Below are 115,343 nucleotides of genomic sequence, written 5' to 3' on the forward strand. Positions count from 1 at the left end.
CTGAACTGCACCCCATAAGTTAGACTTTTTAAACTTATAAGGTGTGACCTATGCCAGTTCCAAAGCATTCAAAAGAGTTAAAACTCAAAGTAATTCAGGCTTATTTAGATGGTAGTAAAGGCTATAAAATTCTTTCCAAAGAGTTTAATGTAGATCTCCAAACCATTCGGTTATGGATTGAAAACTATAAGGCACATGGTACTGATGGGCTTAATATTAAAATTCAAAAAACTTATTATTCTTCAGAATTTAAAATCAATGCAATACAAATGCTTCTTGATAAGATACCCGTAAGAGAAGTAAGAAGACGGTTAAATCTGAGCGGGACGTCAATTTTAAGAAGATGGCTAGCTCTGTATCATAAAGAAGGGATTGCTGGGTTTAATACTAAACGGACTTATACCAATATGACTAAGCAAGATAAAACTAAAACAGTGAAACCAACAAGAGATGATAAAGACAAGTCTCAGCAAGAGCTCATTGATGAGCTTACAGCTTTACGCGCAGAGGTCGCTTTTTTAAAAAAGCTAAAAGCCTTAAAACTGAAGCAACGTACTTAAATTCAATTTGTACTGCAGACAGTGTTCAAATTATTTCAGAATTAAGGCAAATTTATCCATTAAAGCTCTTACTCAGTATTGCCAAGATAGCCCGTAGTACTTATTTCTACCACATGAAAGCTATACGCTCTAATGATAAATATACTGAGTTAAAACAGCAGATTAAGTCCATATACCATAAGCATAAGGGATGCTATGGCTATCGTAGAATTACTCTTGCTCTGAAAAGTACAGGAATAATGATTAACCATAAATGTGTATATCGACTCATGAAAACTATGGGACTTAAATCACGTATCAGAGCACTAAAATATCGCTCATATAAAAGTGGTTGTGTCGGGATAGTGGCTGATAACGTTTTACAACGGCAATTTAAAGCAAATCGACCAAATCAGAAATGGGCAACTGATGTAACGGAATTTAATGTGAACGGTGAAAAACTTTACCTATCCCCGATTATAGATTTATTTAATGGGGAAATTATTACATTCCGAATCCAACGCAAACTCAATTATGAGTTAGTAAAAGATATGCTCATTCATGCTTTGGCTAAACTTAAACGACATGAAAAACCAATTCTCCATTCCGATCAAGGATGGCAATATCAAATGGCTCATTACCAACAGCAATTAAAACAACAGGGTTTAATTCAAAGTATGTCTCGTAAGGGAAATTGTTTGGATAATGCTGTAATAGAAAGCTTCTTCGGAATATTAAAATCGGAGTGCTTTCATGGTGAAAAATTTCAATCAATTGATGAATTAGAGAAAACCATACAAGAGTACATTCATTATTATAATCATGAGAGAATCAAGGTGAAGTTACAAGGTTTATCCCCTGTACAATATAGAAATCAGTTTTTAAAAACTGCTTAATTAGCTGTCCAACTTTATGGGGTCAGATTATCCTACCGCTACGGGAGGAGACGAGGAGTTTACGCATAAGACTATCCCTCAGACGGAATAACTCTGATGCGATCTTTCATCACGGTCTGCTAAAACCGACTGGCAATGTAGGCCAGCTTGCAAAGGATAATCTGAGAGTTTACAGGTGTCAATGTAGCTTTTATGACAAGTTATTAAATTTCTTATTGTTTTTCATTAGATTAAATTAATTATTATTTTAAATATTATATACAATCAAATAGTTTTAATTGAAAATTTATTGAGAACTCAGTCATCAGTCTTTTAAAAAATTGGAGTAGCCTAATCTATCTATTAAGACTAAGCAAAATGAGCGCCTTGAGACTCAATGAGCTGATCAACCTGAACTGGCATCCCCAATAAATAACCTTGGAATTGCTGACAGCCTAAACGCGTTAAAATCTCAACCTGCTGCTGAGTTTCCACGCCTTCTGCCGTTACGGTTAAACCTAACTTTTTCGCTAAATGAATAATACTTTCGAGAATAACTTCTTCTTTTGAACCCGGTTTTAAATCAACAATAAAGCCACGGTCAATTTTCAGCTCATCTACGGGTAAGTCTTTTAAATATAAGAAGCTCGAATGCCCTGTTCCAAAATCATCAATGGCAACACGAATTCCCATGTCACGTAAGCGCTCACAAGCTCGGATACTCAAGTCTATATGCCGCATTGCAGTTGATTCAGTAATCTCAACAATTAAGTGGTGAGGTTGAATTTGATATTTTTTTAATAATGCTTCGAGTGTACTAAATAACTTTTTATTTTCAAATTGTAGTGCCGATAAGTTCACAGCAACTGGATAAAATGGGGTGTTACTGCGCTCCCACTCCTGAATTTGCAGGCAAGCTTGCTCAAGCGCCCAATATCCCATTGGAATGATCAAACCCGTTTTTTCCGCACCTTCAATGAACATATGCGGCGTAAGTATTCCTAACGCTGGGTGATTCCAACGGATTAATGCTTCAACTCCACAAACTTCAAGATTGGTATTAAATTTTGGTTGGTAATATAAGATGAACTGTTTTTCTTCTACGGCTTTATAAAGATCATTGATCAGTTTCGACTGACTTCTCGTTTCTTGCTGATGGGTTGAATAACTAAAGATGGTATACGTATTTCGGCCTTGTTCTTTAGACATGAGCATGGCGGCATCAGCGTTCATGAGTAAGTCCTGAACATTCTGTCCATGCTCAGGAAAGAGTGCCACACCCAAACTTGCAGAAATATTAATTTCCTTACCAGAAATTTGATAACTTTCCTGAATCAGTTGTAAAACTTTCTCAGCCAAAACAACTGCTTCGTCTGCATTTGTATTTTCTGCAATAAGCAAAAACTCATCACCACCAATTCTAAGCAGCTTACATTTTTCATTGAGTTGCCAATGCAAACGGTTCGCCATTTGAATGAGTAATTGATCACCGATATGATGCCCAAAAGCATCGTTAACCGATTTAAATCGGTCTAAATCAATATATAAAAAAGCAATTTTCTGGTCTTTATAGCGATGATCTGAAAGTAATACTTCTGCATAATCAACCAAGTAAAGACGGTTTGGCAGTTTAGTTAAATTATCTTGTATCGAGAGGTTTGCTAATTCTTTATTTGCCTTACGCAACTCTAAATTTTGTTGAGTGAGGCGCTGCTCCAACATCGCAACAATAAAACTTGCGACCAGTACCAAACATGTGACCAAGATAATCGTAAATAATAATAGGTCATGTTCAGCCTGATATTGGCTAATAAATTTATCAGTAATATTCGTTGCAATGAGCGCCGTATAGTGCATTCCCATAATACTTAAGGTCATCATTACCGAAAATGCGATTTTCAAAGTTAGACGATGACGTTCGGTATCTTTTAATTTATAGGCTAATAAAAATGCCAGCCCTGAACCGCTCATCGCAATTAATACAGAAAATAATAGCAAGAAAGAGGTGTAATCTTTTTTGTAGATATTAATATTCCAGCCCAACATACTAATGTAATATGAAGCTGAAATTCCGATTCCCATAATAATAGAACTTAAAATGAGCCGGAATAAAGGTAGCGTAAAACGTGAAGTCAACCACATGGCGATGCACGATAGCAAAGCACTAATGGCAAATGAAACGCTAATTAAAGGAATATTCGAGTTGACTGTTTCAAACAGATGATAAGCTTGTATACCAATAATATGAACAATGCTAATTGCTGATGCCAGCAATAATCCATTGATAAATAAAATTAAAAACTCAAATTTTTTATAGATTTGCTTGAATATTAATTGTTCCATGGAAATTACAAGAAAGCAAATGATGCCAGCTGCAATAAAAGAGCCGACGATCAATGTGCTATCGTAATCAACATGACCCATAGTGGACTTCCATGATTATTCAATACTTTTTTTTATTTTGTTCAACTCATTGCCCAAAATACAATTAAACATGTTAAAGAAATTTTAGTAAATTTGACTTATTCAGTCAGTTATAAACAATAACATTATCTATCTTTTGGTCAAGTATTTTTTACTTTATAAATCAATAGACTAAATAAAAAATAAGCAGCCAATTATATGAAAAATATAGAATTTATTTAATCCAGTCAAGTTGACTCAATCGCTCTTTTTCATATTCAAATAAAAACAGTATAAAAAAAGAACCCTGCTTAATGCAGGGTTCTTTTAAAGCTTTTTTAGAAAAAGAAAATTAGTTCTTTTCTTTGTCTACGATTTTGTTTGCTTGAATCCAAGGCATCATCGCGCGTAACTTATTACCAGTTACTTCAATACCATGTGCAGCATTTTGACGACGACGAGCAGTCATAGATGGGTAGTTTAATGCACCCTCTTGAATGAACATCTTCGCGTATTCGCCAGATTGAATACGTTTCAATGCATTACGCATTGCTTCACGAGACTGTTCGTTAATTACTTCAGTACCAGTTACATATTCGCCATACTCAGCATTGTTAGATACTGAGTAGTTCATGTCAGCGATACCGCCTTCGAACATCAAGTCAACGATCAATTTAAGTTCGTGTAAACATTCGAAGTAAGCCATTTCTGGTGCATAACCAGCTTCAACTAAAGTTTCGAAGCCCATTTTCACGAGTTCAACCGCACCACCACAAAGAACTGCTTGCTCACCGAATAAGTCAGTTTCAGTTTCTTCACGGAATGAAGTTTCGATAATACCAGTACGGCCGCCACCTACACCTGAAGCATAAGAAAGAGCAACGTTACGTGCATTACCAGAAGCATCTTGGTGAATTGCGATTAAGTCAGGAACACCTGAACCACGTTGGTATTCTGAACGAACTGTGTGACCAGGTGCTTTCGGAGCAACCATGATTACGTCTAAGTCTTTACGTGGAACAACTTGGTTATAAAGAATTGAGAAACCATGAGCAAATGCTAAAGTTGCGCCTTCTTTGATGTTTGGCTCAATCACGTCACGGTAAAGTTGTGATTGGAATTCATCTGGAGTCAAAATCATTACGAGGTCAGCTTGCTTAACAGCAGCAGGAACTTCTGCAACTTTAAGACCAGCATTTTCAGCTTTCTTCCAAGAAGCTGAATCTGCGCGTAAACCTACAGTTACGTCTACGCCTGAGTCTTTAAGGTTAAGTGCATGAGCATGACCTTGAGAGCCGTAACCAACAATCGCTACTTTCTTGCCTTGGATGATTGATAAGTCACAGTCTTTATCGTAAAAAATTTGCATTTGTGTTCTCCGCTAAAATACTTTTAAAAAATTAAATGGCTAATACTTTTTCGCCACGGGCGATACCAGATACACCTGAACGAACGACTTCTAGAATAGTGTTTTCTGCAAGCGCATCGATAAAACCATCTAATTTTTCAGTTGTCCCTGCTATTTGAATGGTATAGGTAGTTGGTGTCACGTCTACAATTTGCGCACGGAAAATATCCGCTGTTCGCTTAATTTCAGCACGTGAAGCACCTAACGCTTTTACTTTAATCAACATCAGTTCACGCTCAATGTGTGAACCTTCTGATAAATCTACTACTTTTACAACTTCAACAAGTTTGTTGAGCTGCTTTGTAATCTGTTCAATCTTATGGTCATCGCCATAAGTAGTTAACGTCAGACGTGATAAAGTTGGGTCTTCGGTTGGAGCTACATTCAACGTTTCAATGTTGTAGTTACGTTGACTGAATAAACCCACCAAACGAGAAAGCGCACCAGCTTCGTTTTCAACGAGTACAGAAATAATATGTCTCATTATGTACGCTCCCCTTTACCTAACCACATATCCTTCATTGACTGACCTGCGATCAGCATTGGATAAACATGTTCTGTACGATCAACCATGACATTAATGAATACACATTTATCATTAATTGCCATTGCTTCAGCAAGCTTCGACTCTAGTTCATCAGCATGATCAATTTGGATACCAACATGACCATAAGCTTCCATTAACTTGCCAAAATCAGGTAATGATTCAACATATGAGCTTGAGTGACGGCCTTCATAGTTCATATCTTGCCATTGTTTAACCATACCTAAAGCACGGTTATTCAAGCACAAGATCTTCACATTCATACCGTATTGCTTACAAGTTGAAAGCTCCTGAATACACATCTGAATTGAAGCTTCACCAGTAATACAAACTACCTGTTGATCTGGGAAAGCTAACTTGGCTGCCATTGCATAAGGTAAACCTACGCCCATGGTGCCTAATCCGCCTGAGTTAATCCATTGACGTGGACGTTTGTACTTGTAGTACAACGCACCAAACATTTGGTGTTGACCCACATCCGAAGTAATGATGGCATCACCATTGGTCGCTTTATATAAAGCTTCAACAACTTGCTGTGGCTTCATTGTGCCATCAGCCAGTGTTTCATACTTCAAGCCATGAACTTTACGCCATTCATTAATTTGATCCCACCATGCAGCAATTGCTTCAGGGTTAGGTTTAGACACATTCAATTGTTTCAATTGCGTCAACATTTCCTGAAGTACAGGCTCAACCGCCCCTACAATCGGAATGTGCGCCATGATCGTTTTTGAAATGCTCGCCGGATCAATATCAATATGAATAACTTTGGCATTCACACAGAATTTTGCAGGGTTATTGGTTACTCGGTCATCAAAACGTGCACCAATTGCAAGAATGACGTCAGCATTATGCATCGCCATGTTTGCTTCATAAGTACCGTGCATACCCAACATGCCCACAAACTGTGGATCATCGCCAGGGAAGCCACCAAGACCCATAAGTGTATTTGTCACTGGATAGCCCAACAAATGAGCCAACTCAGTCAATAATGCAGATGCATTACCTTGAACAACACCGCCACCAGTATAAATTACAGGGCGTTTAGCACTTAAAAGTTCATCAATCGCTTTGCGAATTTGACCAGAATGACCACGTGAAGGTGGCTGATAAGAACGCATCTTCACTTTTTCAGGATATTCGTACGCAAATTTTTCTGCAGGATTTGTCGCATCTTTTGGAATATCGACTACAACTGGGCCAGGACGGCCACTTGATGCAATATAAAATGCTTTTTTGATAATTGCAGGAATTTCACTTGCGTGACGAACTTGGAAGCTGTGTTTCACGATAGGACGTGAAATACCCACCATATCAGTTTCCTGGAAAGCGTCTTCACCAATAAGATGTGATGCAACTTGGCCAGACAAAATCACCATTGGGATTGAGTCCATATAAGCTGTTGCAATTGGAGTCACAGTATTAGTTGCGCCAGGTCCAGAAGTGACCAGTACTACGCCAGTCTTACCTGTCGCACGCGAGTAAGCATCTGCCATATGACCAGCAGCTTGTTCATGACGTACGAGGTAATGATTAATTTTGTCTTGTTGAAATAGCGCATCATAAATATGTAATACAGCGCCGCCTGGATAACCAAAAACATGTTCAACGCCTTCGTCCGCAAGAGCACGAACGAGCATTTCACCACCAGATAAAAGTTCCAACGTGATTCACCCTAAATTCTTTATCACTATTTATGGAAGGCACAAATAGTGTTTCATTCATTGAATTGTCTGCACTGTTATAGCACACATATTGTCTAGTTTTCGTTGCAATAGAAAAATTTCTGTTTTTCAGCCGTATAAGCTTTTTTAACATTAATAAAGCATGTCTGGATATACATACTTTAAGTAAAATCAATCTCTCGGCTAGAGAGAATGTCTATTACAAAACATGACGGTTATTCGAAGGGTGATCAAATAATCGCATATAAAACTAAAGGAAGCATTTTTGTTGTTTAATTCACTAAAGTCAAGATTAAAGAAAAGGTTTTTCCATAAAAATTTTTAGCTGCTTCTTTTTTAATCTAAAATTTGGTAGTTCCAATCCCTATTTATTAAAAATAATTATTCTTTTTTATATAAAACCATACATTGTAAATTGCTTATTTATAAACTTTATTTAAATATAGTCAGCTTTTTTGGGGAAGATCTGATATGAATTTATCTTATTTAAAAACAAGCTTATATACAGTAGTAACAACGGTAATTTTAATTTACTCAAGTCAAAGTCAGGCACAGCAATATTATAAATGGATGGATAAAAGTGGCTCTACACATTACACCACGACTCCGCCACCTAAGAGTGCAAAACATTTGAACAAAGTTTCAACTTACGGCAGCCAACCATCCGTAAAAAATTCGACACCCACCTCAGAACAACAACCTCAAGATAAAACAGATAAAGTAGTGCAAGAAACAGCTAACTTAGAACAGGACAAAGGTGTACCCGCTGTACCAGTTCCGCCCGCCCCATCCGCAGCAGCACGATAACCAAAATGAGAGTGGTGAATATTTTCACCACTCTTCTATTATTTAAAATAAAGAAGAATAGATTGAGAAATGTTTATTGCTCATATTAAAAGATAAAATCCTGATCTAAAAACTGACATTTCCCCTTATTTTGCGCTATGCTGTGCAGCAATCTTTCATTTCAATTTTCGTTGTATAGCTTACGTCTATGACTATTTCTCACATTGACCCCGAATATCAAGCAAACACGATTGAACCATCAGTTCAACAAGATTGGGAAAATCGTAAAGTCTTTAAAGTTGCCGACACTGTCGAAGGTAAACATCGCTACATCCTGTCAATGTTTCCTTACCCAAGCGGCAAGCTGCATATGGGGCATGTGCGTAACTATACAATTGGCGATGTAATTAGCCGTTTTTACCGTTTAAAAGGTGAAACTGTATTACAACCTATGGGTTGGGATGCATTCGGTTTACCTGCTGAAAACGCAGCAATTGCCCATAAAGTTGCTCCGGCAAAATGGACATTTGAAAACATTGCCTACATGCGTGACCAATTAAAAAAATTGGGTCTATCTGTAGACTGGGATCGCGAGTTCGCAACTTGTACACCAGAGTATTATCACTGGGAACAATGGTTATTTGTTCAGCTTTATAAAAAAGGCCTGATCTACCGTAAACTTTCAACAGTAAACTGGGATCCGGTTGACCAAACAGTTTTGGCAAACGAACAAGTTGAAAATGGTCGTGGCTGGCGCTCAGGTGCATTGGTTGAAAAACGCGACATTCCTATGTACTACTTCCGTATTACGGATTATGCACAAGAATTATTAGACGATCTTGACACCCTACAAGACGGCTGGCCTCAACAAGTGTTGACCATGCAACGTAACTGGATTGGTCGCTCTACAGGCATGGAAATTACTTTCCCATCTGCCAATACAGAAATTTATGCTGATGGCTTAACTGTTTATACAACACGTGCTGACACGCTTATGGGCGTGACTTATGTTGCTGTTGCAGCAGAACACCCTCTTGCGCTTAAAGCTGCTGAAACTAACCCTGAATTGGCTGCATTTATTGAAGAATGCCGCATGGGTTCAGTTGCAGAAGCGGACTTGGCGACAGCTGAGAAAAAAGGCATGGCAACAGGCTTGTTTGTAAAACATCCTGTAACTGGTGAAGAGCTTCCTGTTTGGATCGCAAACTACGTATTAATGTCTTATGGCTCTGGCGCTGTTATGGCGGTGCCTGCACATGACGAACGTGATTTTGAATTTGCTAACAAGTTTAATTTATCAATCAAGCAAGTCATTGATGCTAAAGGCGCTGACGATGCAGACTACTCTGCAACCCAGTGGCAAGAATGGTACGGTTCTAAAGAAGGTAAACTTGTTAACTCTGGCGAGTTTGACGGTTTAGAATTCCAAGCTGCTTTTGATGCATTCCTTGCAAAATTAGAACCACAAAATTTAGCAAATTCTAAAGTTCAATTCCGTTTACGTGACTGGGGTGTATCTCGTCAACGTTACTGGGGCTGTCCAATTCCAATGATTAACTGTGATACTTGTGGTCAAGTCACAGTACCTGAAGATCAACTGCCTGTTGTATTACCAACAGACGTTGTACCAGATGGTTCAGGCAACCCGCTTAATAAAATGCCTGAATTCTATGAAACTAAATGTCCTTGTTGTGGTGGCGATGCACGTCGTGAAACAGATACTTTAGATACTTTCGTAGAGTCATCTTGGTACTATGCACGTTATGCTTCTCCAGACTTCACTGGTGGTATGGTTAAACCTGAAGCAGCTCAAAACTGGCTTCCTGTGAACCAATACATCGGTGGTGTTGAGCACGCGATTCTTCACTTACTTTATGCACGTTTCTTCCACAAATTAATGCGTGATGAAGGCGTTGTACAAGGTAATGAACCATTTACCAACTTGTTAACTCAAGGCATGGTGCTTGCAGACACGTTCTACCGTGAAGCAGAAAATGGTAAGAAAACTTGGTTTAACCCAGCTGATATTGAGTTAGAACGCGATGAAAAAGGTCGTATTCTTTCTGCAAAATATTCAGGTGATGGTCAAGAAGTTGTGATCGGCGGACAAGAAAAAATGTCTAAGTCGAAAAACAACGGTATCGACCCGCAAGCGATTATTGATCAATACGGTGCAGATACTGCTCGTGTATTCATGATGTTTGCTGCTCCACCAGATCAATCTTTAGAATGGTCTGATGCAGGTGTTGAAGGTGCAAACCGTTTCTTGAAACGTGTATGGCGTCTTGTAGCAGGCTTCCTTGAAAAAGGAAACTCAACTTCTACAATCGATACTGCAAACTTGTCTAAAGATGCTCAAGATTTACGTCGTAAAACACACGAAACCATTCAAAAGGTAAGTGATGATATTGAACGTCGTCATGCATTCAATACTGCTATTGCTGCTTTAATGGAGTTGTTAAACGCAAGCAACAAGTTTGAAGCAAAAGATGACAACGACATTGCTGTAGAACGTGAAGCGATCACTACACTTTTAACTTTGCTCGAACCGTTTGCACCACATTTAAGCCAAACTTTATTGGCTCAATTTGGTACAGATGTTACAGCAGCAACGTTCCCTGAAGTCGATGCTTCTGCGTTAACACGTAATACGCAAACGATTGTTGTACAGGTTAACGGTAAACTTCGCGGTAAACTTGAAGTTTCTGTTGATATTTCTAAAGAAGATCTATTAGCTCAAGCTAAAGCTCTGCCAGAAGTTCAACAATTCTTAACAGGACCAACAAAAAAAGAAATTGTGGTTCCAAATAAACTAGTTAACCTCGTGGTTTAATTAAAGTTATTAATGAGAGGATCAAGCATGCACTTAGCCAAACGTTTAGCCGCTGTTGTTTTAACCTTAGGCCTTAGTGCAGGCTTAGTCGGGTGTGGATTTCACTTAAAAGGAACCAACCCGACTGCGACTCCGCTTGTTTATAAAAAGTTAAGCCTTGAGTTACCAGCTAAAACTGATGATTTGGAAACGCAGTTAAAAGTGTATTTGGCTGCCAATGGTGTTCAATTCAGTAATGATAGTGATGCCTATGTACTCCGTGTTTTGGAATACACACCACGTCGTCAGCTTTTAAATGGAAAACTGACAGAAGTATTATTACGCCTAACCGTAACCTTCCAGATTGAAGATCGTCAGGGTAATAAAATTACTGAACCACGCTCATTAACTGCATCTCGTAGTTATCAATATGACTTGGCAACAGTCAACACTGAAAATCAGCAAGAAACCTACTTACAACATATTGTGATTGATGATATTGCACAACAAATTACTCGTCAGATTTCAGCAAATCGTTTGCCAAAAGCTCAGCCTTAATCTGTATTTTTGCCTGCAATGAAAATTGACTATTTACAAGCCTTAAAACGTACTCCGGAAGCTCGGGGTGCGTGGATTTTGCATGGGCAAGAGCCCTTATTAGAACAAAATTTATTAGATGCCTTTCGCAAAAGCTGGCAACAACAAGAAGTTGAAAGACAGCGCTATGATATTAGTAGCGTGAGCGACTGGAAAAATGTCTTTAACGCACTTAATAGCTTATCTTTATTTTCTCAACAGCTTGCTATTGAAGTACACGGCAATATAAAACCTGATGCAAATGGCTTAAAACAACTTAAAAGCTATATACAACATAATGAACATAACCTGTTATTAATTGTTTTACCCAAACAAGATAGTAGCAGCTTAAAATCTGCTTTTTTTCAAGTTGTTGAAGCAAATGGGGTTGTAGTTGCTCTAACGGCAAATTACCCACAAGACCGTCAACGTATTTTAAACGTAGAAGCAGAAAAGCTTGAGATTCAGCTCGACAATGATGCTTGGCAATGGTTAATGCAACATCATGAGCACAATTTGCTCGCAGCTAAAAATAGCTTGATGCGTGTAAGAGACACATTTCCAGACCAAAAACTGATTTTGATTGAGCATTTATATGCTTGTTTGCAAGATCAATCACGTTATACCACCTATGATTTAAGTGATGCGTTATTAGAAGGCAACCTTGGCCAATCTATTAAGATTTTTCAATATCTAATTGCAGCAGGCGAACCAGATAGTCTGATTTTATGGACTTTAAGTAAAGAAATGCGCTTGTTGATGCAATTGTTTGAGCAACCTCATAATGCCCTACAGCTGGGTATATGGAAAACTAAGGTTGGTTTATATCAACAAGCCTTAAGAAGGCTAAATCCACAACAGTTCTTAGGCTGGTCTACCCTTCTATTGCAAATTGATGCAGCAATTAAAGGAATGTCGAACGAAAATGCAGAACATTTAATGCAGCAGGCGATTGCTGAATTATGTGGGAAAACACTATTTATACAATAATTCGGCTGAATCATTTTTCTTCATTCCTGAAATATCATAAAAATTCACGTTTTATCCTCATTTCGCTTTTATACTAAATTAAATTTTAAACTTTTCGACCTCTCGCCATGCCAAAAATAAAGCCAATCAAACTTGTTATTATCATCGTCTGTATAGTCATTATTGCTCTTTTAGCCTGGAAGTTTTTCAAGCCAAAACAGCAGCAGCCACAATATATTACTGCCGAGGTAACGCGCGGGGATATTGAAAATAATGTACTTGCAACAGGTACACTTGATGCAACCAAACTTATTAGTGTCGGTGCGCAGGTATCTGGTCAGGTTAAAAAGATGTATGTACAACTGGGCGATCAGGTTAAGCAAGGTCAACTTATTGCGCAAATTGATTCAACCACACAAGAAAATAGTTTAAAAACTTCTGATGCGAATATTAAAAATTTAGAAGCACAGCGCCTTCAACAAGTTGCTTCTTTGAATGAAAAGCAACTTGAATACCGCCGTCAGCAACAAATGTATGCGCAAGATGCGACACCACGCGCAGATCTAGAATCTGCTGAAGCAAGCTATAAAACAGCTCAAGCACAAATCAAAGCATTAGATGCGCAAATTGAATCTGCAAAAGTGACTAGATCTACGGCGCAAACCAATATTGGTTATACACGTATTCTTGCTCCAACTGATGGTACGGTTGTCGCAATTGTGACGGAAGAAGGTCAAACGGTAAACGCAAACCAAAGTGCGCCAACAATTGTCAAAATTGCAAAATTACAAAATATGACGATTAAGGCGCAAGTCAGTGAAGCTGACATTATGAAAGTTGAGAAAGGCCAACAGGTTTATTTCACTACCTTAGGTGAAGACACTAAGCGTTACGCAACCTTACGTCAAATTGAACCTGCTCCTGATTCAATTTCTAGCGAATCAACAAGTACGACAAGCTCAACAACGAGTTCAGCTGTTTACTATAATGCCCTATTTGATGTGCCAAATACCGATGGTAAATTGCGTATTGATATGACTGCTCAAGTTTATATCGTTTTAAATTCAGCTAAAAATGCCCTGCTCGTTCCTTCATCAGCGCTTAGCTCTAAACAATTTTCAGGTCAAAGGAAATCAGGCCAATCATCTGATAAAGCAAGCTCCACACCTGAAGCTGCTAAAAAGTCTCAAGGAAATGGAGCTCGTTTGGAGCGTCTTAACCTGACTGCCGAGCAAAAACAGCTAGTTGAACAAGGCAAGTTAACTTTAAGTGTTGTACGCATATTACAAGCCGATGGCACAGCTAAACCAACTCAGATTTTGGTTGGCATCAACAACCGTGTAAATGCGCAAGTTCTTGCGGGCTTAAAACAAGGTGATCAAGTTGTCATTGCCGATAGCGCAGATACTTCTGCTGCATCAGCTAATAGTAGTAATAACCGTCGCCGTAGTGGCCCAATGGGAATGTAAGCATGACAAAACAAGCTTTGCTTGAAGTCAGCAATCTGGTCCGGGAATTCCCTGCTGGCGAAAGCACAATACAAATTTTAAAAGGGATTGACCTTACCATTTATGAAGGTGAACTGGTTGCCATTGTCGGCCAGTCTGGTTCGGGTAAGTCAACGCTCATGAACATTTTGGGCTGCTTAGACCGCCCTACCAGTGGTAGTTACAAAGTTAGTGGGCAAGAGACTGGTAAGTTAGAGCCAGATCAGCTCGCTCGACTACGTCGTGAATATTTTGGTTTTATTTTCCAGCGCTACCATTTACTGGGTGACTTATCTGCTGAAGGTAACGTCGAAGTTCCAGCTGTTTATGCAGGTGTTACGCCTTCTGAGCGTAAACAACGCGCAACAGCTCTACTTACCGAATTAGGGTTAGGCACTAAAACACTTAATAGACCAAGTCAGCTTTCTGGTGGTCAGCAACAACGTGTTTCTATTGCTCGTGCCCTCATGAATGGTGGTGACGTTATCCTTGCGGATGAACCAACAGGAGCACTCGACTCACATAGTGGCGTTGAAGTTATGCGTATTTTGCGTGAACTCAATGCTGCTGGTCACACTATTATTCTGGTGACACACGATATGCAAGTTGCAAAAAATGCGACTCGTATTATCGAGATTAGTGACGGAGAAATTATTAGTGACCGTCCTAATGTTCCAGATCAAGCAGCCGAACCAATCAAGTCTGATCCTGATGCCGCTCCTGCTTTACAAGGTAAACAGAAGAAAGGCAAAAGTATTTCTGCATGGCGTTCAACTTTAGACCGTTTATCTGAAGCCTTCCAAATGGCTTTACTGTCTATGAATGCCCATCGCATGCGTACTTTTTTAACCATGCTTGGCATCATTATTGGTATTGCATCTGTTGTTACCGTGGTCGCTCTAGGTAAAGGGTCTCAACAGCAAATTTTAAGCAATATTAGTAGTCTGGGAACCAATACGATTACGGTGTTTCAGGGCCGTGGTTTTGGTGACAACTCCAAAACTGCAAGCTTTAAGACCTTGGTTCCTGCCGATGCCGATGCGTTAATGACTCAACCTTATGTTAGTGCAGTCAGTCCGATGGTCAGTACATCCAAGACTATGCGCTATCAACAGAATGAAGCAAACGCCACCATTAATGGTGTGAGTAATGATTATTTCGATGTAAAAGGTTTGGTCTTTAAAGATGGGCAAACTTTTGATCAACGTAGTGTTCGTGATCGTTCACAAGATGTAGTGATTGATACCAATACGCAAAAACAATTCTTTAGTGATGGTAGCAACCCAATTGGCCAAGTCGTACTGCTCGGTAGCGTACCAGCGCGCATTATCGGGGTTGTAGAACCGCAAACAAGCGGCATGGGCTCAGATGACACGTTAAATGTGTATATGCCTTATACAACTGTTATGAGCCGTATGTTAGGTCAGTCCAATGTACGCAATATCGTGGTTCGTATTAATGATAAATATTCAACTACAGCCGCAGAAAATGCGATTGTAAACTTATTAACCCAGCGCCATGGTGCACAAGATATTTTCACTATGAACAGTGACAGTATCCGTCAAACCATCGAGAAAACAACCAGCACGATGACCCTTCTGGTTTCAGCAATTGCCGTAATTTCATTGGTCGTTGGTGGTATTGGGGTAATGAATATTATGCTGGTTTCTGTGACTGAACGTACTCAGGAAATTGGTGTACGTATGGCTGTAGGCGCACGTCAAAGTGATATTTTGCAGCAATTTCTTATTGAAGCAATTTTAGTCTGTTTAATTGGTGGTGTGCTTGGTGTCTTACTGTCACTTGGCCTTGGACAACTCATTAATAAATTTGCTGGCGGTAACTTTAGCGTGGCTTATTCAAGCACTTCTATTATTGCAGCATTTGTGTGTTCAACACTGATTGGTGTCGTTTTTGGTTTCTTACCAGCCAAGAATGCGGCAAAACTCGACCCAGTTGCAGCACTATCACGAGAATAAGGAAAATTGCATGTCTTTCTCTATGACTAAACTCAGCACAGCACTTCTCCTCACAAGCTCTCTTGTTGGATGTGCTGCTGTAGTAAAAACACCTTACGAAACACCTGCGGTACAAGTTCCGGGTAGTTTTCAGTATGACGCCACAAAAGCAAAAACCATGTCTGCCGATCAATATTCTGACCGTTGGTGGACACTTTTTGGTGATGCACAGCTTAATCAGCTCGTAAGCAATGTATTAGAACGTAACAGTGACTTAGCTGTCGCAGGGATTACCTTAAAACAAGCACGTTTACAAGCTGACCTAACAGCAAACAAGCAAGGCTTACGTACTAGCTCTAGTGTTTCTACTGGACATTCTTTTGATTTAAACTCAGGAGATGATAGCGCTAAAGGTCTATCAATGAGTGCGGGCGTAAGCTATGAGGTTGATTTGTTTGGTAAGCTTGCACGCCAAACTGAAGCAAGCAAATGGGAAGCTTTAGCAACTGAACAAGACTTACAAGCCACTGGACAAAGTTTAATTGCAACCACGGCTAAATTGTATTGGCAACTCGGTTATTTAAATGAACGTTATGCGACTGCTCAGCAGAGTCTGGCGACCTCACAAAAGCTATATCAACTGGTGCAGATTCAGTATAAAGCTGGTGCTGTTTCAGGTGTAGATCTTACTCAAGCAGAACAATCTGTACAAAGCCAAAAAGCGAGCCTAAGCCAGATCGAGCAACAACTCGTTGAAACACGTACTGCCATTGCCGTGCTCTTACATGAACCATTGCAACAGTTAAACATTCAAGAGCCTAAACGTTTGCCACGCAATGCACTACCAGCAATTGGTGCAGGCCTACCTGCCGATATTTTATCGCGCCGTCCCGATTTACAAGCCTCTGAGCTTCGTTTGAAAAAGGCGCTCGCGACTAAAGATGCTACTAAGGCGAGCTACTATCCATCGATTAGCTTAACCAGTAGTTTGGGTTCAACAAGTACATCATTGACAGAACTGTTACGTAACCCTGCCCTAACTTTAGGTGCAAGTTTAAGCTTACCGTTTTTGCAATATAACGATATGAAGAAAGATATTGCGATTAGCAATCTTGATTATGAAAAAGCGATTATTCAATATCGCCAGACGCTTTATCAGGCTTTTGCTGATGTAGAAAATGCTTTATCAAGTCGTACAGAACTCGATAAACAAGTAGCGTTACAAGAGCGTAATATTGAACTTGCAGAAAAAACTGAACGTTTAACTGAAGTCCGTTATCGTTATGGTGCTGTCGCATTAAAAACACTTCTTGATGCTCAGCAAACTACACGTACTGCACGCTTAAGCCTTGTTGAAACTAAACAAAGCCAATACAACGCGTATGTCACCCTCATGCAAGCTTTAGGTGGTTCACCTGTAAAAGAACTGCCGAATTAATAGCACTATAGTTGCTATTTCTTTATTCAATTAGAGTTATCAGCTCATTTTCGATGGGCTGATAACTCTTGATTATTGTGCATCTTGACGAAAATATTGTTTTTATATGTCGATAAAAATAAGATAGAAAATCCAATTAATTATATTTTATTATCACAACGATATATCAAAAGAGAGTAGTTAAATGCACGAACCTTGGGTAAATGGAATTATCAAAAAGTGGACTTTAGATAACATTGGAGATGAGCTATATGAATTGATAATTCACAAGGAAAAAAATGTCATTTGTACATGTGGGCGTTTTGCTCATTCGAGTGGTTCAAAGTCTGTTTCTTTCGAACAATTTATAGCAGGTGAACTTGATGACTTAATTTCCAAAACAATGGGTGAAGATATATTAAACCAGGCAAAAGAATATATAAGAGAACAAATAGTATAAATTGCTTAACTATGTACTTTTGCCACGTAAGCTCTGCGCGGCGATATAAAATTACCAAAGTACAGCTTAACAAATCGAATTTTTAAGTATTTACTAAATTATAAACTGGTCTATTAACCTAGACAGTAGAGAATCCAATGTTTGATGAGTGGCTTGAATATTACGAAAATCATGAATGGTCTATTGAAGGGCCATATCCCAAAAACGAATAATTAGGACTAACGATATATTTATATTAATTTTGAAATCGCACGAAAAATAAAAATCAGATTGTCAAAACAAAGCCGCTATAAAAGCGGCTTTATTATATAAATTAGATCAATCTAATTATTCATCATCCATCATAGATTGGCTCATACCTACTGTATTGAAACCAGCATCTACATATAGAATTTCACCAGTGATACCTGAAGCCCATGGTGAGCATAGGAATAATGCTGCATTACCCACTTCGTCAATGGTTACGTTGCGTTTTAATGGCGCAACTTTTTCATTAGCATCTAACATTTTACGGAAAGATTTAATACCAGAAGCAGCCAATGTACGAATTGGACCCGCAGAAATCGCGTTTACACGAATACCGTCAACACCTAAGCTTGATGCCAAGTAGCGAACACCAGCTTCTAAAGAAGCTTTTGCCATACCCATAACATTATAGTTAGGCATAACACGCTCAGAACCTTGGTAAGTCAAAGTCAATAAGCAACCTTGGCGAGCTTGTAATAATGGTTTTGCAGCACGTGCCATCGCAATAAAGCTGTATGCACTGATGTCATGAGCAACTTTAAAACCGTCACGGTCAGTCACGTCAGTAAAATCACCATCAAGTGTATGTGCAGGAGCAAAGCCGATAGAGTGAACTACACCATCTAGACCGTCCCAATGTTTTGCAAGTTCTGCAAATGCATTGTCAATTTCGCTATCAACTGCAACATCACATGGGAACACAAGCTTAGAACCGAATTGCTCAGCAAATTCATCCACACGTTTTTTTAATTTTTCGTTTGGATAAGTAAACGCAAGCTCTGCACCTTCGCGGTGTAATGCTTGGGCAATACCAAAAGCAATTGATAATTTACTAGCAACGCCTGCAATCAAAAAGCGTTTACCTGCTAAAAGTCCTTGTGTCATGCCGATCTCACTCAAAACAATTTAAAGCATAATGCCAATATTCAACGGTTTTCGAAATTGCATAATGCATCTTTTTTCAAAAATCGCACGAAAAAAAATCGCCCCTCATGAGGAGCGACTTCTAAATGAATATAATTTTAGTCGTCAGATAACAAACCAATCAAACGTAAAAAAGAGATATACATCCAAACTAAAGTTGCAAGTAATGCGATACCACACAACCATTCCATGAATTTTGGCGCACGATATGCTGCGTTGGTTTCAATTAAATCAAAATCTAAAATCAGGTTCAGTGAAGCAACCACAGCAACAAATGCAGCAAAACCAATCCCTAACCAGTTACTTTCAAAAATATAAGGAACACTAGAACCAAATGCTAAACGCATGATCATCTGTACGATAAATACAATAAAGATCGCTAACGAAGCAGATATCACAACTGACTTGAACTTTTCAGTTGCGCGTATAATTTGGAATTTATATAAACTAAACATGACCAATGTTGTCACGAAAGTGGCAAGTAATGCTTGTAAAGGCACACCTGGGTATTTCATTTGAAAAGTAAAAGAAATGCCACCTAAAAATGCGCCTTCAAATAAAGCATATGGAATTGCCAATGTTGGTGCAGTCGTTGGTTTAAACGTTGTAATTACAGCTAAAACCAAGCCACCAATTGCACCGACAATTGAAGCAGCGTAAGCAATACCAATATTTGCAGTAAAAGCTGCGTAGAAAAATAAAGCAATGCCCACAGCCGCTGCAATGACCGTCAACATAACAGATTTTTGAATCGCACCTTGCACAGTCATTGGTTGACTATAGTCACTGACCGTTTCAACACGTGTCAGTATCGGGTTATTACTTTGCATAAATGCTCTCTTTTTATAATAAAAATTTAAAACATCATTTTAAGCAAAATGAATATGAAAGCCAAATCAGGCTCTCGGCATTATTGTAACAATGTCCTTTAAGCAATAAAAAAAGGGGCAGCAACCCCCTTTCATATTACGTATACAACGTAATCAATCTTTACCATCAGTATTCATAATAAAGAAGTATTCACGGTAATATTTCAACTCAGAAATTGAGTCACGAATATCATCCATTGCTAAATGCGATGCATTCTTTTTCAGACCGCTCATGATTTCAGGGCGCCAGCGTTTTGAAAGTTCTTTTACGGTAGACACGTCAAGATTACGATAATGGAAATATTGCTCAAGCTCAGGCATAAGACGATGTAAGAAGCGGCGATCCTGACAAATCGAGTTACCGCACATCGGTGAAACTTTTGGATTGACCCATTTTTTTAGGAATTCTAAAGTCTGTAGCTCAGCATCACGAGCTGTCAATTTGCTACGACGAACTCGCTCAACTAACCCAGATTGTCCATGTTGGCGGGTATTCCACTCATCCATTGCATTTAAAATACGATCAGGTTGATGGATAGCCAAGACCGGACCTTCGGCAAGTACATTTAAATTATCATCTGTAATAATTGTTGCGATTTCAATAATTTGGTCATTATCGGTATCTAAACCGGTCATTTCCAGATCAATCCAAATTAATCGTGTATTTAAAGTACTGCTCATGTATGTACGTTCTAAAATGCCGTAAAAACATCAATAGTAGCAAATTTCTTGCATCTGCGCTGTAATTCTATAGCCGCTTCATGCTATTTTTGCCATCTTCAAACAGTGGTTTTTTTGGGATATGAATGGCTTTAATTCGTAAGCGTCGTTTAACTGAACAGCAGCAACGTCGTATTGAAAAACAGCACAAAACTCGCCAAGAAGAGGCCGATACTTCACAAGATCTGGACGGACTCGTTGTACAACATTATGGCCGCCAACTCGAAGTACAGGCACTCTCTGTACCTGAGCATCACCCAGAAAAACCTCAAGTTGCCGAAGGAGAGCCAGAACCATTCTGGAAACCTATCGAGCTCAAAAGCATATGGCGCTGTCACACTCGAACTAACCTTGAGTTACTTGTGACTGGTGACCGAGTTAAATGGCAAGCAGACCCGAACACAGGTTTAGGCATTATTACTGCCATTCATCCACGCAACTCATTACTCACCCGCCCAGACCGTTATCACAAGGTTAAACCAGTTGCAGCAAATATCAGTTTGATTGTAATTGTATTTTCTCCCCTTCCTGAACCAGCTCCGACATTAATCGACCGTTATTTAGTGGCTTGCGCAGACGCTAACATTCCTGCACTTTTAGTCTTAAATAAATCAGATTTACTCACTGAAAATGACCCAATTCTCACGCTATTAGAAGAATATAAAACTTTGGGTTATGAGGTGATGATTTGTCAGTCTAAAAAGGGAGATATCTCTGCTTTATCTGAACGTTTAGATGGCGAAACGGTAGCTTTCGTTGGCCAATCGGGTGTAGGGAAAAGTTCTTTAATTAATGTATTAATTCCAGATGCAGAGCAAAAAACAAATATTATTTCTGAAAACTCTGCACTTGGTCAACACACAACAACCTCTACACGTTTAATGAATTTCGGTAAAAATGGCGCGTTAATCGATTCACCGGGAATTCGTGAATTTGGGCTTTGGCATCTTGATTTAGAAAAAATTCGTATGGGCTTTCCAGAAATTGAAGCACATTTAGGTTCTTGCCAATTCCGTAATTGTACCCATACTCATGAAAAGAACTGTGGGCTAAAACACGCTGTAGAATCTGGTGAAATTTTGCCACGGCGCCTAGATAGCTTTTTGCGTTTAAATGATGAGATTCAAGAAGCACAGCAAAAAAACTAATTTTCTGTCCGCTTTGCACTTGAAGTGGTGATTTTGATCACCATCTATATACGCTATACTCTAGGTCAATTTTGTTTTTAATTTTTTTTAGGTGACTTGTGGAACGCTGGTTAGAGTTTATGGGGAATCACCCCATTTTGTTTGGTACGCTCGGAGTCTTGGTCGTGTTGTTCTTCATTTTTGAAGGTCAGCGTAACGGTCGTAAAATTTCACCACAGTCGCTTGGTATTTTAGTGAAAGCGAAAAATGCCATACTGATCGACTTGCGCGATAGTAAAGACTTCCGTGAAGGTCATATTAGTGGCAGCCGCAATATTCCTTTCAGCCAAATTGCAAGTCATGCTGATGAATTAAAAGCAAGTGAGCGTCCATTGGTATTTATTTGCAACCTCGGGCAAGTTGCTGGTAGTGCTTTGCAAAAAGTTGCTCACCATGACAGCTATCGTCTTGATGGTGGTATTAGTAACTGGAAAGCACAAGGCTTACCTCTTGTAAAAAGCAAACCAAAAGCTTAAGGAGAATTATTATGACTGCAAATGTCATTGTTTACTCAACTTCTGTATGCCCGTATTGCGTTCGAGCTAAACAGTTACTTGAGCGTAAAGGTATTGCTTACAAAGAAGTAAATCTTTCTGTTGAAGCACCGGAAGTACGTGTTGAATTAATGCAACGCACGAATCATCGTACTGTCCCACAAATTTTTATTAACGATCAGTTTATTGGCGGTTTTGACCAACTTTATGCTTTAGAGCGTGAAGGTAAACTCGACGAATTATTGGCTTAACATCGCATCCATATTAAGGAAAAAACAATGAGCGAAGAACAACAAGTTCAACCACAATTAGCTTTAGAGCGTATTTATACAAAAGATATTTCTTTTGAGGTTCCTGGGGCGCAGGTTTTTACTAAACAATGGCAACCTGAACTCAATATCAATCTTTCTTCTGCTGCAGAAAAAATTGATCCAACTCATTTTGAAGTTTCTTTAAAAGTTGTGGTACAAGCCGATAACGACAACGAAACAGCGTTCATTGTAGATATCACTCAATCAGGTATTTTCTTGATTGATAATATTGAAGAAGATCGTTTACCTTATATTTTAGGCGCTTATTGCCCAAATATTTTGTTCCCGTTCTTACGTGAAGCGGTAAATGATTTAGTGACTAAAGGTAGCTTCCCACAGTTACTTCTTACTCCAATCAACTTTGATGCAGAGTTCGAAGCAAATATGCAACGTGCTCAAGCTGTTGAAGGTCAAGCTTAATTTTTTAGCTTGTTCTAAACTAAAAAACCGCGTAATTCGCGGTTTTTTTTATGTCTGCTATTCGCTTATTAAGTATCAAGTGAATGAAGCTGAATTGTAGGAAACTGAAAACCACGGCAAGATAATTCTGAGCGCCATGCCACTGTTAACATCATATTACCCACAACGAAGTTTTGATAAGCAAATGTCCCAATAAGTGGATGAGAACATATTCCGCCATTGTCTGTAGGATGTGCTTGGGTATTTAAAGTGTTTAAATCTAATCGTATACCGAGACCTGATGCTTTTAGAACAGCTTCTTTAGTCGTCCAGACTTTAAACCAGTATTCTCTGTCTTGTTCTAAGCTTAGCCACGTTTCATATTCATCAGGATGAAATGCATGCTGGGCTAAAGCTTCCAAACGAACTTTACGGTCTAGTTCTTCAACATCTACACCGATATCTTTAATATGCGGGCTCATCGCTAAAGCGTAGTATTGTTGGCTATGGGAGTGATTGAAATCTAAATCATGATTCAGTAAATATGGCTTGCCATGCTCATGCTTTGCAAATTCTAAATCCGTTATTGTAATTTGTAATTTCTGTGCTATCAGCTCGTTTCTAATGTTATGTATTTGCTGTTTTTTATAATGATTAAATGCACGAAAGTCAGGAAAATCTTGTTTAGGTTTTAAAAGAAGCCGGGACAATGTCTGTGTGTAGACTTCAATATTACGCTTAGACATTATCCCGACCTTATTTAAAATTAATTAGAATTTAACCACGTCGCCTTTTAAGGTAACGCCCGCCATCATGGCACCTTTATAGCAATCGTAAGTTGTCGTACTTGTGGTTTCATTAGCTTTAAAATAGCTCACAATATTGGTAACCGCGTTTGCACCTTGTGCTTTAGCATTGTTTTGCATTTGGATGAGTGCTGAACGTAAAACCCAGTCACAAGACGTTGCTGCTGACTTACCAAAACCATTGGTCTTTTTATTGGTCACCGCATCTTTTTGAATGACTTTACCACCAGATTTTGTACCCTTTAAATAAAACTTTACCGAACCATCTAAAGTGCCATCTGCAACTGCACGGTCTACAGCTTCTTTAAAATTTAACTGATGTACTTCATCTCCAGCCTGAACAGTGGCAGTAAAACCCGCACTTAGCATTGCTACAAATAAAAGTTTTTTATTTAACATTGTTGTGTTCCTTATTGTTTAACACGTTTAAAAATAAGCGAAGTATTAATTCCGCCAAAAGCAAAGTTATTGCTCATAATAATGTCAGCATCCAGAGTTCTTGGCTGCTGAACGATATAATCCAGATCGCCGCACAGTGGATCGACTTCATCTAGATTTAAAGTTGGAATAAAGCGACTACGATTCATCATTTCAATGCTCAGCCAAGCTTCAATAGCTCCACACGCCCCCAGCGTATGTCCAAAGTAGCTTTTTAAAGAGCTGATCGGCTTACGTCCCAAAACTGCTGCTGTCGCCTGACTTTCTGCTACATCGCCCTGATCAGTTGAGGTGCCATGTGCATTTACATAAGCAATGTCTTTAGCTTCTACAGATGCATCTTTAAGTGCCAATTGCATACAGCGACCCATCATTTCTGACTCGGGGCGAGTGACATGTTGACCATCAGTATTGCTACCGTAGCCAATCACTTCTGCATAGATATGAGCACCTCGAGCTTTGGCATGTTCGTATTCTTCTAAAATTAAACAGCCAGCCCCTTCACCAATCACCAATCCATCTCGCTTAGCATCAAATGGTCGTGGTGTTTTTTCTGGTTGGTCATTCATGCCACTAGTCGCGAACAATACATCAAAAACCGCGGCTCCTGCTGCACTGAGTTCTTCTGCACCACCCGCAATCATGACCTGTTGTTTGCCATATTTAATCGCTTCATAGGCCTGCCCAATGGCCATAGAACCAGAGGTACATGCACTTGATGTCGGTAAAGTTAAGCCTTTTAGACCAAAATATACGGTCATGTTCACCGCACTTGTATGGGCCATCATGCGGATATAAGTTGTTGCATTGATCTTACTCATGCTCTGATGAAGCAACATGCTTGCAAACTCACCCACGGCCTCTACACTGCCCGCAGAAGAACCAAATGCAACACCCGCTTCGCCACTAGACAAAATTTCGTTTCCAAGCAATCCAGCATCTTGCAAAGCAGTTTCTGCACAAACCACAGACATAAGCGCTACACGCCCCATACCACGGGTGACTTTACGGTTAAAATGTTTTGGAACATGAAAAGTTTCAACAGGTCCAGCAAGCTTGGTCCGGAGGTCAACATACTGTTCCCATTCCGGCATGTAACGAATACCACTTTTGGCGGCTTCAAATTGGGCAAAAATCTCATCAGAGGTTTCACCTAAAGAAGTAATCCCTGCCATTCCTGTTACAACAACGCGTTTCATCAGATGAGCCCCCCATTCACAGAGATAACCTGTCGGGTCACATAAGAAGCTTCATCTGAACACAAGAATTTCACCACACTAGCAACTTCATCGACCTGTCCCATGCGTTGTAACGGAATCATTTTAAGTGCATGCTCTTTGACTTCATCTGTCACCATTTCAGTTTCAATCAGGCCCGGCGCTACACAGTTCACGGTAATTTTTCGCTTGGCCAATTCGAGTGCCAAGGCCTTGGTCGCACCAATCAACCCTGCTTTTGCAGCACTGTAGTTGACCTGTCCACGGTTACCCATAATGCCAGAAACCGAAGATAGAGTGACGATACGACCGCCTTTACGCAAATGAATCATTGGCATAACTAATGGTTTTAATACGTTATAAAAACCATCTAAGGAAGTCGAAATAACTTCATCCCAGTCTTGATCTGTTAAAGCTGGGAAAGCACCATCATGGGTAAGACCTGCATTCAATACAACACCATAGAATGCACCGTGTTGCTCTACATCTTGTTCTAAAATTTGCTGAACCGTCTGGCGCTCAGTGACATCAAACATTAAATAATGGCTATTTTGTCCTAGCGCTTGAATCTCTTGTACAACTTGCTCAGCATCTGCCTGACGCGAACGTGCATGCACAGTTACATCAAAACCCGCCTTTGCAAGTTGTAATGCAATCGCTTTCCCAATTCCTCGACTTGAACCCGTTACTAAAATTCGTCTTGTCACAATGTATTCCTAATTCTTTGTGGTTATTCAAATGGTATTTCTGTTGGCTCAAATACACTTAACGTTGCCTGAATGCAGTGTTCAGCATATTGGATTTCACAGGAAAATTGCCCAAGTCCTTCATGAAAATATTGTTGTTCTATTTGAATGATCAATCGTGAACCTAAAGCAAAATAAGGGATCGGTAAATTTAACTTACGTGTTCCCAATAAAAAACCGACTTTTGGCGCTTGTTTTGACTGCTCACCTTGCCAGCCTGAATAAGCACTAATGGTTTGTGCCATAATTTCAATGCTTGCCCATGTCGGCAAACCTTCTGCTTCACAGAACATCAGCTCAGGTGTAATTGTTAGCTCTGCTTGCGCGCACCCTTCTGCAACAGCTGTTAAATGGTCAATAAAAACCATAGGCTGCTCATGAGGAATATATTGAATTGCATCAAGTTTCATTAGGGCTTCACTCCAAAAACAAGACTAATATTACTTCCTCCAAAAGCAAAAGAATTACTCATCACATAGCGGATGGGCTGTTTTAGTTCGGCATCTTGCACATAGTTTTGGTCAGCCAAATCCGGATCAATCTCAACATTTTGATGCACTGGCAACCAACTTTGATCTTTTAGAATCTGTTCACAAATAAAAGCTTCTATAGCGCCAGCTGCACCGAGGCAATGTCCAGTTTTGTGTTTGGTGCTACTTAAAGCAACTTGATAATCACCAAAAACTTGTCGTACTGCCTTAATCTCCATCGCATCATTTTGTGGAGTTGCTGTGCCGTGCAAGTTGATATAACCAACCTCTTGAGCTGAAATATGAGCCATATCTAGTGCACGTTGCATAGCTAAAGTTGCACCTTTGCCTTCAGGATGTGGAGCCGAAATATGCCATGCATCCATCGATTCACCAGCACCCATTAACATTACAGGAGCCGAGGCTTTACTTAATACAAAAAACGCAGCAGCTTCACCGATATTAATGCCATCACGTTTCACACCGCAGGGTTGGCAAGTCTGTTCAGATAAACTTTCTAGGCTATTAAATCCATTGAGTGTCAACTGACATAAGGTATCGACGCCACCCACCAGTACAACATCGGCTAAATCTGCATGAAGTAATCGCTGACCCGCGGCTAATGCTTTAGCGCTTGAAGAACAAGCGGTTGAAATAGTATAAGCTGGCCCTTCCCATCCTAAGTACTGCTGCAATGCTTTTGCTAAACAGCTCATTTCTTGTGGATAGTGAGATATTGAAAGATCGGTTTTCCCTTGAAAATATTGCTTAAGTAATAATTCATTATCTGCAATACCTGAAGTGGATGTGCCCACCACAATGGCCAAACGTTTATTTTCAAAGGATGCCGTATAGTCTCTTAACGCTGCTTCGATTTCAGATAATGCAGTTAATGCAAAACGTAGATTACGTGAATCTACAGACTGTAAGGTATCTGGTACATTCGAGCATAATGGATGTGTATATTGCCCCACCCAAACATTACGATCAGCAATTAAATCATCTCGCAAACTTAAGGTTTGCTGTGGCTGTTGTAATACCTGTTTGATTTGATTAAGTTCGCAACCTAATGCAGATAAACCGACACTTAATTGTATGCCTACTGCCATTGTGGCTGCATTTTCTGAAGGTAAATGTTTCATGGTGTAGGACTTTCTTCTGTTTGCAACGTATTTTCAATCGAACTCAGCGTCATGGTATAAGGGACTTGTTGATTAATCAATTCAATGCTTCCTTGCCCCTGTTTAAGCTGCAACACAGGCTGCTTTTCAATATAAACAACCTGCATGCCTGCTTGTTGTTTCATCTCTACAGCTTGCTGTCCTAAATGTGAAAATTGAGGGTATGTCGCAAACATAAGATCACGCACCACAAACTCAAAAGGCAATAAACGCATTTGATCAATACGTTGTTCAACATGAACCCGATGTCCATCAAACTGTAACTTAAATAATTGTTGACCTGTCAGGCTCAAAGCCACCATATCCAGTACAGCACCCTTTTGCTGTTGGTATAACAAAAAGCTAAAACTTTGCTGCTTCCACTGAACTTCAACCTGATCTTGCCGTTGATAAGCTTGTGCCTGCCATAGTGGGCTTTGCAGCCCTTTGGCGTGTGGCATGACCTGACAACCATTTAAAAATATAAAGCTACTGAGTAATATCGTTGCCCATTTGCGTTGCATGATTACCCCTCAAGTGCCTGTTCTTGTGCCAAGCCCTCACGACAATATTCTGCCAAAGTAGTAAGTCTACGTTTGGCATTTTTATGGATTGGATTTTTTTCATCCCACGCATAACCCGCCAGTAATGAAGAAATCATACGGCGAATGCCTTCATTCTGATTTTGTGAGAACACTACATCTTGAAACTCGCCTTCATACCATGACTCAACATAGGCACGAAACACCTGAATACCGCGGCGTAATGGTTTTTCATATTCTTGCAACCAGTCTACCTGCTCACCTTGCAAGACACGCTCAACCAAAGGTACAGCCAAGCTGGAAGATTTTAAAGCGATCGTCACACCCGATGAAAAGACGGGATCTAGAAACTCACCCGCATTACCTAATAGTGCATAGTTGCGGTCTGCCAAGTGTTTTACATTCGCTGAGTAGCCCACCAAGGTCCGCACTGGTGTATCAAATCTTGCACGGTGCAATACATGTGACAAGCTTGGCTCATCGGCTAAAATACGCTTAAACATTGCCTCAGGTTCATTATCTGCAGCATTTTCGACCGTATATTTGTCAAAAAAATCTTGTTCTGCAACCACACCAAAAGAAGCACGACCATCTGCAAATGGAATGAGCCAATACCATGCACGATGATCTTTTTCGTGCACAGTAATTAAAATTTTATTGCGGTCAAACTCAGGGTCGTCTGTAATTCCATCTTCAATATGGGTAAACAGTGCACGACGTACCGGAAAGTTTGATGGACTCTCTAAATCTAAAAGCTTTGGTAAAATCCGCCCAAAACCACTCGCATCTAACAAAAACTTGGTTTGAATCTGATAACGCTGTTGTTCTTCATCCAACACTGTAAGTAAGGGTTGTTCTAATGCAACATCAACATCTAAGACCTCATGTCCGAAGCGTATGTCTGCGCCATAAACTTGAGCCTGCTTTGCTAGCAAATTGTCAAAATCGGCACGGCGAACCTGCCAAGTCGTCCCCGGTCCATCCGTAAATTTTTCTGTAAAGTCATAAAAACTACGCTGTTTACCGCGTAAAAAAGCCGCGCCATTTTTAAATTGAAAAGCGTATTGATCAACATGCTCACGGACCGTTTCGAGTAAACCAGCTTCTTCTAAAAATGCCATAGATTGCGGTAACAATGACTCACCAATCGAAAAACGCGGGAAATGCTGTTTTTCAATGACCGTAACGGTATAACCCTTTTTTCGAAGAAGTGCCGCAGCAGAACTACCTGATGGTCCAGCCCCAATAATTACGACGTCAATTTTTTCTATAGTGCTCATAGCACAACTTCCTTTTTAATTTATTCAAATTATGAATGGTCTTGTAAATTCACGATATGTTTTTCATCTGCGGGGGTTAATAAAGTCGCATAGATAAACGAGAAAATAACCCCGAATAAAACCGTTAAACCAAAACAATGAATTGCGTAAGTATGGCTAAATGAAAGTAATCCAAAGCCAAGTAAGGTTGACATCATACATAAAAATAACGCCATTCCAACCACTTGCGGGTGATCATGTCCATGTCGGTAAAAAATTGCATAGTCGACTCCAATCCCGATAATCAAGAAAGTTGCCATAATACTAAACAGGTTAATCTCGACACCTAACCATGCCTGAACAGCAAAAGTGCTCAGTAATGCCAAGCTTACTGGCAGGACCAAAGGCACAATCGAACTTAGTCCATAAATAAGCGCCAAACCAACCGCCAGACCAATTAAGGCATAAATCAGAAGATGCTGAGCCTGAACTCGATGTTCAGCAAACATTTGCGACATTTCGGTAATAGGTTGCTGGAAATGTATGTGATCATTCTGAAGCTGCTTTAACACTTCAGGCTGTTTCACTCCTGTCACCATCACTAATCGTTCACTGGCTTGAGGCTGTAAAAAAGCTAAAGGATGGTCTTTAAATACCGAAAAATCTAATAGTGGTTGTGTTGCCAGTTGCTGTTGCCACTGTAAAACATCAGTGACATTTAGCCCCATACTTTGCGCATATTGCTGCAAAGTCGCTGTTGGAATATTTCTTAATAGTTGTACATTGTTTTGCTGCTCTGCCAATGGTGGAATCCATTGCCCCAAAGCTTGAAATGCACTGATTTTTCCTTTTGCTTGCAACTGTTGTAATTGCCCTATCAGTTGCTGCTCTTGTTGCTGCATTTCATTTGCAGAGGCTGCTCGTACTACAAAATAATCACTGCTTTGTTGCTGGCCAAATTGCTCACGAACCGCTTGGTCTTGCTGTTTCAGACTGGCATCCATACCTTGTAAATTACGAATATCATCGTTACTTTTAAGATAGAAAAGACTCACCGTACCTACTGCTAAAACGGCTGCAATCAAGGCATAACGTATCTTAGCTCGCTGCTGAAACCATAACCGTGCTTGTCCAATCCACGACAGTGCTTTTATTGCTGGCTGGGCATTGAGTGCAGGTAATCTTGGTAATAACAATACACTACTAATCCAAGCCGCAGTTAATCCTACAATTGAAAAGACTGCAATCTGCTTGAACCCAGGAAATGGGGTAAAACTCAAAAAGATGTAAGCAACCAATGTGGTCATTAAGCCCATAAACAAACTTGGTAATAGCGGTTTTAAAATTTGAAAACCACCAAGCTTTCTATGCTGCGATTGCATCGCCATAAAATAAAATGAAAAGTCGACACAGACACCAATCAGACTTGCACCAAACACTAATGTCATCAGGTGAATTTCACCAAACACCCAATGTGTGACCGCAAATGCCACAAAGCTTCCAGTCGAAACTGCAATAAACTCGGTCGCTAAAGGTCTCAGTGAGCGAAAGCCGAACCAAACCAGAAAAATTAAGCCCAGTGTCGAACCTACACCAATGGTTGAGATTTCCTGTTTAGCTGATTGCGTCCCAAAATTTGAAAATAAAATAGTTCCAGTCCAATGAGATTTTAATCCCATTGCAGCTAACTTTTGCTTAGTTTGCTCAATCCAGTTCGATACTTGTTCTTGATAATCAATATTGTATGGACTTTGCGTTAACTGTAATACGAAAAGCCGAGAGATACCTTGCTCATGATGAATCGTGGCAAAGCCCTGTTCCATTTCAATATCTTGTTGTGACGGATTCGCCAACTGCATGGCATAGCGAGGAAACAACAGTAGCGGGTCTTGCTTAAGTGACTCAGCAGTGACAGGCATGCCTGGACTCATCATCTGCATCAGGCTTTGTTCAGTCAGCGCAGCATAATCCTTTTTTTGCAATAAGGCTTGATCTTGAGCACTCAACAACCCTGCTCGATGTTGATACAACTGTTTTGCAAATTGATCAAAATCAAGCTGTGGTTTGAGTGGCTGCCATAGCGTACTTTGCTTCGCTTGCGCTGTTAAAAAACTTGTCGCCTGTTGTATCGCAGCTTCATCTTTAGCATCTATAACAACAAATACTTTATTGTTAAGTTGCTCGTTCATGTACTGCTGAGTACGTGCAAGTTCTGGGTCTTGTTGAACTTTAGGCAATAACGCAAAAATATTGGTTTGAATATGAATATCTTTGTTCAGCCAAGTCACGCCAAGCCCCACTGCAATGAGCAGCAGAGCAATTAACCAAAGTGCAGTGAACTTATTTTGCCAGTTGGAAAAGCGCATGCTCAGCAGCCGTTAGAGTCGTCGGTTGAGAAGTCTGGTGACTAAAACGAATGGTAGTCAAATTATTGGCTTTTTCGGTAATCACAATTTGATTGACGTACTGTTGACCTTGAGCATCAACACGCACAAATAACTTTTTAAACAAGCTACTTTTCGGAGTTAAGCTCATGCTCCAACCCGCTGGACTATAGTTCGCACTTACTACATTAAAATTCTTTGCCAAGGCTTGTTCATTACCTGACATTAACTGCAAAAATAAAGTTGCTACAGAGCTATAAGGTGATTGATCCACCTGAATTTGGCTAAATGTACGTTGCGTTTTTTGCACTAGTTTTGTTGGGGTAACAATCAAATCTGCTTGTACTGGCCGTTTGATTTGCCATGCCACGCCATAAGATTTTGCGAACAATAACGAGCCATTCGACACAAAGGTTTTATTCAATGATGGCAGTTTTTTTTGCTGTTCGAAATCAGCACGAACTGTAGGAGATTGCGACAATTGCTGAAAAATTTGAGTGATCTGTGGCGGTGCAGCATAGACCGAACTTAAACTACCCATCCAGATCGAAGCACCTAAACCTAAAGTTTTGATGAATTGAGACATCACATATTCCTCTTCGGTTGAAACTCAGACCACGCATTCAAACGATCAAACAAAACTTGAGGTGACTGGAAACACATTTCACGAGCTTCGATATTCACCGCCACTTGAGTGGTATAACCTTTGGTTAAGCGTTTCCCAGACTCAGCATCAAAAATCAGATAATCAATTTTCAAACGGTTTTCCCATTCTTTTAAAATGGCGCGAACCCGAATCTTTTGTTCAAACTCAATACCGTATGCATAGCGAACATGGCTTTCAATCACAGGCCATGCATAGCCTGACTCTTTCATCTGCATATAGTTGTAATGAAATTGATCGAGCAATTTACAGCGCGCAATCTCAAAATATTTTAAATAGTGTCCATGCCAAACCACATTCATGGTATCGACATCATGAAATGGAATTTCAATGATTACATCTGCATGCATTGGCTCACCTTATCCCATAAATTCTGGTTGATTAAACAATTCAAGTTGGTCTAAACGATCAACAATCTGTTGTAATTCGGTTTGTAATGGTCGGTCTTCTTCGACAAATGCAAAGCTTTGTAAGGTCCATTGCATAAATGCCTGCAATGTTGGGCTTAACTGTGCTGTTAAACCTTTTAAATGAATTGCCTGCACACTAGCGCAGCAAAGTGCTGCAATTACTTGCTGGGTTAAGGTGATCACGCGGCTCGCATCACGTGCAGCAATGGTACCCATACTGACTTTGTCTTGATTATGACATTCGGTTGAACGCGAAAAAATTGAAGCTGCCAAAGTGTTTTTCAAAGCTTCTGCCGTCCACGCCGACACTCCGATTTGCACAGCTTTAAAACCATGATTCAGTGGTAAACGTTCAGCCGTTGCGCCCGTTAAATTACGTGGTAAACCATGATTCATTTTATGATCGACTAGCTGTGCAATCTGTCTATCCATCAAGTCAGCAATATTGGCAATCATAATTTTTAAGCTATCCATTGCTTGTGCAATGTGCCCACCGTAAAAATGACCGCCATGCAACACACGCATACCTACTGGATCAATCAATGGATTGTCGTTACTTGAATTCAGCTCATTTTCAATGAACTGACGTAACCATACTTTTGAGTCTTCAAACACACCAATAATATGCGGCGCGCAGCGCAATGAATAACGATCTTGCAAACGCGGACTTTGATGTGCTGTTTGTACTTCACTGTTAAGCCAGTCACGCAATTGCTTTGCAATTTGCTGCTGCCCTGGATGAGGTTTTTGTGCAAACAGTACTTCATCAAAATGACTTGGATTACCTTCCAATGCCAATACATTCAGAGCGGTAATTAAAGTACTCGCAAGTGCAATCTGTTCTGCTTTTTTATAGTTTAAACAAGCAATCGCCGTCATCACGGCAGTGCCGTTCATAAGCGCCAAACCTTCTTTAGGTCTGAGTGTTAATGGTTGCAAACCTTTTTCGGCATACACTTGAGCAACAGGGGTAATTTGTCCATCAATATAGACATCACGCTCCCCGATTAACGTTCCAGCAATGTAAGACAACGGCGTTAAATCACCGCTTGCCCCCACCGAACCTTCAGATGGAATGACTGGAATCACATTTTCATTGAGTAGCCAAACCAATCGTTCAAGCAATGCCAAAGACACACCTGAATAACCACGAGCCAACGAACATAAACGCGTCACCACTACTGCACGTGCAGTGATCACATCTAGGTTTTCACCTAAACCACAACCATGAAAACGTGAAAGATGCAGTGGTAGTTCATTAACCTGATGTAATGGCACTTCAACTAAACACGAGTCACCATAACCCGTGGTCACACCGTAAATGACACCTTCTTCTTCAAGGAGCTGATCGAGAAAATCAGCACCTTTTTGAATTAGGCCACGCCATGAAGATGACTTAGGTAACGCAACCAGACATTCGCCTCTTGCGACCGAAACGACATCTTCAATACTCAGTGGCTGTTCACCTACGGTTAACACACGCATGTTATTTCGTCCAAAAATTATAAAAATTAAACCATTGATAAGGGGCACGCAGACAATGCTGTTCTAATACGGCAACATACGTTTTAGTTATGGTTTGCATACTTTCAATACGGTTAGCACGCGGTAAATTTACCTGCTCGGCAATTGAATGAATATGAACTTGGAACTGTTGCTGCACCCGGTAGCAAAACACTGCAATGACAGGTACTTTCAGTAAATTTGCCAAGATCCATGCACCTTGTGGAAAGGCTGCTGATTCCCCTAAAAAGTCAACATGCTGGACACGATCTGACTGCACAGGTACACGGTCCGCAGCAACAATCACCCACTCACCCTGTTGCATTTTGTCTTGTAAAATCATAGCGGTTTCAATGCCCAACTCATCGACGGGCAATAAGCAAACATCAGCCTTATCATTTAGCTTTTTCAAAAACTCATTAAACTTGGTCGCATGTTTTTGATAAACCAGCACGTTAATTTTCTGGGGATGTTCTGACTTAATTGCCCGAAGCAATTCAATATTTCCAAAATGGGAGACCACAATCAGCGCCCCTTTTTGGTAGTGCCGAGAAAAGTTTTCATGCCCAAAAACTTCTAGATTTTGCTCTGAGATATGGCCTAGCCAACCTTCAATCTTATCTAAAATACATTCACCAAATTGCATAAAATGCGCATAGCTATTTGCCCAAGTTGGTTCGTGGGTAAAGGGAGACTGTGTTCCAGAAAAATGATGCAGTTTTTGTAAATAAATTAAGGAAGCTTGTCGTGCTGTGGCGGCAAACAGCCAATACCACATAATGACAAAGTACATCACCAACTTGCATAACCAACGTCCACCAAAACGGTAAAACCACAACATAAGCATGAGGGGCGCCATGCCTCCTCGCTCTTTAATGTCATTCCATTTTGGAGAAGCTGAATCTGACATAATTAACCTTGCAGCCTTTGTTTTAACAGCTTCGGTAAGCGAATCAGCATGCCTACAAACAAAGTTGCGTGTGCTTTACTCAGCCCCAAGTTATCTCGCCAAGCATGAAAATGGGAGATACCTTGTTCTGGATAAACAACAGGTGTCGGCACATTAATAAATTGGGTATTTTCCCATTTTAAACGCACCAAAATTTCGCTATCAAATCCCATACGTGGCTGAAACTTAGCGCTGTTCAAAACTTTAATGGTGCTCTCGAGTGGATACACTCTAAACCCACACATACTGTCTTTAATCTCAAAAGACAAACTATTAAGCCACACCCAAAAATGGGTAATGTAACGACCATACAACCGTTTTTTAGGAATAGATTCATCAAAGTACGGCTGACCAATCACCATAGCTTTGGGATGTTGCTGGGACTGTTCAATAAATTTAGGAATGTCATCCCAGTGATGTTGCCCATCTGAATCGAGTTGCAAAGCATGGCTTAAACCCAATCGATGTGCAGCACGTAATCCTGTAATCACAGCTTGCCCTTTGCCCTTATTCACTTCATGTTCAATAAGATGAATTTGGGAGTATTGATCGGCCAATGCCCGTAAAATCTGGCTACAAGCATCATCACTTCCATCATTCACCAATACAATCGGCAAATGGAAACGATCTAGATAGGCAATCAAGTTATCTAAATAATGGGGATGGTTATAAACTGGGATAACAAAGCCATAGTTGGTCTGCATTTTTAACCCTCGACTTTCGTTTGCAAAGCGAATAATAAACGCCCAGAAGCCAAAATCTGTTCTGAATCGCGTAGCTCAAAACTCACTTTATGCTCTTTTCGAGAAAGCTTAAGTTGTACAATTGCATAAGGACGGATCAGATTTTGAAATTTTAGCTGTTCATAACCCTGACACCAATTTAAGTCCGACCAAATTGATTTAGCAAAATGTTGTAAAAAACCTATTTGTCCGACCCCAGGATAAATCGGTTGTGTTGGGAAATGCCCTTTAAAACACGCTAACTCTGGTGGAAACTCAAGGCTCAAAATATAGTCATCTGAACTTTGAGACTGCGACAAAACCACAGGTTGTAACATAGGCTTAAATAGAGTCTGTAAATAGCTTTTATTGAGTTTAGACTGCGAGTTTTGCGGTAGTTGACTTAAGAAGCGCCATTGACGTGGAATCGCTATAGTTTCCAAGTTGTCTTTCAACTGTTGTTTTAAATGACCAACAAAAGCCGACTTACCTAGTTGCTGTAACTGTTCCCGTGCATCTTCTTTTAAAACAACAATACATCCCAATATTTGGCGATGCTCATGTTCAAGTACCAGTACATGACATTGCTGTACAGCATCTAAAGCTTGAATGCTTTGCTCGATCGCATCTAGGCTCAGACGCTTTTCTTCAAGTTTAACAATTCGATCTGTACGTCCTAAAAGCCTAAAAGTCTGACACGTTGCATCTGACCATGCTGCGCCATCACCTGTGGTAATCCAATCATCCTCATAGGCATGATTACTCTTTACCATGAGCTGTTGGTCTTCAATACGAATAGCCACATTGCTAAAAGCAGTCCAAGCATCCTCATCTTGAGCACGATGGGCAATACCACCTGTTTCAGAACTTCCCAAAACTTCAATAATCGGACGATTTAATAAAGGACGAACACCACTTTCCAGTTTGCCACCCGAACTAAAGACCATTTGGCATTGCTGTAAAATGACATCTGTGGTCCAGCGTTTTAATAATGCCGGACTTGAAATCAAATAATTGCTTAATCGCAATTTTTCTAATTGTTTTTGAGCCTGTACTACATCTTCAGGAAATGCCATTTGAGGGGAATAAAAACTTCGACCCGCTGCTAGTGGTAGCAATAATTTAAACAGTAGCCCATAAATATGTTGATGACTGACCGTTGCGATCGCAATTGCATGCTCATCGAAAGTAAAGCTCTGGCTTAATCCTTGAACTTCGTTGAGTAATTGTCTGAGTGTTCTTGGGATTTTTTTAGGTTCACCAGTTGAACCTGATGTATAAAAATAGAGTTGCGCCTGCTCTAGAAAAGCATCATCTAAGGTTAAAGATAAAGGAACAACTTTTTCAACATCTTGACGCTTTAAAAAATAAATCTGCTGCGCTGCGAAATCTTGTTCTAATTCGCGTACTCGATTTGGTGGTAAAAGTACCTGTTTTTCTGCTAACAAAGCGGCAAAAAATAAAACCAGAAATTCATAGCTGTCTGCTTCCCATAATGCCCAAGTTAAATTTTCCATTTGAGCAATTGCAGCAGCTTGTAAGGCAACGTCCTGCCAAAATTGAGTAAAACTAGTCGAATGTAGAGCAGCATCTATACAAAGTGGATGAGCTGAATCGATGAATTTTTGAAAATGACAGTGCATAGTTTTTAATTAATGATTTGAAGAATGTAAACGCTGATGTCGCTTACGCAAAATAAATTCACCAACGAACAAAATGCCCATTAGTACATACGAAATAAAGCCATTATAAATGACCCAAACCTGAGTCGATGTAAAAAGTACGGTGCTTAAAGCAATCAATGCATTACAGAAAAAGAAAATGCACCATACCTTAGTCACCTGTCTGGTCCACTGCACACCAGAAGGAGGTAAATCAGGTTCAACGAGTCGGGCAAAACGTTCAATCATAGACGGTGGTTTTATCAGTGTCAGTGCAAAAATAACCAATGCACCCAAACTCATGCCAACCGGATATAACTTTAACCAAGCATGATTATGTGACAGCAAGCTAAGACTGCCACAAACAATGGCAAAACCAGTTAAGGGCCATAATAATGAGTTGCCTTTACTAAAAAGTCTGACCACACCTAATCCGATGAGTAACACACTCACCCAAACAAATTGACCGTGCGTCAAACTCCAACCCACAATAAAGGGATACAACACAAAAAGTGCTGTAATCATCCCTTTAATCACGAGTTTCATTCAGCAGTCATATTCCGAATAACCGTCACAACATCCAGTACGGTTCGCACATTTTTAAAATCTTCAGGTTTTACTTGCTTACCCGTTAACTCTTTAATTTTTACAACTAAATCAACTGCATCAATACTGTCTACATCAAGATCTGAATATAAGTTTGAATCGAGTTGAACAGACTCAGGTTCAATTTCAAACAAATCTTCCATCCATTCGCGGAGTTTAGTTAATACTTGCTCTTGAGATAACATCATCACACTCCTTATGACTTCTGCTGTGCTTCAACTAAAGCAACTAAACTTTGGATTGATTTAAAATGCTGTTTGGTTTCATCCGACTCTGCATTTAAATGAATGTTGTAACGCTTTTTCAAAGCTAGTCCCAACTCCAGTGCATCAATCGAGTCTAATCCTAAACCTTCTCCAAATAATGGAGCTTCTGTATCAATATCCGCAATAGTGATATCTTCTAGTGCCAAAACATCAATAATCATTTGCTTTAGTTCATCAGCAAGATTGCTCATTTCAAGATAACTCTTCATCAAAAATTTTATAAAAACTACGACTTAACTGACGAACTTGTTTAGGTCCTACTGTTAAATCATCTAACAAATCTGAAACTTGTACAGCATCGAGTACTTTCACTTCGATATGAAATGGTCGAGATGGTACGTGGTACCATTTTTCATTCTTGGTTAATGTCGATGGTGTACAGGTAATAATTACTGGGCGAATTGGTACATTTGCACGAATGGCAATGTTGGCTGCACCGCGCTGAAATTCGTTTAGGGTCATCCCTTTTTCAGTACGCGTTCCTTCTGGAAAAATTAAAAGAGAAGCCGCATTATTTTCTTTCAGACGCGTCACACAGTCTTCAACAAATTGCTGAGAGCCTGCGTTCAAAATATAACCCGCGCTTTGTACAGGTCCTTTAGTAAAGGGGTTCGACCAAAGAGACTGCTTCACCACACAATTAGCCTGCTGCATCATACCAATTAGTACTACAACATCAATCAAACTCGGATGATTGGCGATGACTAGCTCTTGGCGACTATTCTGTAGCTTTTCCAAACCTTCAACCGAATAAGTCATGATGCCCAGTTTGACCATCATTTCGGTAAAGCCTTTAAAGCTATACTTAATCACATTCTGCGCACGCTGCTGGCGCTTTTCAGAATCAGAGGTTGTGGCATTCAGCACGGGTGCAATGACGGTGGCAATTGCCATACCACCCAGCCCGAAACTGGCAAAACTAAAACCAGTTGCAGCCACACGCCAGCAATAATTACCCTTTTGTTTCAGATTTTTAAGATTTAGCATTTGTTCCACCCAAATGCAGATATTAACTGGTCAGCATCCTGCCAAAAATGAGCAAAAGTAGGAGCATCTGCTTCATCTGTATGCGTCCACGAAGTAATTTGTAAATTAGGTTGCTCTAGAGTAACGACAGCAGCAATCGCATAGGCAGGGAAATCGACCGCCTCAGCATAAATTTGGGGTAAGGGTTCATCATAGGCAACGACCAATACCCGCTGGATATCTTTCATTGACTTTAAAAGAGCATAGGCCTCAATCAAACTTTCAGTCCATGAACAGCTTAAGCTGGTAGATGGCGTGTCATCCTGGCATAAAATAGAATAAAGCCCAGAAATTGCATTATGAACAGACGTTGAGAATTGTGTAGGTGATGGAGTTTGCTCACTTAAAACGTCTTGTAAGATATTCAACGTTTTAGACTCGTCACCATATCGTGATACCCAAACTATATAATCAGCTTTACTGCCATCTAATGCACCAAGCGCACTATTTAAAGCAAGTTTAGCTAATGGCGATAACCGTCTACGCTGCATAGCTGGAATACAGTCAAGGGCTGTATATGAGGGCTGAGCATGTGTAAATGTGAGTTGAGCAAGATGTAATGTTACCATGCTAAAAGTGAACCCTAAGCAGCATTATTCTGTCGGAATATAAATTATTTTATAAAGATGCTGATTATAGCATTCGTTATGAAATTTACAAAAAATTACGTTTATCATTCACACTTTTTCATAACTCTTGGCACATGCTCATTTATTTGCAATAAAAAACCCAAAGAAGACTTTGGGTTTTTTAACTTTAAAAAGCTTAACGTTTAAACTTTTTCTCAGCTTTTTTGAATTTCTGTACATAACGACGTTTACGTGCCGCAACGCGCTCATCCACTTGTGACTTACGTCCTTCAAATGGGTTTTCCGACGTTTTAAAATCGACACGTACTGGTGTTCCTTCCAGTTTGTAAACTTTGCGGAACACATTCTCAAGGTAACGACGATAATCCGCTGGGGTTTTGTCGACTTTATTACCGTGAATTACGATCGTTGGTGGATTTTGCCCACCCATATGCGCATAACGCATTTTAATACGCTTACCACCAATCATTGGTGGTTGATGCGCTTCAGTCGCATCATTTAAGATTTGGGTTAATTTCGCAGGAGAAACTTTTAAGTGCGATGAATCATAAGCACGATGGATGGTTGGGTACATTTCCCCTACGCCAGTGCCATGCAATGCCGAGATTAAATGGACTTTCGCCCAAGGAATGAAGTCAAAACGACGATCAACATCCAACTTACACTGTTTACGATCGTATTCGGTCATGTTGTCCCATTTATTAATGGCGATCACCATGGCACGACCAGCTTCAAGTGCGTAACCAATCAAATGTAAATCTTGTTCAACTACGCCTTCACGGGCATCCAACACCACCACAATCACATGTGCATCTTTAATGGCTTGTAGCGTTTTCACGATTGAGAATTTCTCAATCATTTCATCAACTTTACCTTTACGACGCACACCCGCTGTATCAATTAATGTGTACTGACGACCATCACGTTCAAATGGGATATAAATAGAGTCGCGAGTTGTACCAGGTTGGTCAAATGCTACTACACGATCTTCGCCAAGCAATCGATTGACCAAAGTCGATTTACCCACATTTGGACGACCAATAATCGCTAAACGCAAACCTGTTGCTTTGTCATGCTCTTCTGGATTTTCATCTTCAGGTACGTCTACTAAGACATCCTCAAGCATTTGCTGTACACCACGTCCATGGCTTGCAGCAACTTGTAAGGGTTCACCCATACCAAGTTTGTAGAACTCAACCAACGCAGCTTCTGCATGAACACCATCAACTTTATTGGCAACCAAGTAAACTTTTTTACCCAAAGTACGCAGTTCACGGGCAATTTGCTCGTCCGAAGCCAATAAGCCAGCACGCGCATCAACCACAAAAATGATGATATCTGCTTCATTGATCGCTGTTTTTGACTGCTCGGCCATGTAGTTATCAATACCGCCTTCATTTTCACCAATACCGCCAGTATCAACAACAATGAAAGACTTATTCTGATAAGTCGCATCACCATATTTACGGTCACGAGTCAGGCCCGCGAAGTCGGCTACAAGTGCATCACGACTCTTGGTAATCTGGTTAAATAACGTTGATTTTCCGACATTCGGACGACCAATGAGCGCAATAACGGGTTTCATACAATAACCTTAATCCAAGACCAGCCATATCTCATGGCATGAGCATTAAAAACAGTACAGGAGATATATTTTAAGGTCAGAGATGACCATAATAAAAGACGGGGCTTTGAACTGATTTAATTCAAACACCCCGATATTTTTAACAGCGTAATTTGTTAAGCGCTTATTTTAGCACAAGCGAACGAAATTAACGATTCTGCCAAATACTTAAATCACCTTTTCTGGTCGAAACATAAAGTTGGTTCTCGATAACACGTAATGTATTAACTTCACCACTTGTTTTTGAACGACCAATTAATTTACCTGTTGTTGGTTCAACAAGATGTAATACGCCATCTAAATCACCTACAACAAGATCTTGTCCTAGCACAACCGGATTACTTAAATGACGGTTTAACAAACTATCATTTTCCCAGATTTTTTCACCAGACGCTAAATCGTAAGCTGTTAACTTACCATCTGCTGAAGAGACAAATACTTTATTGTCATAAACTTCTGGACGTTTAGTACTGCTCGAATCTTCACTCCAAACTACACGTTGAGAAGCAAGATCGGTTACAGTTACTTGACCTTGGAAACTGGTCGTTACCATAAACTGTCCAGCTACAGTAGGATCACCATCGATATCAATTAAACGTTGAATATCAGAACGACCTTCGCTTACTGCAACACGACGTTGGAACCGTGGAATACCACTAATCGTATCAATTGCATAAACATACGCATTCGCAGATGCAATTAATACAGTACGAGGATCAAGGCTCACCGGTGATGCTTGACCACGCAAACTAAATTGTACATTTGGTAATTTATAAGCCCAAACTTGTTGACCCGAAGTAGCATCATGCGCAAACACAGTACCATCATTTGCAATGGTAATAACGCGTCCAGATTGAACCAATGACGGGCTTAACAATGCGCCCGATAACTGTGCAGTCCACTTCTGTTCGCCTGTTGCTTGATCTAGTGCAAAGAGTTGCCCTTTACTATTACCAACAACAACAATTCCTTCAGCAGCTTCAACACCAGAGCTCAAGCCTAATTTGCTGACTTTCTTCTCCCAAATGCGTTGTTTACCACGATATGCAGCTACTTCGCCTTTTGGATCAAGCGTGAAAACCACACCGTCGCTTGCATCAAGTTGCAAACGTAATGGATCAGACTTATCAGTAGAAGAAACACTACGCGAAAACACTGGCGTTAAGGTCTTTTTCGACTCGGTCAATTTCGGTAGCGGATTAGGTTTGACTTCTTTTACTTTATTACTCGAACATCCCACCAGTACAGCCGATGCGATTGCAATTGCCAAAGGCAGTTTGAATTTCTGATTCATTAAGACTCTTCCACCTGTGTTTCCAAAATTGGGCGCTCAATCTGTGGATCTTCAACTAAAACGCCAACACTTTCGAGTTTAATTTGTAAAATTTGTCGCTCTTGTTTACGTTCTAGTAACGAATTCCAGGCTGCCTGATACGCTTTTTTAGCAGAATCAACATCTTTCTTAGCAACAAAGATATCACCACGTAACTCTTCTACCGTTGCTTTAAATGCTGGATCGACGTTACCAGACAAGGTTTTTAGTGCTTCATCATATTTGTTTTGCGCCAATTGTGCATCTGCTAAACGCAATTTTACAACTTGAATCAAACCTTCATCTTTTACTTTTGAATTTTCAACTTTCTTTAATGCTTTTTCAGCAGCAGCATAGTCCTGTTTTTCATAGGCTAATTTTGCTAATACAAACTGAGTCTGTATTGCCTGAACGGAGTCGATATCATCTTTTACAATTTTATCTGCCGACGCAGTTACCGAACTTAAGGCATTAGGATTATCGGCACTTGCATTTGCCTCATCCATTAACTGCTGTACTTTTGCAGTTTCTACTTGGCTAGTTGCCAGATTCTTTTTTTGCCAGTATGTCCACCCAAAAAAGGCAATCAACGCAATGAGAATTCCGCTAATCATGGCAGAACCATATTTTTTGGCGAACGACTTTAAGCTGTCGAATTGTTCTTCATCACTTAAGCTCATGTGATTGTCCTTTTCCAGATGTTTCAGTTTATTTTGTAAATTTTTGGATTAAAAATGGCACGAGGTCAGCAATTGCGACTTGTGACTGTTCAGCTGTTGCTAGTTCTTTTACTGCAAGCTGCTGTGCATCCCACTCTCGTTCCCCTAAAATCAAAGCAAAGATTGCTCCAGCCTGATCAGCTTTTTTCATCTGGCTTTTCATGCTGCCTTGCGAACCTGTTTTGATTCGAATACTGCTATTTGCAGCTTCTAACTGGTCACGTAATTGTTCCGCTAAAATCAAAGCTTTGGTTTGATAAGCAGGCTCTGCAACCAAAAAGACTTCACAATCACGAATAACTTCGGCCTGTTCAACCTGCTCAAGTAGAAGCAATAAACGCTCCATACCCATCGCAAAACCAACAGCTGGTACTGATTGATCTGGCTTACCTTTTAACTGACCAACTAAACCGTCATAGCGTCCACCGGCACATACTGTACCTTGCGAACCAAGTGCCGTAGTTGTCCATTCAAAAACAGTCTTGTTGTAATAATCCAGACCACGTACTAACTTCTGGTTAATTACAAACTGGATGCCAGCAGCAGTCAAATAATCTTGTAACTGCTTAAAATGATCCAAACTATCTTCTTTTAAGAAATCATGCAATTTCGGTGCATTTTCCAGAATTTTCTGGGTAGATTCAATTTTAGAATCTAAAATGCGTAACGGGTTTGTTGTTAAGCGACGCTGAGAATCTTCATCCAACGCATCTTTATGCTCGTTTAAAAAAGCAACCAATGCATTGCGGTATTCAGTACGCTCATCAGCCTCACCTAAAGTATTCAACTCAAGTTGAACCTTATCAGCAACACCCATACGTTTCCATAAACGTGCTGTCAACAAAATCAATTCGGCATCAATATCGGGTGTTGCCACACCAAAAGTTTCCACGCCAAACTGGTGAAACTGACGGTAACGGCCTTTTTGTGGCTTTTCATAGCGGAACATAGGTCCCATATACCACACGCGTGGCGTAGCACCGCGCAATAAGTTATGTTCAAGCATAGCGCGAACACAACCTGCCGTACCTTCTGGACGTAAGGTTAATGACTCAGGTGGATTACCTTTATCGAAAAAGGTATACATTTCTTTTTCAACAATATCGGTTGCATCACCAATAGTACGTTTAAACAATCCCGTTTGTTCAATAATCGGCAAACGAATTTGTTGATAACCATAAGCATCCATTAAAGATGCTAAATATTGCTCGAGACGTCTCCACGCTACTGTTTGCGTTGGCAAGACGTCATTAAAACCTTTGATTGCGACTATTGAACTCATGATGAACTACGAATAATTTCTTTAGATTTAGCTTCTTCAAGCTCTTGGACACGTTGACGAACCATAGTTTCGATTTCATCAACCAATTGATCGGTATCGATTAAATGGCTTTTCTCACCATTACGATAAACCAGTGAGCGAGGCGCCGCCCCGACAACCCCGATATCGGCTTCTTTTGCTTCACCCGGGCCATTTACCTTACAACCAATCACTGACACATCCATTGGAGTACGAATATCTTCTAAACGCTCCTCCAAAGCTTGCATCACCTGAATAACATTAAATTCTTGACGAGAACAACTCGGGCAAGCAATAAAGTTAATCCCGTTAGAGCGAAGTCCCAATGATTTTAAGATATCAAAACCAATCTTGATTTCATCTTCTGGTTCGGCAGCAAGCGAAATACGCATCGTATCGCCAATACCTTCCATCAATAATCCGCCAAGGGCAATCGCTGATTTCACAGTACCAGTACGGTAAATACCAGCTTCAGTTACACCAAGATGTAATGGATTATCGATTTGTTTTGAAAGTAAACGATAAGCATCCATTGTTAAAAATACATTAGATGCTTTTACACTGACTTTAAATTCATGGAAATTGAGTCGATCTAAAATATCAATATGGCGTAATGCAGACTCAAGCAGTGCTTCACCTGTAGGCTCACCATATTTTTTTTGTAAATCTTTTTCTAAAGAACCACCATTGACGCCAATACGCATTGAAATGCCATGATGACGTGCAGCAGCAACGACTTCACGAACTTTCTGGTCGGACCCGATATTCCCCGGATTAATGCGTAAACAGTCTGCACCATAATCTGCAACTGCTAAGGCAATTCTATGGTCAAAATGAATATCGGCAACTAATGGTACTGAAACGCGCTTACGAATTGCGCCAAATGCTTCAGCAGCCTCCATAGATGGGACCGAAACACGCATAATATCAGCACCTGCTTCAGCGCAACGTTCAATCTGAGCAACGGTTGCATCAACATCACAAGTTTCAGTGTTTGTCATACTTTGCACGCTAATAGGTGCATCGCCACCGACATACACCGACCCAACACGGATTTTACGTGTTGGTCGACGTTTAATTGGGTTCTCTATCATTGTATCGCTCAACTCATGGTATTAGCGGGATAAACGGAATTCAGCTTTACCGTTTACCGTATATGGAGACAATGAAATCTGTTCTTGGTTTAAACTTAATGACACAGCAGTTGCATCATCAAGACGAATCTGAAATGGAGACTCACCATTTAAATTTAAAGTTGATGACTGACGACCTGTCGCCAAAACTTTACCTGTTGCATCAACAATATGAACAGAAGTTGGTCGGTTAAAGTTTAGCACCAATTGATCACCCACTGTTGAGGTGGCATTTCCTTTCATAGGTAAAACTTCAACATTAGATTGATTTACTTTAGGTAAATCAGCATCTTCTTTCTTTGAAGTCCATTTTTGAATACCCATAACAATCAATGACACAACAGCAATAACCAAAATTGCAAGCAGTGCGCGCTTTAACCATTTCTTATTACGATCACTGTTAGAACCAGGGAGTTTACCCATGATTTTAATTGGTGAGTTATTTAAAGCATGGTTCGGTAAAAGCCCGGTATCATTTGCATAAATCTCATCAAAGCGCTGAATAATTGCCGTCGCATCTGTATTTAGATATTTTGCATATGAACGGTAATAACCCTTGATAAAAGTCGCTTCTGGCAATGACTTATAATCATCTTGCTCTAAAGCGGTTAGAGTTTTGACCGGCATGTTTAGATCTGAAGAAACTTGCCCTAACTCTTTATTCTGAGCAACTCGAATTTGACGTAAATACTCACCAGGACGTTGAATATTTCCTAAAGCAGAAGTCGGTAAGCTTGAGCCAGTTGGCTGCTGTGAATTAGGATTTATTTCCATACGGCCTCAGTACTATACTGTAATTGCAAATAACGTTGATATTCTGGACTTTCTGGGAACAAAGCACGTAATTGGTTTACTAACACTTGCATTCCCATTTTATCCGCATTGGCTCGAGCCACTCTTACACCAATCCAAAGTGCTCTTGCACCCTGATTTTTCTGCCCCACTGTACGAGCATATTGCTCATACATTTGTGTAGCAGCCGGAATCTGCTGCTGCAAATAAAAAATTTCCGCTAACTCTAACATTGAAATATAAGAGTCGCGGTTAGCAAGGAGTGATTGCTTGAATGTTTTTTCAGCATTCGCAACATCACCCAATTTTAAATAAATACGCCCCAGATTTTCTAACGCCTGATAGCGTTGGTCATACCCTAATGTTGTGCCAGCAATACGAAATTGCTCGATCGCATCATTATAGCGTTCCATTTGGTATAAATAAGTACCATAGTTATTATGTGCTTGAGCATTATCTGGTTCAGATGAAATTGCTCGTTTAAAATAATGTTCTGCTTTTTCTAAGTTCGGCTTACTACCTTCTTGCTGTAGTAAAATACCCATCATCATATTTGCCGTTGCATCACGGCTATCTACACTTAAGGCTTGATCAAGAGCTCGCTTTGCCGAATCCAAGTCACCTGAACGGATATGTTCAGCAGCAAGTTGTGTACGCACCTTTACCGCTTTTTCTGGGTCTTTTTTTTGCGTATGCGTTGTCTGGCAACCACTTGCCAAAAGCGCAACTGCAACTCCCATACAAAATACCGTTTTTAACTTTGGAGTACTCAAAGCCTGCCCTCAATTTATCCTTGTGTCCGCAAAATCTCTTGACGCTGTGTGACTTTTTTCTGCCACTGTTCAGCACGACGAGTTCTATCAGCCACTTGACCGACTAACTGTCCACATGCAGCGTCAATATCATCACCACGTGTTTGACGAATCGTACACACAAATCCAGCATCAGACAAAGTTTTTTGGAACGAGATAATTCGATTTCGGCTTGAGCGACCATATGGTGCATGCGGGAACGGATTAAATGGAATTAAATTAATTTTACTTGGTAAGTTTTTTAATAATTTAATCATTTGCTGTGCATGTTCAGGCTGATCATTTACGCCCTCTAACATCACATATTCAATAGTCACATGTTTACGCGTACTTTCATTACCATCTTTGGCAATATAACGCTGACATGCTGCAATTAACTGAGCCAATGGATATTTTTTATTAATTGGCACTAATTCGTTACGTAATTCATCGTTTGGTGCATGTAAAGAAATTGCTAAAGCAACATCAATGTCTTTTGCAAGTTGGTCAATTTTCGGTACAACACCTGACGTTGATAAAGTCACACGGCGCTTAGACATGCCATAGGCAAAGTCATCAAGCATAATCTGCATGGAGCTTAATACGGCATCATAGTTGAGCAATGGCTCACCCATACCCATCATCACGACATTGGTCACTGAACGCTCGCGCTCGGCAACGGGCACTTCTTCCATATAAGAATAGTTTGCCATCCAGAGTTGTCCAATGATTTCATCTGGCGTTAAATCACGTTGGAAACCTTGTTTACCTGTTGAACAAAATGAACAGTCCAATGCACAACCCACTTGTGACGAAATACACAAAGTTTTGCGTAAGCCTGTTTTATCTTCAGCAGGAATTAATACAGTTTCAACCAAAGATCCTGCACCATCACCCACGCGAAAAACCCACTTACGTGTGCCATCTTTTGAATAATGACGGTGAACAACTTCAGGCGCCTTGATTTCACAAATCTGTTCAAGCTTCTCACGTAATTTTCCTGAAATATTGGTCATTTCAGCAAAATCAGTAATGAAGTATTGATGAATCCATTTCATGACTTGTCCGGCACGAAACTTTTTCTCACCAATGTCTTCAAAGAATTTTTCTAATTCAGTACGAGACATGCCGAGTAAATTCACTTTATTTTCGGCAGCAGGAATTACCAGCGTGGACGAAGATTGCTGCTGTCCATCAATATTTTCAGATGAAACGACCTCTGCAGAACTCATGTGTATTTACCTAAACCATGTCAAAAAACTGAAGATATTGTTCAAGAATCAAACAATATTCTCTTGAGAGAATAAAAAAACCAGATAAGTAGTATACCACTTATCTGGTTTGAATGCTTTCGATTAACGAGTGCGTGGGCAGATCTCGTTGTCAGCAAAGAAGTAAGCAATTTCACGCTCTGCAGAAGCAACTGAGTCAGAACCGTGAGCAGCGTTTTCATCGATGCTTACAGCAAAGTCAGCACGGATAGTGCCAGGAGCTGCTTCTTTAGGGTTTGTAGCGCCTAAGATTTCACGGTGTGCAAGAACTGCATTTTCGCCTTCAAGAACAGATACTACAACTGGACCAGAAGTCATGAATGCAACTAAATCACCAAAGAAACCACGTTCTTTATGCTCAGCATAGAAACCTTCAGCATCAGCTTGAGAAAGGTGTTTCATTTTAGTCGCAACAATTTTTAAACCCGCTTTTTCAAAACGAGCAAAAATATCACCGATGTGGTTTTTAGACACTGCATCAGGTTTTACGATAGACAAAGTACGTTCAATAGCCATGAGTGGCTCCTTTATTTTAAGATTTAAACTTTAAAAAATTTGCCGCATTATACCGATGTCATAGGCAATAATCAGCTTTGTATGTGTAAAAGTTGCGATTTTTTCTACTGTTTTTAGCGAACTTCGTCTATCCAGGCCATTTGGATCCCTTCTAGCAAACCTTCTGTCGATTTATTGGGGTCATCATTAAAATCTGGTAAAGCACATACCCATGCATGTAAATCAGTAAAACGAATCCATTGCGGATCAACTTCTGGATGTGCTTCTGACAATTCAATGGCAATATCAATTGTATCTGTCCAACGTAAGCCCATAGCGGCTCCTATCTGTTTAATCTGCTAAATCAAGAACTGTGTACTTTAGCAAATCCACAAACCTAATCGTTAGCTTAAGCTGATAAAAATTACCGATGCTTATAAAGCGATGTTCAATAAAGGTGCAGAAAAAATAATCAAACTTGCCACAGCAGCGCCAATTAAAGCCCCTACAATCACATCACTTGGGTAATGTAGACCAAGCACCATACGAGACAATGCCACGAGCACCATGAAAGGAAACATTGCCGCAAGCAGGACTGGTTGGATATAGCCCAAGACAATTGTCACCATCACGGCATGAAGCGTATGGCCAGATGGAAAGCTGAAATGATCGAGTGGTCTTTCACCGAGCACAATCACCTGATGCACCTGATAAGGACGAGGTCGCGTTGTTTTATGTTTTAAAAATTTATAGATTGCCGTTCCAACAGAACCACCCAGTAATAAGTAGATGATTTGCAGGCTATAGGTGATGCCTTGCATCCCCCATACGATTGCCAGCATTAGATACCAAAATGGTCCATCACCCACACGACTGATGATTTTGAAAAAAAGGGCAACACGTTGTGAGTGAGAGAAATTGTTAAGATATAAACAGCCTCTCAAATCTAAATCGAGTATTTTTATTTTTGCATTCTTAAGTTTCATGGTCATTCTCCTATCTTAGGATACTTAGGTGAAGTCCACAGAGGGCTCCTTCACTACCTGATAAAATGCCTGCTCCAATTGCTGAACCGGAAGTTGCCAACCGCTTTGCTGTACTTTATGACAGGCTTGTACGCCCATTTCTCTAAGTTGTTGTACTGAAGGAAGCTGATAAATTTGTTGTATAAAGTGGCTTTTTTGTCCAAGTGGGCTTAACCAGCCATTCACACCATGTGTTAAGTATTGATGTGCACATGCATAATCATACGCGATAACTGGCAAACCGCTTGCCATTGCCTCTAAAACTACGTTACCAAACGTTTCAACTTGACTCGCAAATACGAATACATCTGCACTCGCATAGGCAACTGCCAAATCCTGACCTCTCAGACTTCCGGTAAAGATAACCCCCTTCGCTTCAGGCAATGACTTTAAGCGAGCAAAATCCGGGCCATCTCCCACAATAACTAACTTAGTTTTATGTGGCTGAACAGTTTGTAAGTTGGCATAGCTTTCAATCAGCACTTGCACTTCTTTTTCAGGCGACAAACGCCCTACATAAAGCATAACGCGAGTACTCTCATCGGCATCCCATTGCTTTCGCAAACTTTCAGAACGGTGCTTTGGTGAAAACCTTGTCGTATCTACGCCACGCCCAACAACAACCAGTGGACACGTAATACCGAAACCTCGTAATGCTTCTTGTGTATCTTTACTCGGCACACAGGTCACTTGAGTATTGTTGTGGAACCAGCACAGGTATTTTTGAATCGGTTTGACTAAAAAAGCCAAATCAAAGAATCGGCTAAAATCTTGAAAGGGTGAATGAAAGCCGCTAGAAACCGGAATAGCTTTTGCTTTTGCAGCCTGCATGGCAGTTAAACCTAAAGGACCTTCTGTCACAATGTGGACTACATCTGGCACAAACTTTTCAAAAGCTTTCGATACTTTTAAATATTGTGGCCAGCCAAACTGTAAAGTCGGATATTTTGGAATCGCTTGCGACATGACCAGACATTCTTGCTCTGGTGTAAAGTCATGGCATTTTGCTTTTTGTTCTGGGCGAATCAGTAAAATCTTATGCCCCTGCTTTTGTAAGCCTTGGCATAACTGTAATAATGAAAGTGCCACACCATTAATTTCAGGTGGCCATGTTTCTGTAACAATCGCAATTTTTAAACGCGGGCGAACCAACTCATGTAATGAGTGGGTATTAGACAACTGCTGCTTTTGTTTAAAATAGAATTGGAAGCTTTCAGGAAGTTGCTGTTGTTTTAATAGTGCTGTCGCGTATGAGCTTTGCATAGCGCCATCCATCAATGTATTTATTTTCATGCTTAAAGATTAAGCAGTTTTTTTGACACTTTGATGATAAATGCATGACAGTTTACTGACATGAAAAATAAAAAAAGCACACTGATGACAGTATGCTTTTCTCTTAAAACTTAATAACGCTTAGCGATTTTGCAATTTTGCATAATCCATAAGTACATTTGCAGCTTCAGTCACAAAAGTTTCTTCTTCTGGCAATGCAGGACGTTGCGATGCTTTCATTTTAGCGCGAGATTCAGCTAGAGCATCTAATGAAGCTTGATAGCTTTCCCAGTTTGCAAAAGGCTTTTGGCCACTTGCTGCACGGCGTTCATTTTCTGCATCTAGAGTCTGTTTCTCTAAACCAAGCAATTCTGCACGGCGTTTATCAATATCAAGTACCACTTGCTTTTGCTCACTTGTTACCTTGGCAATTGCAGTACGTTTATTCAAATATTTAAACTGTGGATCAGCACTTACACGTTGTTCAGAAGACTGAGACAACTTCGCGACATATGGCTGAACAGAACCTTCACGCTTAAACGGTGCAGTCGGAATCGTATCCCACTTCAACGCATTCTTCGATTTACGTTCACCAAACTCTTCATTATAGATATCGACGAGTTTAATGTCTGGCACTACACCCTTGTTTTGTGTACTACCACCCGTAATACGGTAGAACTTACGCTGAGTTAAAGTCGCTTGACCGTATGCCAGAGTATCAAGTTGTACCTGAGCTGTACCCTTACCAGTTGTTGTACTACCAATAATAATACCGCGCTCATAATCTTGAATTGCAGCAGAGTAAATCTCACTCGCTGACGCTGACGCTAAGTTCACCATCACAGCAAGGGGGCCAGTGTAAATTTGCTGACCACCATCGTTGTCTTCAAAAACACTAACGTTGCCATTACCATCACGAATTTGGACAACTGGACCAGACTTAATCACTTGACCCAGCATACGTGCAACTTCTTCTAATGAACCACCTGGGTCATTACGTAGGTCAATGATAATACCTTCTACTTTCTTCGCTTTTAACGCTTCAAAAGCATTTGCAGTATCTTCCGAAACTGAACGGTACTGTTGACCAGCACGACGTGAACGATAGTCAAAATAGAATGATGGAATTTCGATTACGCCCAATACGTGCTTTTTACCATCACGTGTCACTTCAACTGTGCGTGAACGAACACCAGCATCTTCTTCTTGAATAACATCACGCACCAAAGTCACATTACGTGCCTGACTCATTGATGCACCAGCACCAAGAAGTTTTAATGTTACTTTCGTTCCGCGTTTACCACGAATAAGCCCAACAATTTCAGAACTTGACCAACCAACCACATCAATCATTTTCTCGCCTTCTTGGGCGACACCAACGATTCGATCTCCTGATTTCACTTGGCCAGATTTACTAGCAGGACCACCTTCTACAATGGTTTCAATCTTGGTGTAATCTTCATTGCCACGCTCTGGACGAATCGATACCCCAATACCTTCTAGTTGCAAGGTCGTTTGGCGATTAAGTTCTATCGCATCAATTGGCGGGTAATAGTTACTATGTGGATCATAGGTCGCCAACATTGCATTTAATGTTTTGTCCAACACATCATCGCTTTTCACACGACTAATTCTTTCAAGCTGACGTGTATAACGTTTAGTTAAGGTCTGAGCTGGCGTTAAATCTTCTGGGCCAGTTAAGTCTTGACCATCAGCAAGTGAAGGGTTTTCTTTAAGCGCTTTTTGTTTAGCCTGCTCTTCTTCACGACTAATGGTTAAGTTGATTAACTGCGAAACCAACATTTTACGCCAGTGATTTTGTTGCTCAGCCGTCGTTTTAAAATACGGTGCTTTTTCACGATCAACTTCAATATAGCTATTTGGCTGTTTTAAATTTTGCTGTTGTTTCAACTCAGCCAACATGAACTCATAAAATTGTTTTAAGCGTTCACGATATTGCTGATGAATTGCAAATGGACCTGTTAAGTTCCCCGCTTTTAATGAAGCACCAAAATTTGAACCATATAGTTTTTTATAATTTTGAACTTCAGCGTCTAAAAATAATGAGTGATCTGGATCAAGGTTATCTAAATACATATCGAGAATACGATTTGATGTTGTTGCATCCAGACGCATATTCAAATAATGTTGGCGATCAACTAAAGTTGCCAGTTGGCGGGCTACCAAAGCCTGCTCTTGCGTTGGCTGGATCGATTGAGAAACCACAGCAGTATTCGTTGCTGCTCTCGCTTCATTCATCGTATGAGAGAAGAATAAACCGCCAGTCGCGATCGCTACTGCACAAGCTATAGTTTGAAGTTTCATAAATTTTTAATACTTCCTTGGGTGTTCCTATCTTACATGCTCTGTTTTCGATATGAACTAAGCAGATTCAAAATCTTAACCAACTAAATTGTTTATACCGTGTAGTTTTATCATATTCTGTACTGACAAAATGTAGCAAAACATTGCAAAATTCGCTTATTGTTTTTCAATCAAAATTCAAATGGAACCAATATGATTGGCGCATTGATGCTGGATATCGCCGGCACAGAACTTACTCAAGAAGATATTGAACTATTACGCGCTCCGCAAGTCGGTGGCATGATTTTATTTGCACGAAATATTGAATCTCCGCAACAAGTCCGTGCTTTAACAGACCACATGCGTCAAATTCGTCCAGATATTTTAATTGCTGTCGATCAAGAAGGTGGTCGAGTTCAGCGCCTAAGATCTGGTTTTACCTTATTACCGGCCATGGGCCGTTTTGGTGAACTTTATATTACCCAACCTCAAAAAGCACTTGAGCTAGCTGAACAGTGTGGTTGGCTCATGGCAACCGAAGTCCTTGCTGTAGGTATTGATTTCAGTTTTGCACCAGTTTTAGACCTTAATGCAATTAGTGACGTGATTGGTGACCGAGGTTTCTCTAAAAATATTGAGGATATCGCACCTCTTGCTGGCGCATTTATGCAAGGCATGAAAAAAGCCGGAATGGCAAACACGGGCAAACACTTCCCGGGCCACGGTTCCGTGAAAGCAGATTCTCATGTCGCAGCTGCAATTGACAGCCGTAGCTATGATGAAATCTATAATCATGACATGCAAAGCTTTATCAAGCTCATGCCTCAGCTTGATGCACTCATGCCAGCACATGTTATTTATGATCAGATTGACCCAAATCCAGCTGGTTTTTCACCTTTTTGGATTCAAGAAGTTCTACGCAACCGTTTGAAGTTTGATGGTGTACTTTTCTCTGACGACTTAACTATGCAAGCCGCGTGTGTAGCAGGCGGTGCAGATGCACGTATTCAAGCTGCGCTTTCTGCGGGTTGTGATATGGGGCTTGTGTGTAATGACCGTAATGCAGCATGCACAGCACTAGAAGGTATCGAAAAACTTGCTCTGCCAAACCAAGAACGCTTAGAACGTATGCGCGGTCAAATTCCACAAATTCAGATTGGTGAAACCTTATCGCTAGGAGATGAGTGGCAAGCTGTCAAAACAGCCATTGAAGAGTTTAAGAATTCGATCTAAATTATGAATACGTAGAAGCGTCATCTGCAACCTGCGTAGTCCTTAATAAGTATTGTATTTGCAATATATAAGACAGATGGATACATCTAACAGGTTTTGCAGATGACAATGGTTTTGCCTACTTTTGCCAAAACAAAAGTAGGTCGAACCGAAGGTTAATCCCGATATGAAACATTTAAAATAGTAAAACTCCGTCGTGATGTATTAATCAACTTAAATGACGTAATTTCAATTCAAGATCTTATAGTGCTTAGGCAATAAAGATCACAGAAAAACAATAAATCGAGCTCAGGACGAATGACACAACAACTTTCTAAACACCGCCATATTTCTTTTACTGCACACTATACCGGCTATATCTGGTACCAAATGGGGATCTCTCACGAAGCACTTGCTACCACTAAAGGCAAATCACTGGCGTATTTGGTTCACCCAATAGAATCTTGGGCCGAGAAATATGTGGGTGGCAGCATGCGCACCACACTCACACAACGCCATACCATGCTTGACCATCATTTAGAGAAGTTAATTCAAGAAAATCCTGATCTACAAGTCTTAGAAATAGCATGTGGCCTGTCCCCTCGCGGATGGTGGTTTAGACAGCATTACCCTTCAATTACCTATCGGGAGCTTGATTTACCCGATATGGCACAAACCAAACAAAATGCACTTCAGCAAATTGAACAAAATGCGCCTGAAATTTTATCGGTTGATTTATTTACAGAAGCCTTTGCACAAGCATTTGAGGTATTTGACCCGAACCGTCCATTGGTTGTAATTAGTGAAGGTTTAATTAACTATTTCGATAAAGATTTATTAAAACAACTCATTCAATCGATCGCTCACTACGGTGCTGCTTTTAAAACGTTCCATTATTTAACGGATCTGTACCCTGAACCAATTAAAAACAAACTGGCGACCCTGATCTGGAACAGTAGTAAGCTACTTAAATTAATGTCCCGCAGTTCCTTTAGTTTTCATTTTAAAAGCCCTCAAGAAGTGCAGGATTTTTTTAAAGACGCTGGGTTTCAACATGCCACAGTTGAACAGCCACAAATATTTTTTGGGCAAGTTCCTTCCAATGATCATGAGCAACATTTAGGTGATTTGGTCTGGATAATCCACAGCCAAACAAAATAATAAGCATAAAAAATTGGAAGCTCGAAAATTACGAGCTTCCAACTATAAGGAATAGATTAAACAGTTTGTTTTTGACGAGCAATAAAACGACTTAAACGATCAGCAAGTTCAAAACTACCATGTTTAAATAAAGCTCGAATACCGTGCGCTGTACTTTCAAAAATTAAACATTCAATTGAAAAAGTACCTTCTTCATCTTCTAAATGCAGTGCTAAATCACGTGGATGTTCATTTACAAAATCCAGCTTCGAAACATCATCCATTTTTAAATACATACCAAAGAATGTGACATCAACGATCGTCACTGGCACCTGTACATCAAACTCTCGGTGAGTAAGTTGAGTTTTTGGCTGTAAAACCCGAACCCGTTCTTCACCACGGCGTTCCATCTTTTGCATTTGTTCACGTGTCATGGGAATAATGCCATCCAAATTATGGATAGATTTCCCCTTCAAGAAAGTAGTGAACAAACTCATAGTTTCTTTACGACGCTGCAACTGAGGTACATGGTCCGCGTTTGCAATAAGTGCAAATTCCATATCTGGACATTGCAAAGCAAAATTTGCATTTTCATGTGGCAGAGTGAAACTGTCATACTGCCCTGCAGCAACGAGAGTTTTACACGCTGGAATTGGCACGTCAGTTAAACGCAAAAGACGATTACAGTTAATTTCATAACGCTCTCGCTCTGTACCCGTAAACTCAGCCATTTGCCTAAAAAATAATTTTTTGGCTGTAGGTGACATGCGGGTTTTATCTAATTTTGCATGATTCACCAAATACAAAATCACAGCTTGCCCAAACTCTTCCATGCGGTTTTCTTGCATGAGTTTGAGGGACTCTTCCAAAATCATTCGCCAACTTTTTCGGGTCTTTTGCATGACACCCATCAAAATCATGCGATCCATTAATTCTGGACGATGGTAAGCAAAGCAAGAGGCTATCACCGACCCCAAAGACATTCCCATCACGGAAACTTTTTGTAGTCCAACAATATCCAGCCAGCGTCCCAACATTTTAGATAGATCAGGTAATTCTAAAGTACCCGCAGATACTCCTGTATCCCGATTGGTAATTTGCTGATTTGCGCCCATAGAAGGTAAATCAATTAAAATGACCGGACCGCTTTCAAACAATTGTTCAACACAATATTTATAAGAATTAAAATTCTGGAAAGCACCGCCCACAATCACAATTGGCGTATTGTGAATCGTTTTTGGATCGGCAATTGCCATATATTCAATCTTCCAGCCGTCAATCCATGTTGTACGAGCAGGTTGTTTAAAACTATCTCTATGGTAGATATCGAAAAAGCCAAAACCGGCATAAGCTTGGTTTATCTCCGAATCCATTTGAATAATGGAATTCATATCCTTGCTTCCTCCTTGCTGTAATTTTTTTATGCTGCAAGAGTTCCTTCTTGAACACGTAATCTTTTATGCACAAAACTTTAAAATTTGTATTAGTTTGTATTGCACAATAACATTCTAAACAATTGTGTGAAATATACGCAATCGCTCAAATGACCGCTCATCTTGTTTAAGTCGCTAATAGTTTGCAAAATATTTAAATGTTTTTTTATAGCGGTCACATTTTTCAAAAAAAGCCATTCATTGTTCCGCATTTGACTGCTACTATCGTAGTCATTGGTAAACGATTAAAAACGGCTATGCAAGATTCAATTGAACAATATATGCAAAAAGTCGGGCAACAAGCACGTGACGCCTCACGCGTCTTAACAAGTGCTTCTACCTCGCTTAAAAATCATGCACTCTCTGCTATTTATACTGCTTTGGAAAATAATCAGGCAGCAATCTTGGCAGCGAATCAGGTGGACATGGATAAAGGTCGTAGCAATCAGCTCGATAGCGCATTGCTTGATCGTCTTGAACTTACGCCCGCACGTTTTAAAGGAATGTTGCAAGGTTTAAAAGATGTGATCGCGCTTGTCGATCCTATTGGGGAAATTACTGATCTTGCATACCGCCCAACAGGTATTCAAATTGGCAAAATGCGTGTACCTCTAGGTGTCGTTGGGATGATTTACGAATCACGCCCAAATGTCACGCTAGAAGCAGCATCTTTAGCCATCAAATCGGGCAATGCCATTATTTTGCGTGGTGGTTCAGAAGCACTTGAGTCAAATAAAGCAATTGCAGAAGCAATTAAGCATGGCTTAAAAGTAGCAGGCTTACCTGAACATTCAGTACAAGTTATTGATACGCCTGATCGTGCGGCAGTCGGCCATCTTATTACTATGGCTGAATATGTGGATGTCATTGTTCCACGTGGTGGTAAAAGCTTAATTGAGCGTGTGACGAATGAAGCACGTATTCCTGTTATTAAGCATCTTGATGGTAACTGTCATGTATTTGTCGAAGCGCAAGCAGACCTTCACAAAGCCTTACCTATTACATTGAATGCAAAAACTCATCGCTATGGTGTTTGTAATGCGATGGAAACTCTGCTTGTTGATGAAAAAATTGCAGACGTTTTCTTACCACGCATTGCCGAACTTTATGCAGAAAAGCAAGTTGAGCTTCGTGGCTGCCCAGAAACACGCCGCATTTTAGGCCCATCTGTTAAAGCTGCAACGGAAGAAGATTGGTATACCGAATATTTAGGGCCAATTCTTGCAATTAAAGTTGTTAGTGGTTTAGACGAAGCAATTGACCATATCAACAAATATGGTTCACATCACACCGATGCGATTGTGACAGAAAATTATAGTTTGGCGCGTCAATTCTTGGCTCGTGTAGATTCGAGTTCAGTGGTTGTCAATGCTTCGACTCGTTTTGCTGATGGTTTTGAATACGGCTTAGGTGCAGAAATTGGTATCTCTACAGATAAAATCCATGCACGTGGTCCGGTTGGTTTAGAAGGTTTAACTTCTCAAAAATGGATTGTGTTAGGTGACGGTCAGATTCGTCAATAATCGATCTACTATTCCAAACAAAAACGCCTGATATTAATCAGGCGTTTTTGTTTTATTATTCAAATTTTACCATCAAAAAAACCAGCCCGATGGCTGGTTTTTTTGATTAAATACCACTTAGAAAATAAAGTCGGTATTCACAAATTTAGAATAGTGCTCAGACACCATAGAGGCCAGCATACCTTTACTGTCATCAGTCTGTTTAGCAGCAATCATAGAACGAATAGAGAATGCACGCAGCGCATCATGCACAGACAGTGTACCTTCCGCAGAATCTTTACGACCACCAAATGGAAACACATCTGGACCACGTTGGCACTGACAATTAATGTTCACACGACAAACCTGATTGACCAGCGGATCAACCAAATGACCAATTTGCTCAGGGTCGCTACCAAAAATACTCACCTGCTGACCATGATCAGAAGTAGTAACATATTCCAGCACAGTTTCAATGTCATCATAAACAGAGACTGGTACCACTGGACCAAACTGTTCCTCACGATACAGTCTCATGCCTTCAGTCACTGGATAAACTACGGCTGGATAGAACATAGTTTTGCAGAATTCACCACCTTCTACATTAACCACTTTTGCCCCTTTAGCCACGGCATCTTCAATGACTTCAGTCATATAGGCCGTACGGTGCATGCCTGGCAGCGGAGTAATAAACACACCTTTTTCCCACGGCATACCCACTTTCAGCTTGGCCAGTTCAGCCGTTAAGCGGTTAACAAATTCATCGGCTATCGAGCGATGTACCATCAGCATTTTGAGCGCAGTACAACGCTGACCATTAAACGACAATGCACCCAGCAGACACTCTTTCACAGTCAAATCCAAGTCAGCATCCGGCAGAATAATGGCTGCATTCTTCGCATCCAACCCCAAAATCGCACGTAGACGGTGAGATTTAGGATGTTGCTTTTTCAAGTAATCGGCCACTTTGCTAGAACCAATCAGCGCCAATACGTTGATTTTTCCAGATGCCAACAGATGCGGCACCACCAGTGAGCCTGGCGCATAGATGGTATTGATCACACCTTTCGGAAATGATTCGCGGAATGCTTCCAGCAATGGTTCAAACAATAAGGTACCAAATTGAGGTGGTTTGAAGACGATGGTATTACCCATTAGCATAGCTGGAATCAAGGTAGCAAAGGTTTCATTCAGCGGGTAGTTATATGGCCCCATACACAACACTACGCCCAATGGGGTACGACGGATTTGACCAATGGTACCTTCAGCAATCACAAAGCGGGAGTTGGCATTGTCTAGGTCTTTCAGGGCATCAATAGTTTGACGCATATAGGTGACAGTACGGTCAAACTCTTTCTCAGAATCAGCCAAGCTCTTGCCAATTTCCCACATGATCAGTTTAACAATTAAGTCTCGCCGCTCCACCATACGCTGAATGAAATTCTGCATACAGGCGATGCGCTCACCAACTTTCATCATTGGCCATTCACCACGACCATTGTTGTAGGCCAATACTGCTGCTTCTAGTGCTTCGTCGCTTTCTTTCTCACCCATGATTGGATAACTGCCAAGCTCAACTTGCTGCAAACTACCATCAGGCTGCTGAGTCCAGATTGGGGACAATGTTTTCTTGGTTGCACCAGCCCACAACTTCAGCTCACCATCTACTAATGAGACACGCTGATGAATCTGGGATGGCAGACGCACGCTCTCAGGAATACTGTCTACTACGGGAAATTTCTGCTGCAAATTATTTGAATGACTCATTCTTGTTATCTCCAAGTTTTATATATTTATGTATTTATATATTCGAACCTAGCCCGCTATGATCAGGCGTTGTTCCTGTGAATACCAGTACCATTACTGGTATTCACTTTGCTTGAGCCGCACCACAAATCAATCAAGACTTTGCAATGTTTCTAAATGAGGTTACCCCCTACACACGCTGTCAGTTACCCCTAGTTTTTGCATGACCTGCACAACTATTTGTTCAGGTGTCAATGCAATATCAATCGTAATTGCCTCATGAACATCAGGCTCTTCTAAAGTATCAAGCTGAGTCTGCAATAACGAAGGGTCGAAAAAATGGCCCGCTCGCTCAGCAAGACGCTGTTTTAACAACTCATACGACCCTTTTAAATATACAAACTGCACATTTTGGTCATGTCCGCGTAAAATATCTCGGTAGACCCGCTTGAGTGAAGAACAAGTAAACACTGCGGTCTCACCCGCCTGCTGCTTCTCTTCAATAGCTTTACGAATCGCCTGTAACCAAGGCATGCGATCTTCATCAGTTAAAGGAATACCCTGACTCATCTTGCTTTTATTTGCAGTCGAATGCAGTGTATCTCCATCGAGAAACTCACAAGCCAAATGCTCCGACAGCAACTCACCAATCAGTGTTTTGCCTGTTCCACAGACACCCATTGCAATCACAATCATGGATTACTTACCTCTAATTATAAAATAGTGCTAAGAAGTAGCGTGAAAGACAAACCCAACACCGAAATAATGGTTTCTAATACTGACCAAGTTTTGAGTGTCTGCCCTACTGTCATACCAAAATATTCTTTGATTAACCAAAATCCTGCATCATTTACATGAGAGAAAACTAATGAACCTGACCCTGTGGCAAGTACTAAAAGTTCAGGTCTAACGGTAACACCAGCTGTAGCAGCAATCGGAGCGACAATACTACAAGCAGTAGCCATAGCGACTGTTGCCGATCCTGTTGCTAAACGAATCAATGCTGCAACTAACCAGCCTAACAATAAAGGTGACAAATTTGCCTTCAAGGCTGTAGAAACGATCTCATTAGAAATACCACTGTCACGCAAAATACCGCCAAAACCGCCACCAGCACCGACAATCAACATAATTCCGGCAATAGAAGCCAAACAACCGCCACAGAATTTTTCGATCTGTTCACGGTTAAAGCCCTGCATCGTACCAAAGGTAATAAAGCTGACCAGTACGGCAATAAGCAATGCGATATCAGAAGTACCAATGAAACGTAGTAAGTCATTTGCGAAAGTTTGTGGTGCGAAGAAAAGATCAGCCCAACTTCCGATTAACATTAATACGACAGGTAACATAATCGTAAATAAGGTAATTCCAAAGCTTGGTAGCTCACGAGTTTCTTTCTTATCTACCTCAACAAATTGCTTAAACAATGGATTGTTCTCAGGCAATTTGACATATTTGTTGATCCATAATGCATACAACGGCCCTGCAACAATCGCCGTTGGTACGCCCACTAACAAACTGTAGGCAATTGTTTTACCAATATCAGCGTGATATGCCTGTACTGCCAACAACGCTGCCGGATGTGGTGGAATCAAACCATGCACAACGGACAACCCTGCAACCATAGGCAAACCTACGACCAATAACGACTTGCCCGTTCTTTTGGCAATGTTAAAAGCAATTGGAATAAGGAGTACGAAGCCCACTTCGAAAAATACGGGCAGCCCCACAATAAGGGCAATGAACATCATGGCCCAGTGAATATTTTTCTCACCGAACCATTTAATTAAAGTAATTGCTATTCGCTCTGCACCACCCGACTCGGCCATCATTTTACCGAGCATTGTTCCGAGTGCGATTACAATCGCAAGGTGACCCAAGGTTTTACCGGTACCAGCTTCGTAAGATTTAACAATGTCGCCCATTGGCATGCCAACAGCTAAAGCTAAACCGAGTGAAACAATAATAAGAACTAGAAATGGATAAATTCTGAACTTCGCGATCATGACCACTAAAGCAATAATCGCGATTACAGTATAGATAAGCAACATGCCACCCTGAACCGTCTCCATGTGACATTTCTCCTTGGAGTAACTATCTAGGCAACTAAGCCCAAATAAAGGTCTTCAACCAGGATAATTCCTACTGTTGAGACACTAATTTTTTATATTTAGGTATGACCAGCATCACTACTGGTCATATCGACATAAGCTCTAAAGCACATCAAACGCACTTCATTTTTATAAATATTTACTACACTTAATCAGCTCTCAACTGACTAGCCAATTGTGCCAAGCGAGTAATTTCCGCCCAATCTTGTGAAGCAACTGCCGCTTTCGGTGTTAACCACGAACCACCAACACACACCACATTTGGTTGCTTCAAGAAGTCCGGAGCTGTCTCTACAGTAATGCCACCTGTAGGGCAAAAACGTAGGTTTGGAAATGGACCATAAAATGCTTTTAGCATCTCGACTCCACCCGCTTGCTGAGCTGGAAAGAACTTCACAATCTCATAACCTAATTCAATTGCCTGAATCAGGTCACTTGGCGTCATCACACCCGGTAACAAAGGCAAACCAGCATCTTGCGCAGCCAAATGTAAATCTTTAGTCAAACCTGGTGACACACCAAATTGAGCACCAGCTTTTTTGGCTTGAGCACAATGTTCTGGTTTGGTAATGGTACCGACACCGACCACAATGTCATCTGCCAACTGGCTCGCACGCTCAATAGCGGCAAGGCCTGCTGCAGTACGTAACGTAATTTCCAATACTTTCACGCCACCAGTGTGCAGCGCGCGTGATACATGCTCACCTTGCTCGGCAGACTCAAATGCCAGTACCGGAATCACTGGCCCTAATTGAACAACATCTTCAATCTTAATCATTACTTTTCTATTCCTATTATTATTAAAGTCTAAGGTTGAACGATTTCACCAACCAAAGCACCAAACACAGAAGCACCATGCTCAGCTGGGGCAGCAGCTGCACGGAATACACCAAATAATTCACGGCCAAAGCCGACTTCGTTTTCTGCCTGATGTTCAGGTTGTGCAACAGGGCGTGACTGCCAAACAGCTTCATCTAACTCAATATCGAGTACACCAGCTTCAGCATCAATCACCAACATATCTCCCGTTTGCACTTTAGCAATCGGACCGTTCAGCAAAGCCTCTGGAGATAAATGAATCACCGCGGGAACTTTGCCTGAAGCACCTGACATGCGGCCATCGGTTACTAATGCCACATGGAAACCTTGATCTTGTAAAACACCTAATACAGGGGTTAAACGATGTAGCTCTGGCATACCATTCGCACGTGCGCCTTGGAAGCGAACAACAGCAATGAAATCACGGTGTAACTCTCCACGATCAAATGCAGCTTGCACTGCTTCTTGAGAATCAAACACGATTGCAGGTGCTTTAACTTTACGATGTTCTGGAGCAACGGCAGAGATCTTGATCACACCACGTCCTAAACGCCCTTGCATTAAACGTAAACCACCATCTGGTTGGAATGGCTCATCGAAACTACGCAAAACTTTGTCATCAAGGCTTTGAACCACGCCATCAACCCAAGTGAGCTTACCGTCGATCAGTTTTGGTTCTTTGGTGTAATGGTATAAACCCTTACCTGCAACGGTAGTCACATCGTTATGCAACAAACCAGCTTCAAGCAAATTACGAATGAGGAAAGCAACCCCACCCGCAGCCTGGAAATGGTTTACATCGGCCTTACCATTTGGATAAATTTTGGCTAACAATGGAACAACGGCAGACAATTCATCAAAGTCATCCCAGTCAATCAAGATGCCAGCAGCACGGGCAATCGCAATAAGATGCAAAGTATGGTTAGTTGATCCACCTGTGGCTAATAACGCCACAATGCCGTTTATAATTGCTTTTTCATCAACGACATGACCAATCGGCGTGTAGTTTCCGCGCTCAACGGTTAAATCAAGTACACGAATCGCAGCTTCTGCGGTGAGGGCATCACGTAATGGTGTGTGAGGATGAACAAATGCAGCACTTGGAAGGTGTAAACCCATCACTTCCATCAACATTTGATTACTGTTGGCTGTACCATAAAATGTACAAGTACCTTGTCCGTGATAGGCTGCTGATTCAGCTTCAAGCAAAGCATCGCGCCCAACTTCACCTGTTGCGAATTGCTGACGGATTTTGGCTTTATCGTCATTAGATAACCCACTTGTCATTGGTCCCGCAGGCACAAAAATGGTAGGTAAATAACCAAACTGCAAAGCACCAATTAACAACCCTGGCACAATCTTGTCGCAAACACCCAGACATAATGCTGCATCAAACATGTTATGAGACAATGCAATCGCTGTGCTCATCGCAATGGTTTCACGAGAGAACAATGATAGTTCCATGCCAGCATTACCTTGAGTAATACCGTCACACATCGCTGGCACACCGCCAGCAAATTGCGCTACACCACCATTTTCACGAGCGGCTGTTTTAATTAGATCTGGAAATGTTTTATAGGGTGCATGTGCCGAGAGCATTTCGTTATATGAAGATACAATGCCAATATTTGGCTCACGGCCTACTTTAATAATTAATTTTTCATTATCTTCCATGCTGGCAAAACCATGAGCCAGATTGGCACATGAGAGTGCACCACGAGCAGGAAATTTGCCTTGTGCATGTTCAATACGTTGTAAATATGCAGAACGAGTTTTTTGACTACGCGCAATTACGCGCTCGGTAACTTTTGCCAGTATGGGGTTCGGCAAGTCCATGCAGGACGCTCCTGTACAACCGGATAAGCCGGAAAATAAAAATAAACCAAATGATATATTTTTCTGATCATTTGAAAAAGGATGAATAATATTATTCAGGCGAAAAGCGACATGCAACCCTAGGCAATGCTGTTTTAATGACCTCATCATAGACCTTAAAGGTATAGCAAGCTTAGGTTTTAGACCAAAAACCTATTTAAAAACTCACTATATTTATGCTTAAACCGCACTTCAGAAATTATGGTAAAATTATTGTAATATCAACACTATGAAACACATTGAACAATATCTAGATAATAAGCTTTTCATACTATTTTTTAGTTCTAATAAGCCTATGTTTTATTCTTTATAATTCTCATTCCTACTATTAATTCTTAATTTCAATTACGTATATTATTTGTAATATATTTTTCAAATTTAATTAAAGAGACTTCTGCCCTCTTAATAAAGAATCAATACCCAACATTTAAAATCAAATTTGATTCAAGCTTATTTTTCATAAATGTATACAAAAAACTCGTTTGCATCCTTATAAAAAAACAAGGAATACAGTGATTAAGCTTTATACTGAATAAATATTAGTTACAAATAATTTGATGGTCGATAGTGCTTAAGTCTAATGGGCTAAAGTCTATCTTGGACAGAAAAACAACACATGTTAAAACATGACAACCCGTTCAACCTGTATCTGAAAATAATACATTTTGAACAGGAAGTTAGGAAAACTATTTTAAATCAGGACGTGGGTATTTCAACGTGGCTACATCAGTATTAGTTATCAATTGCGGCTCTTCATCTATTAAATACGCACTAGTTTCAGAACGTCGTGAAGATCGTATTTACGGTTTAGCAGAAAACTTGGGGGCAGCCGATGCTCGTATTAAGGGAGTGACTGTTGGTGGTGAACCACTTGAACTTGCTATCCCTTATGCTGATCATGCCAAAGCTTTAGAAACTTTACTTGCACGTCTTGCCAACTACAAACCACAGGCAATCGGCCATCGTGTTGTACACGGCGGTAGTTTAACTAAAGCCGAATTACTCACTCCTGAAATTATTGAACGTATTCGCGCTGCGACCCCTTTAGCTCCTCTTCACAACCCAGCACATTTAATCGGTATTGACGCAACCGTACGCCTATTTCCTGAATTACCTCAAGTTGCAGTCTTCGACACAGCATTCCATCAAACCATGCCACCGCATGCCTACCGTTATGCAATTCCTAAGTTCTTATATACCGAACATAACGTCCGTCGTTATGGCTTCCATGGTACAAGCCATGCCTATGTGTCTGACCGAGCAAGCGAACTTGCAGGCAATCTGAAAAAAGGTGGTTGGTTAACAGCACATCTAGGAAACGGCAGTTCAACTTGTGCAGTATGGAACGGACAAAGTGTTGATACTTCTATGGGCCTTACTCCACTTGAAGGTGTGGTTATGGGAACCCGTAGTGGTGACGTTGACCCAAGCTTACATAGCTTCCTTGCGAAAAACCTCGGTTGGGATCTCGCTAAAATTGATAAAGTTTTAAATAACGAAAGTGGCTTACTTGGCTTATCGCAATTGTCTAATGACATGCGCACAGTCATTGAAGCAGCAGAAATTGGTAATGAAGATGCTTGCCTTGCAATTGAAGTGTTTAGTTATCGCCTTGCAAAATCACTTGCTGCCTTAAGCTGCGGCCTACCAACTTTAGACGGCCTCATTTTCACAGGTGGTATTGGTGAAAACTCGGCATATATTCGTGAAAAAACTTTAGCGTATTTACCTCATTTTGGTTTGCAGCTCGACAAAGATCAAAACAACAACTTAAAACGTGGTACTGAAGGCCGAATCGACAATGGAACAGGTCCGCAAATTTGGGTCATTCCAACAGATGAAGAAGGCCGTATTGCCAAAGAAACCCGTCAAGTTGTTGAAGCGGCAGGAACTACAGCATCTGTAGCGAGCCTTGCTTAATCAGATCTTAGCGAAAACTCGATATTCATTTATTTATAGGTTTATATGAATACAATTTTATTGATTCCTACAGGTGAAGGGGTTGGTTTAACCTCTGCCTGCCTAGGCATGATTTACGCACTTGATTGCAACGGGATTAAAGCAGGCTTTTTAAAACCATTTTCTCAAGAAAACCAAGAGCATCTTGACCGAACAACTTCTTTATTTGGTCACTTATTTCAAGGTAAAACTGTTCAATCTATTTCGCATGAAAAATTAACTCAGCTTATTGCCGCTGGGGAAGTGGATGAATTACTTGAAGAAGCTGTGAGTCTACATCGCAGTGTTGCAGCAGACCATGATGTCATTATTGTGGAAGGTTTATTACCAAACGGACAAGACCACTTCGCAAGTGAACTCAACGCAAGTCTTGCACAAGCACTTGATGCAGAAGTCGTATTGGTCAGTACAGCAGATATTCAAAATCCGAAAAAAGCCGCAGAAAAAGTAGATGCTCATTTACGCCAATTTGGTGGTGCAGCTTCAAATCGTACTGCGGGTGTACTCTTTATGCGTACCCGTGGATTAACCGAAGAAACAGCACAAATTCCTGTCGCGTTTGATCCATCATTACGCCCAACAGAAGACATCGCAAAATTTACGACCGAATTGCAAAAATATAATCGCTATTTTGGTTCTAGCGATTTACCGATTATTGGTTTAGTTCCATTTAGTAATACGCTGAGCGTACCTAGAACCCTAGATATTGCGAATGTGATTGATGGGCAATGGGTACATCAAGGTGAAGCTAAAACACGCCGTATTTTGCATTCAAGTTTAATTGCTTCAAGCATTGAATATGAACTCAATAAATTTATTGCAGGCGAGTTGATTATTAGTGCGTCTGAGCGTACAGACGTATTACTGGCAAGTAGTTTGGCGACCAGCAATGGTATTCCTCTGGCAGGTTTGGTTCTTACTGAACGTGAAGCACCAGCTCCTGAGCTTTTAGAGTTTTGCCAAAATGCGATCAAGCAAGGCTTACCAATATTACATACACGTCTCAATACACTAGAAACTGCTCAGCGTTTATCTGATTTTGGTAATGAAATTCCTGTCGATGATACTGAACGTGCAGAGCAAGTGACTCGTTTTGTTTCAAGTCATATTGATGTCGAATGGCTTAAGCAGCACAGTAACAATGCAGCTACCCCTCGCCTGTCTCCATCGGCTTTTCGTCATGAACTGGTGCAAAAATCGATTGCAGCGAAAAAACGAATTGTACTGCCTGAAGGTGATGAACCACGCACAATTCAAGCTGCAGCCATTTGTCAGGCACGTGGTATTGCTGACTGTATTTTACTGGCAAAACCAGAGGCTGTTCAGGATGTTGCAAAAGCCCGTGGTATTGAATTACCAGCCGGATTAGCAATTATTGATCCAGATAGCATTCGCGACCAATATGTAGCGCCAATGGTCGAGCTGCGCAAAGGTAAACTCAACGAGCTTCAGGCAAAGGAACAACTTCAAGACACCGTAGTACTCGGTACGATGATGTTAGCCTTAGACGAAGTAGATGGCCTAGTTTCTGGCGCAGTACACACCACAGCAAATACGGTCCGCCCTGCATTCCAGCTCATCAAAACAGCCCCTGAATATTCACTGGTTTCATCTATCTTCTTTATGCTTTTACCAGATGAAGTTTATGTGTACGGTGACTGTGCAATTAACCCAGACCCTACCGCAGAACAACTGGCTGAAATTGCGATTCAGTCTGCTGACTCGGCTAAAGCTTTTGGAATTGACCCACGTATTGCCATGATCAGTTATTCAACTGGAACATCTGGCACAGGTGCTGATGTTGAGAAGGTACAACAAGCAACTCAAATTGCTCAGCAACGTCGCCCTGATTTACTTATTGATGGTCCACTTCAATACGATGCTGCTTCAGTTGAAAGTGTTGGACGCCAAAAAGCACCAGACTCGCGAGTTGCAGGTCGTGCCAATGTATTTATTTTCCCTGACTTAAATACGGGTAATACGACTTATAAAGCAGTACAACGTGCTGCAAATGTTGTGAGCGTTGGACCAATGTTGCAAGGTCTAAACAAACCTGTAAATGACTTGTCTCGTGGAGCATTGGTAGATGACATCGTGTTTACCATTGCATTAACAGCAATTCAGGCTGAACAGCAAGCTGCTGCTAAATAACTAATAATTTGATCCGCTTCTACCTCTCGCCATTTGATGTCCGCTCAAATGGCTTTTTTTATTTTAATCGTTTCAAAATAAATAATTTCCTATCTCTGACATTTAAATGCCCCCTATATAGTCTTATGCGACTTTCGGTCAAAAGATCAACCAATCTCCCACAAAACTATCTTTTTGTCATATAATTTAGCCCGCTAGCTAACAGCCCGCTCAAGAGATTTTTTGGTATGACAACGATTATCAAACAAGATGACTTGATTACATCAATCAAGGACGCCCTACAGTTTATTTCGTACTATCACCCGCAAGACTTCATCCAAGCGATGAGCCGTGCTTATGATCGCGAAGAAAACCAAGCTGCAAAGGATGCAATTGCACAGATTTTAATTAACTCTCGCATGTGTGCGGAAGGTCATCGTCCAATTTGCCAAGATACTGGTATTGTTAACGTTTTCCTTGAAGTGGGTTTAGATGTTAAATTTGATTTAACAATGAGCTTAGACGATGCAGTAAATGAAGGTGTTCGCCAAGGTTACCTTGAAAATAGCAACGTTCTTCGTGCATCAGTACTTGCTGACCCTGCATTTGGTCGCAAAAACACAAAAGATAATACCCCTGCTGTAATTCACTACAAACTCGTTCCGGGTAACAAAGTAGATATTACTGTTGCTGCTAAAGGTGGCGGTTCAGAAAATAAATCTAAACTTGCGATGCTTAACCCATCTGACTCGATTGTTGATTGGGTACTTAAAACTGTACCAACAATGGGTGCAGGCTGGTGTCCTCCAGGTATGCTCGGTATTGGTATTGGTGGTACTGCTGAAAAAGCCATGATGCTTGCTAAAGAAGCGCTCATGGAAGAAATCAACATGGACGAATTACTTCGCCGTGGACCAGAAAACAAAATCGAAGAACTTCGTATCGAAATCTTTGAAAAAGTAAACGCACTTGGTATTGGTGCACAAGGTCTTGGCGGTTTAACAACTGTTCTTGATATTAAAATTAAAGATTACCCATGTCACGCTGCTGGTAAACCAGTAGGTATGATTCCTAACTGTGCTGCTACTCGTCATGCGCACTTTCAGCTTGATGGTTCAGGTGTAGCTCATATTCAGGCACCAAAACTTGAAGATTACCCATCTGTAACTTGGGATTCTTCAAAATCTAAACGTGTAAACCTTGATACCATTACTCAAGCAGAAATGGATTCTTGGAAACCAGGTGACACATTACTCCTTAGCGGAACAATGTATACAGGTCGTGATGCTGCGCACAAACGTATGGTTGAAATGATCGACAACGGTGAAGAATTACCAGTTGATCTTAAAGGTAAGTTTATTTACTACGTTGGCCCTGTTGATCCAGTGGGTGACGAAGTTGTTGGCCCTGCTGGTCCTACAACTGCAACACGTATGGATAAATTCACACGTAAAGTACTTGAGCATACTGGCTTGTTTGGCATGATCGGTAAAGCTGATCGTGGTCCTACAGCAATTGAAGCAATCAAAGACAACAAAGCAACTTACTTAATGGCAGTTGGTGGTGCAGCTTACCTTGTATCTAAAGCTGTTCGCGAAGCTGAAGTTGTTGCATTTGCAGACTTAGGTATGGAAGCAATCTACAAATTCGTAGTTGAAGATATGCCTGTTTCTGTTGCAGTTGATGTAAACGGTACTTCAATTCATGCAATTGCTCCAAAAATCTGGCAAGCGAAAATTGGAAAAATTCCAGTAGTCGATGCTGCGGCAGGCTAATCGAGAAAAGCACCGAATTCGGTGCTTTTTTTATACCTTCTTTTTTTATTTTAAAATCTGAAAAGAATTGTAACAATTAGGTCGCTAATCTGTGCTATTAATAAATGCACTCTCTCGCCATATATTGAATATAGGTCATTTCATGACTATTCGCCCTATTCTTAAAAATCTTTCAATTAGCCTCTGCCTAAGCTGTATTACGACAAGCTTATTTGCTTCTCCTGCCAAATTAAGTTCAGTAAAAGAACTCATGCAAATGAGCCAAATTGATTACTTACTTAAAGAATCAATTAATGAATTAACGCCTTATTATGATCAACAGGCAGAACAGATCGTTAGTAATATCACGGGTATCAAAACTTTAGGTCCCAAAGAAAAAGAAGCTGCTAAAAAGCTCGGCTTACTATTGAAAGATTCAAGCAATCAACTGATCAGCAATCCTAAAACAGCACAAGCTTTACAAGATATTTATTTAAAGACATATTCTGAAGAAGAGATTCAAGCGAATCTTAAATTTTTAAAAACTCCAGAAGGCCAATCGATTACACGTAAAAACGTGCAGATTATGGGGCAAATTTCAGAATATATGATGGAGTTAGGACAGCAGACATTTAATGATCCTAAAGCAAGGGATCATATGCAAGAAGAGATGCTTAAAATTATTGCTCCACTCATGAAAGATAAAGAAAAGTCTTAACTTTTCTTTATCTTTTGCAAGTCATTACCAAGTTAAAGGATTCCATAATTTAAAGGGTTTAATCAGATGTACATCTGATTTTTCATCATATTTGGCAGGTTTTAATTCTTGTGGTTTATGTCGAATCTTGCCTGAAGCGTCTTCTGCTACAAAGTTGTAGCTTGAAGATTTCAACTCGGTAAAGGCAATTTCTCTACGGCCAATATTATCTTGCATTAACATAAATGGGCCAGTGTGTTCATCTCGGTCCATTTTATTTTCTTCATCATATTTCAAATAATAAGACGTTCCTGCCTCAACAGTTATATCCATATATTTTGGCTCTTGAAAATGAATACCAAGTAAAGGGCGGCTCGCAGAAAGGCGATAAGTCCCTGCTGGCAATTCAATCCAATAATAATGGTTATGTAGTAGGCTTGGAATTCGCTTGCCATTTACAAACAGGTTAATCGCCGCGATTTCCTGACGATTCCATTTTGTATCTGGTCGATAGAGATAAACAACAGCAGCTTGTGCATTTTGGGGTTTGATTGGGACAAATGTCTGACCCAATTTTTGATTAACCCAACCACCCACGGCAAAACCACCTACGTGATATTGGTCTAATAGTCCGGGTTCTTTTTCAATATCGACTTTAGGTAAGGTTGCAGTCAATTCACCCGTATTTTTTTCTAAATGAGATGAACTTTGACAGCCCACAAACAGTCCGGCACAGCACAAAGATACGATTAAATAACGCATGGCATCCCTCAAAGCGTTTTGTTTTTGATTTATTTTTTACAACGCAAAACTATGCGTATTTTGTATTTTTAAGATTAACACCACGCACATAAATTGAAAACAAAAAAAGCATGAATCACTAACGCGATTCATGCTTTTTAGATGAATGAAATCTATGCAGACTTCGAATCAATAACCTTTAAATCTGCCTTAGCAACACTTTCATGCGTTGCAGCTTCTTTAGGTTGACGCTCTGCTGTATAAACAGGTTCTGCTTCACCATTGATCACTGCTTCATTAATAATGACTGTCCCAACGTCAGTACGACTTGGTAAATCATACATGGTTTCAAGCAGTACGTTCTCCATAATAGAACGTAAACCACGCGCACCCGTATTGCGTTCAAGTGCTTTCTTCGCGATAGCACGCAATGCAGAATCTTCAAAGATCAGATCAACATTTTCCATAGTGAAAAGATATTGATACTGGCGAGTTAATGCATTTTTTGGCTCAGTCAAAATTTGCATTAATGCTTCTTCATCCAACTCTTCAAGTGTCGCAATCACTGGTAAACGACCAATGAATTCTGGAATTAAACCAAATTTCACTAAGTCGGTTGGCTCAACCTGACGGAACAATTCAGCAAGTTTTTTGGTTTCATCTTTGTTTTTAACATCAGCTGTAAAACCAATACCGCCTTTCTCTTGACGCTGCTGTACAATTTTTTCCAAACCAGAAAATGCACCACCACAAATAAACAAGATATTCGAGGTGTCAATTTGGATAAACTCTTGCTGCGGATGCTTACGCCCACCTTGCGGAGGAATAGAAGCCACTGTCCCTTCAATCATTTTTAACAATGCTTGTTGTACACCTTCACCAGAAACATCACGCGTAATTGACGGGTTTTCAGATTTACGAGTAATCTTGTCAATTTCGTCAATATAGATAATGCCCTTCTGAGCTTTTTCTACATCGTAGTCTGCTTTTTGCAAAAGCTTTTGTACAATATTTTCAACATCTTCGCCCACATAACCAGCTTCGGTTAATGTCGTTGCATCTGCCATTGCAAATGGAACATCTAAAAGGCGAGCTAATGTTTGCGCAAGTAAAGTTTTACCCGAACCTGTAGGTCCAATCAGTAGAATGTTACTTTTAGCAATTTCTACTTCTTTAGACACATGGCCATTATGACCAACTTTTAGGCGTTTATAATGGTTATAAACCGCAACAGATAATGTCTTTTTGGCAAGATCTTGACCAATCACATATTGATCAAGCGCAGCACGTATTTCATGTGGTTTTGGCAATGCCTTACTCGCCCAGTCCCCTGCTTCAACCTGTTGGCTGGTTTGTACAAGGTCTAAGCAGACATCCACACATTCATTACAAATATATGCGTCCTCACCTGCAATCAGTTTCCCGACTTCAGACTGCGTTTTACCGCAAAATGAACAATGTTTTTGTCCTTGAGGATGTTCGGACATATTCACTCCACAAATAGAATCTTAAATATTAGGGCAAGATGCACTGCATAAATAACTAAATGGAGATCTTTTTCAACATCTCAAGTTATTTACATCAGAAGGTCCTTATGGACGCTTACTTAACACCTGATCAACTAAACCATATTCTTTAGCAGACTGTGCTGTCATAAAGTTATCACGGTCAGTATCACGAGCAACTGTTTCGTAGTCTTGACCACTGTGCTCTGCCATTAAGCGGTTTAAACGTTCTTTAATAAATAGAATTTCACGCGCATGAATTTCAATATCCGATGCTTGACCGCGGAAACCACCTAATGGTTGATGAATCATGACACGCGCATTTTCTAAACAATAGCGTTTGCCTTTAGCACCAGCATTTAACAAGAATGCACCCATTGAAGCAGCTTGACCCATACAATATGTCACGACATCAGGTTTAATAAACTGCATCGTGTCATAAATAGCCATGCCCGCTGTCACAGATCCACCTGGAGAATTGATATAAAGGTGGATATCTTTATCAGGGTTTTCAGCTTCTAAAAACAACATTTGGGCAACAATCAGATTTGCCATGTTGTCTTCAACTTCACCTGTTAAGAAAATGACGCGCTCACGTAAAAGGCGTGAATAAATATCAAAAGAACGTTCGCCGCGAGAAGATTGTTCAACCACAACAGGAACTAAAGCATTTTCAATTGTTGGAACATACATACGTTATTTATTCCTAAATTTTTTGTGACTTAACCTATGGCAACAATATGCGGGATAATTTCTCAAATTGCAAAAGGTTCGCACTGAAATATTATATTATTTATACCTAAGTACTTAATGTCGCACTCAAATTAACCACATAGTGAAAAACAAAAAAGGCGCCTAAAGCGCCTTTTTCTGACTTCTTAAAAGATTAGCCCATACGGCGAGCTTGTTGTTCTTTTAACAAATCATCGTAAGATACAGCTTTGTCAGTCACTTTAGCAGCAGCTAAGATGTGATCAACAACTTGATCTTCTAATACAACTGCTTCGATTTGAGCACGTTGTTGAGCATCATTTTTGAAGTATTCAATCACTTCAGTTGGATCTTCGTAAGAAGAAGCCATGTCGTCAATGTAAGCATCAACGCGAGTTTGATCAACTTCAAGTTTAGCGTCAGCTAAAACTTTGCTCACCAATACGCCAAGCTTAACAGAACGCTCTGCTTGCTCTTTGAACAATTCGTCAGGAAGCATGCTCTTGTCAAAAGATTGCGCGCCTGCACCACCGAACTGTTGAGTGAACTGTTGAACCATTTGTTGACGTTGACGGTCAATTTCTTGAGCAACCATTGCAGTTGGAACTTCAACTTCGTTCGCAGCAACAAGTGCATCAAAAGCAGCTTGTTTAACTTGGTTACGTAAACCATTGCGAACTTCACGTTCCATATTCTTGCGAACGTCAGCTTTTAACTTCTCAACGCCTTCTTCTTCAGTTACACCAAAGATTTTCAAGAATTCAGCATCAATTTCTGGAAGTTTTGATTTTTCAACTTGCTTCACAGTGATTTTGAACTGCGCTGCTTTACCAGCCAAGTTTTCAGCTTGGTAGTCTTCAGGGAAAGTAACATCGATTACTTTCTCTTCGCCAGCTTTCATGCCAATGATGCCGTCTTCGAAGCCAGGAATCATACGACCTGAACCTAACACAAGTTTAAAGTCTTCAGCAGAACCGCCTTCAAACTTCTCACCATCGATAGTGCCTTCAAAGTCAAAAGTCACTTGCATGTCTTTTTTCGCCATGCCCTTGGTAACAGCCCAAGTTTGACGTTGTTTTTGCAAGTTTTCGATCATAGCGTCAACGTCAGCATCTTTAATTTCAGCTGTTTTACGTTCAACTTCTAAACCGTCAAATGCTTGTACTGTAACTTCTGGATAAACTTCTACAGTCGCTTCAAAAACTAAAGCATCTTCTTTATGTTCAACTTTATCAATGTTCGGCATTCCTACCGCATTGATTTTTTCTTGTTGAATTGCTTCAAAAACGCTATCACGAATGATGTCATTTACAACTTCTTGATAAATGCCCGCACCGTATTCGCGACGAACAACGTTTTCAGGTACTTTACCTGGACGGAAGCCGTTGATCTTCACAGTTTTGGCAGTGCGCTTCAAACGAGCTTCAAATTGCTCGTTAATACGGCTCGTCGGTACAGAAACATTTAAACGACGGGCAACGCCCGAAACCGCTTCAGTCGTTACTTGCATGGCTTCCTCGATAAAAATTAGTGAGTAGGAACAGTTTTTTTAAAAGTGCTGTATTATATGACAACTTTCAAGATATACAAAATTAACCGACCACTTCATTTAAGTGAAGGTCATTATTCTCGTAAATTTCACAGTAATTTTATGATTCTTTAAATATTTTTCATAAAGCCTTAAGTAAAACTAATTTTTTAGTTATTCTTCATAAATCTAAAATTACAATCAAAGTTCAAGTTTAATCGCTTTTACAAACAATTACTAAGAATCAGTAGATTAGCTGCATAAATGCACATTCAACCATTCGATTATTCATATTTTCTTCATAATTCAATTGGCAAATCCAATTAACACAAACTGTACATATAAATAAGAATTATTATTATTCGCATAACCTTTTAGTTTTAGAGTCCTGAAGTCATGTCTTTGATTAGAACACGTAAAAAAATTGTTTCTTCTGCGATAGCTTCTTCGCTATCAATGATTGCAACAACAGCCATGGCACAAGAAGCAATTTCACAATTACCAACGATTCATACTCAAGCGACTCAAGAAGAATCTTTAAAAGTAGATCAGTCAGCCAACTCTAAACTCGTAGCTCCCCTCAAAGATACGCCCAAATCAGTCTCTATTCTTTCTCAAAAATTAATTAAAGATACAAATTCTAATACCCTACTCGAAGCTTTACGTTATGAACCAGGCATTACTTTAGGTGCTGGTGAAGGTGGTACTCCATTTACAGATATGCCTTACATTCGTGGCTATAGCGCTCAATCTTCTGTATATGTTGATGGTGTTCGTAATTCGACTTCTCAAAACCGCGATATGTTTGCCATTGAACAAGTTGAAGTGATTAAAGGCTCTTCTTCTGCCCTTGGCGGTGGCGGCGGTGTAGGTGGAAGTATTAACTTAATCCCTAAAGTAGCCCACGAAGGTGACGTTTACCAAGGTAGTGTTCAAGGTGGTACTGACAACTATCGCCATATCCAACTTGATGCCAACAAAGACTTTGGTAACGGCATTGCTGGTCGTGTTGTTATCATGGGCCATGAAAATGAAAAAGCTGGTCAAAGTAACGGAGCTGAATATGCTCGTGCAGGTATTGCATCAAGTCTTGCATTTGGTCTAGATACAGCAACTCGTGGAACACTTAGCTACTACTATTTACGCAGTAATGATGAACCAGATGCGGGTATTCCCTTTCTTCCTGTTGGTGGAAAGCCAATTGATGTAAAACAAGGGACATATTATGGTTGGAAAGAGCGTGATTTTGATAAACGTGAAAACCACATTGGTACGTTTAAATTAGAGCAAGATCTTGCTGATGATTTAACATTATCAAATACAATGTCTTATACAAAATCTAAATCAGATTACATCTATACAAATGCAGATGACTCTAAAGGCAACGTCACAAAAAATGGAACCATTTCTCGCCGTGCTTTAAGTCGTATAGTGGATACTGATGCATATAGTGATCAGCTTGCGTTAAAAGGAAAATTCAATACTGGCGCACTTAAGCACTCTTTTAATACAGGTGCTGAGTGGAGCTATCAAGAATCAAGTCAAGGTGTTTATACTTTTACCGATGGTTCTGGTACCACGTCTACAGTCCATGATACAAATTGCTTAACAAATAGTGCTCTTTCGAATGGTTGGTGTACATCAGTAAATAATCCAATGAATGGGGCATTTACAGATATTTTGGGTAGCATCGCAAATCAGTATACAACTCGCAGCCGTACCGTTTCTTTATATGCCTTAGATAGCATCGAATTTAATCCTCAATGGCTTTTAAATTTAGGTGTGCGCTGGGATAAATTCGAAACTGAACGTAAATATAATAAAAATATTTATAAAACCGATAAAGATATCGATAAAAAGAGTACTAGCGGTAATTATACAAACGATGTAAACATCGCAGCTGGTCAGAAATTTGAAAATGACAGTGACTACTTCTCTTATCAAGCTGGTCTAGTTTATAAACCAACTGAAAATGGCAGTATCTATGCAAGCTTTGCAACTTCTGCTAACCCTGTTGGTGTAGACCAAGGTGATGGCGCAGATGCACTATCTACATCTTCTCAGCAGGCAAATGATTTAGACCCAGAAAAAGCACGTACCTTCGAAATAGGAACAAAATGGGATCTATTTAATAACAGAGCAAACCTAACTGCTGCAATCTTCCGTACAGAGAAACAAAACACTCGTATCGCCATAGATGCCAACACCTCAACTAATGCAGGTGAAAGTAAAGTTGATGGCTTCGAGGTTGGATTTAACGGTAAAGTAACTGACAAATGGGAAGTTTCAGCTGGCTATAGTTATTTAGACAGCGAACTCACAAAAGCGGCTTACAACGCAGTTGCTCAAGAAGGTAAACCATTACCGTTTGTAGCTAAAAATAGTGCTACTTTATGGTCTACTTATCGAGTACTGCCTAAGTTAACTTTAGGTGCAGGTGCAGAGTATCGTGACAAAGTGTTTACTAATACAAACACAGGTGCAACGATGCTTGAAGAGAAGTATTTACCAACGTATACCATTTACAACGCGATGGCTAAATACGACGTCAACAAGAACGTAAACTTACAGCTTAATATTAACAATATTTCTGATAAGCGCTATTTCACAAGTGCTCACCCAGCTCACTACGCGTTTGAAGGTATTGGCCGTAATGCAGTATTAGCAATTAACTTTAAGTACTAAGTTTAAATTCCATAATTTATTTATGGAATTAATTAAAGTTCATATAAGATAGCCTCATCACGAGGCTATTTTTATAAATGAAATATCTATTTAAAGGTGTTTGCTGTGATTCATCATATCCCTAATGTTTTAAGCAAAGAGCAAGTTGCCGAGTTTCGTAAACTCATGAAAGAAGCCAACTGGGTGGGAGGAAAAGTTACTGCTGGCACTCTATCGGCTTCAGTTAAAAGAAATCAGCAACTCTCTGAACAAGATCCACTTACACATCATTTAAGTGATATTGTGATTAAAGCAATTTGGCAAAATCTTGTGTTTCAGGCCGCAGCCCTACCCCACAAAATTATTCCACCACTTTTTAATCGATATGATGAACATGAAAGCTTTGGCTTCCATGTAGATAACTCAATTCGTCTTATCCGTGGTACTTCTGAGCAAATTCGTACCGATTTATCTTGTACATTATTTTTAAGTGAACCTGATGAATATGAAGGTGGTGATCTGGTTATTGAAGATACTTATGGTTATCACGAAGTCAAATTACCAGCAGGTGATGTCGTACTCTATCCCTCTACTAGCTTACATGAGGTAAGTAGTATTACATCAGGTACTCGATTTGCTTCTTTTTTCTGGGTTCAAAGTCTGGTCCGTGATGATAGTAAACGACACCTTTTATTTAATTTAGATGAAAGTATCAGAGCACTGCGTAAGACACACGGTGATAGTTATTCTGAAGTTATGAAACTCACCAACATTTACCACAACTTAATTCGCATGTGGTCAGAACTGTAACTACATTTATTTTTGCCTTATTGAGATGACGTAATCTTTTTTCCCTTAATAAGGCAAAATAACGAAAAATATTTTCCACAAATTAGAAATTAGCGCAAAATTAGAAAATTATTTTCTAATTTCCGAGATTAAAATTATTATAAGAATTTTGCACAACGTGTAATCATTGTTTAGATGTGATATATCTAAATGATAAACATATTAGCAAACCACCAAACTTATTATTTCACGGTCTAGAGATGAAAACGAATTACTTGTTTGCCCAGCCTACTCAAGCAAGACATCATCTGCAACTCCTGATGCTGCGCCACGCGCGCGTATAAATATTTTGTCTGCTTTTTAAGCAGCACTTCGAAATTACCTTTAATTTTTCTCAATTAGATACCATATATAACCGTAGAGACGTTGCCTTTTAAATATATCCAGAGCAACCGCGCTACGAGACAAGGAGTTTTCTCATGATGTTGGCTGACCCAAGCAAAAAATACCGCCGTATGTACCAACGAGTGGATTTACCAGATCGCCAATGGCCAAATAACGAAATTACAAAAGCGCCAATCTGGATGAGCACCGATTTACGTGACGGTAACCAAGCAATTTTTGAACCAATGGACATGGAACAAAAATTCAAAATGTTCAAAATGCTTGTAAAAATCGGTTTTAAGCATATTGAAATCGGCTTCCCTTCTGCATCTCAAATCGACTTCGATTTTACCCGTATGTTGATTGAAGAAAATCATATTCCGGATGACGTATACATTGAGGTTCTAGTTCAGGCACGTGACCATTTAATTGAACGTACTTTTGAATCTTTGGCAGGTGCTAAACGTGCGATTGTGCATATTTATAACTCTAATTCTCCAACCTTCCGCCAAAAGGTGTTGAATGTAGATGTTAATGGTGCAAAACAATTAGCAATTAATGCAGCTCAAAAAGTTAAAGAGTACGCTGCACAATATCCTCAAACTGACTGGATTTTTCAGTACAGCCCAGAGTGTTTCTCTGCAACAGAATTAGAAGTCGCTAAAGATGTCTGTGATGCCGTCACAGAAATTTGGGATGCACGTCCAGATCATAAAGTTATTTTAAACTTACCTGCGACTGTAGAAGTTTCTACGCCAAATGTTTATGCAGACCAAATTGAATGGATGCATCGTAATTTGGCACGTCGTGATGGCGTGATCATTTCTGTTCACTGTCACAATGACCGCGGCTGTGGTATTGCTGCATCAGAACTTGCAATTATGGCGGGTGCTGACCGTGTTGAAGGATGTGTGTTTGGTAATGGCGAACGTACAGGTAACGTTGACGTTGCAGCGATTGCATTGAACATGTATACCCAAGGTGTAGCGCCAGAGTTAGATTTCTCTAACATTAATGAAGTGATTGCAACGGTTGAAGAATGTACTGGTTTACCTGTACACCCTCGTCACCCATATGCAGGCGACTTGGTATTTACTGCATTCTCTGGTTCACATCAGGATGCAATCAAAAAAGGCTTTGAGTACCAGAAAAACGAAGAAATCTGGGATATGCCTTACTTACCAATCGACCCGAAAGATTTGGGCCGCGACTACGATGCAGTTATTCGTGTAAACAGCCAGTCTGGTAAAGGCGGTATCGCTTACTTATTAGAAGCGAACTACAACGTTGTGTTGCCTCGTCGTTTACAAATCGAGTTCAGTCAGGTTGTTCAACAATATGCTGATGATAATGGTACAGAAATTAATGCAAAAGAAATCTGGACCTTATTTAAAGACACGTATGTTGATGTGAAAAACCATCATTACACAGTTAAAAACTACAGATTATCTGACATTAATGGTACTCAAATCATCGAACTTGATGTTGATGTCGAAGGTGAAACACAACAACTTCGTGGTGAAGGTAACGGACCGATTTCTGCATTCTTAAATGCACTTCAGTTACCAATTGACGTATTGAACTATGAAGAACGCAGTATTAGTTCAGGTGCAAATGCCAAAGCGTTAACCTTAATTGAACTTCAAGTCAAAGGTACAGGCAGAGGTTCATTTGGTGCTGGTGTTCATGACAATACAGTCACCTCATCAATTGAAGCAATTATTGCATGTACTAACCGTTTGATTGATCAAGGCGTTTTAAGTACAGATCAGGTTGTTGCCGCTGCTGTTTAATTAAAAAAAGACTTTGGAAAGGATACCTAGCTTGGTATCCTTTCTTTTTATTCCTGAAAGATTTAAAAGGCGAAATGTTCCCGTGTCTTTTCCAGCTGATTCAGTGGGGTTAGTCACTCCGCAAAAGTTCCAATTTGAAGAACCATTACATCTTGAATGTGACCGTGTTTTGCCACGTTTTGAATTAATGGTCGAAACTTACGGCACTTTAAATGCAGATAAATCAAATGCCATTTTAATCTGTCATGCCTTATCTGGACATCATCATGCAGCGGGCTATCACCATGAAGATGATAAAAAAGCTGGCTGGTGGGATAGTTGTATTGGCCCGGGTAAAGCAATCGACACAAATAAGTTTTTTGTAGTTTCGCTAAATAATATTGGTGGGTGTAATGGCTCAACTGGCCCAACGTCACCAAATCCTGAAAATGATAATCGCCCTTATGGACCAGATTTCCCATTAGTAACGGTACGTGACTGGGTAAAAACTCAGGCCATGCTTTCTGACCGGTTGGGTGTAAATATTTGGTATGCCGTTATTGGTGGCTCTTTAGGGGGCATGCAGGCACTACAATGGTCAGTTGACTATCCTGACCGCTTACAAAAATGTGTGATTATTGCCAGTGCACCAAAGCTTTCAGCACAAAATATTGCCTTTAATGAGGTTGCGCGCCAGTCGATCTTGTCTGATCCAGACTTCCATCATGGTCGTTATTTGGAAAATGATAGCTACCCGAAACGCGGCCTGATTTTGGCTCGAATGGTAGGTCATATCACCTATCTTTCCGAAGAAGCCATGAAACAAAAATTTGGCCGTGATTTAAAATCTGGCAAATTTATGTATGGTTTTGATGTCGAGTTTCAGGTCGAAAGCTATCTTCGTTACCAAGGCGAACAGTTTAGCCGTAACTTTGATGCCAATACTTATCTCATCATGACCAAAGCTTTGGATTATTTTGATCCATCACGTGAATACAACCACTCGTTAACAGACGCGATGGGTAAAACAAAATGTCAGTTCCTGATTGTTTCTTTTACAACAGATTGGCGTTTTACACCAAGTCGCTCTCAAGAGATTGTTGATGCACTCATTACCAATCATAAGCCAGTAAGTTACCTCGATATTGATGCGGAACAAGGACATGACTCATTCTTATTCCCGATTCCATTGTATGTAAAAACAATGCGCGCTTTCTTAGGCGGTGAAGAACTCTTAAAATCGACGTCACTGGAGGCAAGCTAATGCGTATTGATCAACAACTGGCAGAAAAGTGGATTAAACCAGGCTCAAGCGTACTCGATTTGGGGTGTGGTGATGGTGAATTACTCGCTCATATGAGCCAAAAGCATCAAATTCGTGCTTATGGCTTAGAAATTGATCAAGAAAAGATTGCAATTGCCGTCAGTCGCGGGTTAAATATTATTCAACAAGATTTGAATCTCGGTTTGAGCCGTTTTGCTGACCAGTCTTTTGACTATGTGGTTATGGCACAGGCTTTGCAAGCTGTAGATGCACCGGATGTTTTATTAAGAGACATGGTGCGTGTGGGTAAACAGGCAATTATTACTTTTCCAAACTTTGCGCATTGGAAGACTCGTTCTTTTCTTGCATTAAAAGGTATGATGCCTGTATCGGATGCTCTACCATATATGTGGTATAACACCCCCAATATTCATTTATGTACATTTAAAGATTTCGAAGCACTTTGTGCGGAAAATCAGATACAAATTATTAATCGACTCGCCGTCAATGGAAATCAGCAGGGAAGCCTGTTAAGCAAACATGTTCCTAATTTGTTTGGTGAAGTCGCTATTTATCGAGTGAGTGCACTATGAAAAAGACATTATTTAGCACACTATTTGCAGGACTGCTAAGTATGCAGGCTCATGCAGATTATATCGCCCAGCCACAATCGGTTGCGAGTCAGGCTGCACGCTTTTCAACAATGGGGGTTAATGACCTTCAGAAAGCTGCAAAAGCTGGTCAAGCAGGCGCACAATTTTACCTTGGTACACACTACCAATATGGTAAAGATGTAGAAAAAGATGAAAAACAAGCTTTTGCATGGTTTAAAGCAGCAGCTGATCAAGGTTTATCGCCAGCACAATTAAACGTAGGCCGTATGTATGCCGACGGTATTGGTGTCAGAAAAGATGAGTCAATGGCTCGCAAATACTTCGAGAAAGCGGCAAGCAATGGTGATAACCGTGCAAGCTATAACCTCGCGATGATGGAAGAGCAAAAGAAAAACTACGTAGGTGCTTACCAGTGGTATGAGCTTTCAACTCGTGATGGCATGCTGGACAATAAAGTAATTAGCCTATCAGAAGGTAAGAAAACTGCTCTTGCGGCTAACTTGACTCAAGAACAAATCCGTACAGCACGTGACCGTGCAGACAAATGGATTCAAGCACAATAATAACGGTTCATCCGTAAAAAACCTTACTCGACTAAAACCACCTTGTATACTCTACAAGGTGGTTTTAGTTTAGATCATGCCATTTTATATTCTATTTATTTCCCTCTATATCCCCTCTTAAAAAACACGTAACATAACTCACGTTCGATATTAGCTATAAAGTTTGGTTTTATTATGTCTACCCCACATTGGTTTGATCAGGGCAGTTTAGTTCTTGCCAGCAATAACAAAGGTAAAGTCGCAGAGTTTGAAAAACTTTTTGAACAGCTTAAATTACCTGTAGAAATTATTCCTCAAGGTCACCTTAATATTCCTGATGCAATTGAAGATGGTTTAAGCTTTATTGAAAATGCCATTATTAAAGCTCGTCATGCCTCTCAAATTTCAGGTAAACCTGCTATGGCTGATGACTCAGGCATTTGTGTTCCTGTCTTAGGTGGCGCACCCGGTATTTACTCAGCACGCTATGCTGGAGAACACGGTGATGACTCAGCGAATAATGCCAAGTTACTCAATGATCTTTTACCATTTCGTAAAAATGGTGAAGTGATTGAAGGCATGTTCGTATGTGTACTTGCTTTAGTGACTCATGCAGAAGATCCTTTGCCACAAATTTTCCAAGGTATCTGGCATGGTGAAATTTTAGAAGCTGCACGTGGTGAAAATGGCTTTGGCTATGACCCACTGTTCTGGTTGCCTGAGTTACAAGTTTCTAGTGCTGAGCTGTCTAAAGAAGACAAAAATAAGATTAGTCATCGTGGACAAGCGATGCAGTTATTTAGAGAAAGCTTGCAGAAATAAAACTTTATATCGGTTTTAGCTTAACGTTAAAGCCATTTGCTATCGTGCTAGGCGACATGGATGTCGCCACATCACTGCCTTGCGCAGATTCCCAAAGCAGTGCTTCGGAAGTCGCTCAGGATGTGTCGTCAGTTCGACAAATGGTTTTGTTACTTTTGACGAAACAAAAGTAAATATTGCCTACAACACAAAATAAGCATATAACCACTATTCAAGGCCGTCTGATCTAACCATCTTTCTTAGAAATAAAAATGCAAAAAAACAGCATAAATCGCAATACACACACAACTCACAATCGTCCCTGAAGCAATATAAGCCGCAGATCTTCCTGTTCCTTGATAATGTGTTTCTAGCGCTACAATATTGGCTGCTGGTGGCAGACAGAACATTAAAAACATCACTCCAATGTGCTGGCTCATATTGGGAATCGGTAGAAATCTATAAGTAAGTCCACAAAGAATAAGCCCACATACCACCTTAAAAGCTTGAGCTTTTGTACTGTAGATTAAATCTTTTACATGAACTCGAGTACGGCGCAGCCACATTCCCAATACACACATCCCAGCAAAAGTCATCACGAACTTGGCAACTTCATAGACCCAGTGTATGGCAGGATGTTCAATATGTTGGGCACCAAGAAGTCTAAGTAGAAGCGCACAAAAAATAGAAATACACGGTGGAGAAGTTAAAACCTTTTTTAATATATTGAGCTTACTTTGCGGTGCAGTTGTTACAGCAGTCACAGCCCAAGCATTGCCAAACAAGGACATACCAATATATAACGCCACAATAGGCGCCGTAGCTTGGGGGCCAAATAAAGCCATGGCAAAAGGAAAGCCGAGCCAGCCCATGTTGGTATAACTTGCACAAAGTGCTAATAATCTATCTTTAAATAAAGCTAAATAAGCAAAGAAAATAAGAAATGCTGAACCGAAGCTAAAGAGCATTAAACTCAAACTACCCGGTTGATAAAATACCATGTTGTAAATAATAACAACTGGAATAAGTAAGCGGGCAAGCCAAGCGGAAAGAACAGGTTTTATCGTTTCTGAAAGAGAAGTCTGGGCAAGTAAAAGTCCAGTGATGAACGCCAATATTGGCAGTAATAACGCCACGTTTGCTCCTCTCACCCATAAAAATCAGTTTGTTATGCTACACCTTTTCAAAATGAAATGTACTCTCCTTTTCAAGTAATTTAAGCTTCTCTTTTTTAACTCTTTCTAAAGTAAAAAACCAAGCACATCCTTTCTAGAACCCATCTTTTTAGATTTTGACTGACGGCCATTGTCTTAAAAATGACATATAAATGTCACATTCCTGTCATGGCAACCTGTTGATATAAAGCGAACTGAAAAGAGGTATAAGATCATGGCCGGTTTATCTATTTGGCACGTCGTTATTTTTGCAATTGTCGTTATTTTATTATTTGGTACATCTAAATTAAAAAATATCGGTAAAGACGTAGGCGGTGCAGTAAAAGACTTTAAAAAATCAGTTCGTGAAGAAGACGAAGCTGCTGCTCTTAATACTCCACGTACAATTGATGCCCAAGTCAAAACGCCTGACAGCACATCAGTAAAAAGCTAAAGGTTTTCAACCATGCTTGATGTAGGAATGACAGAGCTACTCTGTTTTGCAATTATTGCAATTTTAGTTTTAGGCCCAGATAAGCTCCCAGAAGCTGCACGCTTTGCTGGTCGCTGGTATGTTCGCCTAAAACGTTATATTACTAATTTGCAAAATGATATTGATCAAGAGTTGCGTCTTTCTGAATTTCGAAAAGAAATGCAGGATGAACTCAATCGCATTGAAGCACTGGAACTGAAAGTACAACAACAACTCGAAGAAATACAAAAACAGAATATTTCCGAAAATGTAGATAAAACTGAGGCTTCTAAAATATTGCCAAAGCCTATTCGGATATGTCTGCCTATCTCGGGTCAGTATAAAGTGCCGTACATTGGAAAGTTTATTCCTTTGGTATCGACACCCGAAATTTCAGAGACATCTCCCGTTAACTTGAAGATTGCCGTATGAACCAACTGCCTTCAACCACTGTAAATTCTCAGGAAAATCTAGACCAAATGCCTATCATGAGCCATTTGGTTATTTTAAGACGTCATTTATTTAGAATTGTTGGGGTAACATTATTTTTATTCTTTTGTTTATTACCCTTTCGAAATAACACTTACCAACTATTATCTGAACCTTTAAGGCTGCAACTTCCGGCATCATCCTCAATGATTGCTACAGATGTGACTGCAACCTTTATGGCTCCATTTAAATTAAATTTATTTGTCGCGCTCGTGTTAGCAATGCCATTTATTCTTTATGAAATATGGTCTTTTGTTCGCCCTGCGTTGTATCAAAAAGAACGACATTTAGCGATTCCGTTACTCATTGGCAGTATTGTTTTGTTCTATGCCGGAGTTGCTTTCGCATACTACATTACCCTTCCTGCAATTTTACATTTCTTTATTAGTGTATCACCTGAAACCGTCGCACCTATGACAGATATTAATAGCTATTTAAGCTTTTGCTTAAAGCTATTTTTAGTTTTTGGTCTCACTTTTGAAATTCCAATTGCAACCCTACTACTCATTTTAATAGGCGTAGTAGACACAAAAAGTCTTGCTGAAAAAAGACGCTTTATTATTGTGGGATGTTTTTTTGTGGCAATGTTCATTACCCCACCAGATGCAATTTCTATGGTGATGTTAGCTATTCCAATGTGGCTACTTTTTGAACTAGGCTTACTCTTCGGTAAAATTCTTGAGAAAAGAAAAACTCATTCTGCTGAATAAAATGATTTCTAAGAAAAAGCCTGAACCTTCAAGTTCAGGCTTTTTCTTTAGAACACTTTTTAATCTACAAAGCAATAAAGTGTCTTCAAAGTGACTTAAAAATGTAAGAAAAGTGTCATTTTCAGTCCATAGAATCAACTCAACAAATATACCCACAAAATTTACGGATTTCTTATGACAACTGCTTCTACTCAACCAACGCGTCGCGAAATTTTAAAATGGTTCTCGGGGATTCCTTTTCTACCATTAGGGGCGATGGCTACGGCAGCAACGTTAGCAGGTTGTAATGATAGTGATGACAGTTCTGTAGTCACTCCAACACCGCAACCAAGCAAATTAAAAAATGCAAAATTTACGGCAATGTCAGCTCCAACAGCAGCAGCAGACCGTGCAACAACTTTAGTAAATTCTAAATTAAAAATTGATTGGGAAAACTCAACCAGTACTGAGTACCAACTTGCTTATAAACCGTTCTTTAAAACTGGTGATAGCGTACCAAAGCATGGTGGTGGAACAATTATCGCTGGTGGTTATTTCGATGTTAACGGCAATCCAATTATGGATAAGTCTGTTGCGGGTAAAGAGCGTCAGTTCTTTTCAGACTGTCCAGATGGTTCATCATTAATTCAGTTAGAAGGTGCGAAAGTTGATGGTGTAGCAAATCCTGTATTCCATGTTGTTCAATTTGAGTACAACTCAAAGGACCAAGCAGGTGGAGATACTTATGGACAACTGCCATCACCAATTGCAATTTTGACTTTAGATCAAGACCAAAAAACTGGTCATTTAGAACTTAAAAAATACTTCAATGTTGATACTGCTCCAGTCCACGGTCTATGGATTACTTGCGGTGCTAGCCTATCGCCTTGGAATACTCACTTATCAAGTGAAGAGTATGAACCTGATGCATTCAATCAAGGCATTGGTGGTACAGATCCAAAATATCTTGGTAAATACTTCTTTGGTGATGAAACTAAAGCAAACCCATATAACTACGGTCATTTGCCAGAAGTAACAGTTAACCTTGATGGTACTGGTAGCATTAAAAAGCATTACTGCTTAGGCCGTATTTCTCATGAACTTATTCATGTGATGCCAGACAACCGCACAGCACTTATGGGAGATGACTACACAAATGGTGGTTTCTTCATGTTCGTTGCTGACAAGGAAAAAGACTTATCAGCAGGTACGCTGTATGTCGCTAAATACATCAATACTTTAACTGAAACTTCAACTGCGAGTATTCAATGGATCAAACTTGGTCATGCGACAAGTAAAGAAATTGAAGATTTAGTTGCGGGTGGAATTAAGTCAACTGACATTATGGAAAGTTTAACAACGAACCCAAATGATGCCAGCTATACTGAAATTACTTTGGCAAAGAAAACACTTTGGGTCAAACTTAAACCAGGTATGGAAAAAGCAGCAGCTTTCTTGGAAACACATCGTTATGCAGCACTAAAAGGTGCAAGTATGGCGTTCACCAAGATGGAAGGAACAAACGTGAATATTAAAGATAAAGTGGCCTACTCTGCTTTAGCTAATATTCAAGATTCAATGGTTGTTGGCGGTAAAGGTTATGTTGCAGAACATAATGTAGGGTTCTCTAAAAAAATTACTGCCGGTGGGGTTCTTGCACACAAGTTAGGTAATAGCTTTACAGACAATGAAGGCAGCTCAATTAATAGTGAATGGGTCCCTCTTTACTCATATATGTTATTAATGGGTGAAGATCTTGCTGCGAAAGATAGTTTAGGTAATACAGCTCACCCAGACAAAATTGCCAGCCCAGACAATCTGAAGTTCTCTGAAACTTTACGTACATTATTCATTGGTGAAGACTCAGGTAACCATGTGAATAACTTCTTGTGGGCATACAATGTAGATACCAAAGAGTTAATTCGATTACTTTCTACACCAGCAGGTGCAGAATCGACTGGCTTGCATGCGGTAGATTCAATCAATGGTTGGACTTATATCATGAGTAACTTCCAGCACCCAGGCGATAGCAGCAGTGTACCTGAGGATGTTAAGGCATTAATTAACCAAAATTATAACAATGGTTATAGCGCTAACGTGGGCTATATTACAGCAGACCCAATTGCACCATCAGTAACAACCAAATAATTTTTAATATGCTCCAAACATTATAGCTGGCTAAGGTCAGCTTTAATGTTTTTTAGATAAGCTCGCACTTTTTATAAAAATGAAAAATCACTGAAGTTTTAACTAACTTATCATCAAAACGTCAACGCCACGTCACATTCACAACCTAAGCTCATGAAGACTTTTAGAACAATCTCTTTATTATTTACTTAGGAATTTCCCATGACAGAGCTGACGCCATATCATGAAGACCAAGAACTGGATAACAATACTTCAGACAACATCCACTTCCGTGACATTTTAGAACAACATGTAAGCCGCCGTAGTTTAATCACCAAAGCAGCAAGCGGCGCTGTAGCATTAACTTTAGCTTCTACATTAACTGGCTGTAATGATAGTGATGATGACTCTGGTTCAAACAACGGTGGAACCACGCCTGTAGACCCAAATAAAAGACCAGAAAAATTAACCTTTACGGCCGTCGCAAAAAACCACAACGATATTGTGACTGTACCTGAAGGTTATGAAGCTAATGTCATTTATGCTTTAGGGGACTCAATCAATCCAAAAGTTGGAGATTGGGACGACAATAAAATTCCACCTGGCCCAAGCTTCCAGTTTCGCTCTGGCGACTGCCATGACGGCATGCATTTCTTTGGCTTAAATACTTCAACAAACCGCTTTGACGAGAGTGTTTCAGCTGAAGGTTTGTTAGTCATGAATCACGAATATATTAATCAGACTTTCCTTCACCCAAAAGGTCCAACAAAAGTTGATGGACGCCGCCCTGAAGATGAAGTGATTCGTGAAACTAATGCACATGGCGTTTCTATTGTTCACATTAAAAAAGATCCAACAACTCAACAAGTAACAATTGATAAAAGTTCTGCTTTTAACCGTCGTATTACAGCATCAACAGAGATGGATTTTGAAGGTGCTGCAGCGGGTTCAAGCCTGCTCGCAACTCGTTTCTCGCCTGCTGGCCGTCAAACTCGAGGTACACATAATAACTGCGGTAATGGTCATACCCCTTGGGGCACATACTTAACCACTGAAGAAAACTTTATTGGTTATTTCCAACGTTCAGGTAGCGATGAATATGCACGTACAGATGCAGAAAAAATTGCATTAAAGCGTTACGGGTTAAGTGTTAAAAAAGATGAACTCTATCGTTATGAGAAAGATGAAAAAGGTGCCCCTAAAAAAGATACAGAGGGCAAAATCATTTATGAAAAAGATAAAAATGGTGAGTTAATTCCTAACGTTGATGAACAAGGGCGACAAATTTATTTAGGCGCAAGTTCACGCTACGGCTGGGAAAGCGCGATTGGTCAGGTGGAACCACAAGACTTATATGACCGCTGGAATGCCGATGTAAAAGCTGCACAGGCAACACAGGACTACCGCAATGGACCTAATACATTCGGCTGGATGGTCGAGATTAACCCGTTTGATGGGCGTCAAAATCCAGTTAAACGTACCTCATTAGGTCGTTTTGCACATGAAGATAGTGCTTGCCGTGCCGTTGTAGGTCAACCATTAGCATTTTATATGGGTGATGACTCTCGCGGAGAATACATCTATAAATTTGTCTCTACCGCTGTATGGGATGCTAAAGATGTAAACGGCGGCTATACGGCCGGTGACAAATATATGAACGCGGGTAAATTGTATGTTGCCAAGTTTAATAACGACGGTACTGGTCAATGGATTGAACTTGCCTATGGCAAAAATGGCTTAAATGAAAGCAACACCACTTACCCTTTCAAATCTCAAGCAGATGTTGTAACATTTGCGCGTTTGGCTGGCGACGCTGTCGGCGCTACAAAAATGGACCGTCCAGAATGGTGTACGGTCAACCCAATCAACGGCGAAATTTATGTAACCCTAACCAATAACTCAAATCGTGGTAAAGATTATGCAACTGATGCAGCCAATCCACGTAACTACACAGATTTATATAACGGCACCAAAGAACAAAAAGGTAACGTGAACGGTCATATTATCCGTTTTAAAGAAACCGATGACAAAACCACTGCTGAAACCTTTAAATGGGATATCTACCTGTTCGGCGCAGAAGCATCTATGGCATCAAACATTAACCTATCTGGTTTAACTGACAATAACGATTTGTCTTCACCAGATGGTATGTGGTTCGACTCACGCGGTGTGCTTTGGATTCAAACAGACGATGGTGCCTATACCGATGTCACTAACTGTATGATGCTTGCTGCGTTACCGGGCCAAATTGGTGATGGTACTACTGCAACCACTTCAAATGGCCAACAAACGCTAGTCGGCGCTAAAGTTACAGACTCAACATTACGCCGTTTCTTGGTTGGACCAAAGCAGTGTGAAATTACAGGCATTGCCATGACACCAGACCACAAAGCTATTTTTATTAATGTTCAACATCCTGGTGAAGATTCTAAGAGTTATGCGACACCAGACAGTAACTGGCCAGCAACCCAGAAAGATCCAAGCAACAAAACTGCACGTCCACGTTCAGCAACTGTTGTGATTACCCGTAAAGATGGCGGTGTGATTGCAGGCTAATTTGTTTATGCTTATAAAAATGCCGGTCAATTGATCGGCATTTTTATTACTATCGATTTAAGAGAATCTGCTGCTGCACAATTTGACCGCTGTGCTCACCTTGTTGAGTCTTTTCTAACCATACCCATTCGTTATTAGTCATTCTTAGAAAGTTCGAACAACGTGTGCCATACACAGGACTTTGAATAAAGGTGGATGATAATAACTCTTCCATTTCTGCTTGAATGCCAGTATTCGGCAATAATGCCGTTGTGACCTTGCGCTCATCTTCCAGAATATCCCACGCTGCATGTTGCAATGTTAATTCTTCTGTCTGGTGTTGAAGCATAGGCAAAAACTCTTGCGTAAACCGTGTTCGTAAATGTCTGGTTTTTTCCCAATGATCAGACATGAGGCCATTAGAAACCACATAGACTCCATTGGCTAATACTTGAGGAGCTTCTCCGCGGTTACTCATATAGACAGCCTGATCAGCATTGCCCATAAACAAGTTAAAACCAGCAAAATTTTGTTGTTGCTGTTCTAATTGTTGTGCAAAACGAATAGGTAATAAATCAGATTCTAAAAAAGCCTGAACTAAATGCCCTCGAGAAGTTTCATATGACTTTTGATCTCGCCCATCACGGAAGTTGGTTAAAACAGCCCATCGGCCTTGAGGTGTTACCCCCATCCAAGTACCACCGGACTGTAAGTCCTGCCCTGCAACAATTGGCGTATGTTCCCACTGATGCAACAAAGCTGTGGGGCGATGATAAAACTCGTCTCGATTTGACATAAGACACAAAGGCAGATCATCCAGAGCATGCCATGCTAAAGCCACAATACACATTAATTCTTGTTCCCTATCTTTACACATTGAATGTACAACATTTTTCACATCATTCCGCTACAATCTGTCAAAACGTAAGATCAAGGAGCAGCAATGCTGACCTATCCTAATATCGATCCGGTCGCAATACACTTAGGACCTCTTCAAGTCCATTGGTATGGACTCATGTATTTATTAGCATTTTTATGTGCTTGGGGGCTTGCTTCCTACCGTGCCAAACAGCGTGATGGCTGGACATCGGACATGGTTTCCGATCTGGTATTTTACGGTGCTCTAGGTGTCGTTCTGGGCGGTCGTGTCGGCTATGTCCTTTTCTATGAGTTTGATAAATTCCTCGAAAACCCAATCTGGCTATTTCAAGTCTGGACAGGCGGTATGAGCTTCCATGGCGGCTTTCTCGGTGTTATGGTTGCTATGCTATTTTGGTGTAAAAAATACCAAAAAACATGGTTCCAAACCCTCGACTTTATTGCTCCTTGTGTACCGACTGGCTTAATGTTCGGACGCATTGGTAACTTTATTGGTGGAGAGTTATATGGTCGTGCGGTAACTGACCCAAATTATCCATTTGGTATGATTTTCCCGACAGATCCATTACATCTAGTCCGCCATCCATCACAAATCTATCAAGCGCTTTGTGAAGGTTTAATTCTATTTATTATCTTGTGGTGGTTTAGTTCAAAACCGCGTCCTCGTATGGCCGTTTCTGCCCTATTCTTAATGGGATATGGCGTTGCCCGCTTTGTCATGGAATTCTTCCGTCAGCCTGATGCCGACCAAGGTTTTATCCTCTTTGGCTGGATGACAAAAGGACAGATTCTAACAATTCCAATGTTGCTGATTGGCCTTTGGATGATGTGGTATGCCTATCAAAAGAAAATTTACGACTGGGGTCCACAAAAGAATAGTTAATATCTAAATTAGAGGAGTTTCGGCTCCTCTTTTCTTTTTTATGCTACAGTTTTTACCCTCCCAAGATGAAGATATGCCATGCTGGAATTCTGGTTTAACACGCAAGTCCCGACATTTAAAAAACTAGTGATTTTAATTATTACGCTGCTTATTTGTATTGCGCTATATCAATACCAACCACTGCCTTTAGATACGATTCTGATGTTTACTGGAACTGGGGTAATTTTTTTAATCTGTCGTTACTTTAAATTGCATTTCGCTCAAAGCAACCCGACTGGTTTACTCTACCGCCTATTTACTTGGATCCCTATTGCCCTTCTTTTCGCTCTAATTTTTGTTAAAGCGATGCCGAACTTGCTGATCTGGGGCGTGCAAGGGATTGCTTTTATGGCACTTGCTGCTTTTATTTTTTCACCTCAATCGCTTTTTAAAAAATAGGTTTAGTTTTCATGTTGGCTTATTGGTACAACGCTCCACGCCATATCAAACTCATCTTCATTGTTGCCGTTTGTGTGGCAGTTTACGTCGCTAATCAAATTCAGCCCTTGTCTCCTATTCATACTGTACTCAGCCTTATTTTCGGTTTTGGTTTACATGTTGGACATTACTTAAATAGCAAAATTTCAAATAACAAATCATATAAATCGAGCTTTGGAATTTTAAGCAGCATCTATCCTATTTTTATCGTTGTTATTTTGATGTATCTGCTTCCTGCTCAGGACAAATGGATTCTTGTGCTACAAGCTTTAGGCTTTGTACTGGTTGGCTTTTTTCTTGTTTCGATTTATCAAAATCGTGCCAAGCGATTTGATTAATTACACCCATTGAAATGTCATAGAACCATTTTTAGATTTTCATCTTGAGCTACAACAGGTATCATCTTCAGTGGTTCATGATGAAGCCGCTCTATTGCGTAATTATTTATCATTGAGCTATCTCCCCCTTTTATTTTATGGAATTAATCCGAACTCGAGAGTGTTATGCGTGCATATTTAGACCTTCTACAACATATCCTTGATAATGGCGGTGACAAAGGCGACCGTACAGGCACAGGAACCCGTTCTGTATTTGGTCATCAAATGCGTTTTGATCTCTCTAAAGGTTTTCCTTTACTCACCACAAAAAAAGTTCACTTCCGTTCTATTGTGATTGAGTTACTTTGGTTTTTAAAAGGCGATACCAACGTCCAATATCTAAAAGATAATAAAGTATCAATTTGGGATGAATGGGCGACAGCAGAACAAACTGCCCGTTTTGGCCGCCCAGAACATGAACTTGGACCAGTATATGGTCACCAGTGGCGTAATTTCGGTGCAACCAAAAATGCGGATGGCACTTATAACCAAGATGGTTTTGACCAAATTAAATGGTTAATTAATGAAATCAAAACCAATCCGAATTCACGCCGTTTAATTATTTCAGGCTGGAATCCAAATGAAGCTGGACAAGTGGCTTTACCACCTTGCCACACGCTTTTTCAATTTTTCGTACAAGATAACAAATTGTCATGCCAGCTTTATCAACGTAGTGCAGACGTGTTCCTAGGTGTGCCTTTTAACATTGCGAGCTATGCTCTACTCACCCATATGATTGCTCAAGTGTGCGGTTTAGGAGTCGGTGACTTTGTTTGGACAGGCGGTGATACGCATCTTTATGTCAATCATTTTGAGCAAGCACAACTTCAATTGACACGTGAACCTTTACCACTATGCCAATTGAAACTGAATCCAGAAGTAAAAGACTTATTTGATTTCAAATTTGAAGATGTTGAAATTGTAGGTTATGAGTCGCATCCTGCTATTAAAGCACCAGTTGCAGTATAACGACGACTCAAATTTCATTAGATTACGGTTTAGAGAATAAGATTATGGCATGGCAAAATGTAGAAGTTGTTCACGTTGTGGCAATGGACAAAAACCACTGTATTGGTAAAGGCAATGCGTTGCCATGGCATATTTCTGCCGACTTAAAGCATTTTAAAGAAATCACACAAGGCGGCGTGGTCGTGATGGGCCGTAAAACTCTTGAGTCTATGGGCCGTGCGCTACCAAACCGTGTGAACTGGGTGATTACCCGTGACATTAACTGGCAATTTGACGGTGTTAAAGTTGCCTATTCAATTGAAGATGCTTTAAATGCAGCTTTAGAAGATGTGAAAAATTCTGAAAAGCAGGCGCTGTTCATCATTGGTGGTGGTGAGATATTTAAGCAGACTTTGTCGATTGCAGACCGTCTTGAACTCACTCATGTTGACTTAGATGTGCAAGGTGATGCACATTATCCAACAATACCGAGTGAATTTCATAAAACTGCGAGTGAACAGCAAGTTGATGAAAAATCAGGAACTTCATTCGAGTTTGCTACTTATAAAAAATAATTCTATGGATGCCTATGCACAATATCGGAACACGTGAATTTATTACTGCCCTACTTTTGGGGCTATTACATAGTCTATTCACGCTGTTTATTGTGCTCTCTAGCATTTGGGTATGTGTAGCGCTCTGGGTTCAACAACCTTTTGGCTGGTTAGGCAGCCGCATACTCATTGGCATCTGGATTGCTTTTGCGCTCAGTATGGTTGGCTTATATGTTGAAGGCCATATCATTAGCCGCCGTACAGACATCCTAATCTATCTTCTCGCGTTTGCTTGTTCTCTCGTTTGGTATTTTTCAATTACTGCACGTCAAGACCGCGACTGGAACCCTGAAGTTGCCAATATGCTGAGCTACGAAAAACATGGCGATGTGATTACCCTGCATAATGTTCGTAACTTCAACTGGCATCCCGATGGAACCTATGATGTTCGGTGGGAAACTCGAACTTTTGATCTTAACCAGTTGAATGGCATAAACATTATTGCCTCTTACTGGATGGGACCACAAATTGCTCATACATTGGTCAGTTTTGAATTTAAGAATCAACAGCCCTTAGTATTTTCAATCGAGATTCGCAAAGAAAAAACTGAAGAGTTTTCGGCAATTGGTGGATTTTTTAGAAAATATGAACTTAGCTTAATTGCTTCTGATGAAAAAGATATTGTGTACACACGCAGTAACATCCGCAAAGAGCAAGTTTATAATTTTCCTATCAACATGCCACGTCGCGAGCAAAAGGCTTTATTTTTAGAATATCTAAAGAAATCTGATGAACTTCGTGCAGAACCAAAGTGGTACAACACTCTCACCAGTAACTGCACCACATTAATTTTTGATATGGTTCAAGCGATTAACCCATATCAGCTTCCTAAAGATTACCGCCTAATCGCTTCAGGTTACTTACCTAATTATTTATATGATCTTAAAGCACTTAATCAAACTATCAGTTTAAAACAGTGGTATCAAATTGCACACATCAACCCACGTACTGAAAATTTTGAACAGCTTTCAGATCAGAGTAGCGAACATTTCTCTCAAATCGTTCGACAAGGTTTACCAAAACCGAAATAAGTAATGCACTTTTCTTTACTTTTTTATACATGCTTTACTTTGTATTTTAAATACATAACCCCTATTGTAATAGACAGGAAATAGAGGAAAAAACAATGCAACAGGCCTTATTTGGCGGCGGCTGCTTTTGGTGCGTCGAAGCCGTTTTTTTACAAATTCGTGGTGTAGAAAAAGTAACTAGTGGTTATGCGGGTGGGCATACAACTCATCCAACTTATGAGCAAGTCTGCCAAGGAGATACTCAGCATGCTGAGGTGATCTTAGTAGATTTTGATGAAGAGCAAGTAACATACTCCCAGTTACTCGATGTATTCTTCGCGACTCACGATCCAACGACTTTAAATCGCCAAGGTAATGATATTGGCACGCAATATCGCTCTGTTATTTACTATTATAATGAAGAGCAAAAGCAGGCAGCAGAACATACGATTCAAACGCTAAAAGATGATGATCTTGATATTGTGACTGAATTGTCTCCTGTCCCGACATTCTATCCAGCCGAAGAATATCACCAGAATTACTATGCAAAGAATCCTTCACAAGGTTATTGCAACTTTGCGATTCCACCTAAGTTGCTCAAGCTATATAGTAAATTCCAGCATCTTATGAAAGATCAATAAATTAGAGCAATAAAAAAGCAACCGATTTGGTTGCTTTTTTATTGAGTAAACTAAATTTTAGTTTTCACTGACAAAGGCAATATCGCTCAGTCCGGCTTCACTTGCGCGAGACATTACCTGTGCAACAGTATCGTACTTCGACTCTTTATCAGCACGAAGTTGAACTGTTGGTTTAACATCACCTTGACCGGCTTCTTGAAAACGTTTTTGAAGCTCATCTAGGCTAATTACTTGAGTATCCCAAGCCACTTCACCATTTGCATTAATACTAATCGTAATTGCTTTTGGTGGTGGATCAATAATTTCAGCAGTTGTTTTAGGAAGCGTTAATGGAATCGATGGGTTGGCAACTGTTGCTGTGACCAAAAAGATGATCATTAACACCAACATAATGTCGATTAGCGGAATGAGGTTCATCTCATTTATGCCACTATCGTGGTCTTCACCCAATTGAAAAGCCATTAAGCTTGACCTCCAACATAACTTTGCTGTGCAGTTTTAACATCAGACTTTACAGTAGAATCTTGCTGCAACATCGTATCAATTAACAGGCTGTGTGCTTGATCTTGTAAATCATGAGCAAGACCACGGTTAGCACGTACACAGATGTTATAAGCCAATACCGCAGGAATCGCAACTGCAAGACCAAGACCCGTCATAATAAGCGCTTCACCTACTGGTGTAGCCACTTGAGCCAAACCTGCTTGTCCACTTTTACCTACTGCAACAAGTGCATGGAAAATACCCCATACCGTACCAAACAAACCAACGAATGGTGCAATTGAAGCAATTGTTCCTAAAACAGAAATACCTTTCTCAGCATTGACTTTTTCAGCAGAAATTTGACGAAGTAGAGCCTGCTCTGCAACCGCTTTACGCTGCTCAAAATTTAAAGGTTGTAACTTTGCTTTTAGCGAAGTGATAGCCTGAGAAAGTTGAGCATAAGCTTGTTGCTTTAATTGGCGAGTCCCCATCAAACGTAAGATGAAAACTGTCCAAGTAGCAATCGACATTGCCAATAAGATGAAATACAGGGTTTTACTCACTGCATCTGCATGTTGCCAATAGATTGAAAAGTTCATATTGAACTCCTGATTAAGGTTAGCCGTTGGGACTCAAATTCATTTAAGGGGTTAAATCAAAAGGTTGCTCTGCTTTAATTGGGTAAGCAACCCCGTTTTCCATATAAGGTTTAAATTTCGCACCGCGAACAGCACGGACAACTTTGTCATCTAGACTTGAAATACCACTACTTCTGGTCACTCGCACATTAATAATCTTGCCTTTTTCATCGGCTTCAATCAGTACCATGATAGAGCGTGCTTCGCCTTGTAAATCTTTTGAAGAAACTGTTAATCGTGGTGAACGACTCCACTGTACACCCGAACCACCAATAGAAACTCGTTTTGGTGATGAATCTGGAGCGGGTTGAGCTTTAGGTGCTTCTTGTACCACTGGCTTTGGTTTTTCAACGACTTTTTCAGTAACAGTAGTCGTCGTTGTCACCACTTTGGTTTCAACTTTAGGTTCTGTCTTTACTGTTTGTTTTGGTGTTTCAGCCTTTTTCACCTGTTGAATTTTTTCCACTTTTTTTGGCGGTGTTATAGGTTTTTCAACAACTTTAACTTCTTTTACCTCTTTTTTAGGTTCCGGTTTTTTTGGCGGTTCCTTTGGTTTAGGAGGTAGTGGTTTTGGCTGATCTTGAATTTTTACGAAACGTACCTGTAAAGGTTTCTTATCGATTGGCTTTAATTCAGCAGGCTTAATATGGCTAACTGCCCATAAGACCCCGATATGACCAATTGCAACTGCAATTAGTGCTGTGATGACTTTCTTTTTCATCGGATTGGGAGCGTTTAAGGCTGCGGAAGATTGACTCATAAGAATCTAATTACCTAATGGATGATGATTTCAGATTTCTATTTATAGAAACGATTTCAAACATCGGATAGAACAATAAAGTGCCACAATAATAAATGAGAAGTGTTTTCATTTGCAACTATTTTTTGAGAAAAACATTTACTCTCTATCAGGGATTGTTACCAGTTGAGCATCTTTGCTTTAGTTTTCTCATAGTTACATGAGCAGATATCCCCTGTTCACGATTTGTTTAGCCAAACTTAAAATAGTTAGACTAATTACACTATGAACAGATCTATTCTTATGATAAACCCACTTATTATTGATATGTTATATTATTTCAATTTTATTTTAAATATAAAAAAACACGCAAGAAGCGTGCTTTTTTAAAATAAGCGTTATTTAAAAAACAACGGTCTTATTACCATCAACAATAATACGGTCTTCTAAATGCCATTTCACTGCACGAGCCAATACATTACGCTCTACATCTTCACCAAGCTCACGTAATTGCTCAACATTATAGTCATGACTCACACGCTCAACGTCTTGCTCAATAATTGGGCCTTGATCAAGGTCAGCAGTAACATAGTGAGCTGTTGCACCAATCAACTTCACACCTTTTTCATAAGCTTGCTTATATGGATTAGCGCCCACAAAAGCTGGCAAGAAAGAATGGTGAATATTGATGATTTTCATTTCCCATTTCGCAACAAAATCTTCGCTTAAAATCTGCATGTAACGTGCAAGAACTAATAAATCATTGCCTTGCATCATTTCATCAATTTGCGCATAAGCTTCAGCTTTATTGTCTTTGGTAACTTTAATTACAGTAAATGGAATACCGAAGTTTTCAACAGATTCACGTAAATCTTCATGATTAGAAATGACATGAGTAATTTCACAAGGTAACGAACCACGTGCATGACGCCATAACAACTCAAGCAATGCATGGTCAACTTTAGAAACTAAAATACCAACTTTTTTAACATCGTTTACGAAAGCAAGACGCCATTGCATGCCATAACGCTCAGCAACGTTCGCAGCAAAAGTCTGAATTAAGGCATCTTTACGCGACTGTAAATGATCAAGTTCAAATTCAACACGCATGAAATAACGTCCGCCCTGAGCTTCCGTCGCATACTGATCAAGCGCGGTAATGTTTGCACCTTGGTGATACAAAAAGCTCGATACCGCTTGTACGATCCCTGGCTTGTCTTCACAAGTAATCAGTAAACGGGCTGTATTGGCAGTGGTCATATTCATTTGGTTAATATCACTTAATTGAGATAAATCTTTTAATAGGCCGAGTATTCTAGCGCCCTAAATAAACAAGCACAACTATTCGTCTTTTAAGGACGATAAGCTAGCAAATAGATCTGAAGGTCCAAGAGATTCAAGCAACTGCTCATAAGTTGCTCGGCTTTCACCCATAAGATAAGGGCCTTCAAGGAAAACCATTTGGCGTAATGCTTGCCAAACCCATTTTTCTTCTAAATGGTTATTGTCACTAATATGACCAGACATATACAAAAAGTTTGTCCAGTTTGTTAATACAATCCAGAGGTTAATAATAAGTGCTTCAATTTCCGATGGCGTCATTTTCATAAGACCTGCATCTACAAAGGCTTGATAAATTCTTTGCCCCTGCTGCATGACCTGCCCCGCAAAACGTGGATAAATCGTTTTAAAGTCTTCGTTACTTTCAACTAAATGATAAACATCACGATGAATAAAGCGGTAACTCCATAACTGACCACTGAGCACTTGAAAATAGTTGATTTTATCATTGGTCGTTAATGGTCTATCGTCAGGTAAAGAAAGTACTTCCAAAGTCTCGGCCTGATATTGATACATTAATTCCTTAATAATTTCATGCTTATTCCGGAAATGATAATACAAGTTTCCGGGACTGATACCTAACTCCGCAGCAATATGATTGGTTGTAACCGACCGTTCACCTCGCTCGTTAAAAAGCTGCAAACTGATTTGTAAAATCCGGTCTTTTGTCTTCAGAGCTTTAGGTTGAGACATTTTAATAACCTTTAATAATTCAAATGGTTAAGACTTGAACACATAAACTGACTTGACTATTTAGAGTATTTACTCTAAAAAATAAACATATCAATGTATTTGGTAAGTACCGATGAACAGTCAAACAAAAACAAATCCAGAGACTCAGCTCCCTTATGATGTTAAGCATTTACATGATTTGCTTGAACAACAAAAGCTTGCTTATTTACGTCATCCGGTACCCACTGCTAAAGAGCGTATTGATCGTTTAGCTCGTCTTAAAAGAGTCTTGGTAAAATATCAAGATCAGATTGCCGACGCAATTAACCTTGATTATGGCAATCGTGCAGTTATGGAAACAAAAATTGGTGAGTTACTCACCAGTTTGGAACAAATCAAATATTATAGTAAACATCTGACAGCGTGGATGAAACCTTCAAAACGCCATATCAGTGTATTACATCAACCAGCAAAAGGTTGGGTACAATATCAACCTATGGGTGTAATTGGTATTATTACACCATGGAATTACCCATTGCTGCTTTCAGTTGGGCCATTAATCTGTGCGCTGGCAGCAGGCAACCATGCCATGATCAAGATTTCTAGTGCCTCTCCAAATTTTGGGCGAGTCCTTGAAAGTGTATTAGCAGAAGCCTTTCCACAAGAATTAGTTGCTGTGGTAAATGGTGGTGGCGTTATTTCAGATGCTTTTAGTCATTTGCCTTTTGACAAAATGATTTTCACAGGCTCAACTTCTGTTGGTAAAACAGTGATGGCAGCCGCAGCTCAAAACCTAGTTCCAGTGATTCTTGAGTTAGGCGGAAAATCTCCTGCACTTGTGCATGCATCTATGGATATGAAAGATGTGGCCCAACGTATTGCTGTAGGTAAATTATGGAATGCAGGACAAACCTGTGTTGCACCTGACCATATTTTCTTACCGCGCGGAAAAACTGCTGAGTTCATAGAAAACTTTAAATTGATTGTGGCTGGTATGTACCCACATTTCCGCAATAATCAAGATTACACATCTATTATTAATGACAAGCAATACAACCGTATTCAGGGCTACCTTGAAAATGCCCGCGATCAAGGTGCTCGTATTGTTGAAATTAACCCACAAAATGAAATTTTAGATGATGTCCGTAAAATTGCGCCGACTTTAGTTACAGGCGTAACGACTGCAATGGACATTATGCAAAATGAAATTTTTGGTCCTATTCTGCCAATTTTAGAATATGACCAAATAGAAGAAGTCATCGAATTTATTAATAGTCGTCCACGTCCTTTAGCCATGTATTATTTCGACTATGATCAGGCGCGTGCTGATTATGTTGCACAGCACACCCACTCAGGACATTTCGGAATCAACATGGTCATTACCCATGTGGCTCAGGATGATTTACCCTTTGGAGGGATTGGGGCATCAGGTATGGGTAAATATCACGGACCAGAGGGCTTTTTTAGCCTTTCTCATGAACGTTCGGTGATGTCAAATCCAAAACTTTATAGTCTTAAATACATTCTTCCACCGTTCAATAAGCCCATTCATCGTTTGATTTCGAAAACCTTGTTGCGCTAACTGATCAAGGCATGATCTGTTATACTAAATCATGCCTCGTTTTTACCAATTCCGCTTGTCTTTTAATCGTATTTTTGGTATAAAACGCCCCTTGAATGAATTCATCCGTTTACATTTAGTATGACTGGCCACAGATTTGCTGTTGGCTGAATCAATGGAGTTACACCATGTCTAAGGTTTGCCAAGTTACCGGCAAGCGTCCAGTCGTTGGTAACAACGTCTCACACGCCAACAACAAAACCAAGCGCCGGTTCGAGCCGAACCTGCACCACCACCGTTTCTGGTTAGAAAGCGAAAAACGTTTTGTACGTCTTCGTTTAACCACTAAAGGTATGCGTATTATTGACAAATTGGGTATCGAAAAGGTTGTTGCAGACCTTCGTGCTCAAGGTCAAAAGATCTAAGGAGTCTGAACAATGCGTGATAAGATTCGTCTCGTTTCTACAGCTGGTACAGGTTATTTCTATACCACGACTAAAAACAAACGTACTATGCCGGAAAAAATGGAAATCAAAAAATTTGATCCAAAAATCCGTCAACACGTGATTTTCAAAGAAGCTAAAATCAAATAATTTTAGCTTCGAAAAAAAACGACTTCACAATGAAGTCGTTTTTTTTTGCATTTTTTTTATACTTAGCTTTTTTTTGTTAAACTTTCCACATATTTCGCCTTGGCATTTTTTATGCTTGTCTTTAGCCTAACTCACGTAAAAGGAGTTTTTAGTGCCGCATGACGTAGATTTAATTGTTTTACTTGCTGTTGGTTTCGGTGTTGCCCTCATTTTTGGCTATCTTGCAGCCCGATTACGACTCCCCCCTCTTATCGGCTATTTAATTGCCGGAATTATTATTAGCCCTAATACTCCCGGCATAGAAGCAGATATTCATCTTGCTAACCAGCTTGCAGAACTCGGGGTCATGTTTCTGATGTTTGGTGTAGGGATGCACTTTTCATTAAATGACCTATTGCTCGTTCGCCGTATTGCTCTACCAGGCGCGATTTTACAAATTGCGGTCGCCACCCTATTAGGAGTTGGCGTATCCATGCTATGGGAATGGAGCTTTGGTTCTGCACTCGTTTTTGGCTTAAGTCTGTCGTGTGCGAGTACTGTTGTATTATTAAAAGCTTTAGGAGACCGAGGTCTTTTAGATTCAGTCAACGGCAAAATTGCTGTGGGTTGGCTGTTAGTCGAAGATTTAGTCATGGTACTTGTTTTAGTACTCCTTCCAGCTACAGCAGTTTTACTCGGCGGGAAAGCACCAGAAGGTGCAGATGGTAATATCTGGTTAACCCTTGGGCTCACTTTATTAAAAGTAGTTGGCTTTATTGCCTTTATGCTGATTGTAGGTAAACGTGTTGTTCCTATTATTATGCAGTTTGTTGCTCGTTTAGGTTCAAGAGAGTTATTCACCCTCACCGTTGTTGCAGCTGCTGTTTCTATTGCCTATGGGTCTTATGCCATTTTTGGAGTTTCCATGGCATTAGGGGCTTTCTTTGCAGGGATGGTTGTTAAAGAATCAGACTTTAGCCACCGCGCAGAAGAAGAAACGCTTCCATTACGCGAAATTTTCTCAATTCTGTTTTTTGTCTCTGTGGGAATGCTTTTTGACCCACATATTCTTGTTGAACGTCCGCTACATATTTTGGCCGTTATCGCCATTATTATGGTAGGTAAAACACTTGCTGCAATGGCTTTGGTTTTATTCTTTCGCTATCCACTTAATACAGCCCTTACAGTTGGCGCGAGTTTGGCCCAAATTGGTGAGTTTTCATTTATTTTGGCTACCCTTGGTGTTTCTTTAGGCCTATTAAGCCTAGAAGCTCAAAATCTGATTCTAGCAGGTGCTTTATTTTCAATTACGCTGAACTCTTTTATATTCTCTGCAATTGAACCAGTACAACGCTGGATTCGTGAGCGCTCTCACTTAGCCCGTCTTCTTGAACGTAGTGGTGACCCATTAGCAATGTTACCCGATGAAGTTGATCAAGCCTATTTACGCGATCAGGTCGTCATTGTTGGATATGGCGGTGTGGGGCGACGTATCACTGAAAATTTAATTAATGAGAATATTAAGGTCGTTATTGCCGAAGAGAATCGTGAAATCGTAGAAAAACTGCGTAACTCGAATATTGCAGCAGTCAGTGGTGTGGCGACTGAGCCAAGTGTTTTAATTCAAGCACATATCATGCATGCACGGCTTTTGGTGATTTCACCTATGGATATTCTAGATATTCACCGTATTGTGGCGATTGCTAAGCAATTAAACCCTCAAATTCAGGTGTTAATTTGCGCAGAAAGTAAAGAAGAAGCGGCTATCATTCGAGATGAGAATATTGGGGAAGTATTCTATGCTAAAGAGGAAATGGCAAAGAATATGAGCCATCATATAGTAAATCAGATCGAGCTTGCCCATCAGTCAACTATTCATTAACTGATATAAAAAGCGTACTCAAGAGTACGCTTTTTATTAGCTCAAGAATTTAGGCTGTTCGTCTACTACCTCAGCCTGCCACTCATTTACCTGCTTCTCAAGCAGTCCAAACAATGCAGCCTGAATCATATGTTGGGCAACCACAGGTGTTTGTTCACCTAAGATTGCTTTTACTTCATCACTAAATTGAATTTTGACCAAGGGTTCATTCTCAGAACCAGCATTACGCAAGGCAAGTTCACCACCTTCGAGTTGGACTAATTCCAACACTGCTTCTTGATTTCCAAATAACTCTTTCAATTGCTGTATAGACATATACTTCCTCCATGTTTCAACATGGTGGCAAAGCACCCTTGCACTTTGCATCTCTTGTCTTATTTATATAGGCACATCCACACTAAATTTCAAGCACTAGGACAGTTTAATTTTAGAACTCGACCATTTCATTACGAAAACCATCAATTAAATGGGTTAATTCTCGATGCCATTCACGCAAAATTTTGACATCAGGCAACCAAGATTGAGGACCTTGAGTTACTTTGATAATCAGGTTAGAGGATGTCTCTTCTTCAGGGGTCGGCTCTTTTGGTTCCGGCGCATATTGGCACATACGATAAGCTCGCTTTAACTCTGCAACGAAACCATCTTTTGCCAATTGCTGCAAAACAGAGACTTCAGGAGAAACCTGCCCTTTTGCCGCCATATGTTCCTCAATAGATTTTAAGGTAGGTTGTAAATCATTTAAACGATAATAACGTACCAATTCTTGCAAGAAAGCTAACATTGCACCATGTAGGTGGAATACAGCTGCTTCACGGTGAGCTTGTATCTGCTGCACATGATCGGTCTGTTCAGCCTGTTGACACGCTAAGCGCGCAAAATAGAGCTTCTGATTGGTACGATCGGCATGATAACGAGCAACACGTGACATAACTAAACTTTCCTGTTTTAAAATCGCTATTGCAACAGCTAATCTTTAGCTTAACGACTCCATTAATAAAATCAACGTTATTTATGGTAAATCCAGCTCAACTTGATAAATTTTACGTTTAGCTAAAGTTTTTAAAGGCTGGCTTATAGGACGAACATTACTTAAAACCCAAGCAAAATATCCCTCGCCCCAAGCAGTTGCACATGCTGGCTCAATTTCATCATTTCGCCAAGCATGAATAGAGTCGATATCAACCAAAGCGACAGCAACTCCCTCTTCTTCATCAGTATCTTTGACCAAAAAATTTTGGTTCTCGACAATTAATAGATCTTTGATTGGCAGTTTTGTAGGTACCCATGAACGCACTTCAAGTGTTTTTATACCTTCAGCGATACGAGTACCATTTGGCGCGACAATCGAAAGAGCTAAAAACTGTCTTTTCACACTGAAGACTTATTCTTCAGCTGCTTTAACGCGAATTCCATTGCCTTTAACTTTAAGCAGGTTTAAGCCTTTAATTGCCTTAATTGCTTCACGTGGGTTAGGCATTTCAACAAAACCAAAACCTTTCGATTTACCTGTGTCTTTATCAGTAACAAGAACACACGTTTCAACTTTACCAAATGCTTTGAATAACTCTAAAATTTCAGTTTCACTCACAGCACGATCTAAATTACGAACTAATATCTTCATTTTCTAACCTTAATTGGCAATAAAAGGGAGCAGCCAATATATTTAAGTAATCACAGTGTCTTATACAGTAGTTTAATCCAGATCGATACCAAAACCTAAATTTACTGCAGGTGAACGGTTCCATTGCTTTTTAGCAAATGGCTGAGGTACTTGCCTATGAATCTTTGCCTGAACCAAATGTGCAGGGAGATCATTTAGGAAATAACTTTCGATTTTACGACCTTGTTCGTCATAATTATCTTCTGACCATGTATTGAGGTTTTGCTTAGTCAAAATTAATTCATTTTCTGCACGTGTTAATGCAACATACAATACGCGGCGTTCTTCTTCGACATCATCAAAATCGCCCTGTGCCCTTGCATAAGGATATTGATTTGGCGATACATGAGGTACATAGCAGACTTTCTGTTCAGCACCTTTAGCTGAATGGATCGTAATTAAAGTGACTAAATCCTGATCAGCTGCTTTTTCAATTTCAGAAACTGAAATAGGTTCAAGCACATATTCTTCAAGAAACTCACCTAAAGATGCATGTTTACGTGCAAGTTGTTTGACCAAATCAAAATCTTTTAACCGGCGTGACCAATCTTTAGTTTTATAATTTTGCTCGAGTTGTTCACCTAAAGCATCAAGTGCTAAGCCAATACTTGCTTCAACATGCTGTTGTAATACATCTAGCTGTTTTAAAATTAGAATCGCTTGTAAAGGAACTTTGCCATGACGTTCTAGACGATTGCAGCGCTCCTCAACATCAGCAATTCCCATCAGCTCTTGAGCGAGCTTACTTGCTCCAACATCACCAATACCATCCCACAAAGTTAAGAAACGCATCCATGCCAAATCATCGTGAGGATTACTCACAATACGTAGCAGGCTAAGCACGTCTTTTACATGGGCCGACTCAAGAAGTTTTACACCACCAATAAAACGGTAAGGTAGTTCAGCAGCAATAAAAGCCCCTTCCAGATATCGTGCACTATAGCCAGAACGCACTAAAATCATATGGTCGTGCCAGCTTGCACCTTGCTGATGTCGCGTTATTAAATCCTGTGCAATCCAGTTTGCTTCTTCATACTCATTACCAAATAGGTGTAGCTGAGGCTTTTGGCCTTGACCACGATGAGCTTGCAGCTGTTTTTGATAATCAATTGGGCTATTTGCTAATAACCAGTTTGATAAATCTAAAATTTCTTGAGTCGAGCGGTAATTTAAATCCAGTGTATGAATAACTGCGTCAGGTATCCGCTCTTTAAAAGAATGGATATTTTCAAAGTCAGCACCGCGAAAACCATAAATCGACTGGGCATCATCTCCAACACAAAACAGCTTCACTTTGCCAATCAATGGTTGTAATAAAGCCCACTGCAAAGGATTGGTATCCTGCATTTCATCAACCAGCAGTGCCTGACAAAAACCTGCAACCCAGTTGGTGAGTGCTTCAGAATTTTGTAAATGGACAGCTACAATTGAGAGAATATCATCGTAATCTAAAAAATTACGCTCTCTTTTTCGCTGCTCATAGGTTTTCATTAAATCTGCAATTTGAGTCTTATGCTCATAGGCTTCTGGAAGCTGTTTGATTAATGCTTCAGAAAGCTTTGTTTGAGTATTTCTTGCATATGAATATAAATCACACAGCTCTGCGGCTTTAGGCAAGACGTTATCTTTATCTTTGCCTCTTAATAAGCGAAACATGAGCAACTGATCATCACGATCAATAATACTAAATTGATTTAACCCAAAAGCTTGTGGATTACGGCGCAGTAAATACATACAAAAAGTATGAAAAGTTGAAGCTCTCAGACCCTTTGCCTGTGCTCCCACATGTTGTTCTACTCTTGCAACAATTTCACTCGCAGCACGTCGAGTAAAAGTTAAAATCTGAATTTGGTTCGCTGGTAAGCCTTGATCAATTAAATAGGCAGCACGAGCAACAATCGTTTTAGTCTTGCCACAACCAGCACCCGCCAAAACTAAACAGTTCTGCGCAGACGTTGTTGCTGCTTTTTTTTGCTGAGCATTTAGTTCATTAATTAATTTTGCAAGACTCATAACACATATCGCTAACACACCAAGGCATAGTTTAACAGAGCCCAGCAAAGATGGGTCTGCCTGTCCTAAAAACAAAAAGAGCACTTAAAGTGCTCTTTGAGTCGATATTATTTTTAAGATACTGTTTTTGAACTAGATGGAAGATGTTTGATGGCTGAAGCTAAACCAAGGAAGTTAATTCCCTGAAATAAGATATCAATAGCAAGGAACATTCCCAGCACCCAAAAAGGTGAATCTTTAGAAACCAAAATTAAAATACCAGTAAATAAGGTGAGCAGTCCCGAAAACAAGGTCCAGCCCCACCCTGTAATGGGCTTAAGTAAAATTGCATTTATAGTACGTATAGCACCAGCAATGATAAGCGCTATTGATAATAGACTTGTCAAAACCACAGCTGTAGTGACTGGAGTAGAAAAAGCGTAATAGCCTGCCATGAGATAAAGCACACCAAACAGTGCCCATAACCATCGGCTTGCACCTTTAAAAACACTCATCGCTGCGACAAGATGCAAGACACCGCCGACCATCATGAGTATTCCAAATAAAAAAACGACAGAAAAAGTCGCAAATGGCAATGAACTAAATAAAATCAGACCAAAACCAATAAGCACAAAGCCTAATATCAAATACCATTTACGGTCAGCATGTAACTGATTACGTACCAAATCATTACCTACAGTTTTCATCATGGCTACTCTTATTATCAGGTATTAGAATTTCATCTACCCAACAATAGTGATGTACTTCACACTTTTTGTCTGTATAAAATCTGCATCGTTTTTTAACAATTATTGATGTGGATAAAGCAGTATTTATCCACAGTTTTATTTCACCCAGCCAATTTCTCGGGCAGTAGGTAAACCTATGATCGTTTCTTGTAAATTATTAGGCATTTTACTACTCTGCTCAGATAAGACAGTATGACCTCCCATAATTTCAGCTTGAGTTTGCGGATAAAGAGGAATTTTTTCTGGTTGAGCATAACCTAGAGGATAAATCGGCTGTCCTGTTTTTAAATCATATTTGTCCTGTGCTCCAAAGCCATGTAAAAGCTCATGAACGATGACGACTTGATTTTGTGAAGCTTGTGTTTTGGTCGCAAATAAATTCACACTACCAATACGACCTTTTTCTAAAGCAGTCGAATGGATCAAGACTTTCTGATAATTCGGATCATAATAATTTAAGTAAAGTTTGAGTGAGGCTCCACTATCTTCAGGTTGTTGTTGGCGCCATGCATAAAAACGAAACTTTAGACTCCACCACATAACATGTAAGATATTGGCATTTTCAGGAACCTCTGGTGGTCGTTGCTGTAACTGTTGTCCTAAGCGAATTACAAAGTTTCCTGTTTGCCCACGATAATGCTGTGACCATTCATCTAGATAGTTTTTAATTGCCCAAAAATCTTCGTTTTTCAACTGATGAGTATAGGTCTGTGTTGTCTGTAAACCATCAGCATTCACTGGATGTAGAACGACTACAACTGTGTGATTCCAATCTTGATTCTGATCTCGCCATGCCTGAACAGCAACAATCAACAAAATAATTAATAAGCATAAGACCCGAATGTTTTTCCACATTCTTATTCCCCATAAAATTAAAATTTTCTTTTATTGTTTTAGATATAAAAAATGCTAGCTGAGCTAGCATTTTTTATAGTGGGCTTGTTTAACCCTCAACCCATTTACCATCTTGATAAATCAGGCTCCATTTGGTTTGTTTACCCTCTGGTGTTTCCGAGCCTACATATTGTGATTGATTCTTACGACTGAATTTCACAACTGCTGGATTACCTTCTGGGTCTACATCTGGTGCTTGTAAAATAAATTGATATTTTGGATCAAGTTGAGCTGCCACACTACGTAACTCTGCAACTTTTGGCGCACGTGTTTCACGAATTTTCGGGAATTTACTCGCTGCCAAGAATAAACCTGCTGCGCCATCACGTAACACAAAGAAGTCATCATGTTTCGTTGAACGTAGGTGCTCCATCTTGATTGGCTCTACACGTGGAGGTGCAGGTTGACCACTCTTCAAGACTTTACGTGTATTGTCACAGCTGGTACAAGCGAAATATGGACCAAAACGTCCCGTCTTAAGCTGCATTTCACCATCACATTTATCACATGGGATCGTTGGGCCATCATAACCCTTGATCTTGAACTCACCTTCTTCAAGCTCAAAACCATCACAGTCTGGGTTGTTACCACACACATGCAACTTACGACCACCATCAATCACATAGCTGTCCATGGCTGTGCCACATTTCTCACAGCGATGCTTTGACATCAAGTCTGCTGTTTCTGCACCATCATCATCAGATAGAGCAGCTAACGACTCAACAGGTGTTAAGTTCAGTGTACCTTTACAACGTTCTTTAGGCGGTAGGTTATAGCCAGAACATCCCAAGAATACACCAGTTGTACCCGTACGAATCTGCATTGGACGTGAGCATTCAGGGCAATGTACTGCAGGTACTTCAACCGGTTGGTTACGGCGCATTCCCTGCTCGCCCTGAGCATTCGTTAAACGTTTTTTAAAGTCGCCATAGAAAGTGTCTAGCAACTCTTTCCAATTACGCTCGCCTGTTGCAACTTTATCAAGCTGACCTTCGAGGTCTGCCGTAAAGGCATAATTCATCAGGTTATTAAAACTTTCATCCAGACGATCCGTCACAATTTCACCCATTTTTTCAGCGAAAAGACGACGGTTTTCTAACTTAACGTAACCACGTTCCTGAATGGTAGAAATAATAGCTGCATAGGTCGAAGGACGGCCAATACTACGTTTTTCAAGCTCTTTAACTAAAGATGCTTCAGTAAAACGTGCAGGTGGTTTAGTAAAGTGCTGACTTGGATCTAACTTTTCTAATTTTAAAATTTCGCCTACTTTAATTGCAGGTAAAATAATATCGTCATCTGACTTATTCGCACCACGTACTTTAGTGAAGCCTTCAAAGACAAGCGTACGGCCTTTCGCCTTTAACTCAACATTCGCTGCTTCAACAATCAAAGTAGAAGATAAATATTCTGCTGGTGTCATTTGACACGCAACAAATTGACGCCAGATCAAATCATATAGACGTTGAGCATCACGTTCTACACCCACAAGTTGATCGCCAGTAAGTGCAACATTTGACGGACGGATCGCTTCATGGGCTTCTTGAGCACCCGCTTTGTTACCATAGCGGTTTGGCTTTGCAGGTATATATTTTTCACCATATTGGCTTTCAATATGTGCACGTACCATGCTTACTGCATCATCACTCAAGAAAGTTGAGTCAGTACGCATGTAGGTAATAAAACCTGCCTCATACAAGCGCTGTGCCAGCATCATGGTTTTCTTTACAGAAAAGCCTAAACGCGTACTTGCAGCTTGCTGTAACGTTGAGGTGATATAAGGTGCACTTGGATTGACCTTAGTCGGTTTATCTTCACGCTGCGCAACTTTATATTCAGCACCTTTTAGAACATCTAATAAAGCATCAGTTTCAGCTTTATTTTTCAGTTTAAGGGTTTTACCAGCCTGTCTAAATGCTTCAAGACGAATATCATCTTTTTTAGCTTGAGTATCTGCAAAAACTTGCCAATATTCTTCTGGAATAAACGCACGGATTTCACGCTCACGCTCTACAACCAGTTTCACTGCTACTGACTGCACACGTCCGGCAGATAAACCACGGGCAATTTTTTCCCAAAGTAATGGCGAAACCATAAAGCCTACTACGCGGTCTAAGAAACGGCGTGCTTGCTGAGCATTCACACGATTTAGATCTAGACGTGTTGGCTGTTTAAATGCTTCTTGAATGGCATTTTTAGTAATTTCGTTAAATACCACGCGGTGATAACGGCTGTCATCGCCACCAATCACTTCTCTTAGGTGCCAAGCAATAGCTTCCCCTTCTCTATCCAAGTCCGTTGCGAGATAGATTGCATCGGCATCTTTGGCGAGTTTTTTGAGTTCAGCTACAACATTTTCTTTACCTGGCAGAACTTCGTAATGAGCTTCCCAACCATGTTCAGGATCAACCCCCATACGATTAACTAAAGCCTGACTAGCTTTTTGTTCTTTTTCGGCTTCGGTGAGTTTAGTCCGGGCAGCCGGCTTTTTCTCTGTTGATTTACTGCCACCTGTTGGCAAGTCACGTACGTGACCTACAGAAGACTTTACAATGAATTGCGAACCCAAATATTTATTGATGGTTTTCGCTTTGGCAGGCGACTCCACAATCACTAAGGCACGTTTATGTGCAGCAGGTGCAG

General features: G+C 40.1%; 109 protein-coding genes and 1 pseudogene (1 of these 110 running past the window's edge). 45 read left to right on the forward strand and 65 right to left on the reverse strand.

Annotated features, from left to right (window positions below):
• Positions 1–50 precede the first annotated feature (50 nt).
• Together MKL38_RS08315 and MKL38_RS08320 are read left to right on the forward strand one after the other, a co-directional pair.
• Positions 51–560, forward strand: a complete 510-nt coding sequence (locus MKL38_RS08315; RefSeq protein WP_270902241.1) for a helix-turn-helix domain-containing protein — start codon at positions 51–53, stop codon at positions 558–560.
• Between the two features lie 5 nt (positions 561–565).
• Positions 566–1,435, forward strand: coding sequence for an IS3 family transposase (locus tag MKL38_RS08320; protein ID WP_270902571.1), 870 nt, complete (start codon positions 566–568; stop codon positions 1,433–1,435).
• 348 nt (positions 1,436–1,783) lie between these two features.
• Here the strand turns inward: MKL38_RS08320 and MKL38_RS08325 are convergent, their stop codons facing one another.
• From MKL38_RS08325 to MKL38_RS08340, 4 genes are all read right to left on the reverse strand, one after another.
• Positions 1,784–3,838, reverse strand: a complete 2,055-nt coding sequence (locus MKL38_RS08325) for a bifunctional diguanylate cyclase/phosphodiesterase (RefSeq protein ID WP_270903036.1) — start codon at positions 3,836–3,838, stop codon at positions 1,784–1,786.
• A 331-nt stretch (positions 3,839–4,169) separates the two neighbouring features.
• On the reverse strand, positions 4,170–5,186 hold the full coding sequence (ilvC, locus tag MKL38_RS08330) for a ketol-acid reductoisomerase (protein WP_003654954.1): 1,017 nt from the start codon (positions 5,184–5,186) through the stop codon (positions 4,170–4,172).
• A 31-nt stretch (positions 5,187–5,217) separates the two neighbouring features.
• Positions 5,218–5,709 (reverse strand): acetolactate synthase small subunit, encoded by a 492-nt coding sequence (gene ilvN / locus MKL38_RS08335; protein ID WP_001215920.1) that lies wholly within the window; start codon positions 5,707–5,709, stop codon positions 5,218–5,220.
• On the reverse strand, positions 5,709–7,433 hold the full coding sequence (locus MKL38_RS08340) for an acetolactate synthase 3 large subunit (RefSeq protein WP_003654952.1): 1,725 nt from the start codon (positions 7,431–7,433) through the stop codon (positions 5,709–5,711). The genes ilvN and MKL38_RS08340 overlap by 1 nt, the downstream gene beginning before the upstream one ends.
• 492 nt (positions 7,434–7,925) lie before the next feature.
• On the opposite strand from MKL38_RS08340, the gene MKL38_RS08345 reads away from it, so the two are divergent.
• The 8 genes from MKL38_RS08345 (at position 7,926) to MKL38_RS08380 (ending at position 17,919) form a co-directional block, all read left to right on the forward strand.
• A complete protein-coding gene (locus MKL38_RS08345) occupies positions 7,926–8,261 on the forward strand; it encodes a DUF4124 domain-containing protein (protein ID WP_270903037.1) in 336 nt (111 codons plus the stop codon).
• Positions 8,262–8,448: 187 nt separating this feature from the next.
• Complete coding sequence (gene leuS / locus MKL38_RS08350) at positions 8,449–11,073, forward strand: leucine--tRNA ligase (protein ID WP_199990074.1); 2,625 nt, start codon at positions 8,449–8,451, stop codon at positions 11,071–11,073.
• Between the two features lie 27 nt (positions 11,074–11,100).
• Complete coding sequence (locus MKL38_RS08355) at positions 11,101–11,610, forward strand: LPS-assembly lipoprotein LptE (protein WP_092707358.1); 510 nt, start codon at positions 11,101–11,103, stop codon at positions 11,608–11,610.
• 18 nt (positions 11,611–11,628) lie between these two features.
• The gene (holA, locus tag MKL38_RS08360) at positions 11,629–12,618 is read left to right on the forward strand and encodes a DNA polymerase III subunit delta (RefSeq protein ID WP_017391267.1); all 990 of its coding nucleotides are present in this window, start codon (positions 11,629–11,631) and stop codon (positions 12,616–12,618) included.
• A gap of 107 nt (positions 12,619–12,725) precedes the next feature.
• Entirely contained in the window at positions 12,726–14,066 is a 1,341-nt protein-coding gene (locus tag MKL38_RS08365) for a MacA family efflux pump subunit (protein WP_151743488.1), read from the forward strand.
• A 2-nt stretch (positions 14,067–14,068) separates the two neighbouring features.
• Positions 14,069–16,063, forward strand: a complete 1,995-nt coding sequence (locus MKL38_RS08370) for a MacB family efflux pump subunit (RefSeq protein WP_005036880.1) — start codon at positions 14,069–14,071, stop codon at positions 16,061–16,063.
• A 22-nt stretch (positions 16,064–16,085) separates the two neighbouring features.
• Positions 16,086–17,480 (forward strand): efflux transporter outer membrane subunit, encoded by a 1,395-nt coding sequence (locus tag MKL38_RS08375; protein WP_270903144.1) that lies wholly within the window; start codon positions 16,086–16,088, stop codon positions 17,478–17,480.
• 184 nt (positions 17,481–17,664) lie between these two features.
• Positions 17,665–17,919 carry a hypothetical protein gene (locus MKL38_RS08380; RefSeq protein ID WP_004641165.1) on the forward strand — a complete coding sequence of 85 codons (255 nt, stop codon included), beginning with the start codon at positions 17,665–17,667 and terminating at the stop codon, positions 17,917–17,919.
• A gap of 327 nt (positions 17,920–18,246) precedes the next feature.
• On the opposite strand, the gene MKL38_RS08385 is transcribed toward MKL38_RS08380, so the two are convergent.
• From MKL38_RS08385 to orn, 3 genes are all read right to left on the reverse strand, one after another.
• Positions 18,247–19,050 carry an enoyl-ACP reductase FabI gene (locus MKL38_RS08385; RefSeq protein WP_003654938.1) on the reverse strand — a complete coding sequence of 268 codons (804 nt, stop codon included), beginning with the start codon at positions 19,048–19,050 and terminating at the stop codon, positions 18,247–18,249.
• A gap of 137 nt (positions 19,051–19,187) precedes the next feature.
• A complete protein-coding gene (locus MKL38_RS08390; protein ID WP_270903038.1) occupies positions 19,188–19,919 on the reverse strand; it encodes a Bax inhibitor-1/YccA family protein in 732 nt (243 codons plus the stop codon).
• 153 nt (positions 19,920–20,072) lie between these two features.
• Complete coding sequence (gene orn, locus MKL38_RS08395; protein ID WP_005036888.1) at positions 20,073–20,639, reverse strand: oligoribonuclease; 567 nt, start codon at positions 20,637–20,639, stop codon at positions 20,073–20,075.
• 125 nt (positions 20,640–20,764) lie between these two features.
• Between orn and rsgA the strand changes: the two genes are divergently transcribed.
• The 4 genes from rsgA (at position 20,765) to secB (ending at position 23,090) form a co-directional block, all read left to right on the forward strand.
• Entirely contained in the window at positions 20,765–21,826 is a 1,062-nt protein-coding gene (gene rsgA, locus MKL38_RS08400; RefSeq protein WP_270903039.1) for a ribosome small subunit-dependent GTPase A, read from the forward strand.
• A 98-nt stretch (positions 21,827–21,924) separates the two neighbouring features.
• The gene (locus MKL38_RS08405; RefSeq protein WP_003654928.1) at positions 21,925–22,341 is read left to right on the forward strand and encodes a rhodanese-like domain-containing protein; all 417 of its coding nucleotides are present in this window, start codon (positions 21,925–21,927) and stop codon (positions 22,339–22,341) included.
• 11 nt (positions 22,342–22,352) lie between these two features.
• Entirely contained in the window at positions 22,353–22,610 is a 258-nt protein-coding gene (gene grxC, locus MKL38_RS08410; protein ID WP_003654926.1) for a glutaredoxin 3, read from the forward strand.
• Positions 22,611–22,637: 27 nt separating this feature from the next.
• Positions 22,638–23,090, forward strand: coding sequence for a protein-export chaperone SecB (gene secB / locus MKL38_RS08415; RefSeq protein WP_003654925.1), 453 nt, complete (start codon positions 22,638–22,640; stop codon positions 23,088–23,090).
• A gap of 68 nt (positions 23,091–23,158) precedes the next feature.
• On the opposite strand, the gene MKL38_RS08420 is transcribed toward secB, so the two are convergent.
• The 33 genes from MKL38_RS08420 to MKL38_RS08580 all read right to left on the reverse strand — a co-directional run bounded on the left by MKL38_RS08420 (position 23,159) and on the right by MKL38_RS08580 (position 54,547).
• Positions 23,159–23,815 carry a 4'-phosphopantetheinyl transferase family protein gene (locus MKL38_RS08420; protein ID WP_270903040.1) on the reverse strand — a complete coding sequence of 219 codons (657 nt, stop codon included), beginning with the start codon at positions 23,813–23,815 and terminating at the stop codon, positions 23,159–23,161.
• 24 nt (positions 23,816–23,839) lie between these two features.
• Entirely contained in the window at positions 23,840–24,274 is a 435-nt protein-coding gene (locus MKL38_RS08425) for a hypothetical protein (RefSeq protein WP_005036894.1), read from the reverse strand.
• Positions 24,275–24,285: 11 nt separating this feature from the next.
• Entirely contained in the window at positions 24,286–25,512 is a 1,227-nt protein-coding gene (locus MKL38_RS08430; RefSeq protein ID WP_270903041.1) for a beta-ketoacyl-ACP synthase, read from the reverse strand.
• Positions 25,512–26,237: a 3-ketoacyl-ACP reductase FabG2 gene (locus tag MKL38_RS08435; protein ID WP_005036897.1), complete on the reverse strand. Its 726-nt coding sequence runs from the start codon at positions 26,235–26,237 to the stop codon at positions 25,512–25,514. The genes MKL38_RS08430 and MKL38_RS08435 overlap by 1 nt, the downstream gene beginning before the upstream one ends.
• Positions 26,238–26,260: 23 nt before the next feature.
• On the reverse strand, positions 26,261–26,686 hold the full coding sequence (locus MKL38_RS08440; protein WP_270903042.1) for an ApeP family dehydratase: 426 nt from the start codon (positions 26,684–26,686) through the stop codon (positions 26,261–26,263).
• Positions 26,686–27,888, reverse strand: a complete 1,203-nt coding sequence (locus tag MKL38_RS08445; protein WP_270903043.1) for a beta-ketoacyl-[acyl-carrier-protein] synthase family protein — start codon at positions 27,886–27,888, stop codon at positions 26,686–26,688. The genes MKL38_RS08440 and MKL38_RS08445 overlap by 1 nt, the downstream gene beginning before the upstream one ends.
• On the reverse strand, positions 27,885–28,430 hold the full coding sequence (locus tag MKL38_RS08450; protein ID WP_270903044.1) for a DUF3261 domain-containing protein: 546 nt from the start codon (positions 28,428–28,430) through the stop codon (positions 27,885–27,887). The genes MKL38_RS08445 and MKL38_RS08450 overlap by 4 nt, the downstream gene beginning before the upstream one ends.
• A 2-nt stretch (positions 28,431–28,432) precedes the next feature.
• Positions 28,433–29,728, reverse strand: coding sequence for an NAD(P)/FAD-dependent oxidoreductase (locus MKL38_RS08455; protein WP_270903045.1), 1,296 nt, complete (start codon positions 29,726–29,728; stop codon positions 28,433–28,435).
• 29 nt (positions 29,729–29,757) lie between these two features.
• Positions 29,758–32,073 (reverse strand): MMPL family transporter, encoded by a 2,316-nt coding sequence (locus MKL38_RS08460; RefSeq protein WP_270903046.1) that lies wholly within the window; start codon positions 32,071–32,073, stop codon positions 29,758–29,760.
• Positions 32,048–32,677 carry a LolA family protein gene (locus tag MKL38_RS08465; protein ID WP_270903047.1) on the reverse strand — a complete coding sequence of 210 codons (630 nt, stop codon included), beginning with the start codon at positions 32,675–32,677 and terminating at the stop codon, positions 32,048–32,050. Before MKL38_RS08465 ends, MKL38_RS08460 begins: the two co-directional genes overlap by 26 nt.
• Entirely contained in the window at positions 32,677–33,105 is a 429-nt protein-coding gene (locus MKL38_RS08470) for an acyl-CoA thioesterase (RefSeq protein ID WP_080026285.1), read from the reverse strand. Before MKL38_RS08470 ends, MKL38_RS08465 begins: the two co-directional genes overlap by 1 nt.
• 9 nt (positions 33,106–33,114) lie before the next feature.
• Entirely contained in the window at positions 33,115–34,650 is a 1,536-nt protein-coding gene (locus MKL38_RS08475) for an HAL/PAL/TAL family ammonia-lyase (protein WP_270903048.1), read from the reverse strand.
• Between the two features lies 1 nt (position 34,651).
• On the reverse strand, positions 34,652–35,578 hold the full coding sequence (locus MKL38_RS08480) for an LpxL/LpxP family acyltransferase (RefSeq protein ID WP_270903049.1): 927 nt from the start codon (positions 35,576–35,578) through the stop codon (positions 34,652–34,654).
• A 2-nt stretch (positions 35,579–35,580) separates the two neighbouring features.
• On the reverse strand, positions 35,581–36,321 hold the full coding sequence (locus tag MKL38_RS08485) for a glycosyltransferase family 2 protein (RefSeq protein WP_270903050.1): 741 nt from the start codon (positions 36,319–36,321) through the stop codon (positions 35,581–35,583).
• A gap of 2 nt (positions 36,322–36,323) precedes the next feature.
• On the reverse strand, positions 36,324–37,982 hold the full coding sequence (locus tag MKL38_RS08490) for an AMP-binding protein (RefSeq protein ID WP_270903051.1): 1,659 nt from the start codon (positions 37,980–37,982) through the stop codon (positions 36,324–36,326).
• 9 nt (positions 37,983–37,991) lie between these two features.
• Complete coding sequence (locus tag MKL38_RS08495; protein WP_127493167.1) at positions 37,992–38,546, reverse strand: septation protein IspZ; 555 nt, start codon at positions 38,544–38,546, stop codon at positions 37,992–37,994.
• Positions 38,543–38,797, reverse strand: a complete 255-nt coding sequence (locus MKL38_RS08500) for an acyl carrier protein (protein ID WP_080592314.1) — start codon at positions 38,795–38,797, stop codon at positions 38,543–38,545. The genes MKL38_RS08495 and MKL38_RS08500 overlap by 4 nt, the downstream gene beginning before the upstream one ends.
• Positions 38,798–38,802: 5 nt before the next feature.
• Positions 38,803–39,063, reverse strand: a complete 261-nt coding sequence (locus MKL38_RS08505; protein ID WP_000067033.1) for a phosphopantetheine-binding protein — start codon at positions 39,061–39,063, stop codon at positions 38,803–38,805.
• Position 39,064: 1 nt separating this feature from the next.
• Positions 39,065–39,868 carry a lysophospholipid acyltransferase family protein gene (locus tag MKL38_RS08510; RefSeq protein ID WP_209831544.1) on the reverse strand — a complete coding sequence of 268 codons (804 nt, stop codon included), beginning with the start codon at positions 39,866–39,868 and terminating at the stop codon, positions 39,065–39,067.
• Positions 39,853–40,467, reverse strand: coding sequence for a beta-ketoacyl synthase chain length factor (locus tag MKL38_RS08515; protein WP_270903052.1), 615 nt, complete (start codon positions 40,465–40,467; stop codon positions 39,853–39,855). Before MKL38_RS08515 ends, MKL38_RS08510 begins: the two co-directional genes overlap by 16 nt.
• A gap of 196 nt (positions 40,468–40,663) precedes the next feature.
• Positions 40,664–42,073 (reverse strand): ribosome biogenesis GTPase Der, encoded by a 1,410-nt coding sequence (gene der, locus MKL38_RS08520; RefSeq protein ID WP_005036930.1) that lies wholly within the window; start codon positions 42,071–42,073, stop codon positions 40,664–40,666.
• A 187-nt stretch (positions 42,074–42,260) separates the two neighbouring features.
• Positions 42,261–43,406 (reverse strand): outer membrane protein assembly factor BamB, encoded by a 1,146-nt coding sequence (gene bamB / locus MKL38_RS08525; RefSeq protein ID WP_270903053.1) that lies wholly within the window; start codon positions 43,404–43,406, stop codon positions 42,261–42,263.
• Positions 43,406–44,104 carry a YfgM family protein gene (locus tag MKL38_RS08530; RefSeq protein WP_004794712.1) on the reverse strand — a complete coding sequence of 233 codons (699 nt, stop codon included), beginning with the start codon at positions 44,102–44,104 and terminating at the stop codon, positions 43,406–43,408. Before MKL38_RS08530 ends, bamB begins: the two co-directional genes overlap by 1 nt.
• Before the next feature lie 28 nt (positions 44,105–44,132).
• Complete coding sequence (gene hisS, locus MKL38_RS08535) at positions 44,133–45,425, reverse strand: histidine--tRNA ligase (RefSeq protein WP_017388395.1); 1,293 nt, start codon at positions 45,423–45,425, stop codon at positions 44,133–44,135.
• Positions 45,422–46,537, reverse strand: coding sequence for a flavodoxin-dependent (E)-4-hydroxy-3-methylbut-2-enyl-diphosphate synthase (gene ispG / locus MKL38_RS08540; RefSeq protein WP_004641112.1), 1,116 nt, complete (start codon positions 46,535–46,537; stop codon positions 45,422–45,424). Before ispG ends, hisS begins: the two co-directional genes overlap by 4 nt.
• 21 nt (positions 46,538–46,558) lie before the next feature.
• The gene (locus MKL38_RS08545; protein ID WP_004641111.1) at positions 46,559–47,350 is read right to left on the reverse strand and encodes a helix-turn-helix domain-containing protein; all 792 of its coding nucleotides are present in this window, start codon (positions 47,348–47,350) and stop codon (positions 46,559–46,561) included.
• Positions 47,341–48,141 (reverse strand): type IV pilus biogenesis/stability protein PilW, encoded by an 801-nt coding sequence (gene pilW, locus MKL38_RS08550; RefSeq protein WP_005036935.1) that lies wholly within the window; start codon positions 48,139–48,141, stop codon positions 47,341–47,343. The genes MKL38_RS08545 and pilW overlap by 10 nt, the downstream gene beginning before the upstream one ends.
• A gap of 14 nt (positions 48,142–48,155) precedes the next feature.
• Positions 48,156–49,391: a 23S rRNA (adenine(2503)-C(2))-methyltransferase RlmN gene (gene rlmN / locus MKL38_RS08555; RefSeq protein ID WP_270903054.1), complete on the reverse strand. Its 1,236-nt coding sequence runs from the start codon at positions 49,389–49,391 to the stop codon at positions 48,156–48,158.
• A gap of 123 nt (positions 49,392–49,514) precedes the next feature.
• On the reverse strand, positions 49,515–49,946 hold the full coding sequence (ndk, locus tag MKL38_RS08560; RefSeq protein ID WP_003654870.1) for a nucleoside-diphosphate kinase: 432 nt from the start codon (positions 49,944–49,946) through the stop codon (positions 49,515–49,517).
• 113 nt (positions 49,947–50,059) lie between these two features.
• Positions 50,060–50,260: a Fe-S cluster assembly protein IscX gene (gene iscX, locus MKL38_RS08565; protein WP_003654869.1), complete on the reverse strand. Its 201-nt coding sequence runs from the start codon at positions 50,258–50,260 to the stop codon at positions 50,060–50,062.
• Between the two features lie 99 nt (positions 50,261–50,359).
• On the reverse strand, positions 50,360–50,911 hold the full coding sequence (locus MKL38_RS08570) for a phosphatase PAP2 family protein (protein WP_333724261.1): 552 nt from the start codon (positions 50,909–50,911) through the stop codon (positions 50,360–50,362).
• A 24-nt stretch (positions 50,912–50,935) separates the two neighbouring features.
• The gene (locus MKL38_RS08575) at positions 50,936–52,225 is read right to left on the reverse strand and encodes a glycosyltransferase family 4 protein (protein WP_270903145.1); all 1,290 of its coding nucleotides are present in this window, start codon (positions 52,223–52,225) and stop codon (positions 50,936–50,938) included.
• Positions 52,226–52,363: 138 nt separating this feature from the next.
• The gene (locus tag MKL38_RS08580; RefSeq protein WP_270903056.1) at positions 52,364–54,547 is read right to left on the reverse strand and encodes a carboxy terminal-processing peptidase; all 2,184 of its coding nucleotides are present in this window, start codon (positions 54,545–54,547) and stop codon (positions 52,364–52,366) included.
• A 192-nt stretch (positions 54,548–54,739) separates the two neighbouring features.
• Between MKL38_RS08580 and nagZ the strand changes: the two genes are divergently transcribed.
• Together nagZ and MKL38_RS08590 are read left to right on the forward strand one after the other, a co-directional pair.
• Positions 54,740–55,759, forward strand: a complete 1,020-nt coding sequence (nagZ, locus tag MKL38_RS08585) for a beta-N-acetylhexosaminidase (RefSeq protein WP_270903057.1) — start codon at positions 54,740–54,742, stop codon at positions 55,757–55,759.
• A 297-nt stretch (positions 55,760–56,056) separates the two neighbouring features.
• The gene (locus MKL38_RS08590; RefSeq protein WP_270903058.1) at positions 56,057–56,899 is read left to right on the forward strand and encodes a class I SAM-dependent methyltransferase; all 843 of its coding nucleotides are present in this window, start codon (positions 56,057–56,059) and stop codon (positions 56,897–56,899) included.
• A gap of 56 nt (positions 56,900–56,955) precedes the next feature.
• On the opposite strand, the gene MKL38_RS08595 is transcribed toward MKL38_RS08590, so the two are convergent.
• Positions 56,956–58,269 (reverse strand): alpha/beta fold hydrolase, encoded by a 1,314-nt coding sequence (locus MKL38_RS08595; RefSeq protein ID WP_270903059.1) that lies wholly within the window; start codon positions 58,267–58,269, stop codon positions 56,956–56,958.
• 299 nt (positions 58,270–58,568) lie between these two features.
• Here MKL38_RS08595 and MKL38_RS08600 point away from each other — a divergent pair, with 299 nt between their 5' ends.
• Entirely contained in the window at positions 58,569–59,834 is a 1,266-nt protein-coding gene (locus tag MKL38_RS08600) for a glutamate-5-semialdehyde dehydrogenase (protein ID WP_003654861.1), read from the forward strand.
• 117 nt (positions 59,835–59,951) lie between these two features.
• On the opposite strand, the gene MKL38_RS08605 is transcribed toward MKL38_RS08600, so the two are convergent.
• From MKL38_RS08605 to edd, 5 genes are all read right to left on the reverse strand, one after another.
• Complete coding sequence (locus MKL38_RS08605) at positions 59,952–61,580, reverse strand: NADP-dependent glyceraldehyde-3-phosphate dehydrogenase (protein WP_270903060.1); 1,629 nt, start codon at positions 61,578–61,580, stop codon at positions 59,952–59,954.
• A gap of 162 nt (positions 61,581–61,742) precedes the next feature.
• The gene (locus MKL38_RS08610; protein ID WP_231764114.1) at positions 61,743–62,255 is read right to left on the reverse strand and encodes a gluconokinase; all 513 of its coding nucleotides are present in this window, start codon (positions 62,253–62,255) and stop codon (positions 61,743–61,745) included.
• Between the two features lie 17 nt (positions 62,256–62,272).
• A complete protein-coding gene (locus tag MKL38_RS08615) occupies positions 62,273–63,631 on the reverse strand; it encodes a GntT/GntP/DsdX family permease (RefSeq protein WP_056482915.1) in 1,359 nt (452 codons plus the stop codon).
• 187 nt (positions 63,632–63,818) lie between these two features.
• Positions 63,819–64,448, reverse strand: coding sequence for a bifunctional 4-hydroxy-2-oxoglutarate aldolase/2-dehydro-3-deoxy-phosphogluconate aldolase (eda, locus tag MKL38_RS08620; RefSeq protein WP_005044873.1), 630 nt, complete (start codon positions 64,446–64,448; stop codon positions 63,819–63,821).
• A 29-nt stretch (positions 64,449–64,477) separates the two neighbouring features.
• The gene (gene edd, locus MKL38_RS08625; protein WP_005036947.1) at positions 64,478–66,325 is read right to left on the reverse strand and encodes a phosphogluconate dehydratase; all 1,848 of its coding nucleotides are present in this window, start codon (positions 66,323–66,325) and stop codon (positions 64,478–64,480) included.
• 655 nt (positions 66,326–66,980) lie between these two features.
• Between edd and MKL38_RS08630 the strand changes: the two genes are divergently transcribed.
• The 5 genes from MKL38_RS08630 to MKL38_RS08650 all read left to right on the forward strand — a co-directional run bounded on the left by MKL38_RS08630 (position 66,981) and on the right by MKL38_RS08650 (position 72,925).
• On the forward strand, positions 66,981–67,100 hold the full coding sequence (locus tag MKL38_RS08630) for a hypothetical protein (protein ID WP_080026271.1): 120 nt from the start codon (positions 66,981–66,983) through the stop codon (positions 67,098–67,100).
• Positions 67,082–68,284, forward strand: a complete 1,203-nt coding sequence (locus MKL38_RS08635) for an acetate/propionate family kinase (RefSeq protein ID WP_017391295.1) — start codon at positions 67,082–67,084, stop codon at positions 68,282–68,284. The genes MKL38_RS08630 and MKL38_RS08635 overlap by 19 nt, the downstream gene beginning before the upstream one ends.
• A gap of 45 nt (positions 68,285–68,329) precedes the next feature.
• A complete protein-coding gene (gene pta / locus MKL38_RS08640; protein ID WP_270903061.1) occupies positions 68,330–70,474 on the forward strand; it encodes a phosphate acetyltransferase in 2,145 nt (714 codons plus the stop codon).
• Positions 70,475–70,701: 227 nt separating this feature from the next.
• Positions 70,702–72,228: a fumarate hydratase gene (locus MKL38_RS08645; RefSeq protein WP_004641080.1), complete on the forward strand. Its 1,527-nt coding sequence runs from the start codon at positions 70,702–70,704 to the stop codon at positions 72,226–72,228.
• 142 nt (positions 72,229–72,370) lie between these two features.
• Positions 72,371–72,925 carry a DUF2059 domain-containing protein gene (locus MKL38_RS08650; protein ID WP_003654848.1) on the forward strand — a complete coding sequence of 185 codons (555 nt, stop codon included), beginning with the start codon at positions 72,371–72,373 and terminating at the stop codon, positions 72,923–72,925.
• A gap of 24 nt (positions 72,926–72,949) precedes the next feature.
• On the opposite strand, the gene MKL38_RS08655 is transcribed toward MKL38_RS08650, so the two are convergent.
• The 4 genes from MKL38_RS08655 to tig form a co-directional block, all read right to left on the reverse strand.
• A complete protein-coding gene (locus MKL38_RS08655) occupies positions 72,950–73,666 on the reverse strand; it encodes a DUF2846 domain-containing protein (protein WP_151743509.1) in 717 nt (238 codons plus the stop codon).
• A 152-nt stretch (positions 73,667–73,818) separates the two neighbouring features.
• Entirely contained in the window at positions 73,819–75,132 is a 1,314-nt protein-coding gene (gene clpX / locus MKL38_RS08660) for an ATP-dependent Clp protease ATP-binding subunit ClpX (protein ID WP_270903062.1), read from the reverse strand.
• A 105-nt stretch (positions 75,133–75,237) separates the two neighbouring features.
• Complete coding sequence (gene clpP / locus MKL38_RS08665; protein ID WP_003654845.1) at positions 75,238–75,843, reverse strand: ATP-dependent Clp endopeptidase proteolytic subunit ClpP; 606 nt, start codon at positions 75,841–75,843, stop codon at positions 75,238–75,240.
• Positions 75,844–76,036: 193 nt separating this feature from the next.
• Complete coding sequence (gene tig, locus MKL38_RS08670; RefSeq protein ID WP_005036955.1) at positions 76,037–77,371, reverse strand: trigger factor; 1,335 nt, start codon at positions 77,369–77,371, stop codon at positions 76,037–76,039.
• A gap of 414 nt (positions 77,372–77,785) precedes the next feature.
• On the opposite strand from tig, the gene MKL38_RS08675 reads away from it, so the two are divergent.
• The 7 genes from MKL38_RS08675 (at position 77,786) to rdgB (ending at position 86,240) form a co-directional block, all read left to right on the forward strand.
• A complete protein-coding gene (locus MKL38_RS08675) occupies positions 77,786–80,074 on the forward strand; it encodes a TonB-dependent receptor (RefSeq protein WP_270903063.1) in 2,289 nt (762 codons plus the stop codon).
• 105 nt (positions 80,075–80,179) lie between these two features.
• A complete protein-coding gene (locus MKL38_RS08680; RefSeq protein WP_270903064.1) occupies positions 80,180–80,863 on the forward strand; it encodes a Fe2+-dependent dioxygenase in 684 nt (227 codons plus the stop codon).
• Positions 80,864–81,321: 458 nt separating this feature from the next.
• Positions 81,322–83,019: a 2-isopropylmalate synthase gene (gene leuA / locus MKL38_RS08685; protein ID WP_004641067.1), complete on the forward strand. Its 1,698-nt coding sequence runs from the start codon at positions 81,322–81,324 to the stop codon at positions 83,017–83,019.
• A gap of 82 nt (positions 83,020–83,101) precedes the next feature.
• Entirely contained in the window at positions 83,102–84,262 is a 1,161-nt protein-coding gene (gene metX, locus MKL38_RS08690; RefSeq protein ID WP_004641065.1) for a homoserine O-succinyltransferase MetX, read from the forward strand.
• Positions 84,262–84,855, forward strand: a complete 594-nt coding sequence (gene metW, locus MKL38_RS08695) for a methionine biosynthesis protein MetW (RefSeq protein WP_001217230.1) — start codon at positions 84,262–84,264, stop codon at positions 84,853–84,855. Before metX ends, metW begins: the two co-directional genes overlap by 1 nt.
• The gene (locus tag MKL38_RS08700; protein ID WP_013198993.1) at positions 84,852–85,439 is read left to right on the forward strand and encodes a tetratricopeptide repeat protein; all 588 of its coding nucleotides are present in this window, start codon (positions 84,852–84,854) and stop codon (positions 85,437–85,439) included. The genes metW and MKL38_RS08700 overlap by 4 nt, the downstream gene beginning before the upstream one ends.
• Before the next feature lie 174 nt (positions 85,440–85,613).
• Positions 85,614–86,240: an RdgB/HAM1 family non-canonical purine NTP pyrophosphatase gene (gene rdgB, locus MKL38_RS08705; protein ID WP_270903065.1), complete on the forward strand. Its 627-nt coding sequence runs from the start codon at positions 85,614–85,616 to the stop codon at positions 86,238–86,240.
• 239 nt (positions 86,241–86,479) lie between these two features.
• Here the strand turns inward: rdgB and MKL38_RS08710 are convergent, their stop codons facing one another.
• Positions 86,480–87,355, reverse strand: coding sequence for an AEC family transporter (locus MKL38_RS08710; protein ID WP_270903066.1), 876 nt, complete (start codon positions 87,353–87,355; stop codon positions 86,480–86,482).
• Positions 87,356–87,608: 253 nt separating this feature from the next.
• Between MKL38_RS08710 and MKL38_RS08715 the strand changes: the two genes are divergently transcribed.
• The 5 genes from MKL38_RS08715 (at position 87,609) to MKL38_RS08735 (ending at position 93,706) form a co-directional block, all read left to right on the forward strand.
• The gene (locus MKL38_RS08715; RefSeq protein WP_003654829.1) at positions 87,609–87,827 is read left to right on the forward strand and encodes a Sec-independent protein translocase subunit TatA; all 219 of its coding nucleotides are present in this window, start codon (positions 87,609–87,611) and stop codon (positions 87,825–87,827) included.
• Positions 87,828–87,839: 12 nt separating this feature from the next.
• Entirely contained in the window at positions 87,840–88,277 is a 438-nt protein-coding gene (gene tatB, locus MKL38_RS08720) for a Sec-independent protein translocase protein TatB (protein ID WP_270903067.1), read from the forward strand.
• Entirely contained in the window at positions 88,274–89,044 is a 771-nt protein-coding gene (tatC, locus tag MKL38_RS08725) for a twin-arginine translocase subunit TatC (RefSeq protein ID WP_003654824.1), read from the forward strand. The genes tatB and tatC overlap by 4 nt, the downstream gene beginning before the upstream one ends.
• A gap of 174 nt (positions 89,045–89,218) precedes the next feature.
• Positions 89,219–91,171, forward strand: coding sequence for a PhoX family protein (locus tag MKL38_RS08730; protein ID WP_004641055.1), 1,953 nt, complete (start codon positions 89,219–89,221; stop codon positions 91,169–91,171).
• Between the two features lie 201 nt (positions 91,172–91,372).
• Positions 91,373–93,706 carry a PhoX family protein gene (locus MKL38_RS08735; protein ID WP_270903068.1) on the forward strand — a complete coding sequence of 778 codons (2,334 nt, stop codon included), beginning with the start codon at positions 91,373–91,375 and terminating at the stop codon, positions 93,704–93,706.
• 49 nt (positions 93,707–93,755) lie between these two features.
• On the opposite strand, the gene MKL38_RS08740 is transcribed toward MKL38_RS08735, so the two are convergent.
• Complete coding sequence (locus tag MKL38_RS08740; RefSeq protein ID WP_270903146.1) at positions 93,756–94,535, reverse strand: NRDE family protein; 780 nt, start codon at positions 94,533–94,535, stop codon at positions 93,756–93,758.
• A gap of 93 nt (positions 94,536–94,628) precedes the next feature.
• Here MKL38_RS08740 and lgt point away from each other — a divergent pair, with 93 nt between their 5' ends.
• The 7 genes and pseudogenes from lgt to msrA all read left to right on the forward strand — a co-directional run bounded on the left by lgt (position 94,629) and on the right by msrA (position 99,514).
• Entirely contained in the window at positions 94,629–95,447 is an 819-nt protein-coding gene (gene lgt, locus MKL38_RS08745; RefSeq protein WP_092707274.1) for a prolipoprotein diacylglyceryl transferase, read from the forward strand.
• A 78-nt stretch (positions 95,448–95,525) separates the two neighbouring features.
• Positions 95,526–95,885 carry a hypothetical protein gene (locus MKL38_RS08750; protein ID WP_009392979.1) on the forward strand — a complete coding sequence of 120 codons (360 nt, stop codon included), beginning with the start codon at positions 95,526–95,528 and terminating at the stop codon, positions 95,883–95,885.
• Between the two features lie 11 nt (positions 95,886–95,896).
• A pseudogene (locus MKL38_RS08755) lies at positions 95,897–96,266 on the forward strand (hypothetical protein); the annotation flags it as partial.
• A gap of 161 nt (positions 96,267–96,427) precedes the next feature.
• Positions 96,428–97,270, forward strand: a complete 843-nt coding sequence (gene thyA / locus MKL38_RS08760) for a thymidylate synthase (protein ID WP_003654809.1) — start codon at positions 96,428–96,430, stop codon at positions 97,268–97,270.
• Positions 97,271–97,314: 44 nt separating this feature from the next.
• Positions 97,315–97,824 carry a dihydrofolate reductase gene (locus MKL38_RS08765; protein ID WP_231764124.1) on the forward strand — a complete coding sequence of 170 codons (510 nt, stop codon included), beginning with the start codon at positions 97,315–97,317 and terminating at the stop codon, positions 97,822–97,824.
• Positions 97,825–97,838: 14 nt separating this feature from the next.
• On the forward strand, positions 97,839–98,894 hold the full coding sequence (locus tag MKL38_RS08770; RefSeq protein WP_270903069.1) for an Lnb N-terminal periplasmic domain-containing protein: 1,056 nt from the start codon (positions 97,839–97,841) through the stop codon (positions 98,892–98,894).
• Between the two features lie 95 nt (positions 98,895–98,989).
• Positions 98,990–99,514, forward strand: coding sequence for a peptide-methionine (S)-S-oxide reductase MsrA (msrA, locus tag MKL38_RS08775; RefSeq protein WP_003654802.1), 525 nt, complete (start codon positions 98,990–98,992; stop codon positions 99,512–99,514).
• A gap of 57 nt (positions 99,515–99,571) precedes the next feature.
• On the opposite strand, the gene MKL38_RS08780 is transcribed toward msrA, so the two are convergent.
• From MKL38_RS08780 to MKL38_RS08800, 5 genes are all read right to left on the reverse strand, one after another.
• Entirely contained in the window at positions 99,572–99,976 is a 405-nt protein-coding gene (locus MKL38_RS08780) for an ExbD/TolR family protein (protein WP_003654800.1), read from the reverse strand.
• Positions 99,976–100,596, reverse strand: a complete 621-nt coding sequence (locus MKL38_RS08785) for a MotA/TolQ/ExbB proton channel family protein (RefSeq protein WP_270903070.1) — start codon at positions 100,594–100,596, stop codon at positions 99,976–99,978. The genes MKL38_RS08780 and MKL38_RS08785 overlap by 1 nt, the downstream gene beginning before the upstream one ends.
• A gap of 43 nt (positions 100,597–100,639) precedes the next feature.
• The gene (locus MKL38_RS08790; protein ID WP_270903071.1) at positions 100,640–101,395 is read right to left on the reverse strand and encodes an energy transducer TonB; all 756 of its coding nucleotides are present in this window, start codon (positions 101,393–101,395) and stop codon (positions 100,640–100,642) included.
• 381 nt (positions 101,396–101,776) lie between these two features.
• Positions 101,777–102,640, reverse strand: a complete 864-nt coding sequence (gene purU, locus MKL38_RS08795; RefSeq protein ID WP_004794803.1) for a formyltetrahydrofolate deformylase — start codon at positions 102,638–102,640, stop codon at positions 101,777–101,779.
• Between the two features lie 75 nt (positions 102,641–102,715).
• On the reverse strand, positions 102,716–103,408 hold the full coding sequence (locus tag MKL38_RS08800; RefSeq protein WP_270903072.1) for a TetR/AcrR family transcriptional regulator: 693 nt from the start codon (positions 103,406–103,408) through the stop codon (positions 102,716–102,718).
• A gap of 112 nt (positions 103,409–103,520) precedes the next feature.
• On the opposite strand from MKL38_RS08800, the gene MKL38_RS08805 reads away from it, so the two are divergent.
• The 4 genes from MKL38_RS08805 to MKL38_RS08820 all read left to right on the forward strand — a co-directional run bounded on the left by MKL38_RS08805 (position 103,521) and on the right by MKL38_RS08820 (position 107,402).
• Positions 103,521–104,969 (forward strand): coniferyl aldehyde dehydrogenase, encoded by a 1,449-nt coding sequence (locus MKL38_RS08805; RefSeq protein ID WP_270903073.1) that lies wholly within the window; start codon positions 103,521–103,523, stop codon positions 104,967–104,969.
• Positions 104,970–105,136: 167 nt separating this feature from the next.
• Positions 105,137–105,373: a 50S ribosomal protein L28 gene (gene rpmB / locus MKL38_RS08810; protein ID WP_000048256.1), complete on the forward strand. Its 237-nt coding sequence runs from the start codon at positions 105,137–105,139 to the stop codon at positions 105,371–105,373.
• 12 nt (positions 105,374–105,385) lie between these two features.
• A complete protein-coding gene (rpmG, locus tag MKL38_RS08815; RefSeq protein WP_003654787.1) occupies positions 105,386–105,541 on the forward strand; it encodes a 50S ribosomal protein L33 in 156 nt (51 codons plus the stop codon).
• Between the two features lie 151 nt (positions 105,542–105,692).
• Positions 105,693–107,402 (forward strand): cation:proton antiporter, encoded by a 1,710-nt coding sequence (locus MKL38_RS08820; RefSeq protein ID WP_270903074.1) that lies wholly within the window; start codon positions 105,693–105,695, stop codon positions 107,400–107,402.
• A 36-nt stretch (positions 107,403–107,438) separates the two neighbouring features.
• Here the strand turns inward: MKL38_RS08820 and MKL38_RS08825 are convergent, their stop codons facing one another.
• The 8 genes from MKL38_RS08825 to topA all read right to left on the reverse strand — a co-directional run.
• Positions 107,439–107,717 (reverse strand): hypothetical protein, encoded by a 279-nt coding sequence (locus tag MKL38_RS08825; protein ID WP_003654767.1) that lies wholly within the window; start codon positions 107,715–107,717, stop codon positions 107,439–107,441.
• Positions 107,718–107,829: 112 nt separating this feature from the next.
• Complete coding sequence (locus MKL38_RS08830) at positions 107,830–108,333, reverse strand: DUF6586 family protein (protein ID WP_003654765.1); 504 nt, start codon at positions 108,331–108,333, stop codon at positions 107,830–107,832.
• An 81-nt stretch (positions 108,334–108,414) separates the two neighbouring features.
• A complete protein-coding gene (locus tag MKL38_RS08835) occupies positions 108,415–108,777 on the reverse strand; it encodes an ASCH domain-containing protein (RefSeq protein ID WP_270903075.1) in 363 nt (120 codons plus the stop codon).
• 9 nt (positions 108,778–108,786) lie between these two features.
• Positions 108,787–109,026 (reverse strand): RNA recognition motif domain-containing protein, encoded by a 240-nt coding sequence (locus tag MKL38_RS08840; RefSeq protein WP_003654760.1) that lies wholly within the window; start codon positions 109,024–109,026, stop codon positions 108,787–108,789.
• Positions 109,027–109,098: 72 nt separating this feature from the next.
• Positions 109,099–111,078 carry an ATP-dependent helicase gene (locus MKL38_RS08845; RefSeq protein WP_270903076.1) on the reverse strand — a complete coding sequence of 660 codons (1,980 nt, stop codon included), beginning with the start codon at positions 111,076–111,078 and terminating at the stop codon, positions 109,099–109,101.
• A gap of 113 nt (positions 111,079–111,191) precedes the next feature.
• The gene (locus MKL38_RS08850; RefSeq protein WP_270903147.1) at positions 111,192–111,764 is read right to left on the reverse strand and encodes an HdeD family acid-resistance protein; all 573 of its coding nucleotides are present in this window, start codon (positions 111,762–111,764) and stop codon (positions 111,192–111,194) included.
• A gap of 138 nt (positions 111,765–111,902) precedes the next feature.
• On the reverse strand, positions 111,903–112,661 hold the full coding sequence (locus MKL38_RS08855; RefSeq protein ID WP_270903077.1) for a hypothetical protein: 759 nt from the start codon (positions 112,659–112,661) through the stop codon (positions 111,903–111,905).
• An 88-nt stretch (positions 112,662–112,749) separates the two neighbouring features.
• Positions 112,750–115,343, reverse strand: partial view of a type I DNA topoisomerase gene (gene topA / locus MKL38_RS08860; RefSeq protein ID WP_270903078.1) — the 3' portion only. The gene runs 43 nt beyond the window's last position; the window shows 2,594 of its 2,637 coding nt (coding positions 44–2,637); its start codon lies beyond the right edge, outside the window; the stop codon is at positions 112,750–112,752.

This window comes from Acinetobacter sp. AOR14_HL, assembly GCF_027855175.1.
GTDB classification, from domain to species: Bacteria; Pseudomonadota; Gammaproteobacteria; order Pseudomonadales; family Moraxellaceae; genus Acinetobacter; species Acinetobacter calcoaceticus.

Coding starts and splice junctions, on each gene's coding strand:
- MKL38_RS08830 (WP_003654765.1), bottom strand. CDS start 108,333: ATGTCACGTGTTGCTCGTTATCATGCCGATCGTACCAATCAGAAGCTC.
- MKL38_RS08380 (WP_004641165.1), top strand. CDS start 17,665: ATGCACGAACCTTGGGTAAATGGAATTATCAAAAAGTGGACTTTAGAT.
- thyA (WP_003654809.1), top strand. CDS start 96,428: ATGCGTGCATATTTAGACCTTCTACAACATATCCTTGATAATGGCGGT.
- rpmG (WP_003654787.1), top strand. CDS start 105,386: ATGCGTGATAAGATTCGTCTCGTTTCTACAGCTGGTACAGGTTATTTC.
- MKL38_RS08750 (WP_009392979.1), top strand. CDS start 95,526: ATGCTGGAATTCTGGTTTAACACGCAAGTCCCGACATTTAAAAAACTA.
- MKL38_RS08840 (WP_003654760.1), bottom strand. CDS start 109,026: ATGAAGATATTAGTTCGTAATTTAGATCGTGCTGTGAGTGAAACTGAA.
- grxC (WP_003654926.1), top strand. CDS start 22,353: ATGACTGCAAATGTCATTGTTTACTCAACTTCTGTATGCCCGTATTGC.
- bamB (WP_270903053.1), bottom strand. CDS start 43,406: ATGAATCAGAAATTCAAACTGCCTTTGGCAATTGCAATCGCATCGGCT.
- MKL38_RS08605 (WP_270903060.1), bottom strand. CDS start 61,580: ATGAGTCATTCAAATAATTTGCAGCAGAAATTTCCCGTAGTAGACAGT.
- MKL38_RS08505 (WP_000067033.1), bottom strand. CDS start 39,063: ATGAGCAATCTTGCTGATGAACTAAAGCAAATGATTATTGATGTTTTG.
- MKL38_RS08675 (WP_270903063.1), top strand. CDS start 77,786: ATGTCTTTGATTAGAACACGTAAAAAAATTGTTTCTTCTGCGATAGCT.
- MKL38_RS08495 (WP_127493167.1), bottom strand. CDS start 38,546: ATGAAACTCGTGATTAAAGGGATGATTACAGCACTTTTTGTGTTGTAT.
- MKL38_RS08805 (WP_270903073.1), top strand. CDS start 103,521: ATGAACAGTCAAACAAAAACAAATCCAGAGACTCAGCTCCCTTATGAT.
- MKL38_RS08730 (WP_004641055.1), top strand. CDS start 89,219: ATGACAACTGCTTCTACTCAACCAACGCGTCGCGAAATTTTAAAATGG.
- clpX (WP_270903062.1), bottom strand. CDS start 75,132: ATGTCCGAACATCCTCAAGGACAAAAACATTGTTCATTTTGCGGTAAA.
- MKL38_RS08390 (WP_270903038.1), bottom strand. CDS start 19,919: ATGCAAAGTAATAACCCGATACTGACACGTGTTGAAACGGTCAGTGAC.
- MKL38_RS08355 (WP_092707358.1), top strand. CDS start 11,101: ATGCACTTAGCCAAACGTTTAGCCGCTGTTGTTTTAACCTTAGGCCTT.
- MKL38_RS08825 (WP_003654767.1), bottom strand. CDS start 107,717: ATGTCTATACAGCAATTGAAAGAGTTATTTGGAAATCAAGAAGCAGTG.
- MKL38_RS08650 (WP_003654848.1), top strand. CDS start 72,371: ATGACTATTCGCCCTATTCTTAAAAATCTTTCAATTAGCCTCTGCCTA.
- MKL38_RS08785 (WP_270903070.1), bottom strand. CDS start 100,596: ATGAACTTTTCAATCTATTGGCAACATGCAGATGCAGTGAGTAAAACC.
- MKL38_RS08430 (WP_270903041.1), bottom strand. CDS start 25,512: ATGAAACGCGTTGTTGTAACAGGAATGGCAGGGATTACTTCTTTAGGT.
- pta (WP_270903061.1), top strand. CDS start 68,330: ATGAATACAATTTTATTGATTCCTACAGGTGAAGGGGTTGGTTTAACC.
- leuA (WP_004641067.1), top strand. CDS start 81,322: ATGATGTTGGCTGACCCAAGCAAAAAATACCGCCGTATGTACCAACGA.
- MKL38_RS08440 (WP_270903042.1), bottom strand. CDS start 26,686: ATGAAACTTGATGCAATTCAATATATTCCTCATGAGCAGCCTATGGTT.
- holA (WP_017391267.1), top strand. CDS start 11,629: ATGAAAATTGACTATTTACAAGCCTTAAAACGTACTCCGGAAGCTCGG.
- MKL38_RS08850 (WP_270903147.1), bottom strand. CDS start 111,764: ATGAAAACTGTAGGTAATGATTTGGTACGTAATCAGTTACATGCTGAC.
- MKL38_RS08610 (WP_231764114.1), bottom strand. CDS start 62,255: ATGATTGTGATTGCAATGGGTGTCTGTGGAACAGGCAAAACACTGATT.
- MKL38_RS08655 (WP_151743509.1), bottom strand. CDS start 73,666: ATGCGTTATTTAATCGTATCTTTGTGCTGTGCCGGACTGTTTGTGGGC.
- MKL38_RS08420 (WP_270903040.1), bottom strand. CDS start 23,815: ATGTCTAAGCGTAATATTGAAGTCTACACACAGACATTGTCCCGGCTT.
- metW (WP_001217230.1), top strand. CDS start 84,262: ATGCGTATTGATCAACAACTGGCAGAAAAGTGGATTAAACCAGGCTCA.
- lgt (WP_092707274.1), top strand. CDS start 94,629: ATGCTGACCTATCCTAATATCGATCCGGTCGCAATACACTTAGGACCT.
- MKL38_RS08515 (WP_270903052.1), bottom strand. CDS start 40,467: ATGGTAACATTACATCTTGCTCAACTCACATTTACACATGCTCAGCCC.
- MKL38_RS08590 (WP_270903058.1), top strand. CDS start 56,057: ATGACACAACAACTTTCTAAACACCGCCATATTTCTTTTACTGCACAC.
- MKL38_RS08740 (WP_270903146.1), bottom strand. CDS start 94,535: ATGTGTATTGTGGCTTTAGCATGGCATGCTCTGGATGATCTGCCTTTG.
- MKL38_RS08770 (WP_270903069.1), top strand. CDS start 97,839: ATGCACAATATCGGAACACGTGAATTTATTACTGCCCTACTTTTGGGG.
- MKL38_RS08470 (WP_080026285.1), bottom strand. CDS start 33,105: ATGCATGCAGATGTAATCATTGAAATTCCATTTCATGATGTCGATACC.
- MKL38_RS08600 (WP_003654861.1), top strand. CDS start 58,569: ATGCAAGATTCAATTGAACAATATATGCAAAAAGTCGGGCAACAAGCA.
- purU (WP_004794803.1), bottom strand. CDS start 102,640: ATGAATATGACCACTGCCAATACAGCCCGTTTACTGATTACTTGTGAA.
- ispG (WP_004641112.1), bottom strand. CDS start 46,537: ATGATAGAGAACCCAATTAAACGTCGACCAACACGTAAAATCCGTGTT.
- clpP (WP_003654845.1), bottom strand. CDS start 75,843: ATGTATGTTCCAACAATTGAAAATGCTTTAGTTCCTGTTGTGGTTGAA.
- MKL38_RS08445 (WP_270903043.1), bottom strand. CDS start 27,888: ATGAAACATTTACCTTCAGAAAATGCAGCCACAATGGCAGTAGGCATA.
- MKL38_RS08545 (WP_004641111.1), bottom strand. CDS start 47,350: ATGGAAATAAATCCTAATTCACAGCAGCCAACTGGCTCAAGCTTACCG.
- MKL38_RS08365 (WP_151743488.1), top strand. CDS start 12,726: ATGCCAAAAATAAAGCCAATCAAACTTGTTATTATCATCGTCTGTATA.
- MKL38_RS08780 (WP_003654800.1), bottom strand. CDS start 99,976: ATGGCTTTTCAATTGGGTGAAGACCACGATAGTGGCATAAATGAGATG.
- rpmB (WP_000048256.1), top strand. CDS start 105,137: ATGTCTAAGGTTTGCCAAGTTACCGGCAAGCGTCCAGTCGTTGGTAAC.
- MKL38_RS08450 (WP_270903044.1), bottom strand. CDS start 28,430: ATGCAACGCAAATGGGCAACGATATTACTCAGTAGCTTTATATTTTTA.
- MKL38_RS08485 (WP_270903050.1), bottom strand. CDS start 36,321: ATGCAGACCAACTATGGCTTTGTTATCCCAGTTTATAACCATCCCCAT.
- nagZ (WP_270903057.1), top strand. CDS start 54,740: ATGATTGGCGCATTGATGCTGGATATCGCCGGCACAGAACTTACTCAA.
- MKL38_RS08325 (WP_270903036.1), bottom strand. CDS start 3,838: ATGGGTCATGTTGATTACGATAGCACATTGATCGTCGGCTCTTTTATT.
- MKL38_RS08385 (WP_003654938.1), bottom strand. CDS start 19,050: ATGACACAAGGACTTTTAGCAGGTAAACGCTTTTTGATTGCAGGCGTT.
- MKL38_RS08480 (WP_270903049.1), bottom strand. CDS start 35,578: ATGTCAGATTCAGCTTCTCCAAAATGGAATGACATTAAAGAGCGAGGA.
- MKL38_RS08575 (WP_270903145.1), bottom strand. CDS start 52,225: ATGGATGGCGCTATGCAAAGCTCATACGCGACAGCACTATTAAAACAA.
- MKL38_RS08425 (WP_005036894.1), bottom strand. CDS start 24,274: ATGTTAAATAAAAAACTTTTATTTGTAGCAATGCTAAGTGCGGGTTTT.
- secB (WP_003654925.1), top strand. CDS start 22,638: ATGAGCGAAGAACAACAAGTTCAACCACAATTAGCTTTAGAGCGTATT.
- MKL38_RS08790 (WP_270903071.1), bottom strand. CDS start 101,395: ATGAGTCAATCTTCCGCAGCCTTAAACGCTCCCAATCCGATGAAAAAG.
- MKL38_RS08615 (WP_056482915.1), bottom strand. CDS start 63,631: ATGGAGACGGTTCAGGGTGGCATGTTGCTTATCTATACTGTAATCGCG.
- MKL38_RS08580 (WP_270903056.1), bottom strand. CDS start 54,547: ATGAAACTTCAAACTATAGCTTGTGCAGTAGCGATCGCGACTGGCGGT.
- MKL38_RS08530 (WP_004794712.1), bottom strand. CDS start 44,104: ATGAGCTTAAGTGATGAAGAACAATTCGACAGCTTAAAGTCGTTCGCC.
- MKL38_RS08490 (WP_270903051.1), bottom strand. CDS start 37,982: ATGCACTGTCATTTTCAAAAATTCATCGATTCAGCTCATCCACTTTGT.
- MKL38_RS08455 (WP_270903045.1), bottom strand. CDS start 29,728: ATGAGCACTATAGAAAAAATTGACGTCGTAATTATTGGGGCTGGACCA.
- MKL38_RS08595 (WP_270903059.1), bottom strand. CDS start 58,269: ATGAATTCCATTATTCAAATGGATTCGGAGATAAACCAAGCTTATGCC.
- ndk (WP_003654870.1), bottom strand. CDS start 49,946: ATGGCTATTGAACGTACTTTGTCTATCGTAAAACCTGATGCAGTGTCT.
- MKL38_RS08475 (WP_270903048.1), bottom strand. CDS start 34,650: ATGCGTGTGTTAACCGTAGGTGAACAGCCACTGAGTATTGAAGATGTC.
- leuS (WP_199990074.1), top strand. CDS start 8,449: ATGACTATTTCTCACATTGACCCCGAATATCAAGCAAACACGATTGAA.
- MKL38_RS08845 (WP_270903076.1), bottom strand. CDS start 111,078: ATGAGTCTTGCAAAATTAATTAATGAACTAAATGCTCAGCAAAAAAAA.
- MKL38_RS08375 (WP_270903144.1), top strand. CDS start 16,086: ATGACTAAACTCAGCACAGCACTTCTCCTCACAAGCTCTCTTGTTGGA.
- MKL38_RS08345 (WP_270903037.1), top strand. CDS start 7,926: ATGAATTTATCTTATTTAAAAACAAGCTTATATACAGTAGTAACAACG.
- edd (WP_005036947.1), bottom strand. CDS start 66,325: ATGGACTTGCCGAACCCCATACTGGCAAAAGTTACCGAGCGCGTAATT.
- MKL38_RS08735 (WP_270903068.1), top strand. CDS start 91,373: ATGACAGAGCTGACGCCATATCATGAAGACCAAGAACTGGATAACAAT.
- MKL38_RS08765 (WP_231764124.1), top strand. CDS start 97,315: ATGGCATGGCAAAATGTAGAAGTTGTTCACGTTGTGGCAATGGACAAA.
- MKL38_RS08630 (WP_080026271.1), top strand. CDS start 66,981: ATGTTAAAACATGACAACCCGTTCAACCTGTATCTGAAAATAATACAT.
- der (WP_005036930.1), bottom strand. CDS start 42,073: ATGAAACCCGTTATTGCGCTCATTGGTCGTCCGAATGTCGGAAAATCA.
- MKL38_RS08460 (WP_270903046.1), bottom strand. CDS start 32,073: ATGCGCTTTTCCAACTGGCAAAATAAGTTCACTGCACTTTGGTTAATT.
- MKL38_RS08570 (WP_333724261.1), bottom strand. CDS start 50,911: ATGAAACTTAAGAATGCAAAAATAAAAATACTCGATTTAGATTTGAGA.
- eda (WP_005044873.1), bottom strand. CDS start 64,448: ATGATTAAGATTGAAGATGTTGTTCAATTAGGGCCAGTGATTCCGGTA.
- MKL38_RS08800 (WP_270903072.1), bottom strand. CDS start 103,408: ATGTCTCAACCTAAAGCTCTGAAGACAAAAGACCGGATTTTACAAATC.
- MKL38_RS08645 (WP_004641080.1), top strand. CDS start 70,702: ATGACAACGATTATCAAACAAGATGACTTGATTACATCAATCAAGGAC.
- ilvC (WP_003654954.1), bottom strand. CDS start 5,186: ATGCAAATTTTTTACGATAAAGACTGTGACTTATCAATCATCCAAGGC.
- tatB (WP_270903067.1), top strand. CDS start 87,840: ATGCTTGATGTAGGAATGACAGAGCTACTCTGTTTTGCAATTATTGCA.
- hisS (WP_017388395.1), bottom strand. CDS start 45,425: ATGAGTTCAATAGTCGCAATCAAAGGTTTTAATGACGTCTTGCCAACG.
- ilvN (WP_001215920.1), bottom strand. CDS start 5,709: ATGAGACATATTATTTCTGTACTCGTTGAAAACGAAGCTGGTGCGCTT.
- MKL38_RS08465 (WP_270903047.1), bottom strand. CDS start 32,677: ATGTCTCAATTCATCAAAACTTTAGGTTTAGGTGCTTCGATCTGGATG.
- orn (WP_005036888.1), bottom strand. CDS start 20,639: ATGAGCAGTACTTTAAATACACGATTAATTTGGATTGATCTGGAAATG.
- tig (WP_005036955.1), bottom strand. CDS start 77,371: ATGCAAGTAACGACTGAAGCGGTTTCGGGCGTTGCCCGTCGTTTAAAT.
- msrA (WP_003654802.1), top strand. CDS start 98,990: ATGCAACAGGCCTTATTTGGCGGCGGCTGCTTTTGGTGCGTCGAAGCC.
- rlmN (WP_270903054.1), bottom strand. CDS start 49,391: ATGAGTTCTGCAGAGGTCGTTTCATCTGAAAATATTGATGGACAGCAG.
- MKL38_RS08315 (WP_270902241.1), top strand. CDS start 51: ATGCCAGTTCCAAAGCATTCAAAAGAGTTAAAACTCAAAGTAATTCAG.
- MKL38_RS08715 (WP_003654829.1), top strand. CDS start 87,609: ATGGCCGGTTTATCTATTTGGCACGTCGTTATTTTTGCAATTGTCGTT.
- MKL38_RS08700 (WP_013198993.1), top strand. CDS start 84,852: ATGAAAAAGACATTATTTAGCACACTATTTGCAGGACTGCTAAGTATG.
- iscX (WP_003654869.1), bottom strand. CDS start 50,260: ATGGGCTTACGTTGGACAGATACAATTGATATTGCCATTGAATTGTCA.
- MKL38_RS08855 (WP_270903077.1), bottom strand. CDS start 112,661: ATGTGGAAAAACATTCGGGTCTTATGCTTATTAATTATTTTGTTGATT.
- rsgA (WP_270903039.1), top strand. CDS start 20,765: ATGGCTTTAATTCGTAAGCGTCGTTTAACTGAACAGCAGCAACGTCGT.
- rdgB (WP_270903065.1), top strand. CDS start 85,614: ATGTCTACCCCACATTGGTTTGATCAGGGCAGTTTAGTTCTTGCCAGC.
- tatC (WP_003654824.1), top strand. CDS start 88,274: ATGAACCAACTGCCTTCAACCACTGTAAATTCTCAGGAAAATCTAGAC.
- MKL38_RS08370 (WP_005036880.1), top strand. CDS start 14,069: ATGACAAAACAAGCTTTGCTTGAAGTCAGCAATCTGGTCCGGGAATTC.